The 115,343-nt window shown below is 54.9% G+C and carries 92 protein-coding genes (2 of these 92 only partly in view); 42 read left to right on the plus strand and 50 right to left on the minus strand.

Going from position 1 to position 115,343, the window contains the following annotated elements:
- The 8 genes from FHG12_RS13445 to ccoS form a co-directional block, all read right to left on the minus strand.
- Positions 1 to 538 carry the 5' portion of a sulfite exporter TauE/SafE family protein gene (locus FHG12_RS13445; protein ID WP_139516220.1) on the minus strand. The gene continues 194 nt to the left of window position 1, outside the view, so only the first 538 of its 732 coding nucleotides appear in the window; it begins with the start codon at positions 536 to 538; its stop codon lies beyond the left edge, outside the window.
- A gap of 4 nt (positions 539 to 542) precedes the next feature.
- The gene (locus FHG12_RS13450; protein ID WP_139516221.1) at positions 543 to 1,019 is read right to left on the minus strand and encodes a FixH family protein; all 477 of its coding nucleotides are present in this window, start codon (positions 1,017 to 1,019) and stop codon (positions 543 to 545) included.
- 74 nt (positions 1,020 to 1,093) lie between these two features.
- Positions 1,094 to 2,500, minus strand: coding sequence for a cytochrome c oxidase accessory protein CcoG (gene ccoG / locus FHG12_RS13455; protein ID WP_394348418.1), 1,407 nt, complete (start codon positions 2,498 to 2,500; stop codon positions 1,094 to 1,096).
- A 132-nt stretch (positions 2,501 to 2,632) separates the two neighbouring features.
- A complete protein-coding gene (locus FHG12_RS13460; protein WP_139516222.1) occupies positions 2,633 to 3,517 on the minus strand; it encodes a cbb3-type cytochrome c oxidase N-terminal domain-containing protein in 885 nt (294 codons plus the stop codon).
- A 10-nt stretch (positions 3,518 to 3,527) separates the two neighbouring features.
- A complete protein-coding gene (locus FHG12_RS13465; protein ID WP_139516223.1) occupies positions 3,528 to 3,794 on the minus strand; it encodes a hypothetical protein in 267 nt (88 codons plus the stop codon).
- Positions 3,788 to 3,988, minus strand: coding sequence for a hypothetical protein (locus tag FHG12_RS13470; protein WP_139516224.1), 201 nt, complete (start codon positions 3,986 to 3,988; stop codon positions 3,788 to 3,790). Before FHG12_RS13470 ends, FHG12_RS13465 begins: the two co-directional genes overlap by 7 nt.
- A gap of 63 nt (positions 3,989 to 4,051) precedes the next feature.
- A complete protein-coding gene (gene ccoN, locus FHG12_RS13475) occupies positions 4,052 to 6,271 on the minus strand; it encodes a cytochrome-c oxidase, cbb3-type subunit I (RefSeq protein ID WP_139516225.1) in 2,220 nt (739 codons plus the stop codon).
- 110 nt (positions 6,272 to 6,381) lie between these two features.
- The gene (gene ccoS / locus FHG12_RS13480; protein WP_139516226.1) at positions 6,382 to 6,540 is read right to left on the minus strand and encodes a cbb3-type cytochrome oxidase assembly protein CcoS; all 159 of its coding nucleotides are present in this window, start codon (positions 6,538 to 6,540) and stop codon (positions 6,382 to 6,384) included.
- Positions 6,541 to 6,658: 118 nt separating this feature from the next.
- Between ccoS and FHG12_RS13485 the strand changes: the two genes are divergently transcribed.
- Together FHG12_RS13485 and FHG12_RS13490 are read left to right on the plus strand one after the other, a co-directional pair.
- Positions 6,659 to 7,090: a MarR family winged helix-turn-helix transcriptional regulator gene (locus FHG12_RS13485; RefSeq protein ID WP_139516227.1), complete on the plus strand. Its 432-nt coding sequence runs from the start codon at positions 6,659 to 6,661 to the stop codon at positions 7,088 to 7,090.
- Between the two features lie 75 nt (positions 7,091 to 7,165).
- On the plus strand, positions 7,166 to 7,813 hold the full coding sequence (locus FHG12_RS13490; RefSeq protein ID WP_139516228.1) for an NADPH-dependent F420 reductase: 648 nt from the start codon (positions 7,166 to 7,168) through the stop codon (positions 7,811 to 7,813).
- A gap of 113 nt (positions 7,814 to 7,926) precedes the next feature.
- Here FHG12_RS13490 and FHG12_RS13495 read toward each other — a convergent pair whose 3' ends face one another.
- The 3 genes from FHG12_RS13495 to FHG12_RS13505 form a co-directional block, all read right to left on the minus strand.
- Positions 7,927 to 10,347, minus strand: coding sequence for a heavy metal translocating P-type ATPase (locus FHG12_RS13495; RefSeq protein ID WP_139516229.1), 2,421 nt, complete (start codon positions 10,345 to 10,347; stop codon positions 7,927 to 7,929).
- Positions 10,348 to 10,473: 126 nt separating this feature from the next.
- On the minus strand, positions 10,474 to 11,526 hold the full coding sequence (locus FHG12_RS13500) for a response regulator (RefSeq protein WP_139516230.1): 1,053 nt from the start codon (positions 11,524 to 11,526) through the stop codon (positions 10,474 to 10,476).
- Positions 11,504 to 13,117, minus strand: a complete 1,614-nt coding sequence (locus FHG12_RS13505; RefSeq protein ID WP_139516231.1) for a sensor histidine kinase — start codon at positions 13,115 to 13,117, stop codon at positions 11,504 to 11,506. Before FHG12_RS13505 ends, FHG12_RS13500 begins: the two co-directional genes overlap by 23 nt.
- Before the next feature lie 160 nt (positions 13,118 to 13,277).
- On the opposite strand from FHG12_RS13505, the gene FHG12_RS13510 reads away from it, so the two are divergent.
- The 3 genes from FHG12_RS13510 to FHG12_RS13520 all read left to right on the plus strand — a co-directional run bounded on the left by FHG12_RS13510 (position 13,278) and on the right by FHG12_RS13520 (position 16,635).
- Positions 13,278 to 13,595, plus strand: coding sequence for a thioredoxin domain-containing protein (locus FHG12_RS13510; protein WP_139516232.1), 318 nt, complete (start codon positions 13,278 to 13,280; stop codon positions 13,593 to 13,595).
- 162 nt (positions 13,596 to 13,757) lie between these two features.
- Positions 13,758 to 15,212: an amidohydrolase family protein gene (locus tag FHG12_RS13515; RefSeq protein WP_139516233.1), complete on the plus strand. Its 1,455-nt coding sequence runs from the start codon at positions 13,758 to 13,760 to the stop codon at positions 15,210 to 15,212.
- A gap of 670 nt (positions 15,213 to 15,882) precedes the next feature.
- Positions 15,883 to 16,635 carry an LOG family protein gene (locus FHG12_RS13520; protein WP_139516234.1) on the plus strand — a complete coding sequence of 251 codons (753 nt, stop codon included), beginning with the start codon at positions 15,883 to 15,885 and terminating at the stop codon, positions 16,633 to 16,635.
- Between the two features lie 7 nt (positions 16,636 to 16,642).
- Here the strand turns inward: FHG12_RS13520 and FHG12_RS13525 are convergent, their stop codons facing one another.
- Entirely contained in the window at positions 16,643 to 17,473 is an 831-nt protein-coding gene (locus tag FHG12_RS13525) for a DUF6544 family protein (protein WP_139516235.1), read from the minus strand.
- Positions 17,474 to 17,721: 248 nt separating this feature from the next.
- Here FHG12_RS13525 and yiaK point away from each other — a divergent pair, with 248 nt between their 5' ends.
- Complete coding sequence (gene yiaK / locus FHG12_RS13530) at positions 17,722 to 18,714, plus strand: 3-dehydro-L-gulonate 2-dehydrogenase (RefSeq protein WP_139516236.1); 993 nt, start codon at positions 17,722 to 17,724, stop codon at positions 18,712 to 18,714.
- 25 nt (positions 18,715 to 18,739) lie between these two features.
- On the opposite strand, the gene FHG12_RS13535 is transcribed toward yiaK, so the two are convergent.
- The 3 genes from FHG12_RS13535 to FHG12_RS13545 all read right to left on the minus strand — a co-directional run bounded on the left by FHG12_RS13535 (position 18,740) and on the right by FHG12_RS13545 (position 27,007).
- Positions 18,740 to 21,121, minus strand: a complete 2,382-nt coding sequence (locus tag FHG12_RS13535; RefSeq protein ID WP_230471119.1) for a TonB-dependent receptor — start codon at positions 21,119 to 21,121, stop codon at positions 18,740 to 18,742.
- Between the two features lie 266 nt (positions 21,122 to 21,387).
- Positions 21,388 to 22,593 (minus strand): efflux RND transporter periplasmic adaptor subunit, encoded by a 1,206-nt coding sequence (locus FHG12_RS13540; protein WP_139516238.1) that lies wholly within the window; start codon positions 22,591 to 22,593, stop codon positions 21,388 to 21,390.
- A gap of 28 nt (positions 22,594 to 22,621) precedes the next feature.
- Positions 22,622 to 27,007: a CusA/CzcA family heavy metal efflux RND transporter gene (locus FHG12_RS13545; protein ID WP_139516239.1), complete on the minus strand. Its 4,386-nt coding sequence runs from the start codon at positions 27,005 to 27,007 to the stop codon at positions 22,622 to 22,624.
- 282 nt (positions 27,008 to 27,289) lie between these two features.
- Between FHG12_RS13545 and FHG12_RS13550 the strand changes: the two genes are divergently transcribed.
- Positions 27,290 to 27,955: a response regulator transcription factor gene (locus FHG12_RS13550; protein WP_139516240.1), complete on the plus strand. Its 666-nt coding sequence runs from the start codon at positions 27,290 to 27,292 to the stop codon at positions 27,953 to 27,955.
- Positions 27,956 to 29,341, plus strand: a complete 1,386-nt coding sequence (locus FHG12_RS13555) for a sensor histidine kinase (protein ID WP_139516241.1) — start codon at positions 27,956 to 27,958, stop codon at positions 29,339 to 29,341.
- A gap of 97 nt (positions 29,342 to 29,438) precedes the next feature.
- Here the strand turns inward: FHG12_RS13555 and FHG12_RS13560 are convergent, their stop codons facing one another.
- Entirely contained in the window at positions 29,439 to 31,589 is a 2,151-nt protein-coding gene (locus FHG12_RS13560) for a catalase (protein ID WP_139516242.1), read from the minus strand.
- A gap of 205 nt (positions 31,590 to 31,794) precedes the next feature.
- Here FHG12_RS13560 and FHG12_RS13565 point away from each other — a divergent pair, with 205 nt between their 5' ends.
- Positions 31,795 to 32,391: a DUF4202 domain-containing protein gene (locus FHG12_RS13565; RefSeq protein WP_139516243.1), complete on the plus strand. Its 597-nt coding sequence runs from the start codon at positions 31,795 to 31,797 to the stop codon at positions 32,389 to 32,391.
- A gap of 11 nt (positions 32,392 to 32,402) precedes the next feature.
- Here the strand turns inward: FHG12_RS13565 and FHG12_RS13570 are convergent, their stop codons facing one another.
- From FHG12_RS13570 to nirB, 5 genes are all read right to left on the minus strand, one after another.
- Positions 32,403 to 33,890, minus strand: coding sequence for a rubredoxin (locus tag FHG12_RS13570; protein ID WP_230471120.1), 1,488 nt, complete (start codon positions 33,888 to 33,890; stop codon positions 32,403 to 32,405).
- A gap of 14 nt (positions 33,891 to 33,904) precedes the next feature.
- A complete protein-coding gene (locus FHG12_RS13575) occupies positions 33,905 to 37,429 on the minus strand; it encodes a nitrate reductase (protein WP_139516244.1) in 3,525 nt (1,174 codons plus the stop codon).
- Between the two features lie 95 nt (positions 37,430 to 37,524).
- A complete protein-coding gene (locus FHG12_RS13580; protein WP_139516245.1) occupies positions 37,525 to 38,832 on the minus strand; it encodes an MFS transporter in 1,308 nt (435 codons plus the stop codon).
- A 137-nt stretch (positions 38,833 to 38,969) separates the two neighbouring features.
- Positions 38,970 to 39,329: a nitrite reductase small subunit NirD gene (gene nirD, locus FHG12_RS13585; RefSeq protein WP_139516246.1), complete on the minus strand. Its 360-nt coding sequence runs from the start codon at positions 39,327 to 39,329 to the stop codon at positions 38,970 to 38,972.
- A gap of 51 nt (positions 39,330 to 39,380) precedes the next feature.
- A complete protein-coding gene (nirB, locus tag FHG12_RS13590; RefSeq protein ID WP_139516247.1) occupies positions 39,381 to 41,885 on the minus strand; it encodes a nitrite reductase large subunit NirB in 2,505 nt (834 codons plus the stop codon).
- A 532-nt stretch (positions 41,886 to 42,417) separates the two neighbouring features.
- On the opposite strand from nirB, the gene cobA reads away from it, so the two are divergent.
- Positions 42,418 to 43,176, plus strand: coding sequence for a uroporphyrinogen-III C-methyltransferase (cobA, locus tag FHG12_RS13595; protein ID WP_139516248.1), 759 nt, complete (start codon positions 42,418 to 42,420; stop codon positions 43,174 to 43,176).
- Between the two features lie 10 nt (positions 43,177 to 43,186).
- Here cobA and FHG12_RS13600 read toward each other — a convergent pair whose 3' ends face one another.
- Both FHG12_RS13600 and FHG12_RS21280 read right to left on the minus strand, forming a co-directional pair.
- Positions 43,187 to 44,779: a Na+/H+ antiporter gene (locus FHG12_RS13600; protein WP_139516249.1), complete on the minus strand. Its 1,593-nt coding sequence runs from the start codon at positions 44,777 to 44,779 to the stop codon at positions 43,187 to 43,189.
- A 201-nt stretch (positions 44,780 to 44,980) separates the two neighbouring features.
- The gene (locus FHG12_RS21280) at positions 44,981 to 45,106 is read right to left on the minus strand and encodes a hypothetical protein (protein WP_262711404.1); all 126 of its coding nucleotides are present in this window, start codon (positions 45,104 to 45,106) and stop codon (positions 44,981 to 44,983) included.
- Positions 45,107 to 46,072: 966 nt separating this feature from the next.
- On the opposite strand from FHG12_RS21280, the gene FHG12_RS13610 reads away from it, so the two are divergent.
- Entirely contained in the window at positions 46,073 to 49,363 is a 3,291-nt protein-coding gene (locus FHG12_RS13610; protein WP_139516250.1) for a SusC/RagA family TonB-linked outer membrane protein, read from the plus strand.
- Between the two features lie 135 nt (positions 49,364 to 49,498).
- The gene (locus tag FHG12_RS13615) at positions 49,499 to 51,028 is read left to right on the plus strand and encodes a SusD/RagB family nutrient-binding outer membrane lipoprotein (protein WP_165699401.1); all 1,530 of its coding nucleotides are present in this window, start codon (positions 49,499 to 49,501) and stop codon (positions 51,026 to 51,028) included.
- Positions 51,029 to 51,109: 81 nt separating this feature from the next.
- Here FHG12_RS13615 and prfB read toward each other — a convergent pair.
- From prfB to FHG12_RS13655, 8 genes are all read right to left on the minus strand, one after another.
- A protein-coding gene (gene prfB, locus FHG12_RS13620) for a peptide chain release factor 2 (protein ID WP_139516252.1) occupies positions 51,110 to 52,187 on the minus strand; the annotation gives its coding sequence in 2 pieces (ribosomal slippage) (positions 51,110 to 52,135 and positions 52,137 to 52,187; 1,077 coding nt in all).
- Positions 52,188 to 52,322: 135 nt separating this feature from the next.
- Positions 52,323 to 53,387, minus strand: a complete 1,065-nt coding sequence (locus tag FHG12_RS13625; RefSeq protein WP_139516253.1) for a branched-chain amino acid aminotransferase — start codon at positions 53,385 to 53,387, stop codon at positions 52,323 to 52,325.
- Between the two features lie 106 nt (positions 53,388 to 53,493).
- A complete protein-coding gene (locus FHG12_RS13630) occupies positions 53,494 to 54,042 on the minus strand; it encodes a cob(I)yrinic acid a,c-diamide adenosyltransferase (RefSeq protein WP_139516254.1) in 549 nt (182 codons plus the stop codon).
- A 120-nt stretch (positions 54,043 to 54,162) separates the two neighbouring features.
- On the minus strand, positions 54,163 to 54,888 hold the full coding sequence (locus tag FHG12_RS13635; RefSeq protein WP_139516255.1) for an ABC transporter ATP-binding protein: 726 nt from the start codon (positions 54,886 to 54,888) through the stop codon (positions 54,163 to 54,165).
- 15 nt (positions 54,889 to 54,903) lie between these two features.
- The gene (locus tag FHG12_RS13640; RefSeq protein WP_139516256.1) at positions 54,904 to 57,924 is read right to left on the minus strand and encodes a hypothetical protein; all 3,021 of its coding nucleotides are present in this window, start codon (positions 57,922 to 57,924) and stop codon (positions 54,904 to 54,906) included.
- A gap of 42 nt (positions 57,925 to 57,966) precedes the next feature.
- The gene (gene gatC / locus FHG12_RS13645; protein ID WP_139516257.1) at positions 57,967 to 58,254 is read right to left on the minus strand and encodes an Asp-tRNA(Asn)/Glu-tRNA(Gln) amidotransferase subunit GatC; all 288 of its coding nucleotides are present in this window, start codon (positions 58,252 to 58,254) and stop codon (positions 57,967 to 57,969) included.
- 26 nt (positions 58,255 to 58,280) lie between these two features.
- Positions 58,281 to 59,162, minus strand: a complete 882-nt coding sequence (locus tag FHG12_RS13650; RefSeq protein WP_230471121.1) for a lysophospholipid acyltransferase family protein — start codon at positions 59,160 to 59,162, stop codon at positions 58,281 to 58,283.
- A 124-nt stretch (positions 59,163 to 59,286) separates the two neighbouring features.
- Positions 59,287 to 59,874: an NUDIX domain-containing protein gene (locus FHG12_RS13655; RefSeq protein ID WP_139516258.1), complete on the minus strand. Its 588-nt coding sequence runs from the start codon at positions 59,872 to 59,874 to the stop codon at positions 59,287 to 59,289.
- Positions 59,875 to 60,313: 439 nt separating this feature from the next.
- Between FHG12_RS13655 and FHG12_RS13660 the strand changes: the two genes are divergently transcribed.
- On the plus strand, positions 60,314 to 60,568 hold the full coding sequence (locus FHG12_RS13660) for a hypothetical protein (RefSeq protein ID WP_139516259.1): 255 nt from the start codon (positions 60,314 to 60,316) through the stop codon (positions 60,566 to 60,568).
- Positions 60,569 to 60,703: 135 nt separating this feature from the next.
- Positions 60,704 to 61,279 carry a ribonuclease HII gene (locus FHG12_RS13665; RefSeq protein WP_139516260.1) on the plus strand — a complete coding sequence of 192 codons (576 nt, stop codon included), beginning with the start codon at positions 60,704 to 60,706 and terminating at the stop codon, positions 61,277 to 61,279.
- A gap of 42 nt (positions 61,280 to 61,321) precedes the next feature.
- Here the strand turns inward: FHG12_RS13665 and FHG12_RS13670 are convergent, their stop codons facing one another.
- The 3 genes from FHG12_RS13670 to FHG12_RS13680 form a co-directional block, all read right to left on the minus strand.
- Positions 61,322 to 61,765, minus strand: a complete 444-nt coding sequence (locus tag FHG12_RS13670) for a response regulator (protein ID WP_139516261.1) — start codon at positions 61,763 to 61,765, stop codon at positions 61,322 to 61,324.
- Positions 61,766 to 61,832: 67 nt separating this feature from the next.
- The gene (locus tag FHG12_RS13675) at positions 61,833 to 63,365 is read right to left on the minus strand and encodes a sensor histidine kinase (protein WP_139516262.1); all 1,533 of its coding nucleotides are present in this window, start codon (positions 63,363 to 63,365) and stop codon (positions 61,833 to 61,835) included.
- A gap of 35 nt (positions 63,366 to 63,400) precedes the next feature.
- Positions 63,401 to 63,763 carry a CZB domain-containing protein gene (locus FHG12_RS13680; RefSeq protein ID WP_139516263.1) on the minus strand — a complete coding sequence of 121 codons (363 nt, stop codon included), beginning with the start codon at positions 63,761 to 63,763 and terminating at the stop codon, positions 63,401 to 63,403.
- 225 nt (positions 63,764 to 63,988) lie between these two features.
- On the opposite strand from FHG12_RS13680, the gene gcvT reads away from it, so the two are divergent.
- Both gcvT and FHG12_RS13690 read left to right on the plus strand, forming a co-directional pair.
- Entirely contained in the window at positions 63,989 to 65,089 is a 1,101-nt protein-coding gene (gene gcvT, locus FHG12_RS13685; RefSeq protein ID WP_139516264.1) for a glycine cleavage system aminomethyltransferase GcvT, read from the plus strand.
- A gap of 153 nt (positions 65,090 to 65,242) precedes the next feature.
- A complete protein-coding gene (locus FHG12_RS13690) occupies positions 65,243 to 65,965 on the plus strand; it encodes a 2-phosphosulfolactate phosphatase (RefSeq protein WP_139516265.1) in 723 nt (240 codons plus the stop codon).
- Positions 65,966 to 65,991: 26 nt separating this feature from the next.
- Here FHG12_RS13690 and FHG12_RS13695 read toward each other — a convergent pair whose 3' ends face one another.
- Positions 65,992 to 66,330, minus strand: a complete 339-nt coding sequence (locus FHG12_RS13695) for a nucleotide pyrophosphohydrolase (protein ID WP_139516266.1) — start codon at positions 66,328 to 66,330, stop codon at positions 65,992 to 65,994.
- Positions 66,331 to 66,380: 50 nt separating this feature from the next.
- Positions 66,381 to 66,830, minus strand: coding sequence for a D-aminoacyl-tRNA deacylase (gene dtd / locus FHG12_RS13700; RefSeq protein WP_139516267.1), 450 nt, complete (start codon positions 66,828 to 66,830; stop codon positions 66,381 to 66,383).
- 140 nt (positions 66,831 to 66,970) lie between these two features.
- On the opposite strand from dtd, the gene FHG12_RS13705 reads away from it, so the two are divergent.
- Positions 66,971 to 68,428, plus strand: coding sequence for a hypothetical protein (locus FHG12_RS13705; RefSeq protein ID WP_139516268.1), 1,458 nt, complete (start codon positions 66,971 to 66,973; stop codon positions 68,426 to 68,428).
- Positions 68,429 to 68,460: 32 nt separating this feature from the next.
- Here the strand turns inward: FHG12_RS13705 and mltG are convergent, their stop codons facing one another.
- Entirely contained in the window at positions 68,461 to 69,537 is a 1,077-nt protein-coding gene (mltG, locus tag FHG12_RS13710) for an endolytic transglycosylase MltG (protein WP_139516269.1), read from the minus strand.
- Positions 69,538 to 69,576: 39 nt separating this feature from the next.
- Complete coding sequence (locus FHG12_RS13715; RefSeq protein ID WP_139516270.1) at positions 69,577 to 71,064, minus strand: helix-turn-helix domain-containing protein; 1,488 nt, start codon at positions 71,062 to 71,064, stop codon at positions 69,577 to 69,579.
- 202 nt (positions 71,065 to 71,266) lie between these two features.
- Here FHG12_RS13715 and aceB point away from each other — a divergent pair, with 202 nt between their 5' ends.
- Together aceB and aceA are read left to right on the plus strand one after the other, a co-directional pair.
- Complete coding sequence (gene aceB / locus FHG12_RS13720; protein ID WP_139516271.1) at positions 71,267 to 72,895, plus strand: malate synthase A; 1,629 nt, start codon at positions 71,267 to 71,269, stop codon at positions 72,893 to 72,895.
- A 167-nt stretch (positions 72,896 to 73,062) separates the two neighbouring features.
- Positions 73,063 to 74,346, plus strand: a complete 1,284-nt coding sequence (aceA, locus tag FHG12_RS13725) for an isocitrate lyase (RefSeq protein WP_139516272.1) — start codon at positions 73,063 to 73,065, stop codon at positions 74,344 to 74,346.
- Positions 74,347 to 74,558: 212 nt separating this feature from the next.
- On the opposite strand, the gene FHG12_RS13730 is transcribed toward aceA, so the two are convergent.
- A complete protein-coding gene (locus FHG12_RS13730; protein WP_139516273.1) occupies positions 74,559 to 75,731 on the minus strand; it encodes a ribonuclease D in 1,173 nt (390 codons plus the stop codon).
- A 638-nt stretch (positions 75,732 to 76,369) separates the two neighbouring features.
- Between FHG12_RS13730 and FHG12_RS13735 the strand changes: the two genes are divergently transcribed.
- Together FHG12_RS13735 and FHG12_RS13740 are read left to right on the plus strand one after the other, a co-directional pair.
- The gene (locus tag FHG12_RS13735) at positions 76,370 to 79,435 is read left to right on the plus strand and encodes a SusC/RagA family TonB-linked outer membrane protein (RefSeq protein ID WP_139516274.1); all 3,066 of its coding nucleotides are present in this window, start codon (positions 76,370 to 76,372) and stop codon (positions 79,433 to 79,435) included.
- A 63-nt stretch (positions 79,436 to 79,498) separates the two neighbouring features.
- A complete protein-coding gene (locus tag FHG12_RS13740) occupies positions 79,499 to 80,827 on the plus strand; it encodes a RagB/SusD family nutrient uptake outer membrane protein (protein WP_139516275.1) in 1,329 nt (442 codons plus the stop codon).
- A gap of 75 nt (positions 80,828 to 80,902) precedes the next feature.
- Here FHG12_RS13740 and FHG12_RS13745 read toward each other — a convergent pair whose 3' ends face one another.
- Positions 80,903 to 81,811, minus strand: a complete 909-nt coding sequence (locus tag FHG12_RS13745) for a prohibitin family protein (protein WP_139516276.1) — start codon at positions 81,809 to 81,811, stop codon at positions 80,903 to 80,905.
- 152 nt (positions 81,812 to 81,963) lie between these two features.
- Entirely contained in the window at positions 81,964 to 82,437 is a 474-nt protein-coding gene (locus tag FHG12_RS13750; RefSeq protein WP_139516277.1) for a hypothetical protein, read from the minus strand.
- A 208-nt stretch (positions 82,438 to 82,645) separates the two neighbouring features.
- On the opposite strand from FHG12_RS13750, the gene FHG12_RS13755 reads away from it, so the two are divergent.
- Both FHG12_RS13755 and FHG12_RS13760 read left to right on the plus strand, forming a co-directional pair.
- Complete coding sequence (locus tag FHG12_RS13755; RefSeq protein ID WP_139516278.1) at positions 82,646 to 82,897, plus strand: hypothetical protein; 252 nt, start codon at positions 82,646 to 82,648, stop codon at positions 82,895 to 82,897.
- Positions 82,898 to 83,132: 235 nt separating this feature from the next.
- Positions 83,133 to 85,739 carry a M14 family metallopeptidase gene (locus FHG12_RS13760; protein ID WP_230471122.1) on the plus strand — a complete coding sequence of 869 codons (2,607 nt, stop codon included), beginning with the start codon at positions 83,133 to 83,135 and terminating at the stop codon, positions 85,737 to 85,739.
- 79 nt (positions 85,740 to 85,818) lie between these two features.
- Here FHG12_RS13760 and FHG12_RS13765 read toward each other — a convergent pair whose 3' ends face one another.
- The 3 genes from FHG12_RS13765 to FHG12_RS13775 form a co-directional block, all read right to left on the minus strand.
- The gene (locus tag FHG12_RS13765) at positions 85,819 to 86,127 is read right to left on the minus strand and encodes a hypothetical protein (protein WP_139516279.1); all 309 of its coding nucleotides are present in this window, start codon (positions 86,125 to 86,127) and stop codon (positions 85,819 to 85,821) included.
- 113 nt (positions 86,128 to 86,240) lie between these two features.
- Positions 86,241 to 87,473 (minus strand): S-adenosylmethionine:tRNA ribosyltransferase-isomerase, encoded by a 1,233-nt coding sequence (locus FHG12_RS13770; protein WP_139516280.1) that lies wholly within the window; start codon positions 87,471 to 87,473, stop codon positions 86,241 to 86,243.
- A 141-nt stretch (positions 87,474 to 87,614) separates the two neighbouring features.
- A complete protein-coding gene (locus tag FHG12_RS13775) occupies positions 87,615 to 88,391 on the minus strand; it encodes a class I SAM-dependent methyltransferase (protein WP_139516281.1) in 777 nt (258 codons plus the stop codon).
- Positions 88,392 to 88,625: 234 nt separating this feature from the next.
- Between FHG12_RS13775 and FHG12_RS21070 the strand changes: the two genes are divergently transcribed.
- Positions 88,626 to 89,216, plus strand: a complete 591-nt coding sequence (locus FHG12_RS21070; protein WP_196240454.1) for a hypothetical protein — start codon at positions 88,626 to 88,628, stop codon at positions 89,214 to 89,216.
- Between the two features lie 91 nt (positions 89,217 to 89,307).
- Here FHG12_RS21070 and priA read toward each other — a convergent pair whose 3' ends face one another.
- The 6 genes from priA to rpsF all read right to left on the minus strand — a co-directional run bounded on the left by priA (position 89,308) and on the right by rpsF (position 97,264).
- Positions 89,308 to 91,845, minus strand: a complete 2,538-nt coding sequence (priA, locus tag FHG12_RS13785; RefSeq protein WP_139516282.1) for a replication restart helicase PriA — start codon at positions 91,843 to 91,845, stop codon at positions 89,308 to 89,310.
- 142 nt (positions 91,846 to 91,987) lie between these two features.
- Positions 91,988 to 94,039, minus strand: a complete 2,052-nt coding sequence (locus FHG12_RS13790; protein WP_139516283.1) for a thioredoxin domain-containing protein — start codon at positions 94,037 to 94,039, stop codon at positions 91,988 to 91,990.
- Between the two features lie 53 nt (positions 94,040 to 94,092).
- The gene (locus tag FHG12_RS13795) at positions 94,093 to 95,952 is read right to left on the minus strand and encodes a GSCFA domain-containing protein (RefSeq protein ID WP_139516284.1); all 1,860 of its coding nucleotides are present in this window, start codon (positions 95,950 to 95,952) and stop codon (positions 94,093 to 94,095) included.
- Positions 95,953 to 96,165: 213 nt separating this feature from the next.
- Complete coding sequence (gene rplI, locus FHG12_RS13800) at positions 96,166 to 96,609, minus strand: 50S ribosomal protein L9 (RefSeq protein WP_139516285.1); 444 nt, start codon at positions 96,607 to 96,609, stop codon at positions 96,166 to 96,168.
- A 21-nt stretch (positions 96,610 to 96,630) separates the two neighbouring features.
- Positions 96,631 to 96,882: a 30S ribosomal protein S18 gene (gene rpsR, locus FHG12_RS13805; protein WP_139516286.1), complete on the minus strand. Its 252-nt coding sequence runs from the start codon at positions 96,880 to 96,882 to the stop codon at positions 96,631 to 96,633.
- Positions 96,883 to 96,886: 4 nt separating this feature from the next.
- On the minus strand, positions 96,887 to 97,264 hold the full coding sequence (gene rpsF, locus FHG12_RS13810) for a 30S ribosomal protein S6 (protein ID WP_139516287.1): 378 nt from the start codon (positions 97,262 to 97,264) through the stop codon (positions 96,887 to 96,889).
- Positions 97,265 to 97,712: 448 nt separating this feature from the next.
- On the opposite strand from rpsF, the gene FHG12_RS13815 reads away from it, so the two are divergent.
- The 18 genes from FHG12_RS13815 to FHG12_RS13900 form a co-directional block, all read left to right on the plus strand.
- Complete coding sequence (locus FHG12_RS13815) at positions 97,713 to 99,059, plus strand: cytochrome c3 family protein (protein WP_139516288.1); 1,347 nt, start codon at positions 97,713 to 97,715, stop codon at positions 99,057 to 99,059.
- 101 nt (positions 99,060 to 99,160) lie between these two features.
- Positions 99,161 to 102,202, plus strand: a complete 3,042-nt coding sequence (locus tag FHG12_RS13820; RefSeq protein ID WP_139516289.1) for a TAT-variant-translocated molybdopterin oxidoreductase — start codon at positions 99,161 to 99,163, stop codon at positions 102,200 to 102,202.
- Positions 102,203 to 102,267: 65 nt separating this feature from the next.
- Positions 102,268 to 103,725: an NrfD/PsrC family molybdoenzyme membrane anchor subunit gene (gene nrfD / locus FHG12_RS13825; RefSeq protein WP_230471123.1), complete on the plus strand. Its 1,458-nt coding sequence runs from the start codon at positions 102,268 to 102,270 to the stop codon at positions 103,723 to 103,725.
- Positions 103,718 to 104,245, plus strand: a complete 528-nt coding sequence (locus FHG12_RS13830; RefSeq protein ID WP_139516290.1) for a DUF3341 domain-containing protein — start codon at positions 103,718 to 103,720, stop codon at positions 104,243 to 104,245. The genes nrfD and FHG12_RS13830 overlap by 8 nt, the downstream gene beginning before the upstream one ends.
- Positions 104,245 to 104,967 (plus strand): c-type cytochrome, encoded by a 723-nt coding sequence (locus FHG12_RS13835; protein ID WP_139516291.1) that lies wholly within the window; start codon positions 104,245 to 104,247, stop codon positions 104,965 to 104,967. Before FHG12_RS13830 ends, FHG12_RS13835 begins: the two co-directional genes overlap by 1 nt.
- A 6-nt stretch (positions 104,968 to 104,973) precedes the next feature.
- Entirely contained in the window at positions 104,974 to 106,284 is a 1,311-nt protein-coding gene (locus FHG12_RS13840) for a quinol:cytochrome C oxidoreductase (RefSeq protein ID WP_230471124.1), read from the plus strand.
- Positions 106,285 to 106,322: 38 nt separating this feature from the next.
- A complete protein-coding gene (locus FHG12_RS13845; RefSeq protein ID WP_139516292.1) occupies positions 106,323 to 107,399 on the plus strand; it encodes a cytochrome c oxidase subunit II in 1,077 nt (358 codons plus the stop codon).
- Positions 107,400 to 107,422: 23 nt separating this feature from the next.
- The gene (locus FHG12_RS13850; RefSeq protein ID WP_230471125.1) at positions 107,423 to 109,282 is read left to right on the plus strand and encodes a cytochrome c oxidase subunit I; all 1,860 of its coding nucleotides are present in this window, start codon (positions 107,423 to 107,425) and stop codon (positions 109,280 to 109,282) included.
- Positions 109,283 to 109,457: 175 nt separating this feature from the next.
- A complete protein-coding gene (locus tag FHG12_RS13855) occupies positions 109,458 to 110,537 on the plus strand; it encodes a COX15/CtaA family protein (protein WP_139516293.1) in 1,080 nt (359 codons plus the stop codon).
- Positions 110,538 to 110,589: 52 nt separating this feature from the next.
- Positions 110,590 to 111,441, plus strand: a complete 852-nt coding sequence (gene cyoE, locus FHG12_RS13860; RefSeq protein WP_139516294.1) for a heme o synthase — start codon at positions 110,590 to 110,592, stop codon at positions 111,439 to 111,441.
- A 9-nt stretch (positions 111,442 to 111,450) separates the two neighbouring features.
- Positions 111,451 to 112,038, plus strand: coding sequence for a cytochrome c oxidase subunit 3 (locus FHG12_RS13865; RefSeq protein ID WP_139516295.1), 588 nt, complete (start codon positions 111,451 to 111,453; stop codon positions 112,036 to 112,038).
- Positions 112,039 to 112,060: 22 nt separating this feature from the next.
- Positions 112,061 to 112,834 (plus strand): cytochrome c oxidase subunit 3, encoded by a 774-nt coding sequence (locus tag FHG12_RS13870; RefSeq protein ID WP_139516296.1) that lies wholly within the window; start codon positions 112,061 to 112,063, stop codon positions 112,832 to 112,834.
- A 90-nt stretch (positions 112,835 to 112,924) separates the two neighbouring features.
- A complete protein-coding gene (locus FHG12_RS13875; RefSeq protein ID WP_139516297.1) occupies positions 112,925 to 113,266 on the plus strand; it encodes a cytochrome C oxidase subunit IV family protein in 342 nt (113 codons plus the stop codon).
- Between the two features lie 27 nt (positions 113,267 to 113,293).
- Positions 113,294 to 113,944 carry an SCO family protein gene (locus FHG12_RS13880; RefSeq protein ID WP_165699402.1) on the plus strand — a complete coding sequence of 217 codons (651 nt, stop codon included), beginning with the start codon at positions 113,294 to 113,296 and terminating at the stop codon, positions 113,942 to 113,944.
- Positions 113,919 to 114,473: a DUF420 domain-containing protein gene (locus FHG12_RS13885; protein ID WP_139516299.1), complete on the plus strand. Its 555-nt coding sequence runs from the start codon at positions 113,919 to 113,921 to the stop codon at positions 114,471 to 114,473. Before FHG12_RS13880 ends, FHG12_RS13885 begins: the two co-directional genes overlap by 26 nt.
- Before the next feature lie 39 nt (positions 114,474 to 114,512).
- Positions 114,513 to 114,758, plus strand: a complete 246-nt coding sequence (locus tag FHG12_RS13890; protein ID WP_139516300.1) for a hypothetical protein — start codon at positions 114,513 to 114,515, stop codon at positions 114,756 to 114,758.
- A gap of 71 nt (positions 114,759 to 114,829) precedes the next feature.
- Complete coding sequence (locus FHG12_RS13895) at positions 114,830 to 115,165, plus strand: DUF983 domain-containing protein (protein WP_230471126.1); 336 nt, start codon at positions 114,830 to 114,832, stop codon at positions 115,163 to 115,165.
- Positions 115,166 to 115,269: 104 nt separating this feature from the next.
- A protein-coding gene (locus tag FHG12_RS13900; protein ID WP_139516301.1) for a sensor histidine kinase crosses the window boundary here: on the plus strand, positions 115,270 to 115,343 show its beginning. The gene runs 3,658 nt beyond the window's last position; 74 of the gene's 3,732 nt are visible here — the first part of the coding sequence; it begins with the start codon at positions 115,270 to 115,272; its stop codon lies beyond the right edge, outside the window.

Here is a 115,343-nt window from a genome sequence, read left to right on the forward strand (position 1 = left end):
GCGACAGCCCAAACATCAGCGGCAAAGTGCCCAGGCCGAAGCACGCCATGTAGGCGGCCGAGCCGCCCACGCCCGGCACGCTCAGCGAACCGGCCAGCGCGAGGTACACTAATCCGCAGGGCAATAGGCCGTTGAGAAGCCCCGTGATGTACAAAGCGCGCAAAGAAGGCTGCTGAAAAAAGTACGCCAACGCGTTCTTGATGCGGGTCAGCAGGCGGTCGAAGCCGAGTGCGGCGGCTAGGCGTCCGGTGTAGCGTTCGGGCACTACCACCAGCAGCAAAATCAGCAAGCCCGAGCCAATGGACAGGCTTTGCTGCACCCCGGCCAGGCGCAGGGTTTGGCCGACCAGTCCGGCGCCGGCGCCCAAGGCGCTGTAAGTCGTGACGCGGCCCAGGTTATAAAGTAGCCGGCCGCCCACGTAGCGCAGCCCCGGCGTGGCCGCGTCCACGCGCCCCGGGAGGGCCAGGGCAATGGCGCCGCACATGCCTACGCAGTGAAAGCTGCCCAGTACGCCAAACAGAAAGCCCGCCCAGATCATGGAACTACTTGATTACTAAAGGTTTTTCTACAAAATATGCCTGCTTGCCCGCCGTGAAATCGAGGCACACGCGCCAGTAGCCCGGCTGCATCTTGGCCGTGCTGAACTGCTGTTGCAGCTCGGCGTTGGCTTGCAACGGCAAGGTGAAGTCCAGCTTCAGATCCGAAGGGCGGAAAAAGTGTACCGTACCGGCCAAGGGCTGCCCAGCCAGCGAGGCGGGTAATTGTAGGGTGAGCTTGCGGGCAGCAGCGTCGTGGAGCACCGTTACGGGGGCGGGCAGGGCGGCCGTGCGGGCCACCGATTCCATGCGCTTTTGGTAGGCTAGCTCCTGCTGGTAATAATCGGTGCTGATGAGGTCGACGCTGGTTTTCATCGTCTGCCGCACCAGAAAGCCGATGTAGCCGCCAAACAGCACGAACACGGCAATAATGGCGTAAGGCCAGAGCGTGCGCGTAGGTTTTTGTATCGTATTGTTAGTCATGATGTTATGATTTTGCTTTCTGGCTTCTCCGCTTTGCTCGCCTTCCAGTAGTGGGGGTTCGCGGCCAAACGTGCTTAGCGAGCCGGCGCCAGAAACTTTGTTTTCTCCTCCGTAATCAACTTGCCCTGGCTGTAGACGCCGATGCGGATCTTGTTGCTGGTCAGGTGCAGCGCTTTGGCCGGCAGTTCCGCGAAAAACACGCCTTCCGTGATGCCTTGGGCCGGCAGCGTCAGCCCGTCGGTGCCCACGAGGGCGATGGTGCCTCCGGCGGGTTCGAGCAGCTTCAGGGTAATCGGGTAGGGGTGGTTGGTCTTGTTGATGACCGAGATGTTGTAGAGGTTGGTGATGGTGCCGTGATCGGTTTTCTGAAACAGCTGCCCCGGCGTGCGCAGCACCGTCGCCTCCACGTTGGAGCGCGTGGCCAGCAGCGCCACCAGAATACCCACCAACATTACCAGCACGCCCGAATACGCCTTGATGCGGCCCGTCACGCGAAACTTTGTGTTGGCCGCGATGTGGCTTTCTGAGTCGTAGCGGATCAGGCCGTGGGGCTTGTTGATCAGGTCCATGATGTTGTTGCAGGCGTCGATGCAGGCCGTGCAGTTGATGCATTCCATCTGCTGGGCGCCGTTGCGGATGTCGATGCCCGTGGGGCACACCTGCACGCATTGTTTGCAGTCGATGCAGTCGCCGGCCTTGCGCTCCTGGTTTTTGCGCAGCTTCTCGCGCGGCTCGCCGCGGTTGTAGTCGTAGGCCACCACAATGCTTTCCTTGTCGAGCATCACGCCCTGCAAGCGGCCGTAGGGGCAGGCAATGGTGCACACCTGCTCGCGGAAACGGGCAAAAACGGCGTAGAAAACTCCCGTAAACAGCACCAGGCTGGCCAGTCCGCCGAGGTGCTGATCGGGCGAATCGGTGACGAGCTTCACCAAGGCGTCGCTGCCAATGATGTAGGCCAGAAACGTATTGGCAATCAGAAACGAGATGACCAAGAACACCGTGTGCTTGCCGGTTTTGCGCCACGTTTTGTTCCAGTCCCAGTCGGCTTTGGCCAGGGCTTTTTGCTGGGCCGAATCGCCTTCAAAAAAGTACTCGATCCGGCGAAAGACCATCTCCATGAAGATGGTCTGGGGGCAAACCCAACCGCAGAAAACGCGCCCGTACACCACCGTGAACAGGATCACGAACACGATAAACGTGAGCGAAGCCAGCAGCAGAATGAAGAAATCCTGGGGCCAGAAGATCTGTCCGAAGATGATAAACTTGCGGGCCGGAATGTTGAGCATCAGCACAGGCAAGTCGTTGATGCGCAGCCACGGACCCGCAAACAGCAGCGTCAGCAGCCCGTAGCTCACCCACTTGCGGTAGTTGTACAGCGGGCCCTGGGGCTTCTTCGGAAACAACCACACGCGCTTGCCCGCCGCGTCGACGGTGGAAATGGAATCGCGGAAGGTTTCGTCGTTTTGGGTAATCATTGTCATCGCATTGGTGCTGTGCTCTCTGCCTTGCCATCGGCTGCTAGCTATCGTTTTGCTTTATTATATAAATACTTGATTATCAATAATTTATGATTAAGGCACGCCCAATCCGACGCGGGCTGCATCGGACTGGGGTTAGCGCATCGCGATTTTGGTGGCCGTTGGGTCTTTTTCGCCCTGGGGCTCTTTGGCGTTGGCCGGTTTCGAGCCTTGCAGCGTCAGGATATAGGACGAAACCTGCAAAATCTGCTTGCTGGAAAGCTTTCCTTTCCAGGCCACCATGCCTTTGCCTTGCACCCCGAATTTTACCGTCTTGTACACGTGGTTTACTTCGCCGCCGTGCAGCCAGTATTCGTCGGTGAGGTTGGGGCCAACTTTGCCTTCGGCCGCGGCTCCGTGGCAGGGCGCGCAGTTGGTGGCGAAGAGGGATTTGCCGGCGCCAATGTCGGCGGCAGCCGTCAGGGGCTGAAAATCAGTCAGTTTGTTCGGGTCGTCGGAGCCGACTGAAACGAGCAGGGCCGCTTGTTTCATCTCGGTTTCGTACTCCGCTTGGCTCAGTTGGCCGGCATCGGCTACGTGGAAGTAAAACAGATAAACCGCGGCAAACGCGATGGTGCCGTAAAAGCCCATTTTCCACCACGGCGGCAGGTCGTTGTCGAACTCGTGGATGCCGTCGTAGTCGTGCCCGCTCATGATTTCGTCGCGCACCCGGCCTTGCAGCAGCACGGGGTCGCCCACAAACAGGCCGAGAACCTTGCCGCTCCAGGAGGGACGCACGGTGGGCATTTCGTACACCTTGCGTAGCTGTGGCCGTAGCTGCACCACAATCAGGATGCCGGTGAGCACCAACGCCAGCACAAGCACTCCCAGCAGGCTTACCAAAACCCAGAACAGCATCTCCTGGCCGCTCATGCCCGCGGGTGTGGCGGCCGCTTCCGGCGCTTGCGCCTGTGCCGAAAAGCTCAGCAGCAAAGCAGCAGCGGATAGGCGCCAAGAGCGATTTTTTAATGTTGTTGCCATAAAGCTCTTCCTATTCGGCGGTGGTAGTTTGCGGATGAAGTATGGTGGGCTCCGCGTCCTGCTTAGGGTCCAGGTGGGGCCGCAGCTGCACGGTTATCATGGCACTGGCCAGTAGCACGACCAGCAGCACCAACCCCAGGATGCCGACCACAAACCAGAACAGCATGCCCTGCGTGGAGCTGGCCGCCGAAGCAGAGGCGGCGGGCGTTTGGGCCGCCGCCACGTAGCCGATCAGCAGGCCCGTGGCTGTCAGCAAAAAAGTGCGCCAGGTTAGCATAGGTTTCCTTGTTCGATGTGGGCTTCCATCTCGTCGTCGTTGAGCAGGGGTAGTTCGCTCATCGTGCTGATATGCTGACGGTTAACGACTGCCACGTAGGTAAGCAGCGCCAGGAAAAAGAGAAAGAAGATGGCCAGCGAAATCAGCGGATATATCTCGACGCCGGCGATGGATTGTAAGACGTTCTTGTCCATGATGTTGTAGCGTATTTCTTGGGAAGTGGCTCTGGTTGGCCGGCACTGCCCGCCAACCAGAGATTACTGGGCGCCGGCGGTAGCGGTCGTCGCTTGTTCGGGCTTCACCTTGATGTCGGTGCCGAGGCGCTGGAGGTAGGCAATCAGGGCCACGATTTCCTTGTCGGATTTCACCTCGATCTCTTCCTTCTTCAGCTCGTTGGCAATGCCCTCGGCTTGGCGCTGCGCATCGGCCACGGCTTGCTGATCGTAGCCCACCGGGTACGGCGTGCCCAGCTTTTGCAACACCCGGATTTTAGCGCCGGTGTTGGAGTAATCGATCTGGTTTTCAAACAGCCACGGATAAGGCGGCATGATCGAGCCGGGCGACATGCTGGTGGGGTCCATCATGTGGTTGTAGTGCCAGGAGTGCGGATACTTGCCGCCCACGCGGTGCAGATCCGGGCCGGTGCGCTTGGAGCCCCACAGGAAGGGCCGGTCGTACACAAACTCGCCGGCTTTGCTATATTCGCCGTAGCGCTCGGTTTCGGAGCGGAAGGGGCGCACCATCTGGGTGTGGCAGTTCGAGCAGCCTTCCTTGATGTAGATGTCGCGGCCTTCGAGCTCCAGCGAAGTATAAGGCTTCACCGAGGCGATGGTGGGCACGTTGGACTTCACCAGGAACGTCGGAATCATTTCGATAGCGCCGCCGATGAGGATGGCGATGGTAGCGCCGATGCTGAGCTGCACGGGGCGACGCTCAATCCAGCGGTGCCAGTGGCCGCCGGTGGCGTGCGGATCTTGGGCAACGGGCAGCAGGGCAGGGGCTTGCGCTTTTTCGTTGGCGAGCAACGAGCCGGTCTGGGCGGTTTTGATGAGGTTGAACATCATCAGGAACACGCCGCTGAGGTAGAGCACCCCGCCAATGCCGCGCAGGTAGTACATCGGCACGATTTGCAGCACGGTTTCGAGGAAGTTGGGGTACTGCAACATGCCCTCGCCGTTGAACTGCTTCCACATCAGGCCCTGCGTGAGACCGGCCCAGTACATCGGGATGGCGTAGAACAGGATGCCCAGCGTGCCCAGCCAGAAGTGCGTGTTAGCCAAGCGCTTAGAGTAAAGCTCGGTTTTGTAGAGGCGGGGCCATAGCCAGTAGAGCATGGCGAAAGTCAGGAAGCCGTTCCAGCCGAGCGCGCCGACGTGTACGTGGGCCACAATCCAGTCGGTGAAGTGAGCGATAGCGTTCACATTTTTCAGCGACAGCATCGGCCCTTCGAACGTAGCCATGCCGTAGGCCGTCACGGCCACCACCATAAACTTCAGCACGGGCTCTTCGCGCACTTTATCCCAGGCGCCGCGCAATGTGAGCAGGCCGTTGATCATGCCGCCCCAGCTAGGCGCGATCAGCATCACCGAGAACGCTACGCCTAGGCTCTGGGCCCAGTCGGGCAGGGCAGTGTAAAGTAAGTGGTGCGGCCCGGCCCAGATGTAGATAAAGATCAGCGACCAGAAGTGAATGATACTCAGGCGATAAGAGTACACGGGCCGACCAGCCGCTTTGGGCAGGAAGTAGTACATCAGGCCCAAGTAGGGCGTGGTCAGGAAGAAAGCCACCGCATTGTGGCCGTACCACCACTGCACCAGCGCGTCCTGCACGCCGGCATACAGCGAGTAGCTTTTCATGAAGCTCACCGGCACCTCCATCGAGTTGACGATGTGCAGCACGGCCACGGTCAGGAAGGTGGCGATGTAGAACCAAATGCCCACGTATAAGTGGCGCTCGCGGCGCTTGGCGATGGTGCCAAACATGTTCCAGCCAAACACCACCCAGATCAGTGTGATGGCAATGTCGATGGGCCACTCCAGCTCGGCGTATTCCTTGCTGGTAGTGAAGCCCAGCGGAAGTGTAATCACCGCTGAGACAATGATCAATTGCCAGCCCCAAAAGTGGATTTTGCTGAGCAAATCGGAGTACATCCGCGTTTTGCACAGGCGCTGTAACGAGTAGTAGACGCCCGTGAAAATGCCGTTTCCAACGAAGGCAAAAATGACGGCGTTAGTGTGCAGCGGCCGGATGCGCCCGAAGGTGGTGTAGGGCGTGCCCATGTTGACTTCGGGGCGGGCCAGCTGGAAGGCAATGATCACCCCGATTAGCATTCCGGCAATACCCCAGAATACGGTGGCGATGCCGAAGTTGCGGACGATCTTGTTATCGTAGAAAAATGTGTCGACCGCCTTCACGGCGTTCTTCAGGACCTGGGGCGGCTGAGGCGCAACTACCGGCGGTTGTGGATCGACTTGCATAGCGTGGAGAGTGTATGATTAACTTCTCCAAAGGTCTTCCGGCGGCTGCAGCTAAAAGATGACGAAAGTCAGATGGGGTGGTGATTGATGTCAGCCCACCGAGCGGAAGCTTACGGCGTCGGGTCCGTGGGCTCGTCCTCAAATAGCATCCGCACGGAGGGTGTGTAGTCGTCTTCGTACTGGCCGGTGCGTACCGCCCACAAGAAGGCTCCCAGGAATATTAAGGCGACGGAAAGACTGATGCCGATGAGCAGAAAGATGATGGTCATGGGAGTGTATTTAGGCAAGGAGTTGATGCCGGCTGAAAAAAGCGCCGGAGTAACTATTTATCAAGTTTGTATATACAAATGTTGCTGGTAGTTTTGCGGCCATACTCTTCCGCATGCCGTGGCTACTGATTCGCGCTATTGTAACTGTCTGTTTTTCTCGGCTAACGCCGTCGCTCGCTTGCTCACGAGCATGGCCGAGGAAGAATTTGCCGTTACGGGCCTCTCGCCCTCTCATGCGTTCGTGCTCATGACCGTGTGCCACAAGCCGGGGCTGCAAGCCGGGGAAATCAGCCGGGAAATGCAGCTGACGCCTTCCACCGTCACGCGGCTGGTGGAGAAACTGGAGCAGCGTAAGCTGCTGGAACGCGAGTCGGTGGGGCGGAGCACCCGCGTGACGCCCACCGCGGCGGCCACTGAGTTGCTGCCCGATGTGAAAGCCGCTTGGCGCCGCCTCTATGCCCGCTATACTACGTTGCTGGGGCCGGAAGCCGCCGCGCAATTGACCGCTGCCACGTATGAGGCCACAAAAAAACTCGAGCCGAAAGGCTAGTTTTTTTGCCTTGTAATTATTGTATGTACAAGCAAATGAGTTGATCTTCCACTCACTTTTTACCTCTCTCTTCCTATGAACATTGGAATCTTGGGCACGGGCAGCGTCGGCCAGACGCTGGGTGCCAAACTGCTGGAAATGGGCCACAGCGTATTGCTTGGGTCGCGCACAGCTGGCAACGAAAAGGCCGTAGCTTGGGTGCAGCAGCACGGCGGAGCCGCCCGCGAAGGCTCGTTTGCCGACGCCGCTCAATTCGGCGATCTCGTAATTGTGGCCACCTTGGGCACTGCTACCGTAGAGGCGGTGGAGCAGGCCGGCGCGGCCCACTTTGCCGGCAAAACGGTCATTGACCTGACTAATCCGCTGGACTTCTCCCAAGGCATGCCGCCCACGCTCTTCGTAGGGCTCACCGACTCGCTGGGCGAGCAAGTGCAGCGGGCTTTGCCGCAGGCGCATGTCGTGAAAACCCTGAACATGGTCAGCGTGCATCAGATGATAAACCCAGCCTCGACCGGCGGGGAGCCCGATATGTTTGTGTGTGGCAACGATGCCGGCGCCAAGGAGCAGACCACTCAGCTGCTGCGTGAGCTGGGGTGGCAGCGCGTCACCGACCTGGGCGGCATCGAAGAAGCCCGGGCGACCGAGCCCTTCGTGCTGCTGTGGGTGCGCTACGGCCTGAAGCACAACACCTGGGGCCACGCCATCCAGTTTGTGCACGCTTAAGCCGAAATCCCCAAATTTATTCCGCAGAACCCCACCGAAGCGTACAAAGCTTTTCGGTGGGGTTCTTTGCGTGGGGGCGGGTACCGAGCAGGAGGAAGCCATGAGCTGACTGGTTAAAACCGGCGCCGCCAGGCCGCATAGCGCACCAGCAGCGTGGCAAACAGCATCACGCTGAGCGAGCTGATGGGCATCAGAATAGCCGACACGATGGGCGTAAACCGGCCCTGCACGGCCAGTCCCAAACCGATGCCATTGTAGCAAAACGACAAAACAAAGGTGGCCAGCACAATCTGGAGGCAGTCTTGGGAAAAGCGCAGGAACGTGGCGAGTTGGCCGAAGCTGCTCGCATCCAGGATGGCGTCGCAGGCGGGCGAGAAGTTGCTGAGCGTATCGGTGAGGGCGATGCCGGCGTTGGCTTGCTGCAAGGCGCCCGCGTCGTTCAGGCCGTCGCCGACCATAATGACCGTGCGGCCCTGCCGGCGCAACTCGGCAACATATTCCAGCTTATCCAGCGGCGACTGTTGGAAGCGTAGCTCTGCTTTCGGCCCAAACAACTCGCGCAGCCGAGGGCGCTCCGAACTGTTGTCGCCGGAGAGCACGGCCAAGCGGTAGCGCTTGCCCAACTGCGTCAGGATAGGGACGAGGTTGTCGCGGTAGACATTATGAAACACGAAGCAGCCGACCGGTACACCATCTAGAGCCACGTACACCCGCGATTGCCGTTGCGCATCGGCTTCTGCAACGTCGGCTGACCGTTGGGCCCCGGTGAAGGCCGCCGAGCCTACCTGCACGCATACCCCGTTGACGACTCCACTCAGGCCTTGTCCAGGTGCTTCTTGTAACTTATTTATAGTCAAAGCATTATAAATAAGCTCTTTGGATAGCCGTTGGCTAAGCGGGTGCGTCGATTGCTGGACCAACGTAGCCACGAGCTGCTTTTCTTCAATGGTCAAAGGGCGACCCTCGTAGCTGACCTCCGAGCGATGCGTATCGGTGAGCGTGCCGGTTTTGTCGAATACAATCGTGTCGGCGCGGCCCAGCGTTTCGACCACGGCCGAGTTTTTCAGGTAAAACTTCTTCTGCCCAAACACCCGCACGGCGGCGCCCATTGCAAACGGCGTGGCCAACGACAACGCGCACGGACAGGCAATGACCAGTACCGACGTAAACGCCCGCAGGGCCATGTGCGGATCCTGCGGGTACCAATACAGAATCGCGCCCAGCGCTAGCGTGAGGGTCAGGGCCACGAAGTAGCGACCGACTTTGTTGGCGTAGGTTTCCAGCGTATGCTTGTCGCCTTTTTGGAATGCAGGATTGTTCCAAAGCTGCGTCAGATAGCCCTGCGACACCTCGCGTACTACCTCCAATTCCACGGCTTGGCCCACCTGCCGGCCGCCGGCGTACACCAGCTCGCCGGCCCCCTTGGCCACGGGCACGCTTTCGCCCGACACAAAGCTGTAATCGATCTGGCCAATGCCGCGCATGAGCATGGCGTCGGCCGGAATCACCTCTTGGTGGCGCACCAAGATGCGGTTGCCCACCCGTAACTCCTTCACCGACACTGATTTATCACCGTCTTTGGTGAGCAGCGTCACGGCCACCGGGAAGTAGGAGGTGAAGTCGCGATCGAAGCGCAGGGCGTCGTAGGTGCGTTGCTGCACCCATTTGCCGATGAGCATGAAAAACACGAGGCCCGTAAACGAGTCGAGGTAACCCGGCCCGCGGTGGGTCAAAATATCAAACAAGCTGGTCAGCATCAGGGCCGTAAGGCCAAGGCTGATCGGAAAATCGAGGTTGATGTAGCGCTGCCGCAGTCCCTGCCAGGCCGATTCGTAGAAGCTCCGCGCACTCACTAGCAACACGGGCAGCGAGAGGATAATGCTCAGATAACCAAAGAATTGGCCGAATTCAGCCTGAAGCTGTTCCGTAAAGGAAAAGTACTCCGGAAAGGCCAGCAGCATCACGTTGCCGAAGCAGAATCCCGCCAACCCCAGCTTGTAATACAGCATCCGGCTGCCGTGGTGGGGCTGGGCACCGAGTTCGGCCAGCGTAATCTGGGGCTCGTAGCCAATGGCCGCCAGCAGCGTTACGACTTCCTTAAGGTTGGTTTCGCTGGGTAAGTAGCTAATGGTTAATTCTTTACGCAAAAAATTGACCCGCGATTCCGACACGCCCGGATTAAGCTTGTACAGGTTTTCGAGCAGCCAGATGCACGAGGCGCAGTGCATCTGCGGGATGGTGAGCGTGAGTTTGGCCAGCGTGTCGCTGCGGAAAGCCAGCAGCTGCGCCTGCACCGACTCTTGGTCGAGGTAGTCGAAGCGGCCGGGCAGCTCTACGTCCTTTACTTTCTGGCCGGGGCGCTCGTCGAGGCGGTAGTAGGTGCACAGGTTACTGGCCGCCAACAGCTCGTACACGGCTTTGCAGCCTTGGCAGCAAAATGGCTGACTATCAAGGAGAATGGGCTCGTCGGGGCACGCGTCGCCGCAGTGGGTGCAGGCAACGTGGGTATGAATTTCGGCAGGGGCAGGGATCACGGCAGAGCAGATCAGAGGAAAGCCAAAGCTCCGACTTGCTGCCTGCCCAACAGATGACGAATGTCAGCCCAGGGGCTGATTCATTTCAGCCAAACGGCTCTCATACACGGCGTTTCCTCATCCCGGCTACCAGTTGGAGCGTCGCAGCTTTTCGGGCTGCAACACCCGAATGCCTTTGGTCGACATCTCGATCAGGCCGCTTTGCTTGAACTCGCTCAGGGTGCGGATCAGCGACTCGGGGGCGGTGCCTACCACGGCGGCCATGTCGTCGCGGGAAAGCTGAATCAGTGCGTCGGGCTCCGGACCGGCCTGCTCTTGCATGCGCAGCAGCGTATCGGCCACGCGCCGCCGGATGGAGTTGTAGGCCATGCCCAGCAACAGTTGTTCGCGCTCGGCCACGTGGCCGGCCAGCAGCCGGATAAAGTGCTGACTAACATCGGGGTTGCGTAGCACCAGCTGCATGAAGTCGGCCTTCGGAATATACACCAGCGCCGAATCGTCCACGGCCACGGCCGAATCGGTGTATTTCGTGTGTTCCAGCAGCGGTAGGTAGCCAAAAAACTCGCCGGCCTGGTAAATGCCCGTAATGAGCTCTTTGCCTGCCGAAGTGGTCTTGATGGTTTTGACGCGCCCCGATTTTACGAAGTACAGCCGCGTCGGCTCGTCGTCCTCGGCGTAAATTTCCTGCTTTTTGCGCACGGTTTGCACCTTGCGGTCGGCCGAAAGGCTTTCCAGGTTGCCCACGGAGCGGGCGTCGTCGAGAAACTCGTTGAGGCCTTCGCCTTGCAGATCGTAGTCGGGCTTGAGGTGCTGAAAGCGGTTGAGCCGGCCGGTAATGGCACTCAGTAGCTCAGTTTCGTCGAAGGGCTTGGTCAGGTAGTCGTCGGCGCCCAGTTCCATGCCGCGGCGCAAGTCGGTGCGCTCGGTTTTGGCCGTCAGGAAGATGAAGGGCACGCCCGCCAGCTGTGGGTTCTGGTTGAAAATGTGCAGCACCCCGTAGCCGTCGAGCACGGGCATCATGATGTCGCAGATCACCAGATCCGGTTTGGTGGCCAGGGCCTGCTCGACGCCGATCTTGCCGTTTTCGGCCGTGTGTACCGCGTAGCCCGCCAATTCCAGAATTTCGGCGGTGTTTTCACGGATGAAGTCGTTGTCCTCAATCAGCAGGATGGTTTTCATAAGGGATCGTGATGGTGACGGTGGTGCCCACGTTCAGCTCGCTGTGGAGGGCAATGTCGCCCCCCATCAGCTCAAGATATTTGGCAATAATATAAAGTCCTAAGCCCGTGCCGGGTACCGTCGTGACGTTGCGCGCCCGGAAGAAGCGCTCGAACAGGTGCTCCTGATCTTCCCGGGAAATGCCTACGCCTTGGTCCTGCACCGTCAAGGTAAATTGATTCTGCTCGCAAAGCGTACGAACAGTTACCACCGACCCGGCGCCGGAATACTTGATGGCGTTGGACAGCAGGTTGACCAGAATCTTGCGCAGCAACGACGGATCAAGCCGAACGGGACCCGAGCACGACGCCTCTTTCTCGATGCGCTGGCCGGGCTTAAACATGCCCTGCATGCTGGCCACCGTATCAGTGAGCAGGCCGGCAATGTCCAGCTCAATAGGGTGCGCTTCTATCTTGCCTTCCTCGATTTTGCCCACCGACAGAAACTCTTCTAAGATGTCGTTCAGGTTGTTGACCGACGAGCGGATGCGCTGCAAGTGCTTGAGCCGCTGGGGCTGCTGGTCGCCGCCGGCGTACTTTTCGATCAGGGCAGCCGACGTGAGCACGGTAGTTAGGGGCGTGCGAAACTCGTGCGACGCCATCGACACAAACCGCGATTTCATCTCGCCCAATTCCTGCTCGGCGGCCAGGGCTTTGGCCAGCTCCTCCTGGCGCTGCTCCAGCTGCTCGAGCGTGTGCATGAGGGCGTGGGTGCGGTCAACGACCTTTTGCTCCAGCTCGGCATTCAGCCGCTCGACGCGTTCGCGCTGCGCAATCAGTTCGCGCTCGGCGTTCTTTTTGTAGGTGATGTCGACGATGTAGGACACCACGTACAGCTGCTCGTCGAGGTGAAAATAGCTCAGGCTGACTTCCACCGGAAACACCGAGCCATCCTTGCGCCGCGCCTGCAAGTCGCCGCGGTGCGCGCCCATCGACCGCACCGCCGGCGCCTCGTTGAACGACTCCCGGAACCGTTCGTGCTGGCTGCCCACGGCGTCGGGCACCAGCACTTCAATGAGCTCACCAATTAATTTATCGTCTTGATAACCAAATAGTTGGTGGGAAGTTCGGTTAGCCGAAATGATTTGCCCCTGTCGGTCGCAGACAATGATGCCGATGGTGGCATTGGCCACGACTGCCTCGAAACGGCCCACGCTCTGGGCCAACTCGCGCCGGGCCTGCTGAAGCCGGCTTTGCTCGGTGAGGCGAACTAAGAAAAAAGGCCGATCTTCCATCTGAAAGGCCGTCAGCTCGAGGCGCGCCCAAAACGGGTCGCCGGTCTGGCGGCGTATTTCGGCTTCCAACTCCTGCCTCTTTTCGCGCATGACCTGCTCCTGCAGCGCTTGCCAGGCTTCGTCCGATAACCCCGAGGTGAGGAGCGAGCGCTTGGGGTCCTCGAAAAACGCCTGCTCCGACGGGTAGCCCAGCAGCTGAATGCCCGCCGGATTCACATGCGTAAACCAGCCCAATTTCACGTCGTAAAGGCCAACAAACTCCTTAGCCTGCGTAAAAAGAATATCGACCAGAGTCGTGATATACGGTGAAATAGGCATATGAAAACGCAAATACGGCGGCAACGAGGCCGGGATGAAGGACGCTAAAGTTGTGGATAAATTTTCTGGTGATAAAAGTCAGCTAAAACCCTGATCGTCGTCAGGGGGCAAGCTCAGCGGGGGAAGTACTTTTACGAAAGCAAAATTATTTTTCCCGGCGATGACTTCCTCTCAACCCCAACCGCAGCTTTCCGAAACCGATTCGGCGGTTTTGCTGGTCTTGCTCCCAACGGCTACCGGCAATGGCGTGCAGCAGGCCGCCACCAACGCGTCGCTGGCCACCTTGCAGGGGCGCCTCGGTGCGGCCATCCGCGTGCTCAAGGTCGACGAAGCCAGCCATCCGGCCGTGGTGCGCAGCTTCCACGCCACCGAGCTGCCGTCGTTCGTGCTGGTGCGGCAAGGTATTGAGCTTTGGCGCCAGCAGGGCCTGCCGGAAGGAGAAGTAACCGCTACTCTTCTGCTGAGTAAAGTAGATTAATAAATTATAAGCAATTGATTATGAATCATTTATAATTTGTGCTTTAGTAGTGCTTACGCCTTGCCGGGCAAGGATTTTACAGGTTACGTGCGGGATAATATTTTGTAGCTTACTGCCCCCTGGCTACCGCGGGGCTTATCTATCTGTATTATCCCGTCCCGAATGGCTTCATCTCGCACGATTTTCTTCCGCAGCGGCCTGTTGGCCAGCACCTGTTGTCTGCTGTGGGCCGGCCAGAAACCGCAGCCCGCGGCGGCTCCCTACGATCTGGTGATTTCGCACGTCAACGTGATCGACGTGGTCACGGGCCAGGTCCGGCCCGACCAAATGGTGGCCCTGCGCGGCGACGCGATTGCGGTAGTCGAAAAGGCCGGCGCAAAACCGTACGCGGCCAAGCGCACGCTCGACGGCCGGGGCAAATACCTGCTGCCAGGCCTCTGGGACATGCACGTGCATTTTCGTGGGGGCGACAGCCTGATACAGGCCAACCAAAACCTATTGCCGCTTTTCCTGGCCCACGGCATCACGACGGTGCGCGATGCGGGCGGCGACATGACGCCGGCCGTAATGAGCTGGCGGCGCCAGATTGGGGCGGGCACGTTGGCAGGGCCGCGCATCTTTACCTCCGGCCCCAAAATCGACGGGCCACACGCCTACTGGCCGGGCTCGCTGGAAGTCGAAACGACGGCCCAGATCAATAAGGCGCTGGATTCGTTGCAGAAGCTGCACGTCGATTACGTCAAGATCTACGACAGCAACATCAGCCGCGAGGCCTACCTGAACGTCATTTCCGAAGCCGAAAAGCGCGGCCTGAAAACCACGGGCCACATGCCGTATTCCGTGAAGCTGGGCGAGGCCGTCGACCGCGGGCTGGACGCCTCCGAGCATCTGTATTACGTGTTTAAAGCGTGCTCCGGCAAGGAAGACAGCCTCACGAACCTCGTGCGCCAAAGCCTGACCACTGCGCACCCCTTGGGCCTGTTTGCCATGCTGCCGGCCGTGGAAGCAACGTACTCGCCGGCTGCTGCAACGCGCATTTTTCAGCAAATGGCCGCGCATCATACGGCCGTGGTGCCCACGCTTTTCATTGGCAAAACCCTAGCCGACTTGCCCACCACCGACCACACCCGCGATACCATGCTGGCCTACATCGACCCCAAGATTCAGGCTACCTACACCCGCCGCCTGAGCAGCGCCAAGGGGCAGTCGGCGGAGGCGGCGCAGTTCCGCAAGAAGCTGGAGGTACGGTTTAGCGGCTTGGTGCCTAAGCTGCAAGCAGCCGGCGTAACCGTGCTGGCCGGCTCCGACAGCGGGGCGTTTAATTCCTTCACCTATCCGGGCGCTTCGCTGATTGGCGAGCTGGAAATGCTGGTGCAGGCCGGCCTGACGTCCGCCCAAGCGCTACGGGCCGCTACCCTCAACGGGGCGCGGTTTATGGGCGTCGAAAAAACTGCGGGTACGGTGGCAGTGGGCAAAAACGCCGATCTGCTGCTACTAGCCCAGAATCCGCTAACCAACATCCGAAACGTGCGCACTATTAACACCGTAATTGCCCGCGGCAAACCCTATTCGCGGCAGGCTTTAGGCGCAATGTTGCAAGCCGTAAAGCAGAAATAAGTTGGCGCTGGTAGCAGCTAATGCTACGTAAACTCGCGTTGGCATATGATATAAGTTATTGAATATCAGTAACTTATATCATATGCCAACGCGGCTGACTCAGCTTGCTCTTCAGCAACTATAAAGTCTCCGTTGGTCGCGCGGATGGCGCGGCAGCTTAGCACGCCCATCAAGCGCGATGGTTTCACCATAATTCCGGTGACGCGGTGGCTGTCTGTGCTGGCACTATTGCTGCTGCGCAACGTTCCGAAGCTGCTGCAATAGCGCTAGCAAAAACCTCACGATGCTCGCCACAGCACAAAGCCTTAGTGTAGGCTGGAGGTGCTGCGCAAATAGGCGCTGCCCAAAGCCAGTATTGCAAGCAACAGAAACGGGAAAAGGAGGGAAGGAATAACCATGACGCCGGTAAATTAAAGGACTTGCAAAAGCCCAAGGTGAGGTGAAATGCTTCTGCAAAAATCGGTTTTTACACCCCGTAATGCTTTGATAAACATTGGGTTGGCGTATGACTTTTGTCATGGCCGCTCTGCCTGAGGCCAGCCCTAAGAAAAGAACACCCAGCAGCGCAAAATTGCCCGTGTTTTTTGTTGCGGATAAAACAGCGTGGCAACGTCCAGCGGCTGCCTCGTTGCTTCTGTTCTGCCACCCGCTGAAATTTTCGTTGCTGGTTATGCCGACTTCCGCCCAACTTCTCGCTCCTGCCACGTCCGCTGCGCGGTCCGAACGCCGTTTTCTGTCGGGGCCGCGCAGCCGCCCCAGCGAGCTGCGGTTTCTGTGGGATGTACTGCGCGAATTTCTGCGCGGCTTTCGGGTGCTGCACTTTGTGGGGCCGTGCGTGTCGGTGTTTGGCTCGGCGCGGGTAGTCGAAGGCTCACCGTTTTACCTGTTGGCGCGGCAGTTGGGTGCCGGGCTGAGCCGGCAAGGATTCACGGTGCTCACGGGCGGCGGGCCGGGCATTATGGAAGCCGCCAACCGAGGCGCCCGCGATGCCGGCGGCCCTTCTGTGGGCTGCAACATCGAGCTGCCCCAGGAGCAAAACCCCAACCCATACCTGGATAAGTGGCTGACCTGCCGGTATTTCTTCGTGCGCAAAGTGCTGCTGGTCAAGTATTCCTATGCCTTCGTGATTATGCCCGGCGGCATCGGTACGCTGGATGAACTGTTTGAAGCCCTGACGCTGATCCAGAACAAAAAAATTCTGGACTTCCCCATCGTGGTCGTCGGGCGTGAGTACTGGCAACCGTTGCTGGCGCTGCTCGCGCACATGGAAGCCCAGGGCATGGTGGCCCCCGTCGATTTGCAGCTACTCACCTACACCGATTCGGTGGAAGAAGCCCTCGCCCACATCGAGCGCTACGCGGTGGTGAAGTTCAAGCTGCTCAGCGAGCATCGGCCGCGGCGTCGGTGGTGGTTTGGGGAATAAACGCTTGCTAAAAGGGCTGCAGGGGGCCGTAGCTCAACTCCTGCACGATGAAATGGGCATAGGGCTGGCGCTTACCATCTGCAACCCAAGCGCCTTCCAGCACGGTGGGCACGCGCACGCCTTGTATTTCACGGTATTGGGCCGAGCGCCCTATCCATGGCAGTAATTTCTGGTCGCCTTGGTAGCGCTGGGTTTCGCATTGCTCGATTTCGTTTTGCTCGTTGAAGCGCACCAGATACGCGACCGTTTGGCCTTCGTGCGTCAGCGTCAGCCGGGCCGACTGGTCATCGACGGCGGCCCAACTGACGCGCTCGCTGGGCAACAGATTGGTCGGGAGCCACGTGCTTTCGCCCAGCCAGCGCAGCAGTTCGCCCTGATCGTAGTGCGGGCCGGCGCCGCGCATGATGGGCACCGCTCCGAGCAGGCGCACCGTGAGGCTGCCACGCCCGCCTACGTATTCGTCGCGGGCGATAAATTGCCGGGTGGTGCCTTGCCAGATAAAGCCGGGCGGGTCGGCTACCAGGTATTCTTCCCCTTTGATGTCGATCCAGTCGCCTTCTAAATCCGTTTTGAACTGCCCGCCGTGGCGCAGGCGCAAGCCGCGTAAGTACGGCTGGCCATCGCGCAGCACGTGGCGGAAGTAGCGCTGCACCGGCGCGGGCAGCCCTTCGAGCTGGGATTCGTGGTAGATGCGGGTGGAAACGTCCGTCAATTGGGCAAAAAGCCGCTCCACATCCCGGCGTAGTCGCCGGGCTGCTGCCTTCCGGCCCAGCACAATACCCGCCACGGAAGTAGCCAGCGCCGCGGAAACCAGCAACCAAGTGGCTTTCTTTTTCATGATTATATAAGTGATTGGTATAGAACAAGTTATGAAAAAGTGCCGCGTAGCTTTTACAGCGAAGCACAGCGCAAAGGTGCAACAGCCCTCAAGCATCGGCCATGACGAAAGTCAGGCGGTAACCCAGTATACTTCATGGACTTACCTCGGGCGGAGTTTGCCAAACCGCTCGATAGGGGACGCTCGTCGGGGCCCGACGGGAGAAAGAAAATCCCGTACATTCAGCCACCAACCAGATGCCGTTGCTTATGAGCCTTCGCATTCCCTACATGCAACTCCAGCAGGAGCTGAAGCGCGTGTTGCTCTCACTTTCTTTTTCGGAAACCAAAGCCGAGCATTGCGCTACGGTGTTTGCGCAAAACAGCCGCGACGGCGTGTATACCCACGGGCTCAACCGCTTCCCGACGTTTGTGCACGCCATCCGAAACGGCTGGGTGCAACCCTCAGCCGACCCGACTTGCATCGAACAAAACGGCGCGCTTGAGCGCTGGGATGGCCACCTGGCGCCCGGCGTGTATAGCGCCAGCCTGTGCATGGAACGGGCCATCGCGCTGGCCCAAACCCACGGAATTGGCTGCGTAGCCCTGCGCAACACCAACCACTGGATGCGCGGCGGCACTTACGGCTGGCAGGCCGCCGACGCCGGCTGCATCGGTATTTGCTTTACCAACACCATCGCCAACGTGACGCCGTGGGGTGGTACCGGGCCGCGGCTGGGCAACAACCCGCTGGTAATTGCCGTGCCCCGCGGCTCGGAGCCGCCTGTGGTGCTGGATATGGCTCTGTCGCAGTATTCGTTTGGCAAGCTCAGCACCTACGCCAGCCGGCAGGAGCCGCTGCCCGTGCCGGGCGGCTACGACCAAGAGGGCAACTTGAGCACCGACGCGGCCGAAATTATGGCGTCGCAGCGCGGGCTGCCCATTGGCTTCTGGAAAGGCTCGGGACTGTCGCTGGTGCTGGATGTGCTGCTGACGGCCCTAAGCGGCGGACGCTCCACGGCCGCCATTACGCAGTCGGGCGCGGAGTATGGGGTGTCGCAGTGCTTCATCGCAATTCGGCAGCCCGAACTACATACCTCGCTGATTGAAGAAATTCTGCGCTACACCAAATCGGACGGCGAAGGGCAACCCAGCGGCAAAGTATTCTATCCCGGCGAGCAATCGCTGGCCACCCGCCACGACAACCTTTTACACGGCATTCCGGTGCAGGAAGATATCTGGCAGCAGGTATTGGAAATGTAGCAGTGCGCCGGGCGCTATGATATACTCAGCCAGCGCGGCGCTTTTCGTCCTCGGCGCTGCCGGTGCGTTTGCGGGCAGGCGTTACCGTATCGCTGCCGAAGCGGTAGCTAAACGAAAGCGTCGCCACCCGCGTGTCGAGCCGCTGATACAGCGATTCTACGTAGTTGTCGTAGGTGGAAGTAGCGTGCAGCGTGGCGGTATAAAACAAGTCGGTGGCGTTGAGCTTGAGTGTGCCCTTGCGGTTCCATACGGCTTTTTGCAGGCCAAGAGAAACCTGCCCATTTGGCCTAGTATCCAAGAAGCCGTACTGCTCGCGCGACTGGTAGCGGCCGTTGAGCTCGGCCGACCAGCCCTGGCCGAAGGTCAAGGTACTGGTGCTGCTCAGGTTGAAGGCCGGGCGGCCTTTGTCCAGGGCCGTGCCGGCCAGGTGGCCCACGAAGCGGCTGTAGTAGAACACGCCGTTGTTGTAGACGCTCCACCACTTGGCAAGCTCGACGGGCGCCGTCAGCGTCAGGGCGTAATAATACTGTTTGCCCAGGTTCGCGCTGGTTACCACCACCTTATTGCCTGCTTCCGGCTGCACTACCCCCACGATGGGGTTGCTGGTGATGCTGTAGCTCAGGCCGGTGCTGAATTTTTGCTTGTAAGTATGCGTCAGCTCGAAGTTGTAGCTCGTCTGCGGGCGTAGGGACGGGTTGCCGGCACCCGAAGTGGTGGGATCGCTGTAAATGCGGAAGGGGTTGAGCTGCCCATAAGAAGGCCGATCGATGCGCCGGCTCAAGGACAGCGATACTTCGTGCTTATCGTTGATCGTTTGCTTGGCGGCGGCACTCGGGAAAAGCTGGGCGTAATTGCGTCTAAAACCCACATTGCCAACTTCTTGGTTGCCAATGGCTTTCGTTTGTTCGGCGCGCAGCCCGGCTTGCAACGTCAGGCGGGCGTAGGTACGCGTCAGGTCGAGGTAACCTGCGTAAATGTTTTCGGTGTAACGGAAATGGTTGGTTTGCCCCGCGTCCACCGAGTCGCGGCCGTCGCGGGTTATCAAAAAGACCACGTCGTTGTCCGATGATACCCTGCTGGCCTTGCCGCCCGCTTCCAGCACAAAGTCTTTCGAAACCGGATGCGTGTAATCCACCTTTACCGACTGGATGGTGAGCGCACCGGCCTGCTTCACGCGCAGCAACGAAGGCGAAGCGATTGGCACTTCATAAAAGGTGTTCAGGTGCTGCTGCCGATCGGTGGTGTAGCGCGCGTAATCGACGTCGGCACTCAGCTCGCGCTTGCCACTTGCGGCCGCAAACGTGTGGCGAAAATTGAGGTTGGCCGCGCCGTTGGGCGAGTGAAAGTCGCGCGTTTTGTCGGTGCGGTTTTGGGCCAGCAACGACTGGTCGGCCCGAAAGAGTTGGGTAGTATTGTAGCCTGCCTGCTCCAAATGACTCCTCAATCCGCTCACCACGGCCCCAATCACTGTGCGCTCGGAGAGGGTATAATCGAGGCCCACTTTCCAAGTGTGCGTGTGGGTGTGATTGACGATTTTATTGAACAGATCGCTGCGGCTGGTCACCACTTCGGCCACCGAAAAATCGCGGTGGTTGGTGATTTTCACGAAATCCTGCCGGTTGGCGTAGTTGTAGGAGCCAAAGAGGTTGACTTTTTGGTGGCGGTGGTTGAGCGCGAGGCCGCTGGTGAACTTGCCGTACTGGCCGCGGCCGTAGGCGGCGTTGGCGCTGCCGTTGGTGCCCTGGCGCTGGTCTTTCTTCAGGTTGATGGCAATGATGCCGGCCCCGCCCTGCGCGTCGTACTTGGCCGGCGGGTTGGTGATCAGCTCGATGCTTTGCAGCTGCTCGGCCGGCAGGGCCCGCAGGTACTCGGCCAGCTCGCTGCCGCTCATCGGCTGGCGCTTGCCGTCGATGAGCACCAACAGGCCTTGTTTGCCGCGCAGGGCCAGGTTGTCGTTGCCGTCCACGGTCACGCCCGGGGCCCGGGCCAGCACGTCGAGCGTGGTGTTGCCGGCGGCCAGCGCCGAGCCGGCCACGTTGACGACGGTGCGGTCGGCCTGGTGCTCGAACAGGGGCTTTTGGCCCACCACCGTCACTTCCTTCAGCTGCGTAGCCCCGCTGGCCGATAGTACCAATGCAGGTATATCTACTTCATGGCCAGTTACTTCTGTTGGTGCGCTCCAACGGCGCACAAAACCCACTTGCGAAGCCGAGACCAAGTAGCGTCCCGGCCGCACCTGCTCGAAGCGAAACCGGCCTTGAGCATCGCTAAACTCGTTTTTGACCACCGCCGAATCGGTAGTGCGGTGTAGCGTAATCGTGGCTAGTTCGAGGCCCGCGGCGGTAGGGGTTTGCACCAGGCCGGTGATCGCGCCGAGGCCCTGTGCCCGGCTGGTGGGAGCAGTCAAAGCCAACAAAACCGTGACTCCTAGCGGTAAACCAAGCCGCTTGAAGAGGGGAGAGGAGAAAAGAAGCATAGGCCAGCGCGTGAAGGGTTTGGAGAAGGGACAACCCTTTCTCGCGCAGGCTGCAACACCCGGGCAAAAGTTAGCCGCGATCTTACTCTATTTCACGAGCTTACGGAAATTCTATTACTTTCAGTAGTTTGAGTATCAAAATGTATCTGTTTGATAATCAAACAGATACATTTTGATACTGATTTCGCCATTAGTACCTATTCCTCCGTGCTTTGGCCTTTACTACGTTCGGCGTCGAGGAAATATGCCCCCTGGCGGACTAAGTGCGTGGTATCGGGCAGGGATTCGAGCGGCACTACGGCCACGTCGCCGTGGGCGGTGGCGCCGGGGCGCACCTTCACGCGCCGGAAGGTGGCGGTGCTGTCGGTGGCCGCCGTCCGGACGTAGACGTAGCTCAACTCACCAGCCTGAATTACAGCCTCTTCGGGCAGAGTGCGGGCTTGGGCGCCAGCCGTCTGGAGGCGGGCCGCTACATACTGACCGGGGAGCAGATTGGCAGCGTCCGTGCCTTCGAGGTGGGCGTGCACGGCGATGGTGCGAGCGTCGTTGTCGAACGCTTTGCCTACCAGAAACACGCGGGCGTGCAGCACCTCGCCCGGCGTTCGGCGGCTGGGCACCGTGAACAGAATGGGCTGGCCTACCCGCACTCGGGCAATGTCTTTCTCAAACACCTTGAGTTGCAGGTGCAAATCGGAGCGATCGACCACTTCCAATAGCACGTCTTGGGGGTTTACAAACTGGCCGGGATTGATGTTGATGGTCGTGACGTAGCCTCCCAGCGGCGTTATGAGGTTCACCGTGGGCTGGATGTGGCCGGTAGCTGCGAGGCGGGTTGGTGAAATATTAAGTTGGGCCAGTTGGGCCGCGAGGCTGCGCACGGCGGCCTGCTCGGTGGCGTAGTCGGCTTGGGCTTGCTGAAGCTTGCGTTTGGCTCCCACATCTTCTACGTCCAGAATGCGTTGGCGCTCAAGTTCTTGGGTAAGAAACCGCACATGGGCGCGGCTTTGCAGATAGTCCTGTTGCAGCTTGAGGTAATCGGGGTGGCGCAACACGGCTACCACGGCACCTTTGGCCACATGCTGACCGGGCAGCACCTTCACCTGCTGCACGTAGCCGCCCAACACGGCCGAAATAGACACGATGTTTTGGGGCGGCACATCGATAACGCCGTTGGCCAGCACTTCGGAAGCCATGCTCTGGCGCGTAAAGCCGCCCAGGCCGATGCCCGCCGCCTGCATTTGCGCCGCCGAAATCGTCACCTGATCGGGGTTGGCCGGGGCAGCGGGCGGGGCGGGCGGCGTCGCGCCCTCGGCTTCCGAAGAAGCGCCCCCGTGGCAGGACGCCAGCATCCCAACCAGCAAGGGCAACGGCAGCAGACGAAGCGCAGAAAGCAAATAGTTCATGGCAAGTAGGTCAACGGCAAGTACTGGCTTAGTCGGTGCCGGCCAGGGCTTGTAGGCTGAGAATGAAATCGTTGTATTGGCGCACCTGATCGAGGTAGGCCTGCTGAATCTGCCAGGCGGGCTCGGTGTTCACCACGTACGTCACGTAGTCGATATCGCCGGCCCGGAAGCTTTTTTCGGCCGTAGTCAGAATAAGCTGCGCCTGCGGCAAGCCATACTTTTCGTAATAATCGAGCGAAGTTCGTGCCCGGCGCAGGTGCTGACGGAGCGCACCCAGTTGGCCCGTAAGCTGAGTGGTCGCGTATGCTAATTCATTGTCGGCCAGCTGCTCACCTAAGCGGGCGGCAGCCACGCGGGCGCGTTGCGCCCCACCCAGCAACGGCACCGACAGGCCCGCTTGCGCCACCTGGTAGCCGTTGGTTTTGTTGATGCTCTGGTTGAAATAGCCCAGCCGCACATCGGGCAGGCGCCGCAGCTGCTCCACGCGGGTTTGCTGCCTGCTGACGGTAGCCTGCTGGCGGAGCAGCCCCAACGTAGGGTTGGTTTCGGGTGAAAGAGCCGCCGTATCCGCGGCGGCTAGCGGGGCCACGAAGCTTTCCGTCGTGTCGATGCGCGCGTTGGGGCCTACACCGAGCAGAACGCCTAGTTGCTGGCGCTGCACGAGCAGGTCGGTGGTCGTGGTGGCTAGGCGGTTTTGCAGCTCCCGCGCGCGGGCTTCGGCCGACACCTGTTCCAGTCGGTTGGTTTCGCCCACTTGGTACCGGATGCGGGCCGCGCGGGCCGCCCGCCGATACAGGCTATCCTGACGGCGGAGCAGGGCCGCCCGGCGGTGGGTAAGTAGCAACTGGTAGTAGCTGCTGCGGATGGAAAGGGCCAATTCGCGGCGCTGCACGCGGGCGCGCTGCTCGGCCGTGAGCGTTTGGCTTTCCAGCAAGCGGCGCTGCGCTGCGTACACGCCCGGCAGCGACGCCTGCTGAATCACGTTGAAGCTTTGGTCGACGATTGGCCCCGAAATCTGGCCGCGCTGGTAGTCCAGCACCGTGCGCGGCAGGTCGTAGCCGGTGCGGGTAAGCGCGCGCTGTTGCTCCACTTGCAACGCAGCCGATTGCAACGAGAGGTTTTGCTTCAAACCCGTCTGCAATGCTTGTTGTAGTGTAAGTATTTGATTGTCAAGTATTTGTTTTTGAGAATTCTGCGCTTGCCCCGAAAGCGGCAAAACCAATAGCGCCACGATAATGGCAACCGAAACCGGACCCGCCGGGCCGGAAGGCGTGGGCGTGGAAGCTGGCTCGCTTTCGGGGGTGCCGGGCGTGGGGTCGTCTTTGGTGAAGAGCGTGTAGAGCACTGGCAGCACCAGCAGCGTAAGCAAAGTAGCCGTAATTAATCCGCCGATCACCACCGTGGCCAGTGGCTTTTGCACCTCAGCCCCGGCAGAAGTCGAGAGGGCCATCGGCAGAAAGCCCAGGGAAGCCACCGAAGCCGTCAGGAGCACCGGTCGGAACCGTTCGGCCGTGGCCCGCAGCACCCGTTCCTGCACGTGATGCACTCCGGCTTCTGCTAGTTCGTTGAGGCTGGCTACCAGCACGATGCCGTTCAGCACGGCCACCCCAAACAAGGCAATAAAGCCCACGCCCGCCGAAATGCTAAACGGCATACCGCGCAGCCACAAAGCCAGCACGCCACCGATGGTCGCCAGCGGAATGCCGGTAAAAATGAGCAGGGCCTGCTTTACCGAATTGAACGATAAGTAGAGCAGTAAGAAGATGAGCAGCAATGAGATAGGCACCACAATGCTCAGGCGGGCTTTGGCGCGTTGCAGGTTTTCGAAAGCGCCGCCGTACTGAATGGTGTAGCCCGACGGCAGCTTCAGGCTTGCGTTGAGCTTCTGCTGAATGTCCTGAACCAGACTCTGCACGTCGCGGCCGCGCACGTTTACGCCAATGTTGATGCGGCGGCGGGCGTCGTCGCGCGAAATCTGGGCGGGCGCGTTGCGGAAGCGCACTTGCGCCACTTCGTCGAGGGGCACTTTCTGGCCGCCGGGCACATCCACGTACAGGCTGCGGATGTCGTCGAGGCTACGGCGCTGGGTCGAGTCGAGGCGCAGCACGAGGTCGTAGCGGCGTTCGCCTTCATAGACTTGGCCCGCCACTTCACCTGCAAATGAGGCCCGCAGCAGCGTATTCAGCTCCGATACGCGCAAGCCGTATTGAGCCAGCTTCTGGCGGTCGTAGGCCACGCGCAGCTGGGGCAGGGCCGCAATTTGCTCCACTTTCAGGTCGCCCACCCCGGCCAGCGGCCGAATTAGGGCAGCCGCCTGATTGGCCTTCTCGAAAAGGATGCCCAAGTCGTCGCCATAAATCTTGATGCTGATGTCGGATTTGGCACCCGAAATCAGCTCGTTGAAGCGCATTTGAATGGGCTGCTGAAACTCCAGATTGATGCCCGGCACGTCGGCCAGCGCGTGCTGCATCCGGCCGGCCAGCTCCTCGCGTGAGTGCGCCGAAGTCCAGTCTTGTTGGTCTTTCAGAATCACCATCTGGTCAGAATCTTCCAACGACATGGGGTCGGTGGGAATTTCGGAAGTGCCGATTTTGCCCACAATTTGTTCGATTTCCGGAAAGTTCTTGAGCAAGATCTGCTGAATGCGGGTGGTGGTAGCAATGCTCTGGGCCAACGACGAACCCGGTGCGAGCGTCACGTTCACGGCAAAATCGCCCTCGTCGAGCTGCGGAATAAACTCGCCGCCCATGCGCGTAAACAGCCAGCCTGCTACCGCCAGCAAGCCCACGGCGAGGGCAACGACCACCGCCCGCCAGCGCAGCGCGCCTTTGATAAGAGGCGAGTAGCCGCGGTGCAATGCCTTCATGATGCGGTCGGCGAGGGTGCCTTCCTCCTTGATGTCCTTGCGCAGCGCCCACGCCGATACGGCCGGTACGTAGGTCAGGCACAGCAACATAGCGCCCACAATGGCAAAGCTCACGGTCAGGGCCATCGGCCGGAACATCTTGCCCTCGATGCCGGTCAGGGCCAGGATGGGAAAGTACACAATCAGGATAATGAGCTGCCCAAACAGCGCCGAGCGCATCATGCGCGTGGCGGCGGCTTCGGCCACCTGGTCCATGGTTTCGCCCTCGGCCCGCTCGCGAAAATGCACGAGGTGAAATATCATGGCCTCAACGATGATCACGGCCCCATCCACAATCAGCCCGAAATCCAGGGCGCCCAAGCTCATCAGGTTGGCCGACACGCCGAACAGGCGCATCATGCCCAGCGCAAAGAGCATGCACAGCGGAATCATGCTGGCCACCACCAAGCCCGCCCGGAAATTGCCCAGCAGCACCAGCAGCACAATAATGACGATGACGCCGCCTTCCAGTAAGTTTTTGGTAACCGTATGTATGGCCTTGTCAATGAGCTTGGTACGATCCAGAAAAGGCAGGATTTCCAGGCCGGGTGGCAGCGTTTTCTGGATTTCGGCTACCCGTTCTTTCACGCCCTTGATGGTTTGCTCGGAGCTGGCGCCTTTGAGCATGAGCACGATGCCGCCCACCGTTTCGCCGCGGCCGTTGCGCGTCATGGCGCCGTAGCGCACCGAGTGGCCAAAGCGCACGTCGGCCACGTCGCGCACCAGCAAAGGAGCGTTTTGAGAGGCTTGTTTAACTACCAGTGAACCAATGTCTTGCAAAGACGTCACGCGGCCTTCGCCCCGGATGAAATAGGCATTGGGCCCGCGTTCCAAATAAGAGCCGCCCGTGTTGGCGTTGTTGTCCTGCAAGGCCGCCAGCAGCTCGGGCATGGTCACGTTGGCTGCATTGAGGCGGTCGGGGCTTACGCTCACTTCGTATTGGCGCACGTAGCCGCCAAAGCTGCTCACGTCAACTACGCCGGGCACGCCGGCCAGTTGGCGCTTCACCAGCCAGTCCTGCACGTCGCGCAGCTTAGCCAGCGAATATTGCTTCTCAAAGCCGGGCTTCACACGCAGCGAATACTGAAAAATCTCGCCCAGTCCGGTCGTGATTGGGGCCATCACGGGCGTGCCGGCCCCGCTTCCCAAATCGGCCTGAGCACTGGTGAGCTTCTCGGCTACCAGTTGGCGGGTGCGGTAAGTATCGATGTTGTCTTCGAAAACCACTGTAATCACCGACAGCCCAAAGCGGGAAATCGAGCGAATTTCGGTGACGCCCGGCACCGTGCGCAGCTGCAATTCCAGCGGCACGGTCAGCAGTTGCTCGACCTCCTGCGCGGCCAGCGCCGGCGACTGCGTAATTACTTGCACTTGGTTGTTGGTAACATCCGGAATGGCATCCAGGGGCAGGTGCAGCGCCGAGTAGCCGCCCCAGGCCACGAGCCCCACCACCAGCAACAGAATCATGAGCTTGTTGCGAATGCTGGCGGCTATGATTTTAGAAAGCATTGAATAGCAGATAGTTCGATTCGGGGTCGCGAGGCAGCCGGAGGCGCAATATGCATCGCGGAAAGGGAAGCACTCGCCAAAAAACGGATGGGTGCCTTATAAACTCCTTAAAGCCGCCTTAAGATTTTCTTAAAATGCACCCCGGTGCTGGCCGGGCAGCATCTTCGTCCGATTATTGTCGTTAGGGCCGCAAGGCCACGGCGGGTAATCGGCAAGTGGGGCAGCCCCGGCTCCCTGTCCGCTTGCTGGCTGCCCCAACTTTTCACGCTACGAGCCTCCGTTATGCGCATTCTGGTAATCGAAGACGAGCCCGGCATTGCCCGCTTTCTGAAGCAAGGCCTGGAGGAAGAAGGCTACACCATCGACGTGGCAGACACCGGCGATACCGGCTTGGCCCAAGCCGTGGCCCAGCCCTACGACCTACTGCTGGTCGACTGGATGCTGCCTGGTCTGACGGGTTTGCAGGTGTGCCGGCAGCTACGGGCCCAGCACATTGCCACGCCCCTGATTTTTCTGACGGCCAAAGACACGGTGCAAGACACGATTGCCGGCTTGCAAGCCGGTGCCAACGACTACATCAAAAAGCCTTTCCATTTCGAAGAATTGCTGGAACGCATTCGGGTGCAGCTACGCCCCGCAGCAGGGTTGGCCGAGCGGTTTTTCGTCGGCCCGATTGTGCTGGACGTGGCAACGCATCAGGTGTACAAGAACGAAGAAGAAATTGCGCTGACACAGAAGGAATTTGCGCTGCTCGAATACCTACTGCGCCACAAAGGCAAGGTATGCCGGCGCCAGAAAATCATTGAAAACGTGTGGGATATCCACTTCGAGTACAACACCGGCGTGATTGACGTGTACATGAACGCGTTGCGCAAAAAGCTGCGCCTGAGCAAAGACGAAGACTACCTGCAAACCATCCGCGGCATTGGCTATGTCGCCCGCGACTAAATGAATCTGGCTTTCAAGGATCGTATTGCGTGGCACTACATGCTGGCCACCGCCGCCCTGATTGCGGTGGCGTACGCGGTGGTGTTCCTGGTGGTGCAGCAGCAGGTATATGCCGACCTCGACCGCAGCCTGCGCTACGAAGCCGCCAAGCACCAGCAGGAGCTGACGATTGTAGGCGGAAAAATTCTCTTTTCGCACAAAGGCGAGTGGCAGGAACGCGAGCACCGCGAAGTCCAGGTCGATCCGGTATTTATTCAGATCAACGATTTGCAGGGCCGGCTCATGGACCGCTCGCCCAACCTCAAAGCCGACCAGCTGCTGTTCGCGGTCCGCACCGATGGAATGTCCCTGCTCAACTCGGAGCTGCGCGGCAAGGCAATTCGGCAGGTGCAAGAGCCAATTGTGCGAGAAGGGCGCCCAGTTGGCTACCTCGTGGCGGCCATCTCATCCGAAGCCGCCCAGCATGTGCTCGACAGCCTGGGCATGGTGCTGCTGCTCTCATTTCCGGTGGTGCTGGTGGTGCTTTTTGGCATGGCTCGCCGCTTGGCCGGGCGCAGCATTGCGCCCATCACTGAGATCACAGCCACTACTAATCGCATTACTCAGAGTAACTTAGCCGAGCGCATCGCCCTGCCGCCGCGGCCCGACGAACTGCACACGCTGGCCAGCGCCATCAACGGATTGCTGCACCGCGTAGAGCGGGCCGTGGAGCGCGAAAAGCAGTTCACCGCCGATGCCTCGCACGAGCTGCGTACGCCGCTGGCCGTGCTGAAAGGCACGCTGGAAGTCCTGATTCGTAAGCCGCGCACGAGCGCCGAGTACGTGGAAAATATCGCCTTGGGCATCGGCGAAATCGATCGCCTGACGCACTTAGTGGATCAGTTGCTCTTGCTAGCTCGTTTTGAAAACCACGCCAAAAGCCTGAATCGGCAGGAGCTAACCGTAGTTTCCTGCGTACACGATGTGTTGTATCGACTGCGTAACACCCTCAACACCAAGCATATACGAGTAGATGTGCAAGATGGTGATACCGAGCCCATTGTCTCCGATCCGTTTCTGGTCGATTTGATTCTGGAGAACCTGCTCACCAACGCCGTCAAGTATTCGCCGGCCGGCTCTACCATTACCGTCGTGCTGAGTTCCGGCGCCGACCGCCTCACCTGCACGATCATCGACCAAGGCATCGGCATCCGGCCCGATGAGCTAGGCCGCATTTTCGACCCCCTGTATCGCTCCGACGCGCTGGCACACAAAGAGATAGGCGGCACCGGACTCGGGCTATCCATCGTGGCCAAAGCCTGCGCCTTGCTGCACATTAAGCTGGATGTGCAAAGCGAGTTGGGCCAAGGTACTACGTTTACGCTTGAGTTTCCACGCGGCGCTTAGGTTGTAAGTGGTTTATAATCAACGAATTGATTATAAATAACAAAGCCCCCGTACCGTATTCATTGGCGCGGGGGCTTTGTTGCTTAGTCGATCAGCCTTACACTTTCGGCTCCGACATCATCTCACGGCTCCAAAAGCGACCGATGGCTAGGTTAGCCACAAACGCGTCGGGGCCGTCGTCGATGCTCACGCCATCGCCCTGCAAGATGTCGTCGGCCCCGCCGTAGGCGGCGGCTTTCAGCAACGCCTTGCCAGCGCTAGCCGCGCCAACGGGTTTGCAATGCCGGTACGCTTCGTTTATAAAATTCACAGCATCAGGCTGTTGGGTTAGTGCCTGGACGCTTTTGTCGCCGCCAGCTACGTACACTCCGTCAAACATCACGGAGGCAGTAGTTTGCAGGCTGAAGTCAATTTTGATGGTTTCGCCGGCGCCGGTGCGCAGCTTGCCCAGGTGCGGTGCCACCAGCTTAGCCTGCGCGCCGCCGGCTTCCAGAGCTTTTTTCAGAGCGGTGATGGAATCTCCATCGGCCCCGTCGGCGGCCAGAATGGCTACCTGCTTGGTTTTGATGTTCTTATCGGCGTTCAGCGGGGTATTTTCGATGCTCAGGGCATCCGACTTTCCTTCTTTTCCCGTGAGCGGACGCGACTGATACTCAGCCGGATCAGCATCGGCGGGGACGCCTAAATTGAGCTGCACGCCTTCCGCCGAGGGGATTTCCAGACCCAAGCCCTTTGCAACGCGGGTAGCTAGCTCGTCGGCAACTTGGGCAAGCTGAATTAGCATGCGCTCGCGCACCGATTCTTCCTCTACTTTACCCAGTTCAAACTGCAACGCCTTCACAATGTGCACCTTCTCCCAGTCGGCCTGGCTGTTCCAGAACAGGCGGGCCTGGCTGTAGTGGTCGCGGAAGCTCTTGCTGCGGGCCCGCACTTTGTTGCCGTCCACGCGCTCTTGGTAGCTGGCAAAGCCACCTTCCGATTGCTTGGCCTGCTTGGGCGTGTTTTCGTTGAGCAGGTTGGGGCTGTAGCTGGTTTTGCCCACGTTGATTTGCTGGCGCATATGGCCGTCGCGCTGGCCGTTGTGCACGGTCACCACCGGGCGATTGATCGGAATTTCGTGGAAATTCGGGCCGCCCAGGCGCTTAAGCTGGGTATCGGTATACGAAAACAAGCGGCCTTGCAGCAGGGGGTCATTGCTGAAGTCGATGCCGGGCACCACGTGGCCCAAATGAAAGGCAACTTGCTCAGTTTCAGCAAAATAATTGTCGGGGTTGCGGTTGAGCACCATCTTGCCGAGCTTCGTTACCGGCACCAGCTCTTCGGGAATAATCTTGGTCGGGTCGAGCAGATCGAAATCGAATTTCGTTTCGTCCGCCTCCTCCACAATCTGCACGCCCAGCTCCCACTCGGGGTAGTTGCCATCTTCGATGGCCTGCCATAGGTCGCGGCGGTGGAAGTCGGGGTCTTTGCCCGAAATCTGTAGGGCTTCATCCCATACTACCGAGTGCACGCCCAGCTTCGGCTTCCAATGAAACTTCACAAAGCGGGCTGTGCCTTGCGCGTCGATCAGCCGGAAGGTATGTACGCCAAAGCCCTCCATCATGCGCAGGTTGCGCGGGATGGCACGATCCGACATCACCCACATAATCATGTGCATCGATTCGGGCGTGATGGAAATAAAGTCCCAGAACGTGTTGTGTGCCGATGCCGCCTGCGGAATCTCGTTGTGCGGCTCGGGCTTTACCGCGTGCACAAAATCCGGAAACTTGATGGCGTCCTGGATGAAAAACACCGGCATGTTGTTGCCTACTAGGTCAAAATTGCCTTCCTCCGTATAGAATTTTACGGCAAAGCCGCGCACGTCGCGGGCTAAGTCCGAGGAGCCGCGCGAACCGGCCACCGTGGAAAAACGCGTAAACACCGGCGTTTTGGTGCCGGCCTTCAGAAAGTCGGCCTTGGAATACTGCGCACCCGTGTCGTAGGCCTCGAAGTAGCCGTGCGCCGCCACGCCGCGGGCATGCACCACGCGCTCCGGAATGCGCTCGTGGTCAAAATGGGTGATTTTTTCGCGCAGAATAAAGTCTTCCAGCAACGTCGGGCCGCGGTCGCCGGCCTTCAACGAGTTCTGGTCGTCGTTGACGCGCAAGCCTTGGTTGGTCGTCAGAAACTTACCCGTGCTGTCTTCCCGATTCTGCTCCAGCTCACTTAGCTTGGCGTTGTGGTTCTTTTCTGATTTTTGCTTGCTCATAGAAATTGAAAGAAGGTATAAGGTAGAAGAAGTGGGTCCGGTAGCAAAAGCAAAGCCGCAGCCCGCTTTCTGTTACGGAAGTCGGCTTACTTCTATCTTATATTCAACTTAAAATTGCCTTAAAATCGGTGGGCGGCTGCCTGCAACGAGGTGCCCGCCAACGGGTTATCTTTGCCAAAACGGTTGTTTAACAGGCCCCAATGCCATGAGCACAATCCACGACGAGCGGTTTGCAGCGGCAATCCGGAAGTTTGACGAAGCCAACAGCGCCGACCCGCACTTGGAGGATGCCGAGGGACGCAGCTACCCCAAAGAGTTGCTCTACGCGCAGCGCATGAGCGATTGTCTGGATCGGGTGGCGCCACAGGCCAGCGAAGCCCTGCGCTTGGCGGTGCGGTGTCAGCACATCCGGCGGTGGCAGATTCCACGCCACGACTTCCCCATGGACCGGCCGGGGTACCACCAGTGGCGCAACCGCCTGAAAAAATTCCACGCCGAGCTTGCAGGATGTATTTTGCAAGATGTTGGTTACGAGGAAGATATAATCGGACGTGTGCAGGCCTTGGTACAGAAACAGCAACTACAGCTCGACCCCGAAGTGCAGTTGCTGGAAGACGTTATCTGCCTCGTGTTTCTGGAATACTACCTGCCCGATTTTGCGGCCCAGCACCCCGAGGAAAAGGTGATCGACATCGTGCAGAAAACGTGGCGCAAAATGACGCCGCAGGGCCACGAATGGGCGTTGGCGCTGCAATTGCCGCCGGCCGCGCAGGACATAGTAGCCAAAGCGCTGGCCAGCTAAATGGCGTCGCTTTACAAAGCTGGCGTCAGCACCGATGGCACGGCCACAAACTCATTCTGCGGCGCCTCGCAAGTGGGGCAACGGTACCCGACAAGCGCCGCGAACGGCGTGCCCGGCGCGACTTGGCTGGCTTCGTCGCCGTAGGTTTCGTCGTACACAGTCAGGCAGTTTTGGCACTGATAAACGGCGGGCAGCGATGCTAGAGGTGGCTCTGCTACGGGCGGTTCTTCCACATACAATGAGCTGAGCACCTGCGCCGTTTCGCTCTGTAACTCATAGAATTGGTTGCAAAGCTGGATCAAATACCAACTCAGGCTTTCCCGATTTACCTTCTTCCGGAAGCTGACAAAATCCTTCGAATTTGGGTTGAAATCGCGGGTGTGTAGAATTTCAAATTGCTCCTCGCGCAGGCCCAGGGCCTCAGGTTGTTGGGCGCGGATGACGATGGAGCCAAACACCCCGGTTTTGGGCTTGGTTTTGATCGCAAAGCAGAGATGGTATGTCCGAACGTCCTCCTCGTTGAACTGGCGAACCAAGTCGTTTTTCAGCGTCAGGCCGTAATCGCAGAGGTCTTCTACTTGCCAGTTTAGCTCGTTGGCGGCGTGGCGCACGTTGAGGCGATGCTTGCACAGCACGGTATCCCATAGGTTGCGGTCGGCCATTTCTATGCCCTTCACAATCAGTGATTTCCAGGGCGTAGAATACAGCTCGCCGATGCGCGTTTTGAGGCAAACCTGGCACACATCCTTCAGGAAAGCGACCGAAAACCGCTCGTCGCGACGGTAAATACCCAGCCACAGCTTCGTGCCATAGCGGTTGAAGCCTTCGTAGTAGGGGAGGGTGAAAGCCGGCAACTGCAAGTCGGGGGCCGGCGGGGGCAGTGCGGCCGTTGGGCGGGTCGTGATCAGGCTCAGCAGCCGCGTGCCGTCAAGGACAGGCTGGTCGTAGAAAATCTCTTTGTGGGCAAAAATGACTTGCTCCAACGTTTGGCACAGCTCCGGAATGTCCTCAGAATAAACCAGATACGGCCAATGATACAGGCTGTTGGTTTTCGGAAACCGGATGTAGAGGTGCCAGTAGTTGCTGGTGTCGGAGGCAATGAAGTTGAGGTTGCCGGTAAAGAACGGAATGAACGTTTGGGCCTGATCGACGAGGTTGATTTTGAGCTGCGGCCGGTAATCAAACAAGTCCAGAATGTCCTTGTACACGCCTTCGCGCAGCCACGAAGCCTGGTTGAAAACCTCCTCCGTGACGTAGGAGCTAATGATATTCGGGTGCACATCGGCGTTCAGCTCCCATAAAATGTTGGCTGCGCTCAGCGCCTGACCCAACAGCCGCCGCTGGTTTTCGGCTACCGTAAACAACACCTCCTGCCGGTTGCCAAACTGAATGGCTTCCACTTCCGCGTTTTCGGCCGCTTCCAGAATCGTCAGCAGATCGCCGGCCGAAACCAAGCCTCCGGGAAGATTGACCTTAATGATGTTGTTTTTGTAATACATTGACAGTAAAGATGTTATGAGGCGGGTTCAAGCGCCACTTCTTTCAGGCTTTCTTCCAGAATCTGCTTGACTTCGGGGCGACACGAGCCGCAGCCGGTGCCGGCACCCGTGGCTGCGCACAGCTCGCGCAAGTCGGTGCAGCCGGCGGCTACTTGCTGGCGCAGGTTGTCGCGGCCCACGTTGTTGCAGCTGCACACCAGCTTGCCGAGCACCGGCGTCGCGGGGCGGCCACTGCGCAGCAATTGCAGGCGCTTTTCGCTCAGCTCAACTCTGTCGGCAATCAGCTCCCGAAACTCCTGAAACTCGCTTTTATCGCCAATCAGAATGGCGCCCACCAGCCGATCTTGGTGAATGATGCACTTCTTGTAGTAGCGCTTGGCTTTGTCGATGAACACGATCTCTTCGTAATTCTCTTCATCGGGGCACTCGGGTAGGCCGATGCTGCACAAATCGAATCCATGAATTTTGATGATGTTCATGAACGTGCTGCCCACATAGTGGCTGGCCACGTCGCCGCTCAGCGAACGTGCCACTACCGCCGCCTGCTGTTCGGCCGCCGCCGTGATGCCGTAGAGCACACCGCCGAACTCGGCAATTTCGCCGATGGCGTACACGCTGGGATCGCTGGTTTGCAGGCGCTCATTTACCACCACACCGCGTTTGCAGTCGAGGCCACAGGTGCGGGCCAGCTCCACGTTGGGCACCGTCCCGATGGCCATAATCAGGGCGTCGCAGTCGATGCGGCGGCCGCTTTTTAGCCCTACACCCGTTAGCCGCGAGCGGCCATAGTAGAGTTGCACTTCCTCGTTGAAATACACCTCGCAGCCCTGCTCCACGATTTCTTCCTGCAACAGCTGGCTGCCCAGCGGGTCGAGCTGGCGGTCGAGAAAGCGGGAAATGCGCTGTATGATGGTCACTCGCGTACCAACTTCCCGCAGCGATGCCGCCATTTCCAGGCCTAGCAAACCGCCGCCCACAATCACGACGTGGGCATTGACGGGCAAATGCGTCTTGAACGCATCGGCGTCGGTGCGGCTGCGCATGGTGAAAATACCGGGCAGCGACGGCACATGCTTGGGCACTGCGGCGCGGCTTCCAGTAGCCAGAATCAATACATCGTAGTCGGTGCGATTGCCTTGTGCATCAACGACATACTTGTGTTCGCGGTCAATGTGTTCCACGCTCACACCCCGCCGCAAATCGATGCGGTAGGCGGGCTCTTCCGCGTCCTGCATCTTCACGAGCTGCGCCCATTGCTGGTGCCCGCTGATGTAGTCGGGCAGCATCACGCGGTTGTAAAACGGAAAATCTTCCTTGCTGAAAATCGTGATTTCGTCTTCCTGATTCAGCTCGCGGTAGGCCTTTACGAAGCCATACGCACCCGCCCCGGCGCCCACCACTACAATGCGCTGAAAAGGCTTTCGGTATTTCTCAACTTGTACCGTAGCATACTTAAAATCAGGCTCTTTCGAGACAGGGTCCACAAGGCCCGAAGTCACGTTGTTGGCTCGATTCAGATCGCTGCCGAGCTGCTTGCCCCAGTGCATCGGCAGGAAAACCACGCCCGGCCGGATGCCTGAGGACAGCTTAGCCTTGACGCGTACTTCGCCGTTGCACGAGCGCACCACCACCAGGTCGTCATCGGTAAGCTCCAAGCGCGCTGCATCCTCCGGATGCACTTCTAGAAAGGCCTGCGAAATGTGCTTGCGCAGCTTGTTCACCTTGCCCGTTTTGCTCATCGTGTGCCACTGATCGCGGATGCGGCCGGTAGTCAGGATGAACGGGAACTCGTCGTTGGGGGCCGCGCTGCGGGTTTCTACCGAAACCGGATGAATGCGCGCTCTGCCCGATGGCGTTGAGAATACTTTATCGGTAAATAACCGTGGCGGCCCTTGTTGCTTAAGGTTTTGATTATAAGGCCATTGTATAGATCGTTGTTCTTTCAGAATCGCGTAGGTCAGGCCCGAAATATCGAGGTTGGTGCCCGTCGTAAGCCGCACATGCTCTAAGTAAATGGCCTCTGCCGATGCATAATCGAAGCCGCGATACCCCATGGTTTGGGCGAAGCGGCAGATGATTTCGGCATCGGGCAGTGCTTCGCCGGGCGCGTCCACGACCTTCGACAGGTAGCTGATGCGCCGCTCCGAGTTGGTCATGGTGCCTTCCTTTTCTGCCCAGGCGGCAGCCGGCAGAATCACATCGGCGAAGGCCAGCGTTTGGGGCGTATTGCTGATGTCCTGCACCACCACAAACTTGGCTTTCTGCAACGCTTCTTCGGCCCGGCGCACGTCGGGCAGGCTGGTCAGCGGGTTGGTGCAAATAATCCAGATGGCTTTCAGGCGCCCGTCGTGCAGGGCGTCGAACATTTCGGTGGCCGTCAGGCCGGGCTTGTCGGAAATAGTAGTGCCGCCCCAAAACTGCTCGACTTCGCGGCGATGGGCCGCGTTGTCGAGGCTGCGGTGGGCCGGCAGCAGATTGGAAAGGCCGCCCACTTCGCGGCCACCCATGGCGTTGGGCTGGCCGGTAAGCGAAAAGGGCCCCGCGCCCGGCTTGCCAATCTGACCCGTAATGAGGTTGAGGTTAATCAGGCTCAGGTTCTTATTGACGCCGATTGAGCTTTGGTTGAGCCCCATCGTCCACAGCGACAGAAAGCCTTTGGCGTTGCCGATGTACTGCGCCGCCAGCCGAATATCCGCTTCGGGCACGCCGCATATCGCCGCCGATTCGGCCGTAGTGCGCTCAAAAACCACTTGCCGATACTGCTCAAAACCTTCGGCGTGGTGCTGGATGAAGTCGAGGTCGATGTCGCCGTTTTCAATCAATACCCGGCCGATGGCATGGTTGAGAAACACGTCGGTACCGGGCAGCAATTGCAGATGCAGATCGGCAAGGGCGCACGAGTCAGTCCGGCGCGGATCGGCCACGATGATTTTCACCTCCGGGTTCGCGGCTTTGTGCGCTTCAATGCGCCGCCACAGAATAGGGTGGCACCAGGCTGGGTTGGCTCCGGTGACGAAAAAGCAATCGGCCAGCTCAATGTCGTCGTAGCAAATCGGCACGCTGTCTTCGCCCAGCGACATTTTGTAGCCTACCACGGCGCTGCTCATGCACAGCCGCGAATTGGTGTCGATGTTGTTGCTGCCGATAAAGCCCTTGATCAGCTTGTTGATCACGTAATACTCCTCGGTCAGGCACTGGCCGGAAGCATAAAAGGCCACTGAGTCGGGGCCGTATTTCTCAATGAACGTCTTGAACACGGCGGCAGTCCGCTGCAAGGCTTGCTCCCAGCTCACGCGCTGCCGGGGCATGCTTTTATTATAGCGCATCTGCGGATACAGCAGGCGGTCGTGCCGGTCGTTGACGGTGTATTGCAGGTTGATGCCCTTGCTGCACAGCTGGCCTTTGTTGACCGGATATTCCGCATCGCCGGCCACCGAAACCGATCCGTTCTTTTCCTTCTTCACCACCACGCCGCACCCGACGCCACAGTAGCAACAGGTGCTGGCAAAAGTGTTGTCAGGCGTGTTGGGTACGGGCATGTTGCTTGGCTTATGAGTATCTATAAGTATTTATAAATCAAATACTTATTGGTAATACTTTCTTTGGTATTATCGGCTGGAATCCTGAGCCTCGCTCAAGCGGGCTGTAGCTCCATGCTCGTTTCGGTGGCTTCCGAGGTGTGCAGCCGCGAGAGGAACACGATTAGGCCAATGGTGGCTACCCCGAATCCGATGTAGAGAAAGGCGCTGGCGTACGAAAGCGTCGCCGATTTAAACAGAAAGCCTACCAGCATTGCGCCCAGATTGCCGCCGGCGCCCACCACGCCGCTTACGCTGCCAATGGCCTTTTTATTGACGAACGGCACGATGGAATACGTGCAGCCATTGGCCATTTTGAGAAATAAGGCAAACAACAGCATTGCGGCAATTGCCATGGCCAAGCTGCCGGCTTGGGCAAATAGCGCAATACCCAAACCTTCCAGCACCAATAACGCGCTGAGCAGGTGCCACTTGCCTTTCATGCCGAACACCCGGCCCACTTTATCGCTGACGACGCCGCCGAGGCCGCGGGCAAAAATGTTCATGAAGCCAAACACGCCCGCCAGCGCTCCGGCCATCACGAGCGTCGTTTTGTAATGATCGACAAAGAAGAGGGCCGCCACATTGTCAATCGTGATTTCGATGCCGAAACAGGCGCCGTAGGCCAGCGCGAGCACCCACGTGCGGTAGTCTTTGAGCGCCAGCAGAAAAGTGCCTTTCGGCTTGTCTTTGACCTGCCGCTGCATGTCGCGAAAGTTGCCTTTGGGTGTGTCCTGCGTGTAGAAGTAATACACCACAGCCATGATCAGCAGGATAACTCCCGGCACCACCATCGCCAGCCGCCACGAATTGGACTTGTCCACGAAACCCAGCCCGACAAACGCCGCCGCAACGAGCGGCATTACTAGGTTGGTAACGCCCCCGCCTAAGTTGCCCCAGCCGCCCGCCACGGCATTGGCCGTCCCGACGACATTGGGGGCAAACATCATGGACGTGTGAAACTGCGTGATCACAAACGACGCGCCCACGATGCCAATCACAAACCGAAACAGCAGAAAGCTTTCGTAGCTGTTGCTCAGGCCAATACTCATTACCGGCAGCGCGCCCAACACCAGCAAAATCGTGTAAGTAAGCCGTGGCCCCAGCGAATCGCACAGCCGTCCGACCACCAGCCGCGCCAGAATCGTGGCCGAAACCGATGCGATCATGATGTTGCCGACCTGCGCTTTGTCGAGGCCGAGCTGCTCGCGCACCAACGGCATCAGCGGCGCGATGCCGAACCACCCGAAAAAGCAGAAAAAGAACGTGATCCAGGTGATGTGAAAGGTGCGCATCTGCACGCCTTTCCCCGAAAAAATCCGGAGCTTATCCAGCGGTTGCGGTTGAGTTGCGGCTACGGCCATCAGCTTTGGCTTTACGTGAATGTTTTATAAGCATCTGATTATCAAATACTTATGTTTTTGCATAGACAAGCCAATTCTGGCAGCTGAAGCAGCCGCTTGCGGGTTGGCTTTCGTTATTGGGTGGGGCAGTCTGGAACTTACAGGCCGATGTACACTCTGTCGCCTACCACTTTGATGGGGTAGGTTTTGAGCTGGTAGTCGTCGCCGGAAAGGCACTCGCCGGAGAGCAGCGAAAACGTCTTTTTATGAAAGGGGCAAGCCACTTTGGGCTCGCAGCTGTCGCCGGTGCTGCCAATCATGCCGCGCGAGAGCACCATCTGCTGCTTGTGCGGACACAGGTTTTGGGTGGCGTACCACTCGTTGCGGCGCGCAAAGTTGAAAATGGCAATCTGCTCGTCTTCGACCTTCACGCAGGCGCCGCCGTTGTGCGGCACATCGTGGGTTTTGCACACGTACACCCACTCTACGGCTTCCAGTACTTCTACTTCCTGTTGCATACTATGCAGGATTATTTTGTTAACTAATTGTCAATGAGTTCGTTGGTGATTCTACCACTCTTTGGCTTTTACCTGCTCGCGCATTCCTTCGAATTGCAGGCTGGGATCTTTTTCTTTCGGCGCGTTCACGAAGTGCGCAAACTGGCGGCGCAGCTCGGGGTTCTCCACCACCTCTTTCCACTCGCAGTGGTAGCTGTTGATCAGCAGCTGCATTTCGGCCTCCAACTGGTCATTAATACCCAAACTGTCGTTGACGACCACATTTTTGAGGTAGGCCATGCCGCCTTCCATCTTGTTGAGCCAAGTGGCGGTGCGGGTCAGGGCGTCGGCCGTTTTGATGTAGAACATCAGGAAGCGGTCGAGGTACTTGATGCACGTTTCCTTGTCGATGTCGGTGGCCAGTAGCTGCGCGTGCTGGGGCTTGGAGCCGCCGTTGCCGCACACAAACAGGTTCCAGCCTTTTTCCGTGGCAATGATGCCGAAGTCTTTGGCCTGAGCCTCAGCGCATTCGCGGATGCAGCCGCTCACGCCGCCCTTGAACTTGTGCGGTGCCCGGATGCCCCGGTAGCGCTCCTCGACCTCGATGGCAAACGACACGCTATCGTGCAGCCCAAACCGGCACCACGTGCTGCCCACGCAGCTTTTGACCGTGCGCAACGACTTGCCGTAGGCGTGGCCGCTTTCAAACCCGGCGTTGATCAGCTCCTCCCAGATGTCGGGCAGATCACTGACGTGGGCACCGAACATATCAATGCGCTGGCCGCCCGTGATTTTGGTGTACAAACCATACTTCTTGGCAATCTGGCCAATGACGATGAGCTTGTCGGGTGTAATTTCGCCGCCCGGAATGCGCGGCACCACCGAGTAAGAGCCGCCTTTCTGGATGTTGGCGAGGTAGCGGTCGTTGCTGTCCTGAATGGTGTGCTGCTTGACAATGACGTCGTTCCACAAGCTGGCTAAGATGCTGGCAATGGCGGGCTTACACAGCTCGCACCCATCGCCTTTGCCAAACGTGTCGAGTGCTTCGTCGTAGGTTTTGATGCTGTTTAGCTTGAGCAAATCGAAAAGCTCCTGCCGCGAGAAATTGAAGTGCTCGCAGACCGTGTTCTTGACGTACTGGCCGTTGGCCTTCATCGTGCCCGTAATCAGGTCTTTGACCAGCGGCACGCAGCCCCCGCAGCCGGTTCCGGCTTTGTTGCACTTCTTCATGCCATCCACGGTGGTCACGTGCTGCTCGGTTACGGCTGCGCAAATGGCGCCTTTCGTGACCGCCTCGCACGAACAGATCAGGGCCTCCTCCGGCAAATTCAGGACGCCGGCGCCGGCCGTTGCTTCACCGCCCCGAGCGCCTAGCAGCAGATCCTCAGGGTTGGGCGGCAGAATGATCTTGTTGGTAACCGTTTGTAAGAGAAGATTATAAGCATCGGCATCGCCGATCAGCACGCCGCCCAACAGGTATTTGCCGTCGGTGCTGATGTTGATGCGCTTGTACACGCCCTTGTGCGAATCTTCAAACACAATGGAGCGGCTGGTAGGCTCGGTTACGAAGGGGTCGCCAAAGCTGGCTACATCCACCCCAATCAGCTTGAGCTTGGTGCTCATGTCGTAACCGGTGAAGGTGCGTTCGCCTTCGCAAATGGCCGTGGCAGCTACTTCCGCCATTTCGTAGCCCGGCGCTACCAAGCCGTAAATCATGCCGCCGTGGAGCGCGCACTCGCCGATGGCGAAAATGCTGGCATCGGTGGTGCGCATTGTGTCGTTCACCACGATGCCGCCGCGGGTTCCTACCTCGAGGCCCGCCAGCTTAGCCAGTTCGTCGCGCGGCCGAATGCCGGCCGAAATCACGAGCATATCAACTTCCAGCTGGGTTTCGTCGCCAAAGGCCAGCGCCTCAATGCGCCCGTTGCCTACAATACTGGTAGTGCTCTTCTGCAAATGCAATTGCAAACCTAGCGATAATAGCTTGGTTTGCAACATGTTACTGCCAGCCGAATCAATCTGCCGGGGCATGAGCCGTGGGGCGAACTCCACGACGTGAGTTTCTGCAACTCCCAGATCCATAAGGGCTTTGGCGGCCTCCAAGCCCAGCAGGCCACCGCCCAACACAGCGCCTACGCGGGCGGCGGGAGCGTAGGCTTTGATCAGCTCCAGGTCTTCGATGGTGCGGTAGACGAATACGCCGTCCTTTTCAACGCCCGGAATATCGGGTACGAACGCGCCGGAGCCAGTAGCCAGCACCAGGTAATCATAAGGTTGCACGAGGCCAGCCCGCGAGCGGACGACCTTTTCGAGGCGGTCGATTTCCTGCACAGGGTCGCCCAAATGCAGCGCAATGCCCTGCTCTTGGTACCAATCGGTGCTGGCTAAGGTTAGGTCCTCGGCTGTTTTGCCGTTGAAGTAAGCGCTCAGATGCACACGGTCGTACGCGGCACGCGGCTCTTCGCCAAAAACGATAAGGTTGAAGGAAGTGGATTTGGCCGTAAGCTTCTCGCAAAACTTATACCCGACCATCCCATTCCCAATCACAACTACTGTGGGGCGACCTGGCTGTGGCATACCGAAACTTTTAGGGGTTGAGCAGATCTAACCCGGAGTATCCTTCGCTCCATCTGCTGCTGAAACCTGAGAATGTCTCTATCGCGATAGATTTCGGTGGCTGGCTCTCTCACAAGGTGGCTAGCTCCAAAAGAATCTATCAATTTGAAAATATGCCCTTTAATTAGAGGGTATGATCTTCTATTATAACGCTAGTATAAGCATGCATACCCTAAAAACAATAGGGTGTTTTGTAAAAAAGTATATAAATTTCAGAAATACCCCCTTAGATTTGAAGGGGTACTCTTAAGCATTTAATCCATTTTGCGCCATTACGGGTGCTAGCAAAGGGGTCAGGGAAAGCTGAAACGTAGTTTTCGCGGCCGGCATACCCTAAAAATCGAGTTGCAGGTGTGAGAGGCGGTAGCAGCGCCCACCTACGTTCCCTAGCCCACGCCGTTTGGGCAGGCATTAGCTGAAGACAAGACGCCGAAGGGCATGGGTCTGGCATAAGTCAGCTGCCTAGCCAACGTTTCACCGCATACACAGGCCAATGGTAATCCCTGAGTTGTATATCGTAGGTGCCGGTCCTGGCGATCCGGACTTACTTACCGTCAAGGCCTATAAGGTTTTACAGACGGCCGACGTGATTCTGTATGACAACCTAGCTAATAAGGAGTTGCTGGACATTGCGCCCGCTGCCTGTGAAACCATTTATGTTGGCAAGCAGCCCTACAGCCACTGCACGCCGCAGGAAGTCATTCACGAGCTTATCCAGGAGAAAGCATTCGCCCGCGGGCGGGTAATTCGCCTGAAAGGCGGCGACCCTTTCATCTTTGGGCGCGGCTTTGAGGAACTGTTGTACGCCCGCGAACACGGCATTCCGGGGTATTACATCCCTGGCATTTCCAGTATGCAAGCCATTGGCTTCGAAGACGTTCCGCTGACGCACCGCGGCGTTAGCGAAGGCATTTGGGTTCTGACTGGCACTAAGAAAGACGGCACCCTTTCGGAAGACCTGCGCTTGGCCATGCGCAGCAATGCCACCGTGGTTATCTATATGGGTATCAAGAAGGTATGTGAAATTGCGGCTACCTATGTGCAGGAAGGCCACGGAGAAATGCCAGTGGCCGTTATCCAGCAGGCTTCGCTTCCGCATCGCAAGTTGGTAGTGGGCCGGGCCAAAGATTTGCCAGACCTCGTGCGCGACAACCACATCACCCACCCGGCCCTGATTGTGGTAGGAGAGGTAGTGGCCCTGGGGCATTCTATCCCGTCGTTCGATGGTTCTCAAGCCGCGAGCTGGAGGTAAGGAAAAGGCTTCACGCTTTGTCGAGAGCGAGACGTGATTCTTCGAGATCCAGCTCGTTCTCGATCTTGCGCAGCATTTCTTCGCTGGTTTGCTCTTCTTTGCGCAGCTGTTCCAGCACGCCCCGCTCAAACCGGATGATGGCTTCCTGTAATTGCTGAAACTGCGTGATGGGTTTCTCATCGAGGCGGCTGGCCCGCACGCCGGCCAGTCGGTTATGGAGCCGCTCCATCCGGATTTCGTATCGGCTTTGCATGCGGGCCAGCACGTCGGGGGGCGCGTGGTCGGCGCCGGCGGGGCTGTTGAGGTAGGCCACCGTTTGGTTGGCCAAGTGCAGCCGCAGGTTAATTTCCTCGCGCTCGACGCTTCCGTCGGGCCGAATGCCGAGCCAGCGAATCAGCGGCACCAAGCTCAGGCCTTGCCCCACGAGCGTGCAGAAAATCACGACGAAGGTGATGAATAAGATCAGATTGCGGTGTGGAAAGGGTGTGCCGGGGCTCAACGTCATAGGCAACGCCAGCGCCGCCGCCAGCGACACGACGCCGCGCATGCCAGTCCAGGCCACAACCGTAACCAACGGCAGCGATGGCCGCGGCTCGCGCTCACGAATGGAGCGGCTCAGCCAGCGCGGCAAATACGTGCCCGGATACACCCAGAGCAGCCGACCTATAATAACGATCAGGCTAATGAGCAGGCCATAGCCCAATGCCCGCCAAGCCGATACTTCCTGCATGTCATCCAGAATGGTTGGCAAGGCCAATCCGATAAGGATGAATACCAAGCCATTGAGCAGCAACACAACGGTATTCCAGACGGCGTAGGTCTGCAGGCGGGCTTGGTGGGCAAATAGCTGGGCAGCCCGTCGGGTCAGAAATAAGCCCGCTGCCACCACCGCCAACACCCCCGACACATGCACGGCTTCGGCCGCCAGGTAGGCAAGGTAAGGCGTCAGAAAAGTGAGGCTCGTGGCTACTACCGCGTTGCGGGAAAAGCGATGCAGCCAAAACGCGGCCCACCCAATTGCCAATCCAATGCCGGTGCCGGCCACCGCTACCCACACCAATTGCAAGCTCGCTTGCCAGAATACAAACTGTCCTGTTAGTACCGCTGCCAGGGCATACCGATAGGCAATTAGTCCGGTTGCGTCGTTTACCAAGCTCTCGCCTTCCAAGATCGTCACCACTTGGCGGGGCAGCTCCAGCCCTTTGGTGGCACTGGCCGCTGCCACGGCGTCGGGAGGGGAAAGGATGGCGCCCAAGACGAACGCCACCGGCCAACTAAACCCCGGCAGTAGCCAATGCGCCGCCACGGCTACCAGACACGTAGTAAACAGCACGCAGCCCAACGCAAGCAACCCAATGGGTCGGCGCGCCGCTTTGAAGTCGGGCCACGAGGTACTCCAGGCGGCCGCATACAGCAACGGCGGCAGAAAAAGCAGAAACACCAAGTCGGGAGCGAGGGCCACTCGCGGCAAACCCGGCACCATGCCCAATCCCATGCCGGCCAGCACGAGCAAGATCGGATAAGGAAGCTTGAGGCGATCGGCTACTTCGGCCAGCACGGTAACCGCCGCCAGCAACGCAAGAATCAGTTCGAGGTGAGGCATAGAAGACAGAAGCAGCAGCTAGTCAGGCGCAACCGCCCGGAAGGCAGTGTCTAGCCACGCCTCCAGGCGATAGTAAGAAACTATTTTTTAACGACTTATTAAGCGCATCCGCCCCGGCCCTCCGTCGTAAGTGTCGGGCAGAAACTATGATAAGGTTGTTTTATCATAAGTAGTTGACAGTAAATGAATTATGAATAAGCATCAAATTTGTCCCCAGCCCTTGACAGTGGCAAAGCTTTCTTTCTCGTCGGCCTCGCCGTACACGCTCATGCCGTTGATGCCGCCCGTCATGCCCATGCCGCCCAACCCTTCGACGGGTACTTCCAACCCTTGGCTGCCTATCGCTACTTTTTAAGAATATTCATACGGAATGGATAAGGGTAAACGCGAAGTGAATGTTTTTACCCTGCAAACATCCAGGCGTGGGCCACAGCCGGAACTACACAAAATTCAGTTTCTACGACACAAAACGGCGCTAGTACGGGCAAGGAAGTGCGTACCAGACGGCCTTTTATGTCACAGAAACCTAGTAGGAAAGAAAGTAGACTCAGGTTGTATATAACTGATAATGAATTGGTTATATGTGCTTTGATAAGCCCTTGTCCGGTTTCAGCAAGAGCGAACCTGCTGATAGCAGAATTTCAACTTGCCGTGAGCGCGGAGCGGAGTAAGAGTATAAGGATGTATATGTATAAAAGAAGAAAGGAGGATAAAATGACCGTTAGCGGGTCGGATCTGTCCTGCCTTTAAGGGAAACGGCAAGATCTCAGTGCATTTATAGTATTATATGTATATGCTACAGGCGAATTCTGTAAAAGAGAATATAGCTCATTATTTAAATGGTATTGATTTTATATAATTATTTCTTCTGTAAAATATGGTTTTTCAATGGCTTCGACTATTGGCTGTTAGGCAAAAGGGGACTTTGATGCTCGCCTTATCTATAAGTTAATGCTTAGTCTTTTTGGAAGTTATGGCTAGGCAAAATGTTTTTTAATTTAGTTTAGATGACTTTAGCAACATGCGTTTGTACATGTATGACTTATCATAGTTTGGAAAACGGTTTTATCACAAATTTCTTGACATCCATTTACTCAGTAAACCCTGCTATCTTTACAATAGGATCTAGCATACTCATCTTGCAAGGACACACACAGGATGTGACAAACCAGCCCGGTTGGTTGTGAAAAAATCACCCCTAAAATCCAATGTCAAGGCTGGAATTTTGTTAGGTTTGGAAAATCATAAACCCTTTTCACTCACTTAAAAGCCACAAAACAACACTTCACTCACATGAAAAAACTGTTTCTATTGTTCAACCTTTTGCTCTTTACAGCCCTGTTGCAGCAGGTTGTGGCGCAAAATCGCTCCATTTCTGGGCGAGTAACTGACCGGGCTTCCGGCCAGGGACTGCCAGGAGTAACCGTTGTTGTGAAAGGCACAACGGTAGGAGCTTCTACCAATTCGGATGGAACGTATGCGTTGAGCGTGCCTGCTTCGGCCACCGCTCTTACCTTCAGCTCCATTGGTTACATCGCAGTAGAAAAGACTCTTGGTGATGCTTCTACTTATGATGTAGCCCTGGCTACCGATTCCAAGCAGTTGGGCGAAGTAGTCGTAACGGGTGCACTGGGTATCCAGCGTCAGCAACAGCAAGTAGGTTATGCTACGGCTTCGCTGGATAGCAAAGAGTTGACCCAAGCCCGCGTTACTAACGTTGCCAACGGCCTCGCTGGTAAAGTGTCGGGTCTGCAGATTCAGACTCTGAACAACGGTGTTAACCCAAGCCCACGCGTAACGCTGCGCGGTAGCCGCTCCTTGACCGGTAACAACGAAGCCCTTATCGTACTTGACGGTGTTATCACCACGAACGATGTGTTGGGAGCTCTTAACCCCGACGATATCGCTTCTATCGACGTACTGAAAGGTGCTAACGCAGCAGCTTTGTACGGTTCGCAAGCTTCTAACGGTGCCTTAATCATCACCACCAAAAAAGGCAAAGCCGGTACTTCGCAGGTTACTTTCTCGCACACTTCGCAGTTCGAGTCGATCTCGTTCCTGCCTAAGTTCCAGAAAGAATTTGGTCCTGGCTCACCTGACTGGTACAACAACTCAGACAACGCCAAAGCTGGCGTGTTCTTCAAACCCGACAATACCCCTGATACAGGCTACGGCTACCAGTACCAAGGCTTCGAAAACCAGCAGTACGGTCCTCGTTTCGACGGTTCGGTTCGTCCTTTCGGTCAGGCTTTGGCTAACGGAGACGTACAGCAACTCACGTATGAGGCCCGCCCAGATGAGAAGCGTAAGTTTTTCAACACTGGCTATCAGATGCAGAACGGCGTAACGTTCTCGGGTGGAAATGACAAAACGAAGTTCTTCGCTTCTTACCAGAACCTGCGCAACAATGGCATCGTGCCGAAAGACGTATTTGACCGGAACGCCTTCCGCTTCAATGCTTCGCACGAAATTGGTCGTTTGACAGCTGGTTTCAACATTTCGTACACGCAGCAAAAGGCTAATGTTACCTCGAACCTGGACCGTAACACCTCTGTGTACTGGAACGTGTTCAATACGTCGGTAATGGCTCCGCTCACGTCGTATAAAGACTACCAAAACGACAAATACTCCGATCCAAGCTTCGGCTATTACAACGCCTACTACTTCAACCCGTACTTCATCATCGATGCTAACCGCACGACTGATCGTCGGAATACAGTACAGGGTAACATTGACTTGTCTTACAAGCTAACTGATTGGTTGCGTGTGCAATACCGTTTAGGCACCACCACTACTGCCCAATCGAACGAGAACACGCAAAACAAGTTCACGCTCGCACCAGGTTCTCCTAAGCAAATCGCCAGCTACACTGGTTTTGTACAAGACCTGAGCAGCAGCTTGACGCGCATCAACTCGGATTTGTTCGCCAGCATGGACAAAACCTTTGGCGATTTCAGCGTGCAGGCCATCCTGGGTAACAACGTTCAGCAGCTGGACAGCCGTTATGACTATGTAGCTTCAACTGCTTTGGCTGTGCCAGTTACGGATGCAGCAGGTGTATTCAACCTGCAAAACCGCATCGGTAACTTAGATGGCCGTGCAGCTCGCGCTCAAACTCGCTTATACGCCTTCTACGGAGATCTGACCCTCGGTTACAAAGACTTCTTCTACCTGCACGGTTCAGGTCGTAACGACAACATTTCTATCCTGGATGCTGGCAACCGCAGCTTCTTCTACCCTGCGGTGGATGCATCTTTCGTTGTTACCAACGCTGTTCAGTCTTTGAAAGACCTTTCTTTCTTGGATTATGCTAAGATCCGTGGCGGTATCTCTAAGGTGAGCCAAGTAAACTTGTCAGGTGCAACCGTCAACGGTGTGTACAACACGGGTGGTGCTTACCAGACTGCTGCTACCTATCCCTTAGCACTAGGCTTCCCCTTCCCTTCGCGGGCATCCTTCACCGCAGCTGGCCAACTGGTTCAGCCCGGTCTCAAGCCTGAAGATACCCGCTCGATCGAAACAGGTATCGAACTCAGCTTCTTGCAGCGTCGGATCGCGGCCGCTGCTACTTACTACGCTCAGCGCAGCACCAACCAAACGGTTAACACAACTATCTCTGGTGCATCGGGTTACCAAACTCTTCTGCTGAACGCAGGTGAAGTGCAAAACCAAGGTGTTGAACTTGACCTGAATCTGACTCCTATTCGCTTAGAGAATGGCTTGAGCGTGACGGTTGGTGGTAACTTCAACTACAACAACAACAAGGTAATTTCGCTTCCCGGCGATTTGCCACAGCTCGTGCTTGCTGGTAGCGGTGCCGCTGGCCAAACTACCAACGCAGACTTGTATGCTATCAAAGGCAAGCCTTTCCCTTCTTTGGTGGGTACCTATTATCAGCGCACCGACGATGGCCGGGTGAAAATGGCAAAAGTGAGTGATCCGAATGATCCGACCCTGCAGCGCTACGTTCCGCTGATTGCTACGGACACCAAGAATTTCGGCAACACTCAGCCGAAGTACAAGTATGGCTTCAATGCCAACATCACTTACAAAGGGTTGACGCTGTCTGGCCAAGGTGAACTCCGCACGGGCTATGTTGTGTACAACACCATTGGCGAAAACCTCGACTTCACGGGTGGTGGCCAGCGCAGTGTACAGTTCGGTCGTCAGGATTTCGTATATCCTAACTCGGCTATTCCTCAGACGGATGCCGCTGGCAATGTCACCTATGTGCCTAACACAACGGCACTGACGCCAGGTGGTTCGGAGTTCTGGGCTAACACGCCAACTTGGAACACGGGTGTAGCTGAAAACTACGTTACCTCAGGTAAATTCTTCAAGATCCGGGAAGTATCGCTGAGCTATGCGTTGCCGACTGCTATGGTATCAAAAATTGACTTGGTGAAGGGTGCTTCGGTGAATATTTTTGGCCGGAATATCTTTACGTGGGTACCGAAATCAAACATCTATACGGACCCCGAATTCAGTAACACCGCTATCGGCAGTAATGCCATTGGTATCAACACTGTTTTGCAAACGCCTCCTACCAAATTCTACGGGGCAACGCTTAACGTAACCTTCTAATCTGATTTATTCATGAAAGCACTTTTTAGAGTCCTGCTCGCTGCAGCGCTTACCTCTACAGCGACAGGTTGCGAGAATTTTCTCGATATAAACAAGAACCCTAATACCGCGACCTCAGTAACTCCCGACGCACTTTTGGCTAACGCTCTTGTTACCACTGCTGCTATTTACACGGGCGGTATATCTGCGGGTAGTAACTATAACACCTATGCCAGCTTTGCTGCTGGTTATTGGGGTAAGTCGGGTACGGTAAGTGGCTTTTCACAAGAGCGTACTTACACGTATTCTACTACTTATTACCAAGCGCTTTGGAATAACACCTATGACAACCTGAATGACTATAACCTCATTCAGCAGCAAGGTGCGACTACTTACCCCAACCATGCGGCTATTGCCCGCATTATGAAGGTGTATGATTTCCTGTTGCTGGTAGATGAGTACGGTGATATTCCTTACACCAGCGCATTGAAGGGCCTTGGAAACACAACTCCTACCTATGATAAGGCAGCTGACATCTACAAGGATTTGGTAGTGCAGCTAAAAGGAGCAGTAGCTGATATCAATGCAGCACCTGCTTCGGCTCCGGTTGTAGGCAACGAAGACGTTGTGTTTGGTGGCGGTGCCACTGGCATGCTTCGTTGGAAGAGGTTTGCCAACAGCCTGCGCCTGCGTATTCTGTTGCGTGAGTCGTCGACCAACGACGCCGCACTGAATTCTTATGTAGCCACAGAAATGGCTGCTTTGCAGACGGCTGCCGACGGCTTCATTGACCGCGACGTAGCAGTACAGCCAACCTACACGGCTAATACCAACCAGCAAAATCCGTTCTATGACCGTTACGGATTTGCTGCAGGTGCTACCCGTGCACAATCTGAGTACAGCTATATCCTGCCTACGAACTACATCATCCGGCAGTATGAGAGCAACAGCGATAACCGTATCACTCAGCTCTACCGTGTTGGCCAGATTAATATCCCAGGCACAACAACTGCCAAAGCTGGTTATGCCGGAACTGACTTAGGTGAAGCAGTGCCTCCGCAGTTTGACCCTACGGACGGTGCTACCGTTGGCTCGCGTTTCCTGCAAGGCGGAACTTTCTTGCGCAGCGCTACTGCTCCAACCATACTGATGCTCCTGTCTGAGCACCTCTTCTCGAAGTCTGAAGCCGAAGCGCGTAATTTGATTACCAACGGTGATGCCAAGCAGGATTACCTGGACGGCATCAAAGCTTCGTTCGTGACCACTTACCGTGACGGTAACACTGTACCTACTACGTTGGCTGCCTCCGCTTCTGCTCCAGGCACCACGCAGTATGCAGCCTACCTGACTGCTAATGCTGCCAATGGTTTGGTAGATTGGGACGCCGCTACTACAACTGTGCCTGAAGGAACAGCTGCTTCTACTGCTCCGCTCACTACTCCGCGTGCCGTAAGCAAGACTGATAAAATCCTCTATCAGAAGTACTTAGCTGAAAACACGATTGCTAGCGTTGAAGCATGGGATGACTTCCGTCGTACTGGCCAGCCTAAATTCAAGCCGGCTCTGACTGCAAATCCGATTCCGAAGCGTTTGTTTTACCCACAAACGGAGGTTAGCACCAACCAGGCTAACATCCCAGCTGGCGTAAATCAAAACACGCGAATCTTCTGGGACGTGGTAGACTAACCGAGTCCACTTCCAGAATACAAAAAAGGGCTGCCCAATTGGGCAGCCCTTTTTATTTAACTCGTTGGCAAACGCGAACAGTTAGTTCTGCATCAAAAAACCTTTGATGTATTCATCTAGGTCACCATCCAGCACATTCTGCACGTCAGTGCGCTCGATGCCGGTACGCAGGTCCTTAATGAGCTTGTAAGGATGCAGCACGTAGTTGCGAATCTGCGAGCCAAAATCGATGCGTTTTTTAGTGGCTTCCACCTTATCACGTTCGGCGTGGCGTTTGTCCATCTCGATCTGATAAAGGCGCGATTTGAGCATGCGCAGCGCGTGTTCCTTATTCATGAGTTGGCTACGCTCAATCTGGACGGCGATGATGATGCCCGAAGGGGCGTGGGTAAGCCGCACGGCAGTTTCCACCTTGTTCACGTTCTGACCACCCGCGCCGCCCGCCCGAAACGTATCCCAGGTGATGTCGGCAGGGTTGATCTCGATGTTGATGGTATCGTCGATAACCGGGTAGGCAAATACCGAAGCAAACGATGTGTGGCGCCGCCCGCTGCTATCGAAGGGTGAGATGCGGACCAGCCGATGCACCCCGATTTCGCTTTTGAGGTATCCGTAGGCGAAGTCTCCGTCGATCTCAAGGGAGGCCGACTTAATGCCTGCACCCTCGCCGGGCTGGTAGCTGATTTGCCGGACGCCAAACCCGTGGCTTTCTGCCCACATAATGTACATGCGCATGAGCATTTCGGCCCAGTCCTGGCTTTCGGTGCCGCCGGCGCCGGGGTTGATGTCGATGATGGCCGAGAGCTGATCTTCCTCATCAGAAAGCATGCGCTTGAATTCCAGCGCTTCGACGGCTTTTAGGGCCTTATCGAATTCCTGCTGCATTTCCTGCTCGGTTGCTTCGCCTTCTTTGTAAAAATCAAAGAGTACCTCCACGTCGCCCACGGTTTGCTCTACTGCTTCGTAATCGGTGGTCCATACCTTTTGGCCCTTGATTTCTTTCAGTATGGCCTCAGCCTTTTTGGAGTCGTCCCAAAAGTCGGGGGCAGTAGTCTGCTTCTCGATTTCGTCTACTTGGGCCTTGCGCGTATCGTAGTCAAAGGTACCTCCTCAGGGCCTCAGCGCGGCCCTTCAGTTCCTTAACCTGGTCTTGGGTCATGGGAATCTTAAAAGTGAAATGTTAGGACTGGAATGCACTAAAGGTCTCAAAAAATAAAGCGGCTAGCTCTAAAAAGAGCCAACCGCTTTATAAAATATTGATTATCAGATGTTTATGCAGAAAGGTAGTTTGGCCTTAAACCTGTACCATCCAGCCGTGGGTATCAGGAGCAGCGCCCGTGCGGATGGCCGTCAATGCGTCGGATACACGCCGGGAAAAGGCCTGTGGACCGGTCGTGGGCAGCGTATGGTCTTGGCCTTGGTACCCGATTACGGCAATGGGCGCAATGGTGGCCGCAGTGCCAACGCCGAATGCCTCCTCTAGCGTACCCGCCGCCAAAGCATCCAGAACCTCAACGGCCGAGACTTTGCGTTCTTCGACGGTCATGCCCCAATCGCGGGCTAGTTGAAGCACGCTGCGGCGCGTAATACCATCCAGAATGGAAGTGCTCAGCGCCGGGGTAATGAGTTTGCCTCCAATGACAAATGCTACGTTCATCGTGCCCGATTCCTCGATGTAGCGGTGTTCCGAAGCGTCGGTCCAGAGCAGCTGGTTGTAGCCTTCCTGCTGGGCCAGCTTGGTTGGGTACATCGACGCGCCGTAGTTGCCGGCATTTTTAGCGTAGCCTGCGCCGCCTTCAGCCGAGCGCACGTACTTTTCTTCGAAACGTACCCGCAATGCTTTGTTATAAAACGCGCCTACGGGGCAGGTAATGATCATGAAGCGATACGTATCCGAAGGACGTACGCCCAGCATGCCATCGGTGGCAAACATGAACGGCCGGATGTACAGCGAAGTCCCTTGGGTGTTCGGCACCCATTCGGCGTCCAGCTTGATGAGTTGCAGCAGGCCTTGCATAAACAGCTCTTCGGGTACGGCAGGCATGCACATGCGCTCGGCCGAGGCATTGAGGCGCCGCAGGTTATCCTCCGGACGGAAAACAGCAATATCGCCTTGCTCGTTTTTGTAGGCTTTCATGCCCTCAAAAATGGCCTGACCATAATGCAAAGCCGAGTTAGCAGGACTTACTGTGATGTCGCCGTAGGGCACAATCTGAGGCTCTTGCCATTCGCCATCGCAGTAGTCCACCACAAACATGTGGTCGGTGAAGGTTTTCCCGAACTCGAGGTTTTCGGGGTCCAAGAGCGCCAGGCGCGAAGCCGTGGTGCGTTGGGTCCGGATGGTTAGGGTTTCGAGCATAAAAGTGGGGGTGGGTGGAAATGTGTGTTGAAGGAAGGGTGGGTGGTATTCTTAAAACGGGATTCCGGAGTAGCAGTTGCCGGGTGGGGGCTCGGCAACGGGTACGTTACAGGCGCGGTTTCCAGGTAACCTCTTCCGCGCCCAAATCGTGCGCCATCTGGCGACTAAGCACGAACAGATAATCAGATAAACGGTTTAGATATACAATCACCAAATCGGCCACGAACGCATCTTCGTGGAGCGCAATTGCCAGGCGCTCGGCGCGGCGGCATACGCAGCGCGCCACATGCGCATACGACACCGAGGCGTGTCCGCCGGGCAGGATAAATTCCCGCAATTCTGGCAGGTGTTCGTTCATCTGATCTATTTCGCGCTCCAGCAGTAAAACGTCGCCGTCGTGCAGATCCGGAATTTTCATCTTCGACTTTTCAGGGTCCGATGCCAGGGAAGCACCAATGGTGAAAAGCCGGTCCTGAATTTCTTTGAGCATCTCACGGCGTGGGCCGTTCACGTCTTGGTCGCGCACCAAGCCGATGTAAGAATTCAGCTCATCGACGGTTCCGTAGCAATCAATTCGCAGGCTCGATTTCGGGACGCGCGTGCCGCCAATTAAGGAAGTGAGGCCTGTGTCGCCCGTCTTGGTGTAAATTTTCATTCAGCAATTGTCATTTGCCAAGCAACAGTCGGCCAGCCAGTATAGATAAGTATATTTTATAAGTAATTGATAGTCAAATATTTATAATTTAGGTAGTTATAATGGTAGCGATGAGCTTGTCTAACCCGGCACCGTTAGATGGTCGTGCCGGGCGACATCCGTGTTTACGGCATCCGACTCGACCAAGCCATCGCGCAGGCGCACAATGCGGTGGGCATACCGCGCAATATCCTCTTCGTGCGTTACCATAATAATGGTATTGCCTTTGGCATACAGAGCCTCAAACAGGTCCATGATCTCGTAACTCGTCTTACTGTCGAGGTTACCCGTCGGTTCGTCTGCCAGGATGATGCTGGGGTCGTTGACTAGTGCGCGGGCAATGGCCACGCGTTGGCGCTGACCACCCGACAGCTCGTTGGGGCGGTGCTTGGCCCGGGTTTCCAGGCCTACGCTTTTGAGGGCTTGCATGGCCTTTTCTTCGCGGTCGCTTTTGCTAAAACCTGCATAAATGAGCGGCAGCGCAACGTTATCGAGTGAAGTAGCGCGCGGCAGCAGGTTGAAGGTTTGGAAAACGAATCCGATTTCCTTGTTCCGAACTTCGGCCAGCTGGTTATCGGTCATGCGGCTAACGTCTTGACCATTAAGTACATACCGGCCGCTGGTTGGGGTATCTAGACAGCCCACAATGTTCATAAGGGTAGACTTGCCCGATCCCGAAGGCCCCATGAAAGCGACGTATTCGCCCCGTTGGATGGTGATGGTGACGGACCGCAACGCGTGGATGCGTTCGGTACCCATCTGGTACATTTTGGAAATATCGGTTGTTTCGATAACAGGGTGCAGCATAACCAAGCCAAGAGGTTAGTTCCAGGGGGCAGTAGCCGCAGCCTGCGCGGCGCGGCGCGCGTCGTACTGAGAACGAAAGGTAGCGTATTCCGGGGGGGAAAGCAACGAGCGCAATTTCTCCAAAGAGGCCTCCGCATATTCCGTCAAACCAGCCGGAATAGCTGCCAAAGCGTATCCTTTCAACAGCTGCGGCGAATCTGCATTGTATTCCAAGCTGCGCAGCAGCACGTCGTAAGCAGCGGCGTAGTCGCGTCGTTGCGCATAAAAGTTAGCGGCGGCCAGCACTCCTTCTTCCACGTAAGGGGCCTGATTGGCAAGCTGTTGGTAAAGCTGGGCCGCCTGTGTGGGGTTGTTGCTTAGCTCGGCCGCTACTGCGCGGTAATAGAGGCGGTAAGGCTGGTGCAAAGGCTCGAAATACGCGGTACGAGCAATTTGCTGCAATGCTGCCAGCTGTTTGCCGCGTACTAACAGATTACCTCTCAAGATATTCCACTCAGAAGTTTGCGGCGACTTGGTGGTAGCCTGCGGGGCGAACTCCTCGATGACTGCCTGCACATCTGCTAGCTGGTTGCTGACCAACGCGCGCCGCGCTTGCGCCAGCATCGCGACTTGCAGGGCCGGCGCAGCACGAATAGCTTTCGGAGCAGACAATTGCTCTGATGGGGGCAACTCAGCACCGCGCAAAACGAAGTATTGCGCCCGCACCGAATCGGTGGCCTGCCCGAAGTCGGTGGGGTAGCGGAGTTGCAATGCTTGCACCAATTGCCGGGCAGCCTGAGCCTGACTGGCATCTGGAATGCGCGTTGCCCGCACGGCGGCGACGCGTGCCGAATCAGGTTGGTTGCTCAGTGCCAAAGCGTATGCTCGTGGCAAGTGCGCATCGGCATAGCCATTGGTAGCAGCTTCCGTGAAACGCGCTGCTGCTGAAGCGTTTGCGCCTTCCTCCAAAAGCCACAGACCTTGCAGATGTTGGTAATACGCCACACCGGGCGAATTGCCAGTGGTCAAAGGAAGCAGGGCGGCCTGGGCCGTCACGGGCCGGTCGCCGTACTGCTGCGTAAGCGCCACCAAAAACGTCAGTTGATCGAAATATGCGCTGTTGCCCTGCCGTTTTACCAACTTGGTCAGCGCGGGCAGCAACGTAGTGTCATGGGCAACGGCGCGACGCAAGGCATCGTGATACAGGCGCGAAAACTCTGGCAAGGTCAGGTCCTGATCAGAAGCCAAAACTTTCACCTTCGGCGCCGGCTTGCCCGTGAGTTGGGCCAAAAGCAATGCGTTGCTCTGAATAACGGGTTGACTATCAGGTGATTTTGTTTCTTCGGTTAGCTTCTGGGCTTCAGCCAATTGCTGTTGCTGCACCAGAAATGCAATGCGATTGGCTCGAATTACCGGATTTTCAGGCGCCAGCGCCTCGGCCCGGTGCAAGTAAAACTCAACCGAATCGGTAATGGTCGAACGGGTGTAAAGCTGTGCCATGTCGTTGGCGAGCGCTGCACTCTTCGGCGCGCTTTTGAGGCCTTGACGCAACACCTGCAAGCGATCGAAGAAGTCGTTGGGCTCATTGTAGAGCGAGGCCAGCCGCAGCGAAATCTTCTCTGAAGGCCGCCGACTCAAGGCCCTGCGCAGCGCATTGATCTCGTTTTGGCGTTGGGCGCGAAAGTGATACAGCGCCGCCCGCCCAAGGCTGGCCTTGTGGTTGAAGCGATCGAGGACGTCGCTCTCGGCGTAGTAGCGCTCGGCCAGCAGCGCCAGCGCATCAACTGTTGGCTGTTGTTCGCTCTGGAGGCGGGTCAGGTCACCTAGGTTATTGAAGTAACCGGCCTGCACCTGGTCGCGCAGAAAAAAGTTGTTTCGTGCCTGCACCGCGATAATGCTCGCAATGCCCAGCAAATACACCACGTACAGCGGAAAGCGGCGCGGGTTATACACCACGCGATACACGCGCAGGCGCTGCCGAATAAGCTGCGCGAAGTTGATGAGGATATACAGCAGAAATGCTCCCCCGCAGGTAAGAAAGGCCAGCGCCACGAAATCACGACCCGCCGTCAGCAACGGGTCGTTGGCTGTAGCAAACGCGTATCCCAAAAAGCCTAGCGCTAACACGCAGAATGTCAAATAGATATACCTGGCGCCGGGCGCATACGGCAGCCATTCGCCATAAGAGGTAGCGCGGCGTTGCAACCCAAACCAGCCGATAACCATGGCCGGCAGCAGCAATATGTACGGATCGAGGTGAACGCCCGGCAGAATCAGAAGTTCGCCATCGTTGAGGTAGTACATGAGCAAAATGCCCAAATACAGGCCGCTGGCCAATAAGAAAGGCAGCAGCCCAAAACGGCTGGACGCATTTTCGGCCTGCGTATTAAACCACAGCAAGCCGTGAATATTCTCGAAGGCCACCCACAGAATGAGCAAGCCTACCGCTATTGCACCGGAGGTGGTAGCGTAACTGGCTAAGTGTAAAGCAGTTGTGTTAGCGGGGTAATCGCTGCGCAGAAAGAGCAGCGCCGACAATCCGGCAAGTAAACCCGCAAACAACAGGATGCGCTGCCACAACGGTACATCCGTCCAGAAGGCATGAAAAGTATAGGCCGGCACGCCCAACGCCAGCAGCGCCAGCATCAGAAAGTACTGCTTCTGCGCGTCGAAAATGCCTAACAAGTCGGCATTGAACGACATGAGCAGGAAAATCACGAAGGCCATGCCTGCTACAAAAGCCGGGCGGGCGAGCGTACTAATCGCCGCCAGCGCATAAGCCAAGGCAATCGCTACGAGCACCAACAGTGCAGCGGCCGCTTCCGGGCGGACGTAAGGGCCCGCCATGTCGTAGGTTTGGGTAATCAGGTAACCATTGACGCGCATTGGCAGCGCCGCCAAGCCCACCTGTACCTGGTGTAGTACCAGCGGTACGGGCTTAAGCTGCGGTACGGGCAGCAGCGGAAACGTCTGGTCGTTGCCGGTGGCATAGTGGTAGCAGGCTAGGCCAAAGGCCAGCAACACCAAAAGGCCCAGCCCCAGAAGCGGGCTGCGCAAGAGCGACCGGGATTGCGGAACTGAAGAAATCGGCACCCGAAGTTAGTCCAGCACTTTCGGTACGCGGAAATAATCCGAGTCTTTGCGCGGCGCGTTGCGCAGCCCGTCTTGGTGACTGACAGTGTTGCGCGGCTCATCGGGACGGAGCACATTGATCTCCTGCGACAAGTGCACCAGCGGCTCGATGTTGCTGGTGTCGAGCTGGCGCAGTTGGTCTACCCAGTCCAGAATCTTGTTCAGGTCGCCGAGCATTTCCTGCTCTTTGGTAGCATCAAATTCCAGACGGGCCAGATGTGCCAGATTGCGGAGCGTGTTTAGATCGGTACTCAAGGGATATGGAAATAAGAAGGTCAGAATTAAGAATTAGGCAGGCTTAGCTCGGCTTTGCTGTCAGTAGCAACCGCATCTTGCACAGGATCAGTGGCTTGTACTCTAGGCACTGCCTGATCTGCTGCGTCAGTCTGCCGCCACGAGGAGGCCTCCGGGATGCCCGCCGCTTCAGGCCGAAATTCGCTGGCAATGATGGCGTACGCTTGGTCTTTCAGAGCGGTAACGTCGGCTAAGGTCAGGGTTTTTGTCGGAATGGGCTCGTGAATCACCACGCGTAACGGCGAATAGCGCACCCGCAGCGTGCCGCTCACGTCGGGCATGAAGCGATGATTCAGGGGCATCGTGATGGGCACTATCGGTACACCGGCTGCAATGGCGAGCTGAAAAGCTCCTTCCTTGAACGGCACCATCTCTTCGCCGGGCTTGGGCGAAATCGTGCCTTCCGGAAAAATAACCACCGATCGGCCCGCTTCTAGGCTTTTGCGCGCCTGCACAATGGAGCGGCCCCGGCTTACGGCACTGTCGCGGTTCACAGTGATATAGGCTCGGCCAAACAGCGGTCCCCAAAGTGGAACTTTGGCCAAACCGCTCTTGCCCACGATATTGAGAAACCCCGGAATGGCCTTGAACAGCAGCGGAATGTCGATGTAGGAGCTGTGGTTGGCCACATACACGCACGGCTGACCGGCGGGCAAGGGTTTCTTACGAATTACCTCCACCGGCATTCCCCACATCCGGATGGCGAAAATGGACCAGCCGCGGTTGATGGTGTGCAAGTGGCGGTACCACGCGGGTCGCTGCGCCAAAAGCCACTGCGCAGGATACGTCACCACGAAGGGCAGCACAAACCAAAAGGTGCTCCAAGTAGTGTAAAGTCGGTGGCCGAGGAATTGCAACAAACGACGCATACCGCAAATTTAAGGGTTTGAAAGTTTAGGCGTTTTCTAAACCAGTAGTTTAACCTTCCAAACGTGAAGGCGGTATGAATCGGAGTATTTAAACTAAGTTTATAACATATTAATTATCAATGTATTATATATTTTGCTTTCGGGCCTGTAATGTTCTTTCTGCTTTCAGCAACCCGATTACGCTGATGGCGTCGGTGATGCGGTTGTCCATGGCCATTTGCACGGCTTCGGCCAGCGGAAGTTTCCACAGGCGGAGCTCTTCGGTTTCCTCCGGCTCTACATCGCCGTGCTCCAGTTCTTCAGCTAGAAACACGAAGCCTTCTTCGTCAGTGACGGAATTGGAGGTGTGCAAGCGGGCAATGTTGGTCCAGCGGCGGGCCGTCATGCCGGTTTCTTCCCGCAACTCGCGCTGCGCCGATTCCAGAATATCGAGCTCGACCAAGCCGCCGCCCATCGGAATCTCCCAACTGTATTCATTCAAGGGGTAGCGGTATTGGCCCACCAGCCACGTATTGCCGTCAGCATCGACGGGCACAATGCCAAGGGCTTTGTTTTTCATCGACACCACGCCGTAGATGCCCGGACCGCCAGCGGGGTTGATAACTTGGTCCTCACGAACGCTAATCCAGGGATTATTATATTTTATCTCGGTTCTGACTACTTGCCACGGATTGCGAGTTTCGTCAAATGCGGGGTCTGGAACGTGATGCATAGCTTGGGGTAAGCAAAATGGAATAAGGCAAAGGTACAATCTGCGGAGAAAGTAAGCTCAACCGTACAAACGTCTACCGAGCGGGAAGGCGGCTTTACCGCGTGGAGGGGGACTTTGGTCAAAAAGATTCGTCGCAAAGGGCTGACGCATAATAGCTTTGTGTAACAAAAGTACCAGCGCTGGTAGGGAATATGGAAAGGAAGGACCTTCCAGCGTGGCGTCGGGTGGAAGTTAGGAGTAGGGTGGATGAATAATCAACCCCGACGCACAGAAAAAGGCCGTTGTGTAAAACAACGGCTTTTTTGTTTGTATGCACCAACGCACTGACGGCCAACAGGTGAGCAAGTAAAGGCCAAGGTTTTGTTCCAACCCCAATCTTATCGCTGCCGTAACATTCTCTTAACCGGCTGCTCACTTCCCGGCCGGTTCGGAATATTCTATGGCAAACCAACCAAAAAAACAGTCCGCTCCACAGCAACCCGGCGATCCGCTTTTCAACCTCAAGCACGCGCAGGCCGAAGCCGAGCTGCAAGCCAAAACCGGTGGCCTCGGCCCGATCACCAATGTGTACACTACGTCTGATGAGGAAGACGAAATAGACCGCGGACAAGGCCCCCTTGACAAGCAAGGCCAGCGTCGCGGCGCCAATGACCCAACCGACCTGAGTGGCAGCACTGCAGGAAGCCACAAATAGAAACTGCGTTCCAAATCGGAATATCTTTTAAATCAATACGATAACGGCCGTCCCGGTAGCCTGCCTTGCTACCGGGACGGCCGTTCCGCGTTTCGGCTTACTACATAGTCGGGCGCGAGCGGTATTTTTAGGGCCATGCTACTTTCTTCTTACACCGGCCAAGCGCTGGAGGCTGGCATTGACGAGGCGGGGCGCGGCTGCCTAGCCGGACCCGTATTTGCGGCAGCTGTCATTTTGCCCCCCGATTTTGCGCCCGCCTACCTCAACGATTCCAAACAGATGACGGCCAAGCGACGCGAACATATGCGCGGCGAAATCTGCCGGGAGGCCATTGCTTGGGCCGTTGCCGAAGCCTCGCCCGATGAAATTGCCAGCATCAACATTGCGCAGGCCAGCTACTTAGCAATGCACCGCGCCGTGTCAGCTTTGCCGGTCGTGCCCACTCATTTGCTGGTCGATGGCAACCGGTTTAAGCCGTACGCGGGCATCGAGCATACGTGCATGATTGGCGGCGATGGCCGTTTCCGCCACATTGCTGCGGCCTCCGTGTTGGCCAAAACCTTCCGCGACGAACGCATGCGGGAGCTAGCCGCCGAGTATCCGCAGTACCATTGGGAGCAGAACGCCGGCTACCCGACGGTGCAGCACCGCGACGCTATCCGTAAGCACGGCCCCACAGAACATCACCGGATGGGTTTTCGGCTGCTGTAGATTAACTATTTGATTATGAAATAGTTGCATTCAAGATGGCAGCTAATTCTTCAGTTGCAGCAAGTCCAGGAAAAGGCTAAACCCATCGACTGTAGTAGCGCCTTCGCCAAACTTGTCGAAGCTAAGCGGCTTGATGATGTAGCCGCTCACAGCCAATTCCTGCGCTTTCATGCGCTCGGTTTCGAGGTCGGAGGTGGTCATGATAAATACATTCAGGCCCACAAACTCGGGGTCGGAGCGCAGGGTTTCGAGCAGCTCAAGCCCGTTCATGCGGGGCATGTTGATGTCCAGCATGACCACGCTGGGCTTGGTGATTTTGTCCTGGCCCGCTTCGCCACGCAGCAAATTGAGGGCGTCGCGGCCGTTGCGGGCGATGTGCAGCGGTACGGCGATGTCATGCTTGCGCAACTCACGCTGCACGTTCATAATGTCCATTTGGTCGTCTTCGACGAGCAAAATGCTGGGTTGAGAAACGTCGGTTGCCATGAGTGAAAGGAAAAACGAAGGCGGCCGGAATAGGATACGCTTTTGGCCTATACGGCTTTTGGCCGGGTTAGGCTGCGGACAACGGCTGTTGGGGCCGCAGATCTAGGGCGCCGCCGTGTTCTTTAGCCCAAGTAAAGGTGAAGGTGGCGCCCTGGCCTTCCGCCGATTCAACCCGAATGGTGCCCCCGTGCTGCTCCACAATCTTCTTGACGATGGTCAGTCCGATGCCCGTGCTTTCGAATGTATCGCGCTCCGTCAGGGTCTGAAAAATGACAAAAATGCGGTCGTGGTACTCAGGCGCAATGCCAGGGCCGTTATCCGAAACCGAGAAAACATACTGCTGCCGATCCTCCCGGCATTTGATGCGCACCACGCCGGTTTCGGGGCGCTCGTGGTACTTGATGGCGTTGCTGATAAGGTTGGTGAACACCTGCTGAAGCTGCACGCGCGTGGTCGAAAGCGTGGGCAGGTAGGAGGGAAGCATTATTTGAAAGCCCTCGGGCGGCGCCAGCGAATCGATGATTTCGTGCAGCAATTCCCGCACATTTACCCGCTCCGCAACCTGCGTAACGCGCCCCACGCGAGCCAGCTCCAGAATTCCGCTGATCAGGTGCTCCATCCGCTGCACGCGCACGCGCATCAGCTTCAAAAACTCCTGAATCGCTTCCGGCACGTCGCTGCCCATGTCTTCTTCAATCCAGCGCGAAGCACTCTCAATGCCGCGCAGCGGTGCTTTTAAGTCGTGCGATACGACGTAGGCAAACTGGTCCAGTTCCTTATTGCGCTGCTCCAATTGGTTGATGGTGCGTCCGATGGTGCGCGACATCGTGTTCAGCGACAGCGTTAGGGCACTGAGCTCGTCTTCTTCCGAATCGTGCATGCGGGTAGTGTACTCGCCATCGGCAATGCGCGTGGCCAGTGCCACCATGGTGTCGATGCGCCGGGAAATAAGCCGGACAATATAGATAGCCCACGTTAATCCTAATACTGTGGTAATCAAGGTTATAACAATTGAGATATAACGAGTTTGCTGAATGCTGGACGCCAGCTTTGCGCGCTGTTTGTCGCGTGAGGTCAGCTCTTCGCGGTCGAAAGCATTAAAAAGCACCCGAATCTGATCGATAAGGCGTTTGCCGGTCAGGTCTTCTGCTAGGTTGCGGTGCTCCAGGCCGTCCATGGCGATCTGGTTTTTGTCGCGAAACCGCGCCTCCCGTTTTTCGCTGATGAGCAGGTGAGAGTACGCCGTCCATTGCTGGTACAGGTGCTGCGCCCGCATGATGCGCGCGTACTGCGGATCTTCTTTGTCGAGCAGGCTGCGCAGGTGGTTGAAGCTGGTCAGCAGGGTGCGTTCGCCCTCGTAATAAGGCACCAGCACCGCTTCGTTGCCGATCAGCAGATAGCCCCGAAAGCCCGATTCCATATCGACGATGCTGCGTAGGAGCGTAGTGGCTTCCGCCGTCACGTTCTGCGACTGCGCCACCCGCTGCGAGTTGCGCAGCACCTGCCGCGAAAGCTGGTAGTTGATGGCCACAACAGCCGTAAACAGCACCGAAATGGCCAAAAAGCCAGCAAAAAGTTTGGTAGAAAGCTTGAGCTTCATGCAGCAACTACAACGGCGCGGCGCAACAAGGGTTACTACGCCTGCGCGAGTTTTTGCTGCATCAGGCGCAACAAATCCGTCAGTTGGTCAGCCAGTGCATCTACTTCCAGCAAGCCATCAATGGCCTGCTCGGTTTGGCCTTGTAAGCGCAGATCCATGAGGCGGTTGGCCACGCGATGAATTTCACGGTGCACCCGATCGAGCTGGCGGCTTTCCGGCAAATGACCGTATTTTATAAGTGCCTCATTATGAATCCATTGTCCGAAAGCGCAAATCTCCGGGTTGCGGATGGGCTCCTCGTCAATGTCAGTGCCGTAGAGGAAGGAGCGCAGCTTCGATTTGAACAGCAGATGCTTTACCGATACTGTGCGAAATTCTTGTTGTAACTCTTCGTTCATAGTAGCTACGAAGCTATACGGAGCAACCGGCGAAACGATCCGGCAAAAGATCTAGTCCACGGGAAGCAATGCTTATTCGTAAAAAGGGTGGCGTCGCACACCCGGTTTTATTGGCTAATTTCGCCCTTCTTGAATGGCCAGTCACAAACCGACACCTAGGCGCAAAGGTAGAGATCTACTGCCCGGCGGCCGGCCATAATTTCTCACCAACCCTTAGTCCCACCCATGGCCGAAGAACTCAAAACTGTTACCCTCAACGATTTGCACCAGCAATTGGGCGCCAAAATGGTGCCGTTTGCGGGGTATAACATGCCCGTGCGGTATTCCTCCGACCTCGACGAGCACCACACGGTGCGCCGGGCGGTAGGCATTTTTGACGTGTCGCACATGGGCGAGTTTCGGGTGCGCGGCCCGCAGGCGCTGGACCTGATTCAGCGCGTGACCAGCAACGACGCCAGCAAGCTCACCGACGGCAAGGCCCAGTATTCGTGTCTGCCCAACAACGATGGCGGCATCGTTGACGACTTGTTGGTGTACCGACTGGCCGAAAACGATTACCTGCTGGTCGTCAACGCCTCGAACATTGAAAAGGACTGGAACTGGATCAGCCAGCACAACACGCAAAGTGCCGAAATGGAAAACATTTCAGACCAGATCAGCCTGTTTGCGGTGCAAGGCCCGAAAGCAATTGACGCCCTTCAAAGCCTCACCGACGTTGACCTGAAGAGCATTCCGTATTACTCCTTCGTGCAAGGCACTTTTGCCGGCGCCGAAGACGTAATCATTTCAGCTACAGGCTATACTGGTGCCGGTGGCTTTGAGCTGTACGTGCCCAACAAATCGGCGCGCGAGGTGTGGGATAAAGTAATGCTGGCTGGTAAAGAGTTCGGTATCAAGCCGATAGGCTTGGGAGCCCGCGACACCTTGCGTCTGGAAATGGGGTATTGCCTCTACGGCAACGACATCGACGATAGTACGTCGCCGCTGGAAGGCGGCTTGGGCTGGATCACGAAGTTTACCAAAGAATTTACCAATTCGGCCGCCATCAAGCAGCAGAAGGAGCAAGGTGTCAGCCGCAAACTCGTTGGTTTTCTGATGGACTCCGGCGGCATTCCACGCAGCCATTATCCGTTGGTCAACGAGGCCGGCGAGCCGATTGGCGAGGTAACTTCCGGCACCCAATCGCCTTCCCTGAGCAAAGGCGTAGGCTTGGGCTATGTAAAAACCGAGTACAGCCAACCCGGTAGCCAGATTTTTGTGCAGGTACGCGGCAAAAACCTGCCTGCCACTGTCACCAAGCTGCCTTTTGTAAAAGGCACGGAATAACCAAAATCATAAGGGTGCAGCTGTTGCACCAAGTCCGTCATCCGGAGCGTGAGCGAAGGACTTCTATACACGTAGTATTCACTGCAATAGAGGTCTTTGGCTCACGCTCCGGATGACGGACATTTTTATAGACTCATCTACTTGATACCCCAGATGCCTTCTCTTGATATTTGCTTCACGCCGGAGCTATTGCCGCTCTATGACTTGCGCGGTCGCGTAGCGGTAGTCGTTGATATTCTGCGCGCTACCTCTTCTATGGTTACGGCGTTTGCGGCGGGCGTGACGCACATTGTGCCGGTCAGTGAGCTGGACGATTGCCGGCGCCTCGGCTTGGAGCAAGGCCACCTCACCGCTGCGGAGCGTGACGGCCGGCAGGCAGAAGGCTTTGATTTGGGCAACTCGCCCTTTGGCTATCTAGACGGCGTGGTGGCAGTACGAGGGCGCGCCGTGGCCATTACCACCACCAACGGCACCACGGCCATTCACCGCTCACTCAGTGCTGATGCAGTCATTCTGGGCGCTTTTCTGAATCTGGAAGCCGTTGCGGCGTTTTTGCGGCGCACCGGAAAAGATGCTGTGGTCGTGTGCGCGGGCTGGAAGGGGAAATTTAACCTGGAGGATACCGTTTTTGGCGGTGCCCTGGCCGAATTGCTGCAAGCCGACTTCGACGTGACAAGCAGCGACGCGACGCTGGCGGCGCACCACCTCTGGCAACAAGCAAAGCCCGATCTAGCGGGGTATCTACTCCAGTCGTCCCACGTCCGCCGCCTCAACAGTCTGGAAGCCAATCAGGACATGGAATTTTGCGTCCAGCTGAACGAATACAACCTTGTCCCGATCTGGCATGATGGGCGCTTGGTGGTGGCCGAAAAATAAGTGCTTCGGCTCAACAAGAGGCTATTTTAGCCTTCCGAGCTTTTGAGCTTGTCGTTGTTGCGGTGGCGGTCGGCGTCGCGGATGGTTTTCTTGGCCAGATTGCGTTCGAGCGCCTCCGTCAGATCCACTCCGGTTTGGTTGGCCAGGCAAATCACCACGAACAGCACGTCGGCCAACTCATCACCTAGAACCCGATCGCGGTCAGAGGCCTTAAACGACTGCTCGCCGTACTGCCGGGAAATGATGCGCGCCACTTCGCCCACTTCTTCCGTGAGAATAGCCATGTTGGTAAGCTCGTTGAAATAACGAACTCCGGTGGTCGTAATCCACTGATCGACAGTCTGTTGAGCTTCTTGGATGGTCATAAAACCTGTATTGCTAAATACTTGATTATCAATATGTTGTATGCTAAATCTCAAGCTGATGGCGAGTCCAGTACAATGGTCACGGGCCCGTCGTTGAGCAAGCTCACCTTCATGTCGGCACCAAACTCGCCGGTCGGTACTGGCTGACCCAGCAAGGTTTCCAGCATCTGCACAAACTGCTGATAGAGCGGAATGGCCACCGGCGGCGGCGCAGCCCCGATGTAGCTGGGGCGGTTGCCCTTGCGGGCGTCGGCCAGCAGCGTGAACTGGCTGACTACCAGCACCTGGCCGCCCACATCCTGCACGCTGCAGTTCATTTTGCCTTCCGCATCCCCGAAGATGCGGAGCTGCACCAGCTTGCGGGCAATCCAGTCGAGGGAGCGGGTGTCGTCGTCGGGAGAAAAGCCGGCCAGAACTAGCAGCCCCGGCCCAATATGGCCCGTGATGCGGCCTTCAACGGTGACACTTGCTTCGCTGACGCGTTGAATAACGACTCGCATACAGGATATTTGGAGGGAAGAAGCACACGTCGGCTCTGCAACGCGTGAGTGAGACAGCTCTTTTTATACTTCGCAACGCCTTACAAGCGGGCAAAATAGCAATGCAGGCCACGGGAAACGACAAACTAACAACAAACTCCTTGTTCTGGCTCTGGACGGCGCTGCTCCTGGTCATGGTCGTGCGCCTGTACAAGTTGCCGCAGGCATCGTTGCCCGACTACGATTCGGTGCGTAACTGGCAGATTGTCCATGAGATAGCGCAAGGCCGGCTCCAGAACTTGTTTCACCACGCCAGCCCCGGATTTTTCATCGTGTTTGCGCCGGTGGCGGCTCTGCACCCCGATTTTCATTGGTTCCAGTACCTCAACGTGATGATTTCGGTGCTGGCAGTTGGCTGGCTGGTAGCATTTATCGGGCGCGAACTGGACTTGCAAGGACCCGATTTGGCCCTGATGGCGCTGCTTGTGGGCACGGCGGTATTCCCCACTTTTTCATCCCGCGACTTTACAATGGGCTCCCTGAGTCTATTGGTATTTGTAGGCTTGCTGCGTACTTACTATCAACGAGTTACAGAGCCTTCGCAAAGTGCGTTGCTCAAAGCCGTCGTCTGGCTGGCACTCGGGTTGTGCGTGAACTATAAATTCCTGCTGACGCTGCCGATTTTGGCGGTTTTGGAGCTGCTGTGCAACGATAAGCTGCTGTTTCGGCAGAAAAACCTGTGGCGGCTGTTGTTGATCCTGGCCTCGCCTTACCTGGTGCTGGGTTTGCTGGGCTGGGCCGTTGGGCTACCCATATACCGTTGGCCAGCAACGTATTATGCTGTTCTGTTCCCGTCGGCCATCAACGCAGCGGGGCGTACAGGCAATGTGCGGCTGGACCTGCTCTACTACTTCTGGTTCCTAATCGACTTTGAGCTGCCGTTGCTGCTCGGGATTGTGTTTTTCCCGTTGGTGTTCGGGCGCGAGATCTGGACGGGCCTGCGCCGCCCCAATCTGTTAGTTTACCTGGCCGTGTGGGCGTATTGCCTGTTGGGCGGGATGTCGTTGCTGTTGAAGGCACCGCGGGGGCTGCTGTTTGCGTACGGCCTCTTTGCCGTGTTGGCGTATCTGTGTTTGCTGCGTCTTACTCGCACGCGGGTGGTGATCAAACTGGTGGCTGTCCTGCTAGCTGTGGCGCTTAACCTTTTTCGTATTCAGCGCGAAGTATATGCCTATACACCAAGCAATTACCCAAAAGCGGCGGCTTGGCTGAAGGCACATAAAGCCGAAGCACTTGTCAGCACGGTTGGCCAACAGATTGTCCCGTACGTAGCGCCCGACTCTGTAATCGTCATTACGGATGAGCGGCAAGTGGCGCCCCTGTACAAGCGCGGCTACCGCTACGTGCTGCTCGACGCGTATTGGCGCGTCGCTGGTATCCGGCACTTCCAAGGCCTTCGCAAGCAAAAGCCGGTCGCCGCTTGGTCGGAGCCCATCTTAACCTCGCCCTTGCTTTTTTTGGAGCACTCCGAGTTCACGGGTTTAGGCTATGAAGAAACCCTCGCCATCCAGCGAGCCGCCAAGCAGGATTCGCTACAACTGCGGTTGTTACAGTTATAGATTTATAATATATTGATAATCAGTGTTTTATATTATCGTTTGATCTTCAAACTGTCCAGCATGTGTTGATATTTCCGCGCATTCTGCTTGTGAATGGCGAAAGTTTCGGCGAAGTCTGAAAAGCCGCTATGGTCGGGGCGGGCGCAGAAGAAAAAGTATTTGTGCGCCGTTGGCTTAAGCACCGCGTCGAGGCTCTGGCGGTTGGCCGACGTGATGGGCCCCGGCGGTAATCCCTTGTTTTTGTAGGTGTTATAGGGCGAATCGACCAGCTTGTCCTTGTTCAGCACACGTTTCACGCCGAAGTTGCCGATGGCCCAAAGCAACGTTGGGTCGGCTTGCAAACGCATGCCCGTGCGCAGCCGATTGAGGTACACACCCGCGATTAGCGGTTTGTCTTCGGGCTTGGCGGTTTCGCGCTGCACGATGCTGGCCAATACATGCACTTGCGTAGGCGAAAGCCCCAGCGAGTCGGCGCGTTGGCGCCGTAAAGGCGTCCAAAAGCGCCGGTGCATGGCCGCCGCCGAATCGAGAAACTGCCGCGCCGACGTATTCCAGACTAGTTTGTAAGCGCCTGGTAGAAAGAGCGTTAATATAGTCGTAGTGTCCAGATGATACCGTTGCTGTAGAAAGGTGTTGTCTTGCAGAAGCTGGCGTAAGCTCCCCGAATCGGCTTCGAGCTGGCGTGCGATCTGACGAGCCAGTTGGGGCTTGTATTTGAACGCATCCAGCGTAAAATCAACGGTATCCTGCTGACCAGCCAGAAGTTTACTGACTAAGTCAGAATTGCTCTCTTCGAAGTTCAGCAAATAACGGCCCGGCCGAACGTGCTGCGGGTAATCGCGTTGTTGCGCCAGCCAGAAAAATGTTTCGGGTTCAAGCAATAAGTCTTGGCGCTCAATGGATTGCATGACGTCATCAAACGAAGCGCCGGTGCGGATGTACAGGTACGCCGGCCCGAACGGAGAAGGCGTTACATTGGGTTTCCACAGCACGCGCCACGCCCCATACAGCGCAATCGCGCCCACGAGCAGCACAACCAGCAACAGCGCTTTGATAACACGGCGACGCAGGCGAGCAGAAGACGATTTGGGGCGCAAAACTTGAGGCATTCCCTGAAATTTGAGTCGGCAAAAAAGCGGTTGGCGGCGTCAATCGCCGTTTACCAAAGCCGCGACAGCTTCTTCCAGTTCCAACTGGCGCTCTTGGCGCTCTATTTCAACAGGCGGCGCCGAGCGCACTTCGCAGTCGGGAATGGGGCAGCGCTCGCAGGTTTCGTTCACTACTTTCAGCGGAATGGCCGGATCACTGATGAACTTAACCTTCTGACGCAGAGCGTCATCGCACAGCAAGCCAACAGTCACGCTTACGGCTGGTTCGGTGGCGGTGCGAGCGCGGGCCAGAGTAAGGCAGAGGTATTCGTTATTAGTGCCGTAATAGCGCGAATGTTGGGCGCCCAGCGCAATGTTGGGGCCGGTAGTAGCCGGCTGTTGGCGGAGCTCCTGAATCAGGCGCAGCGAAATCCAGCGGCGGCAATAATGCTCGTGGAGTTCGTTGCCGTGCGGATTGTGCAAGCGCGAAATGTGCAGCTCCTTGGTCAGCACGAAATCGTTGGCGGCCGTTGCTTGGTCGAAACGCAGAAAAAACATGCTTTGCAACCCAAAATGCCGCGGCAGCAGGTTGGTAACACGCTGCATAAACATCTCCGGCGACACGTCATACTTGGTAATCAAATCCAGCAGCTGCGTGGGCGCCCATTTTTTGTTGGCGAAAAACTTCTGCAAGTCCCGCACCAGCGTTTCTTCCTCCATCAGCAACGCGCCGGCGAAATAGGAAGCCTTGAAGTTATTGAGCACTTCGTCGAAGGAGCGAATGGGAAAGTTGGCGTTTACATAAGGCCGCTCCTTGAGGTTTAGGTAGTTAAACGCCACCTCGCGGCCCAACACAAACGCTTGCTGCGTGCCCGAAAGGCCCGGCCTGAGCAATAGGCATTTGGTTTTGGGCTGGTATACCGAGCGCAAACGCCCCAGATTGGTGTATTGCCCTAGTGTTTCGCGGTCTAGCTTGTAGCCGTATTTTTCTACCAGCACCCGTTCCAGCTGTGTGGTGTCGAAAGGGGCAGTGGTCGTGATATTTTGCTCGACGGTGAAGGTGCGCACGTCCTGCTCCAACTCCTCAAAATAGTTGTCGCACATCTCCTGATACGAGCGCAGCGCTGCCAGAAAGAAGTTTTCCTGCCGCATTTCGTAGTTGCGGGCGATCTCAAAAAGGGTGCTGATGAAGGCATTCATCTTGGCCGGCGCGTCGGCAATCAGCTCCACGATGCGTGTGGGGTCGAGCCCAAACATCTCCAGCGGAAACTCCTTCAGCAAATCCGACTGGAGCAATTCAGAGATAGGCGCTAGGCGGCGGCTTAAGGTCAGCGAGGTAAGCTGATCATACGTCACACCTAGTACCTTGCTTAGGCTCAGGATCTTATCGGCTTTAGGGTATTTTTTCCCTTTCTCAATCTCGTTGAGATACGAAACCGAAACATCGCAGGCGCGTGCCAGCTCGGCCGGCGTAAAACCACGTTCCTGGCGCAGTTCGCGCAGTTTTAGTCCAAATATTAACCGGACAACCTGACCGTGACTTAGCATATGCAGCAATAGGAAGGGCGAAGCATGAGGAAGTCCACAAAGAACTAGGATTTCGTCAAGTCAACACGAAAGACGGATAAAAAATCCTGCAAATCTACGTTGAAACAGCGATTAATAATTATTAGCGAAAATTCGCTTGTTAATAAATATTCGCTGTTATATATTTGGTTATACAGCTTCTATCACCCTAACCCTCAGCGCTATGAAGTTTGCCGAACCCCACACGCTAGTTCCCAAGCCCAAATACCTTACGCCTGATCGGGTGAAAGTGCTGGGTGAGTTCACTTCCGAGTTTGCGGAGATTCTGACGCCCTCGGCGCTCGCTTTTATTGCCGAACTGCACCGACGTTTTGATGGTACGCGCAAGCAGCTGTTGGCACGGCGTACGTTGCGGCAGCAGCAATTTGAAGCCGGCGTGCTGCCTGATTTCCTGCCTGAAACTCAGCTAATTCGGGATAAGGAATGGACTGTATCGCCCGTGCCGAAAGACTTGCTGGACCGGCGGGTAGAAATTACGGGCCCTACGGACCGCAAGATGATCATCAACGCGATGAACTCGGGCGCGAAGGTATTCATGGCCGATCTGGAGGATTCTAACTGCCCCACGTGGAGCAATGTGATCGAAGGGCAGCGCAACCTGCGCGATGCTGTCCGGCGCACGATCTCGCTCAGCACGCCCACCAAAGAATATAAGCTCAACGACGAAACCGCCGTACTGATGGTGCGGCCGCGTGGCTGGCATCTGCTTGAGCGTCATGTGCTTGTGGATGGCGAGCCCATTAGCGCTTCGCTGTTTGATTTTGGCCTTTACTTTTTCCATAACGCCCACGAGTTGTGCGCTCGCGGTAGCGGACCTTACTATTACCTGCCCAAAATTGAGAGCCACCTCGAAGCGCGGCTCTGGAACGACGTGTTTGGCTTCGCGCAGTGGTCGCTGAAAATGCCGAAATGCGTAATCAAAGCCACGGTGCTAATCGAGACGTTGCCGGCGGCGTTTGAACTCAACGAGATCCTATATGAGCTGCGCGAACATTCCGCGGGCCTGAACTGCGGCCGTTGGGATTATATTTTCTCCTACATCAAGCGGCTTGGTGCGAAGCCAGAGTTTCGCTTGCCCAACCGCGCCGACGTCACCATGACGGTGCCCTTTATGGCGGCTTACTCACAGCTCGTCATCCAGACTTGCCACCGCCGCGGCGTGCACGCCATCGGGGGCATGGCCGCTCAAATTCCCATCAAAGATAACCCTGAAGCCAACGAAGCCGCGCTGGGAAAAGTCCGGCAGGACAAGGTGCGCGAGGCCCAAAACGGCCACGACGGCACCTGGGTCGCACATCCGGGGTTGGTGCCGGTGGCGCTGGGCGTGTTTAATGAGCTGATGCCCAGCGCCAACCAAATTGATCGCAAGCGCGAAGACGTACACGTAACCGCTGCCGATCTGGTGCGGGCGCCCGAAGGCCGCATCACCGAAGAAGGCCTGAAGCTCAACATTGATGTGGCCATCCAGTACCTCGAAGCGTGGTTGGGCGGCAACGGCTGCGTACCCATCTACAACCTGATGGAAGACGCCGCAACGGCCGAAATCTCGCGGGCGCAGGTGTGGCAATGGATTCATACGCCTAATACGAGGCTCGCCGACGGCCGCCCCGTAACGGTGGAGCTGTACCGTTCGCTTGTGCCCGGTCAGCTGCACAAAATCCGCGATCTGGTAGGGGAGGCCCGCTACGATATGGGCCATTACGAGCAAGCCGCCCGGCTGTTCGACCAGTTGGTGGTCAATCCGCAGTTCACGGAATTCCTGACGCTGCCGGCCTACGAGCAACTAGGGTAAGCCGCATTCGGAGGCATCTTCCGGTCATGTTTTTCTGGCTTTTTGCTGACAGGCGTTATGTCTGGCGGTCGACTATTGTCTTTGGTGTAGATATGCTATTTAATATAAATAATTGGCTGTGAGGTATTTATGATTTACAGCTAAACCAACCTTAACTTCTTTTCCTCATGAACAAGCACGAACGAATCGCTGCTATTGCGCACGACTGGTCCCATAATCCACGCTGGTCTGGAATTGAGCGGCCATACGCTCCCGAAGACGTAGTGAAGCTGCAAGGCTCCGTCAAGATTGAGTATTCGCTGGCCCGCCAAGGAGCCGAGCGGCTGTGGCGATTACTGCATTCGGAGCCGTATGTGGCTGGGTTAGGGGCCCTGACCGGCAATCAGGCGGTGCAGGAAGTGCAGGCCGGCCTCAACGCCATCTACCTCAGTGGCTGGCAGGTAGCGGCCGACGCCAATCTTGCCGGCCAGATGTACCCCGATCAAAGCCTGTATCCTTCGGACAGCGTACCCAACGTGGTGCTGCGCATCAACAACGCCCTGCTCCGCGCCGATCAGATCCAGACCCTGACCGGGGACGGCAATGTGCACTGGCTGGTGCCTATCGTGGCCGATGCGGAAGCGGGCTTTGGAGGCAATCTCAACGCGTTTGAGTTGATGAAAATGATGATCGAAGCCGGGGCCGCGGGCGTGCATTTTGAAGATCAGCTTTCGTCGGCCAAAAAATGCGGCCACCTCGGCGGCAAAGTGCTAGTGCCTACGCAAGAGGCTGTAAATAAATTGGTTGCGGCCCGCTTGGCTGCCGATGTACTGGACGTCCCCACACTCATCGTAGCCCGCACCGATGCCGACGCCGCCGACCTCCTGACTTCGGACATCGACGAGCGCGATCTGCCTTTTGTCATCGACGCTACCCGCACCAGCGAAGGTTTCTACCGCGTTCGGCCGTGCGTCGAAGCCTGCATTGCGCGGGGGCTGGCTTACGCACCCTACGCCGACCTGATCTGGATGGAAACGTCACACCCCGATTTGCAGCAGGCCCGCGACTTTGCCGAAGGCATTCACGCCAAATATCCCGGTAAGTTGCTGGCTTACAATTGCTCACCGTCTTTCAATTGGGCCTCCAAGCTGAGCAAAGAGCAAATGGAAACCTTCCGGGAAGAGCTAGCCGCAATGGGCTACAAATTTCAGTTTATCACGTTGGCAGGCTTTCATGCGCTCAATACCAGCATGTTCGAGTTGGCGCAGGCCTACCGCGAACGCGGCATGGCGGGCTATTCCGAGCTTCAGGAACGGGAGTTTGCTCTGCAAAAGCACGGTTTCAAAGCCATAAAGCACCAGGCATTTGTCGGTACGGGCTATTTCGATGCTGTCCAGCACATAGTTTCAGCCGGCAAAGCCAGCACTGCCGCGTTGGTTGGCTCTACGGAAGAAGCACAATTTTCTACCTGAACCACGGCTTGGGGCGGAGGAGTTGGATTTTACGGATTTTGTGGACGTTTTGGGTTCTTCGCTCATGCCCTTTGATAAGACTTGAACAGCAAAAAAGCCCGCTGCATATACAGTGGGATTTTTTGTAAATATCTGGTTATCAAGCGCTTATAGGATGAGCCAACTCTTCTACAAGATCCGTGAAATCCGGCTCCTCCGCTCCAAGCCGTGGTTCAAACAAACGGATCTGCCAACGAACCATAATCTAGGTTGTGACGCTCGGCGGTTTCGCGCAGAATGGTTTTCTGCCACGGGCGCAGCACTTGCTCGGCGCCCAACTCGATGATATCGGCCACCAAGCGGTTGGAAAGCACCAAGTTGGCCACGTAGCCGTTTATGTCGTTGGTAATGTGCGTCTTCAGCGTAAGCAGAAGTTGCTCGCGGGCATCGGCCCGAGCCGCTTTGTCGCCGTTGAGGCGTCGTCGGAACGGAAAACGGCGCTGCTCGGCAGGCGGGGTAGGCTCGGGAACCGCAACGAAATTGTCGGGCGAAAGCGCCGCCAGTTGGTCGAGGTAGGGCATGCGCTTCAGCTCTGGGTGCAAGCCGCGGGCGGCCTTCCAATCGTTGGCGCTGCGGGGCGTATCGCGCACCAGCTCCGACAAGCGATCGTTGGCAAAAACCATATAGGGCGGCCGGTCCAGCTCCTTAGCCAACTGATCGCGAAGCAGATACAAATCGCGGAACAGCGGCAGCTCGTTGGGCTGAATGCGGTATTTGCCCGCAATTCGCAGGTACGGCCGTTCGTCGCGGGTATAACGAACGTCTTCGAGCGCTGCATTTTCTTCGTTGGCCCACTGCGTGCGGCCCAGGGCCGCTAGCTTTTCGCTGAGGCGATCGGCTAGCTCAAACAAATACAGCACGTCGTTGGCTGCGTACAGCTTCTGCGCTTCGGTAAGCGGGCGCTTCAGCCAGTTGGATTTCTGTTCGCCCTTATCTACTTCAATCCCTAACTCGCTCTGTATCAGGCGGCCCAAGGAAATGTTGTTGTCCGATTCACCCAGTAAGGTATACTGCACGCTGGTATCGGTGATGGTGCGCACATGCACGCCGAATAGCTCATCGAGCAGCAGAATGTCGGATTTGCAGCTGTGAAATACCTTCTCGATAGCTGGGTTGCGCAACAAAGCCCAAATTGGCTCCAGCTCGTGGGCCGGGTTGGTAAGCGGAATAGGATCGAGAAGGTAAACTTCAGTGCCGTCGAAAATCTGAATTAAAGCCAAGTTGCGCCCGTAGCGGTGGCGCATGTCGTCGAACTCTAAATCAACTCCTAAACGCGGTTTAGAGCCTAAAATTCCGGCAACGTGCTCAATGGCAGCGGGCGTCGTTAGGTATTGAATATTAGCCATTAAATAAGAGGAACTGCAGAAAAAAGGCTGTTGAAAGCGGCTGGACGCAGAAGGTTCTGTGAGGGTAAAGGTATGCAGTTACGGCGGGAGAATGCAATCGGGTTCGTGTTGCATCCCATTAAGCCATGGGCTGAGTACAAATGGAGCCCGCGCAGTCACTTATTTAAGTAGCTCAACCCTCTGCAAACCGCTCCTTGAATTTACAGCTACCTGGTTGCTGACCGTGCCGGATTTACTTGGATGCAAGCTAATTCAGCATCAGCGCATAGCTATAAGTGATTATTCAAGAAACGTTTGCACTGGATTTTACGGCCAGATGAGCATTCGATTTGAAATAAATTATTTCCCTGTTTTGTCTAAAGCATTGTTGTTGAAAAAGTGCCTTTCTGTTGCATAAGGCTGCTTTTTGACTATTTGTAACTAGCGAAACCTCCTATTTAACCTTAGTTATATCTCATTTTATTTAGCTAGGTTAAACCATCAAACCTGCTTTTAATTTAATTTGTAGTCGGCCAGTTGCAGCTTTAGGCCGACACTCCCTTGTTTTACCGGTCAGGATGCAAAACCTTCATTCTGTTTTGCATCAAAATCTCAGTCCGGCATTTTTCACTCTAACCGGCCCAGTGGGTCAACCTCTAATGAAACAAAAATTTCTACTCACCCTTGTGTGGTTCCTGTTGCTGGCGACAGCGGCGTGGGCCCAGACCAGGACAGTAAGTGGTCACGTAACCGGAGCCGATGGTTCTGGACTGCCTGGGGTAACAGTGCTGGAGAAAGGCACTACCAACGGCGCCAGCACCAACGCTAGCGGCGAGTTTTCGCTCACTGTTCAGCCTAATGCAACCTTAGTAGTAAGCTCAATTGGGTACACCACCCAAAACGTTGTGGTCGGCAATCGTTCGACCGTCGACATTACTTTAAAGACCAACGACGTACTGCTCAGTGAGGCAGTAGTGGTAGGTTATGGTACCCAATCGAAAGCTGACTTGACGGGTGCTATCACGCAAGTATCGGGACGTGAGGTGCAGAATGCACCCGTACCGAGCTTCGAACAAGCTATTCAGGGCAAAGCGGCCGGCGTTTTCATCGAAAACAGCAGCGGCAAGCTGGGCCAGGGCATCAAAGTGCGGGTGCGCGGAACAAGCTCCGTGAGCGGTGGCACGCAGCCGCTGTACGTTGTAGACGGCATTCCGATCATTTCGGAAAACCAATCGGGTACTTCTGCTGCAACCAACCCGATTGCCGACCTGAACCCAAACGATATTGAGAGCATCAGCATTCTGAAAGATGCCTCAGCATCAGCTATTTACGGTTCGCGGGCATCTAACGGTGTTGTGCTGATTACCACCAAGCGTGGTAAGGCCGGTGGAACAAACTTCACTTTAGGCTACCAAACAGGCCTAAGTGAGCCTACCCACCTCAAGGATTTCTTGAATGCCCAAGAATACGTAGAGCTCATCCGTGAGGCCGGTGCAAACCGCAGCGCTTCGTACCTAGCTAACACCGTTGAGGCTCGCCTACGCCGCTATTCGGCTGGCAACGACGACTACAAAACCGGTGCTGTCAACGTTGATTGGCAGAAAGAAGCTTTCCAGCGTGCTCCCTTCAGCCAGTATGACCTGAGCACGAGCGGTGGCAATGATAAGACTCGCTACTTCGTGTCGGGCCTTTATAGCGACCAGAAAGGCATTATTATCGGCAACAAGTTTGAGAAGATCAGTGCTCGGGTAAACCTCGACCATAAGGCAACTGAACGCCTGACCATGGGCCTGAACTTTGGCTTGAGTCGTACGCGCAACAACCGTATTTCGAACGACAACGCTTTCAGCACACCTATTCAGATAGTGGCGCTGTCGCCCATCACGCCGCTGATCGACCCACGTACTGGCCTAGCCAGCGGCGCTCTCGATCTGGCTACCGGCTTGCCCAACATCAACTATCCGGTTTACTACAACCCGATCCTGAGCTACATCGGCCAGAGCTACGTAGCTACTACGTACCGCAGCCTCGGTAACGCATTTGCCCAATACGAATTTGTACCTGGCTTGACATTCCGCAGCGAACTTGGAATCGACCTGTTGAACCAGGATGAGGATGCCTATTATGGCCGGATCACGTACCGCAACAGCGGCCCCAACAACGGCGATGCTTTCAACCGTCGAGTAATCAACGGCCGCTATACGACCAACAACTACCTCACTTACCGCAAGACTTTCGCTGAGAATCACTCACTCGAAGTCGTTGGTGGTATGGCTTACGAAGAGCGTAAGCTTAAGACAAGCAGCGTATCGGGTCAGCAGTTTCCCAGCGATGCCTACACCAAGATCTCAGGTGCGGCCATTATTAATGCCGGCTCTACGAACGAAACAAGCAGCGCTTTGCTGTCTTACTTCGGCCGCGTAAACTATGCTTTTGCCAACAAGTACTTGGTTAGCGCAAGCTTCCGCGCCGATGGTTCGTCGCGTTTTGGAGTGAACAAGCGCTATGGCTATTTCCCAGCTGCTTCAGTAGGCTGGGTGATCACGGAGGAAGACTTTATGAAAGACCAAACTATCCTGTCTTTCCTGAAGCCTCGCGTCAGCTACGGCATCACGGGTAACCAAGACTTCGGTGACTTTGTGTCGCGCAACCTGTATGGCCCAGCTGCCTACGCCGGCGTACCCGGTCAGGCTCCTACGCAGATCGGTAACCCTGATCTGAAATGGGAAACCACTGCTCAGGCCGATGCCGGTCTGGAATTTGGCTTCTTGGGCGGTCGCATCAGCGGTGAGGTAGATATCTACCAGAAGAAAACGAAGGATTTGGCCCTGTTCGTAAACGTGCCCGCTACCAGCGGTTTCACGCGGCAGTTCCGCAACGTTGGTAACCTGAATAACAAAGGCGCCGAATTCGTGGTGAACACGCGCAACCTAGAAGGTGCATTCACTTGGAATACCAGCATCAACGCTTCTACTAACCGCAACAAAATCACCAACTTACAAGGGCAGGTGATTGAAGGTGGCTTCCTGAACCGCGCTGTTGAAGGCCAGCCTATCGGCGTGTTCTTCGGTAAGGAGTATGCCGGCGTAGATCCTGCTAACGGTGACGCCCTGTTTTACCTGAACACCCCGAATGCCGATGGCAGCCTTGATCGCACCAAGACCAACGATTACGACGCTGCTCAGCGCGTAATCATCGGTAACCCTAACCCCAAGTGGACGGGTGGTGTAACCAACACCTTCGGTTTTAAGGGCATCGACTTCAGCTTTACCTTCCAAGGTGTATTCGGCAACGACATCTACGATGGCGGTGGCAAATTCCAGTCGGCTAACGCCAGCAACGGCTACGACAACCAGACCAAGGATCAGTTGAAGCGTTGGCGGAAGCCTGGTGATATCACCAACGTGCCCAAGCCCGTATTCTTTGACCCCAACGGTACGGCGGGGGTAGGCGAATCGTCGCGTTACATCTCTGACGGCTCCTACGTTCGCCTCAAGACCGTGACGCTGGGCTACAATCTGCCTTCTTCGCTTGTTAAGGCCGCCCACCTGCAGTCTACTCGCATTTACGTGAGCGGTGTGAACCTGCTGACGTTTACGGATTACAAAGGCTGGGACCCCGAAGTGAACGCCGACTACTTGGCTGGCAACATTTCGCAAGGAAACGATTTCTACTCGGCTCCGCAGGCCAAAACTTACACGATTGGCGTCAACATTGGTTTCTAAAAGTCCGTCGGACTTTTGCCAGAAATCAATGTGTTCTGACACTTTCTACTTCGAATCGATAACATGAAGAAGATATTTCATTCTCTAGCGGTAGCCTCGCTGCTGCTAACGGTACCGCTGGCCAGCTGCGACAAAAAGCTGGACATCAACCCCAAGGACTCCATAGACGCTGCCAATGCCCTCAACACATCCGCCGATGTGGAAGCCGCTTTGGTAGGCGCTTACGACGGCCTCAGCGACAATGATTTGTACGTGGGCAACATCCCCTTCATTTCGGAATTGCTGGCCGATAACGGCGAAATTGACTTTGTGGGCACGTACGTGCAGCCGCGTCAGTTCTTCCAGAAATCGGTATTGGTCAACAATTCGTTTGTGGCCGGCGTTTGGAACAATGCTTACAACACCATCAACATTGCCAACAACGTGTTGGCTAATCTTGACAAGGTTACTGCTTCACGTAAAGACCGCGTAGAAGGCGAAGCCAAGTTCCTGCGCGCAGCCATGCACTTTGAGCTGGTTCGTTTGTTTGGCAAAGACTGGAACGATGGTAGTCCACAGTCTAACCTAGGTGTGCCGTTGGTGCTGACTCCAACCAAGCAGCTTGACGCTTCTGTGCAGGTACCACGCAATACGGTGGCCGAAGTCTATGCTCAGGTAATAAAGGACTTTCAGGATGCCGAAGCTAAAATTCCGGCTTCCAACGGCTTCTTTGCTACCAAAGCTTCCGCCGCTGGTATGCTGGCTCGCGTGTATTTGCAGCAAAGCCGCTTCGCCGATGCTGCCGCTGCTGCTAACCGCGTCATTGCTTCGGGACGTTACTCGCTGGTAAGCTCCTATGCCGATGAGTTTACCACGACGACCAACACCTCGGAAGACGTTTTCGCAATGCAGGTAACCTCGCAGGACAACACCACCGACAACCTGAACTCGTACTTCTCGGGCTCGCAGCGCGGTGATATTGAGGTGCTACAGCCGCACCTCGACCTGTACGGACCAACGGACGAGCGCGGCGAGTTTTTCGACGCGCCTTACTCCCTGAAATTCGATCAGCAATACGGCAACGTTAAAGTGATGCGTTTGGCAGAAATGTACCTCGTGCGCGCCGAAGGCAACTTCCGCGCGGGTGGTACGCCCGTAGGTGCTACGCCGCTGGCCGACGTAAATACGGTTCGCGCCCGCGCCGGCGCTACCCTGCTGACTGCGGTAACGCTCCCGCAAATCCTGCTGGAGCGCCGCAGAGAGCTGGCCTTCGAGGGCTTCCGCCTCCACGACGTAAAGCGCAACAAGGAAAACGTTGGCACGCTTCCCTATAACTCGCCACAATTGGTGCTGCCGATTCCGCAGCGCGAATTGGACGTAAACCCCAATCTGAAGCAAAACCCAGGCTACTAAGCCCAGCCATTTTACCAACAAAAAGGGCCACCGCGATGCTCGCGGTGGCCCTTTTTATATATGGTTGATAGTCAATTATTTATCCGAGAGCAGCACTTGCGGAGTGGAACGTCCGCCTCCCATGATGATGACTTTGCTGTTGGGGGAGGTGGCGATTTCTTTGTTGGCTTTGATCATTTCGTATTGCAGCAGTTTGTCGCTGAGTTCCGCATTGAGGATCTTCTGGTAATCGGCGATGCCTTGGGCCTCGATGCGCTTGCGGTCGGCTTCCTGACGCTCTTTCTGCAACACAAACTGCATTTTCTGCGCGTCCTGTTCGGCGGAGATCTTGCTTTCGATGCTGCGCTTCACCGATGCCGGCAGCTGAATGTTACGAATAAGCAACTGGTTGAGCTGTAGCCCGTTCTTGCGAAAATCCTTCTCGATGGTATTGTAAATGCGCGTCTGAAATTCATCGCGGCGGGTCGAGTACAGGGCTACTGCATCGTAGTATACTGCGTTGTCGCGGATGCGGGTGCGCGTGATCGGCCGCACGATTTTATCCTGATAATCTTCGCCGATGGTAGCCAGAATCTGCGGCGTCCGGTCGGGCACAGCGTGGTAGAGCACCGTGAGGTCGATGACCACCTCCAGTCCATCGGCCGAGAGCACCCGAATGGCATCGTCGCCGGACTGCTGGCCCTCGCCGTGTTGCGCCGACATGGTGTAGTTCTGGGTGCGGGTGTCGAAACGCGTGACTTCCGTCAGCGGGTTGATCAGGTTAAGGCCGCTGGGCAACACCTGCGGCTGTACTTTTCCAAAGAGCGTCTGGACGCCCACTTGGCCCGCATCTATCTGTACGACAGTGCTCAAGGCCAGTCCTAATACAATTAAGGTAAGCCCGGCAAACAGAAGCGTACCCCGAAACCGATCGAAGTTGTAAGAGATTTTGCCGGCGTTGAAGCCCAGAATGAGCAACACAAAGCCAAAAAACAAGAGGGTCATATCCCTGAATAAAAGGTAAACCAATACGGTCGGCGGTCGGGCTAACCGGGCGTCAGGCTTGCGTGAACAAGGGCTGAAAACGCCGAAAAGGTAGTGGTTTAGCTTTCATTCTGAAGCGCCGCGCCGCAACTTGGCGTTGCGGCCGGGCTAGCCTAGTCCTCGTCTTCTTCCTCGCGCGTAAAATCTAGCTCTTGGGCAACGGCTAGCGCATCCTCAATTACTTCATCCATAGCGGGTTGCGTGTCGGCATCAAGGGTGCGCTCGAAAAGGTGGAGCACTTGCTCGCCGTCTTCGTTCACGTAAAGATTTGTGAACAGGCGCTCGAAGAGCTTGGCATCGCGCGTGATAATTTTGTCGATCTCGGCGGCCGAACGGGCGCCCAGTGCACGGTGCAGCAAATCGAGCACGTGGCGGCTTTCTTCGTGGTCGCCGAGGTCGGCCAACATCTTCATAAGTGCCATCGCGACACCCAGACGCACCCGCTCAAAACGGAAGGGCCGCTCCGCGCCGCTTGCTTTGATAAAAGTAGTGTAGGCTGCTTTTTCGGCGTCGGTGAGGTAGTACGCCGCTTCAGCCTCCGTTGAGAAAGCAATCTGCAACAACTCCTTATAATGTAAATCGCTCATAATTAATATGTTATGATTGTTGCGCAAGTTGCTTTGTTTCAGCGAGGCTCAGCAAAAAAGTCGAATGGGCGGGCAAAAACGTAACCCCAAGTGGCAAAGGTACGATTGGAAAGGATGAGGAAGCGTGCGCATTTGCGAAAGCCTAAGGCTTCGGCGGCCTTCTCTGTTGCTGCGTACCACACATTGTTGAGCTTAAAACCACATTTCTATGACACACAAAACCAAATGGTTAGCTTTTGCCCCCGGCGGCTTGGTAGTGATTGGCTTCGGTGCCTGCCTGATTCAGTGGGCCGCTAGCTTGAAAGAGAAGGGCGCGCCCACGGGCGAATGGGTCGCTGCCGGCACGCTGGCCTTAGGCGTCTTCAATTCGGGTATTTCGTTGTTTGGCCGCGGCGTGGCGGAAAGCGTACTCTACCAGATCCGTGAAAAAGACAAAGGAATAACGGAGTCGGATAAGTAATTGATTATTAATGATTTATAAAAAGCCCATCGGTATTCCTGATGGGCTTTTTTATGGGGCAGATCTCGGGGTGCTTTCGGGAGCTTATAGGAGCAAAAGCAGTTTGATTTGGAAAATAGAATGCTGTGCCGCAACAGGTATTTGTGAGAATTAATGTGGTGTGGTGCGGGTATTGCGGCGAGCGTTGCGTTATTTCAGCTTTTACAACGTCCTATTTACCCTTTACTTTCTTCTGATGACGAAACCATTTCCTTTCTGGCAGGCTTCTCGTCGCGTTCTGACATCCGGTGGCTTTTGGCTCGCCGGGTTGCTGATGCTGTGTTGGGCCTCCACTTCTTACGGTCAGAATACGGCGGCCAGCGACGCGGGAGCGCTGCAAACGCCCGATCAGTTTTTGGGCTATAAACTAGGTAGCCGCTTCACCACGCATGCCGATTTGCTGCGCTACGTAGACCACGTAGTCCAGCATTCGCCCGGCCGCATGAAATTGCAGCGTTACGGACAGACCTACGAAAACCGTCCGTTGGAGATTGTGCAGGTTGCCACTCCCGACAACATGACGCACCTGGAGGACATTCGGCGCAACAACCTGCGCCTAGCCGGCCTGGAAGGTGGCTCGCCGCTGCGCCAACAGCCGCCGGTGGTATGGCTGAGCTACAATGTGCACGGCAACGAGTCGGTTTCATCCGAGGCCGTGATGCAGGTGCTCTACGACCTGGCCAACCCGCAAGACCAGCAGATGCAGCAGTGGCTGCAAAATGCCATCGTTATTATCGATCCGTGCGTCAATCCCGACGGCCGCGATCGGTATGCGATGTGGTACAACCGGGTACACAACCAGATGCCGAATGCCTCGCCGTATTCTTGGGAGCACCACGAGCCGTGGCCCGGCGGGCGCTACAACCACTACTACTTCGACCTAAACCGTGATTGGGCCTGGCAAACGCAGCAAGAAACCCAACAGCGCATTGTGCTCTACAACCAGTGGCTGCCGCAGGTGCACGCGGATTTTCACGAGATGGGACCCAACAACTCCTACTACTTTTCACCCGCGGCCAAACCGTTTCACGCCGACCTGACGGCTTTTCAGCGCAAGTTTCAGAACGTAATCGGCGACTACAACCGCCAGGCTTTCGATAAGAACAACTGGCTCTATTTCACGCGCGAAACCTACGATTTGTTTGCTCCGACTTACGGCGACACTTGGCCTTCGTTCAACGGAGCCATCGGTATGACCTATGAGCAGGGTGGCGGCGGCCCGGCCGGCATCGCGTACGCCCGCAACGACGGCGATACGCTCACGCTCGCCCAGCGCATTGCGCACCACCACGCTGCCAGCCGCGCCACCATTCAGGCTACGGTCGAGCACCGCGACGAGATTATCCGGGAGTTCCAGAAGTACTACGAGCAGGCGCGCACCAAGCCCCAGGGCGAATACAAATCATTTGTGCTGTCGGGCGCCAGCGATCCAGGGCAAGTTAAGGCCTTGACGCAATACCTTGACAGACAGCAAATTAAATATGGGTATGCGCCAAAACGCGTGAAAACGCGTGGTTTCAACTACACATCGGGCAAAACCGAAAGCGTGCAGATCGAGCCGCGCGACGTGGTAGTGAGCATGTACCAACCCAAATCGACGCTGGTGAAGGTGCTGTTTGAGCCTCGGGCGGCCCTTGAAGACTCGCTTACTTACGACATCACGGCGTGGTCGCTGCCCTATGCCTTTGGCCTGAAGGCCTATGCGTTACGCGATAAGCTGGACGCTTCGGGCAAAGCGCCTTCCGCTGCTACGGTGAAAGGCAGTGGCGCTAGCAGCGACAAGCCGTATGCTTACCTGGCCCGCTGGAATGGCTTGCAGGACGTGCGCTTCCTGGGGCATCTGCTGTCGCAGAAGGTAAAAGTCCGGGTGGCGGAAGAAGCATTTGAGTCGGAAGGGCAAAAGTATATGCCTGGTACCCTGATTATTACGCGTACCGGCAACGAAAGCCTGGGCGCTCGTTTCGATCAGTTGGTTCGTGCCCAGGCTGATTCGGCGGGCGTGGTGGTACAGGCCATAAAATCGGGCTTTTCTACCACGGGCGGCGATTTGGGCTCGGGCTCGGTACACTTTGTCAAGCAGCCCAACGTAGCCGTGGTGAGCGGGCAAGGCGTCGATCCGACGGCATTTGGCGAAGTATGGCACTTTTTCGAGCAGCAGATTGGCTACCCGATCACGGTGCTGGGCTCCGATTATCTGAGCACGGTGCCGCTGCAAAAATTCGACGTGCTGATTCTGCCCGATGGCGACTACTCCGACATTTATCCCGAACGCAATCTTGAAACCCTGAAGGCGTGGGTGCGCGGCGGCGGCAAGCTAATCGCACTGGAAGGCGCTTCACGCTTTCTGGCCAACAAAAAGGACTTCCTACTCAAAACAAAGCCCGCGGACTCGGCCGCAACCAAAAAAGCCGATCCGTATAAGCTGCTCCGTCGCTACGGCGACGCCGACCGCAGCCGGGCCGAGGATCGGGTACAGGGCAGCGTATACCGCTTACAGCTCGACAATACGCATCCGTTGGCCTTTGGCTACGGCGATACGTATTTTGCGCTGCTGCGCGAGCCGCTCAACTATCGCTTTTTGGGCGAAGGCGGCTGGAACGTAGGCGTTCTGAAAAAGAACAGCTACGCAGCTGGTTTTACGGGCGTGCTAGCCCGCAAGCAACTCACCGACACCTTTGTGCTGGGCTCGCAAAGCCTTGGGCGTGGGCAAGTTGTGTACATGGGCGACAACCCCCTGTTCCGGGCTTTCTGGCAGGGCGGCAAGCTGCTGTTTGGCAACGCCGTGTTCTTGGTTGGCCAGTAAAAGCTGTAGACGTTAGGATATAAAAAAGCCCCGTCAGAATCCTGACGGGGCTTTTTTTGCAGCCGAAAGCGGTAAGATACTACAGCTTCTTTGCTTCTTTTTTTACGGCGTTAGCGCCTTTCTTTACGGCGTGGCCTGTCTTTTGGGCCCCTTTCTTCACGACGTGGCCCGTTTTGGTGGCTGCTTCTTCGGTTCCTACTTTGGTGTCGTGCACTACTTCGCCGGCTTTGGTGCGGCCCGTGCGGGATTCCGTTTTCACCGTGCCGTTATCGCGGACGGTGGTAGTAGTTTTGGCACCAGTCGCCGAGTTGGTCTGAGTAGTAGTAGTCTGGGCAAAAGCAGCACTTGAGAAAGCTACTGCAGCGAGGAGCATGATTATTTTTTTCATGATTTCTGATTAATTAGTTGAGTTGTTCTGCAACAACACACCCTTATACGCTACGGAAGAAATAAGTTGTATTGCGAAGCTCAACAGTCGGCTAAAGCGCCGAATACCAAAGCTTAAGGCAACAGCAAAGAACTGTCTCCGTAGCTCAGAAAACGATAATCGTGGGCCAGTGCGTGGTCGTAGAGCTGGCGCCAGTTGGGGCCCACCAAGGCCGCTACCAACAGCAGCAGCGTGCTTTCAGGCTGGTGAAAGTTCGTAATCAGGCCCTGCACTACCCGAAAGCGGTATCCCGGCGCAATCAGCAGCTGGGTAGAGGCCTGCAACACATCAGTGCCCACCCGGTCGAGGTACGCCAAAAGGGCTTGGAGCGCTTCTTGGACGGAGGGCTGCGGGCCGCTTTCGTAAGGCTGCCATTGGTGTACTTGTAGCGCTTTATTTGTAATGACTTGATTATAAAATAGTTGTGATCCAAGCCAATATAAGCTTTCCAGCGAACGCAAGCTGGTAGTGCCTACCGCAATAATTGGCTTGGGTGCGTGTGCCAGCAAATGCAGCAACACTTGCCGTTCGACCGTAATGGGCTCGGCGTGCATGGGGTGCTCGGCCATCCGATCCGCTTTCACAGGTTGAAACGTGCCGGCTCCGACGTGCAGTGTCAGGCGGGCCGTGTCGATGCCACGTTGCGCCAGATCGGCAAATACCTTGTCGGAAAAGTGCAGGCCGGCCGTGGGGGCAGCTACGGCGCCTTCGTGGGCTGCATACACGGTCTGGTAGCGTATCGCATCGGCGTCCGTATCGGTGCGGTTGAGGTAGGGCGGCAACGGCAAATGACCGGCTTGGCGCAACACTTCGGCAAACGGAAGTTCGGCGGGCGTCCAGCTAAAGCGAATGAGGGAGTAGCCTTCTACTGCCGCTTGGCGCTCGGCAGTAAGCGTGGCGGGCTGACCATTGGCTTCAAACTCCAGCAAGACCGGCCCGGTTTTCCAGCGTTTGCCGTTGCCCACGAAGCACTTCCAGACGCAGCTACCCGTCTGTTGCATGGCTGGCTCAATGGCCCGGTGCGGCGCAACGGGCTCTAAGCAAAACAGCTCCACCACGCCGCCAGTAGGCTTATGCGCAAAAAGCCGCGCCCGAACGACTTTGGTATCGTTGAACACAAGCAGCGCATCGGGAGGTAGTTCGCTGGGCAAGTTTTGGAAAATACGATCGGTAATTTGGCCTGTGCGGTACACCAACAACTTCGATTGGTCGCGGTCGGGGAGGGGCTCTGGAGCGATGCGCTCAGCGGGGAGCTGATACGTGTAATCGTGGATGGAAAGCTGACGCGGATCGGGGAAAACAGACATAGCTGCAAAGGTACGGCGAGCCGCGCGCTTGGCCTCATGGCCTGCTGCGGAGGGCATCTGAAATGCAAAAAGCTCCTCTTTCAGCCGAAAGAAGAGCTTCGAAAAAAAGAGGAGCTTCGAAAACTGGTGGCTGCTATAGGTTTAGCGGCCTTTGCCAAAAAACATCAGGTGTTGCTGGGGCAGCGTTTCCACGCTCTGTTCGAACTTTAACCCAACAGCTTCCAACTCTTTCCGTGCCTGGGCCACGCTCATTTTGTGTACGCGCTTGATGGGCACTTCCGAGTCCTCAGCACGGTACTCCACCAACGCTACGCGCCCCGTTGGGGTGAGCGATTTGCGAATGGCCTGCATCATCTCCCGCGGGTGATCAAACTCGTGGTAAGCATCCACGATGAGCACCAGATCGACGCCGTTATCGGGCAAATTGGGGTTTTGCACGGTGCTCAGTACCGGCTGCACGTTGCTGACTTTGGTACGAGCGGCAGTCTGTTGCAGGGCCGTGATCATCTCGGGCTGAATGTCCACGGCTAGCACTTTGCCTTGGGGTACTAACTGGCTGATTCTGAAAGAGAAGTAGCCCGTGCCCGCCCCGATGTCAGCGACTACGTCGGTGGGTTTTAGGTGCAGTTCGTGCAACAAAAGGTCAGTGCCTTCTTCCTGCTGGCGGTCGGCCCGCTCCAGCCAATCGGCACCTTCGTGGCCCATGACGTGCGCAATCTGGCGGCCGTAATAATACTTGCCGATGCCGTTGGGGTCGGTAGCTGTGTGGTATGAGTAACCCACAGAATCGGCGGCCACACGCACCCGCTGGTCGGCAAAAGATACTGAGGAACTCTCGGAGGGCGGCTGGGTGCAAGCCGAAAACAACAGCACGCCGGGCAGAAAGGCGCGTAGCAAAAACACTGGTAAAAAAGCCATTAGCAACGAGCAGGATGATCTTATTCGATCTAACATTCGTGGTAAGTGATGCGTTCGGTTTGGGTGCGGAGAACGCTTTCTGGTTGATATTAGGAATAGGAAAAACTGTATACAAAGGCAATTATTGCTTATAATTCGGTCCGAAAGCCTCTTTTTTCAATTTTCTTCGACTTTTGCCGCTGTCGTTCGTACAGAAATTCGTTCCCAATTCTTTCACCTAACCCTTCCTTTTCCATGAAACACTTGTCCGGACTCCTCAACAAGCTTACTGCTGTAGCTGCCTGCGCCATTGCGCTCAGCAGCTGTAATCGCGCCGAGTATGCCATGCTGCCCAAGACCTCGTCGTACCACGGTACCACGACCGCGCGCGCAGTAGCTGCTACGCCCGCCAATCAGCCTGAGACCCCAGTGGCCGCCGAAGAAGCAGCCGTGGCGACGCCCGTAGCGGCACCTGAGCCAGCGCCCGCAGTAGCTGCCGCTCCTGCCCCGGCCAAGATGGCTCCGGTAGCCAAAGCAGCTGCCCCGGCTAAGTCGCAGACTGCTGCTCCCAAGCTGAACCTGGTGCAAAAGGCGCTCGTGCAGAAAGCTGTGAAGAAAGCGGACAAAATGATGAGCAAGATGCAGTTGAAGAAGCACTCCGAAGTAGCTTCGGCGGATGATGCTAACGCACTGAACCACAACATCCGGACGGGTATCATCCTGTTGCTGATTGGCTTGCTGTTGTCGCTCTTTACCGGCATCAGTGGCATCTTCGGCGTACTGGGTGGCATCATCGCCATCATCGGTATCGTGCTGATCATCCTGGGCTTGCTCGACGAAGTATAAGTCAGCTTTACCCTAACAAAAGGGCCCGTCTGATAAATCAGGCGGGCCCTTTTGTTAGGGTATTTGGTGTAAATGTTTGATTGTAAGATACTTACATAGGGTCAACGTCGGCTACGATACGGGCTTGCTTAAAGTCTTTCTGGTCTTTCACCACATTGATAGCTTCCTGAATCTGGCTTTTGGCGTGCTTCAGCACCGTGTGCTCCCGATCGAGCTTAACGGTGATTTCCTGCAAATAGAAATTCCGGATTCGGAAGATGTAAGGCGCCTCCGGGCCCAGCACGGCCTCGCGACGTAGTCGAGCCACTAGCTCCTGGGTAAGCAAAATCGCGGCTTGTTCGGCCACCGGCTGATCTACGTGCTTCACCGTGAGACGAATCACGCGCATAAACGGCGGAAAGCCGTATTCGCGGCGCTGCGTGATTTCGTACTCGTAGAATTCGAGGTAGTCGTTGCGGATCACCTTATCGAAAATTACCTGCTGCGGATCGGCCGTCTGGATGATCACTTTGCCCTTTTTGCCCTTACGGCCCGCCCGCCCGCTCACCTGCACAAACATCTGGAACGCCCGCTCGTGCGCCCGGAAATCGGGGTAATGAATGATGCTATCGGCGTTGATGATGCCCACCAAACTCACGTTGGCAAAGTCGAGGCCTTTGGTCACCATCTGCGTTCCGACCAACACATTTGTCGCTTGATTCTCAAAGTCCGCAATAATCTGCTGATAGGAGTTTTTAGCGCGCGTCGTGTCTAGGTCCATGCGCTGCACGTTGGCTGCGGGCAGCATTACTTTCAGGTCATCTTCAATCTTTTCCGTGCCGAAGCCCACTGTTTTCAGGTTGCGCGAGCCACAAGCCGGGCACTCGACGGGCATGCGGTCGTGGTAGCCACAGTAGTGGCACCGCAGCTCGTGGGCGTGCTTGTGGTAGCTTAGCGAAACAGCGCAGTTCTTACACTTCGGAATCCAGCCGCAATCGAGGCACGAAATAAAAGGCGAGTAACCCCTACGGTTCTGAAACAGAATAACTTGCTCCTTTAAAGCCAGCTTCCGCTCAATCTCGCTCAGCAACTCCGGCGTGAAGTGATTGTGCATCTTCTTGGCTTCGCGCTGCTTGCGCGTATCCACCAACTCAATCTCGGGCAAGCCGGCTTCGCCAAAGCGCTTGGTGAGCGTTACCAACCCCCACCGGCCCGCGCGCGTCTGGTAGTAGGTTTCAACCGAAGGCGTAGCAGAGCCCAGTAACGTTTTGGCACCTTGAAAGTTAGCCATCATGAGGGCTACTTCGCGAGCGTTGTAGCGTGGGGCCGGCTCGTATTGCTTGTAGCTGCTCTCGTGCTCCTCATCCACAATGATGAGCGACAGGTTATCGAAAGGCAAAAATACCGCTGAACGCACGCCCACTACTACCTGAAAGCGCCCGGAAAGCACGCCGTTCCAGACCTCAACCCGCTCGTTGTCCGAGAATTTGGAGTGATACACACCTAAGCGCGTCCCGAATACGCGCATCAAACGCGTTACGATCTGGGCCGTCAGTGCAATTTCGGGCAGAAGATACAGTACTTGTCCGCCGCCATCTAAAGCCTTGCGAATCAGGTCGATATAGATTTCGGTTTTGCCCGCGCCTGTAACGCCGTGCAGCAGCACAATATCCTTTTCCCCAAACAGGTTTAACACAGAGTCGCGAGCCGCAGTTTGGGCTTCGCTCAGCGTGAAATTAATCTTCGCTTCGGGCTCATCGTCGAGCGGGAAGCGGGATACAATCACATCAAACTGCTCCAAAACGCCGTTTTTGATCAGCGTATTAACCGCAGAAGGAGAGAGGTGCGGGCTGCTGGTAAGCGAGGCTTTTTCCAGACCACGGTGGTTGGCATGCACATCCTGGTACACTGGCACGCGCTGCAAGTAGCGCATCAGCACGTCGAGTTGCTTGGGTTTGGTGGCCAGCCTAGCGAAAAGCTCCTCCAAGGCGGCTTCTTCCACAAAATGATGTGCCAGCCGGACCTTCTTCACCACTTTTGGCGAATACTTGTCGGATAAGTGCTCAAACAGAAAGATCACATCTTTCTGCATCAGCGACTTAATGACCTTGTGAAAGCTGTTGATCGCCAGTATTTCACCTACATCGGTGAAAGTCAGGGATTTGCCTTCTTCCAAACTCAGCACTTCTACCAACTTCTGCTCCTGCTCGGAAAGCGGATAAGGATTTTCTTCCGCTGAAAATGCAGGGTGCAGCTGAATGCGAGACTCCGAGCTAAGCTTCAAAGCCGCTGGCAGCGCCGCGTTGATCACCTCGCCCAGCGTGCACATATAATAGTCTGCCATCCAGCGAAATAGCTTCAGCTGAGGCTGCGTCACGACGGGGGCGTCGTCAATGAACTCCAGAATGTATTTGGCTTGATAGAGCTTGGGCGGCGTTTCGTGCACGGCCGCCACGATGCAGCTAAGCGTCTTCTTGGCCCCGAACTGCACAATAACCCGCCCACCAATGACGACCTGATCGTTCAGCTCAAAAGGCACGCGGTAGGTGTAAAGCTTGGGCAGCGGCAAAGGCAGAATCACGTCCGCAAACAGCGTAACGCGATCGGCCGCAGTCGGCTCCGGCAAAGCAAAATCGAAGGTGAGGCTCAACGGTCAGGGCAAGGCTAAAGGGACGGCAAAGGTACGCCGAATTTGTAGCGCAGAAATCTATATAGCGCCAATACGCTATCGACTTTCGCTTGCTTCAACAAGTGTTGAAACAACCGCTTGAACCCCTTTTCAAGCAATATGCTTAAAGCTTTCGAATGCTAGTTAGTTGATTTAAAGCCTCTTCTGTGGTGTGCACAGGCTGTTGGCAAGCGCGGTTGAAACAGACATAAATCGTAGTCTGATTGCCTTGAGCCGTTCGGTGCTGAAGTAAGGGCAACTCACTAGTTGTAGCGGTTCCGGCTAGTACCGTATTGGGCAGAAAATGCCGGCTCAACTCGCGGCGTTTCGTTTCCGCTTCCGGCCCTACAATAGCGATTTCGGCTGTGGGTTGGAGCAACATAGTGGCCAGACTAGCCCAGTTGGTAAGATGCTGAGGCTCTTTCACTACCAAGTCCTGCACGCGCGCAAGCATAGTTGCGGCCAACTCGGTATAGGTAGACTTGTCCATATGTAACCCGAGACGATGCAAGTTGTTGGCCATCAAGGAGTTGGACCCAGGAATTACATTGTCAAATAGCTCCTTTTTACGGGCAATAAGTTTCTCGCCCGAATCATCGGTGTAGAAGAACTGAGCTTCCACAGGATCGAAAAAGTGATCGAGCACATACTGCATTAGGATGTCAGCTTCTTGTAGCCATTGCGCATCAAAAGTGACCTCATACAAGCCGATATATGCCTGAATGACCAGTGAATAATCTTCCAAAAAGCCCGAAATCGTGGCGCGGCCGTTCTTGTAGTTGCGGAACAAACGCGGTCCTTCGCGAAGATTGCGCTGGAGAAACGCGGCGTTTTGCAGAGCCAATTGTAGAAATTCGGGCTCGCCGAATGCGCGGTAAGCATCGACCAAACTACTCAACATCAAGGCATTCCAACCGGTCAGAATTTTGTCGTCCAAGCCCGGCCGAATGCGTTGGTCGCGGGCGCGCATAATCTTCTGTTTCCAGCCCTGCACCAACTCTGCTACTACGCCGGGCGTAAGCTCATGCTCCTTAGCAAATGCCGTGTCGGAAGCTCGGCGATGCAGGATATTGCGCCCATGCTCCCAATTGCCGACGGCTGTGCAGTTGTAGTAATCTGAAAATAGAGGTTCTTCGTCGCCCAGAATTTCGCGCAGCTCGTCTTTCGTGAACACATAAAACTTGCCCTCTTCGCCTTCGCTATCCGCATCCAACGACGAATAAAAGCCGCCTTCCGAATTTAAAAGCTCGCGCTTTACAAATTGGATAGAATCATATACTACTGTTTTAAATTCCTCATTACCAGATACTTGGTAAGCCTCTGAGTACAAGCTGATAAGCTGACCGTTGTCATAAAGCATTTTCTCGAAATGCGGCGCCAGCCATTCGGCGTCAACAGAATAGCGGGCAAATCCGCCGCCAACTTGGTCATAAATCCCGCCCCAAGCCATTTCTCGTAGCGTTAGCAGCGTCTGATCAAGGATATCCTGATTGTTGGTGAGGGTGTAGGCTCGGAGCAAAAAGCGCCAGATGCTGGGCATTGGAAACTTAGGCGCCCGGTTCATGCCACCAAGTTCGCGGTCGAAGCGGACCGCTAGATTATGGAGGAGTTGATCAAATTGCTCACTAGTAAGCTTCACTCCAGCCGCTTCAAGGCTATATTTTTCGAGCTTACTGGTACGCAGCACCTTTGCGAATTGCTCTGCCGATTGCTCCAGTTCGGTACGGTGTTCTCCCTGATAGGCTTGGGCGATGCTTTGCAGAAGCTGCACCCAATTGCGGGGTGGAAAGTACGTGCCCCCGTAAAAAGGCTTGGCTTCAGGGGTCAAAAACACATTCAGCGGCCACCCACCTTGTACTCCCATCGCCTGTAGCGCATCCATATACACCTGATCGACATCGGGTCTCTCTTCCCGATCGACTTTAATGCAGATGTAATGCTGGTTCATGACTTCCGCAATCCGCTCGTTCTCAAACGATTCGCGCTCCATGACATGGCACCAATGGCAGGCGGCATAGCCAATGCTTACCAGAATCGGTTTTTGTTCGTTCTGGGCTCTTTGCAGCGCCTCGGTGCCCCACGGATACCAATCAACTGGGTTGTGGGCATGTTGCAACAAGTAAGGGCTGCTTTCGTGGGCCAACCGATTGGCGTGAGCAGATGCTAGGCTTGACATAGGAACGGGCAGGTATTGAAAACAAAACCCGGCGTTACCGGCCGGGTTTTGTTTTACGATTTCTCAGGATTTTCGTCTGCTGCAGGTTTCTTGCGTGGCGGCCGGCTTCGGCGTTTCGGCGCCGGTTTTGGAGATGCAGCTTTTGGCAATGCTTCTTCGGGCACAGGCGGAGTACTAGCAGGAAGTTCCGGTGGAGCTACTAGTAGGGGAGAAGGCGCGACGGGTGCAGGAGCTTCGGGAGCCAAACCTGCCAAAAGTGCGCTCAAAGCTGCTTCGGCAGCCCCCGTCTTACTTCTTCCCGTGCGAGCAGGCTTTTTGGCTGCGGCCGGTTTGGGAGCTTTGGTAGCTGATTTGCGCACTGCAGATCGGCCGGTAGTAGCCGTGCGTCCGCCTCTGCTGCGCGTTGGTCGCGCAGGTACCGGCACGGAAGTGATCAACTCATCATCCGACGCCTCAACTGGCGATGTTATCTCGAGTGTTAACGCTGGAGCATCAGCATCAGAAACAGCCGCCGGTAACTGGTCGTGTTCTAACTCAATATGAGGAAGCTGGTTTGTATCCGTTTGTATATCAAGGGTTTCTGGTTCTTCATTCTGTGTAATTACCCCCGAAGATGAATCGACACTTTGTTCGAGCAGAAGGGCAGCTTCTTGTGCTGCGCGTTTACGTGCAGTGCGTTTGGCTCCCCCACGCGACCGTCGCTTTTTCTTTGCAAACGGAGCAGGCAGGGGTTCAGGAGTAGAAATAAACGAGTGTGGTTCATGTACTTCGTATTCCTCCTCTTCCTCCTCGGGCTCGACTTCTGAAAGTGTCGCTACAGGAGTTGCTTCTGATACAGCAGGCAAGACATTTGACGTGTCGTCAACCTGGCCCACGTCAATGCGTTCCTCGTCATCAAATTCCGGCTCCGGTTCCGGCAACGGCTTAGCAGGCAGCGGAAGGGCCGCTATTTGCTTCTGTACTTCCCGGATCTCAGCCCGTAGATCGACTTGTGCAGCAAGCTTTTGAAGGCGGGCGAGCGTACTTTCCAAGAATTGGCGGTGTTCGGGTGCGGCCGGATACAGTGGCCGATGTGCCAAGGCTTGTTGAATACTTTCCCACTCTTTTTTGAAGCGGCCAAATGCACCGTCGAAGTAAGTGCGCGTGAACCGTTCCCAGATATAATCCTCCGCCACCGACGATGGATGAAGCATGTCATCCGCGTAGAAGCGATAATCCCGCAAATCATCCAAAAGCAGCTCATAAGCCGGGAAATACGACACGTCGGGCAGCAGCTCGCTGAGGTAATGGCAAGCAACGCGCAGCACTGATTTGCTTACGGCATTCAGGGGCAAGGTGTCTTTCAGGTGCCGTACGGGGCTCACGGTCAGTAGGATGCGGAGCTTCGGATTGCGAAGCCGCAGGTAAGCGTGCGTCTCGGCAACCGCTGCTACAATCTCATCAGCCGTCAGTAATTCCTTATCAAATCGGTCGGCAGGTACCTTATGGCAATTGCTTACGATCTCTTGTGTTTCACGCAAGCGGTAAGCGTACGCAGTTCCTAGTGTAAGTATCAGTAAATCAGATGATTGTATGAAATCACCAGCTTGCTGCACTACTTGCTGTATGTGCTGAAGAAGCGCGACTGGCGAATCTGCACCGACGGTTGCGTGCAAATCATAGCTTTGCCAGCGTCCACGTGCTTCTACAAGGTGTTGCTGCCAGTCCATTTCTTCCCCTGCGGCCGCCCGAATCAGCTTGCAAGCGGATAGCGGATTGAAAACCGTTCCAAACGGATTGACCAGGGTATGGACTTTCGCGGCCGCTAGACGATTGCCAATGACATCTGAAAAACAAGAGCCCACGGTGATCACCCGCGCACTTAAAGGCAGTTGATTGGGATGAGGCGTAAGAGACAGTTCGGTACGAAACATTAGAAACAGATACGGTCAAAAAACCGGCTAAGGAACAAGCAACCTACTCAACTCCGGCCGTTCGGCCAAAAATCAGCGGTAGTAAGGCCATAAGGCTGCTACGAGCAGAGAAGTCTTGCTGCCTTTTACAAGTGCCAATACATCAGCTTGTTACAAGCTAACAAAAAAGCCTGACCACTGTTGTGATCAGGCTTTTCTTACTCGGTGAACAGCTTACTCAGCTACTACGTTGAAGCGAATCTGGTGCTTCACTTCTTTGTGCAGGTTGATGGTAGCGGTGTACTCACCAGCTGCCGTTGGGTCCTGATCAAAAGAAATGCGCTTGCGATCCACATCAATGCCTTTGGCCTTCAGAGCCTCGGCGAGTTGCAGCGTAGTTACACGGCCGAAAATCTTGCCGCTTTCACCCACTTTAGCGCGGATGTCGAGGGCCACATCACCAATCTGGTTGGCGACTGCCTGAGCGTCGGTTTTGATTTTTTCAGCTTTGTGCGCCGCTTGGCGTACGTTTTCAGCTACAATCTTTTTGTTCGACTTGTCGGCCAGAATAGCCAGACCCTGCGGGAGCAGGTAGTTGCGACCGTAGCCAGGCTTTACAGTTACGATATCGTTCTTGTAGCCCAGGTTCTTTACGTCGTCTTTCAGAATTACTTCCATCTCAGTACTACGGTTGACGGGTTACTTCAGCGAATCGGTTACGTAGGGCATCAGTGCCAAGTGACGGGCTTTGGCCACGGCTTGAGCTACTTTGCGCTGGAATTTCAGGCTTGTGCCGGTAATACGACGGGGCAGAATGCGGCCCTGCTCGTTTACAAATTTCAGCAGGAAGTTCGGATCTTTGTAATCCACGTACTTAATGCCAGCCTTTTTGAAGCGGCAGTATTTGGTACGGGTATCCTGCTTGTGGATTTTCTCGTTGGCTAGGCTCATGGTCTTATTGGGCTACGGCTTCCGATTCTTTTTTGGTTTTCTGCTGGTTCATTTCACCGTTGCGACGACGCTGGTTGTATGATACAGCGTGCTTGTCCAGTACAGTGGTCAAGAACCGAATTACACGCTCGTCGCGGCGGAAGGCCAGCTCAAGCGTATCTACAATGTTACCGGCACCCGTGAACTCCACGAGGAAGTAGTAACCAGTAGATTTTTTCTGAATCGGGTAAGCCAATTTCTTTAGGCCCCAAGCTTCAGTGTTGATGATGTCGGCGCTATTTTCCTTAAGCACCTGCGAGAACTTCTCGACCGTCTCTTGCACTTGGCTCTCGTTCAGAACGGGAGTCAAAATGAAGACCGTCTCGTAATTTCTTACTTCCATTACGACGGGGTTGAAATAAATGGTTGAAATAAAATGAGCCCGCAAAGGTAGCTAAACCACAGAGAATCTGCACTGATTCTCGTTAAATAATTTGCTTTTGTAAGCGGTCTGCCCAAGCTTTGAAGTATACGTTCAGGGCTTTGTAAGCTCAAATGAGTCAGTACGACATTTACCAGTTAAAAAGCAAAACCTTTGGAGCTTAGAAGCAGTTGGAACCTTGAAGACCAAGAACATTGCTTGACAGGTTTTGAAATGGAGTTTGGACTTTTACAAGTTCCACTCCACTGTCTATATATAATAAGGCACAGATGGAGTGGGTTTTTGAAGGCTTTAATCAAGTTGAGCTTTGGCAAAAATTAGAAAAGCCGCTTTTGTTTCCTGCGATTCCCGACCTACATTTGTGGCCTTGAAGCACCCCTGCGTTTCTTTTTCCCAGTCACTTTGTGCTATGAATAGCATCCGACTTCGTCCTCTATCTCACCTCTTTTTTGCTCTCTTTCTGACTTTTGCCGCCGTTGGTAATACATCAGCGCAACAAGTAGGCGCGGCTCCTGCCGTAAGCAAAGAAGGTGTTACCCCAGGCGCTACTGCTGCCGCCGCTCCGGCTGCCGCTGCTGGTGCTACCACTGGCGATGCCGCTGCAATCTCAGCTGGCGATGCCTTATTTAAAGGCAACTGTGCTCAATGCCACGCCGTGAACGAGGTGGTAGTAGGCCCTGCCTTAGGTGGTATCACGAAACGCCGCCCAATGTCATGGATTCTGCCTTGGGTAAAGAACTCCAGCAAAGTAGTAGCCAGCGGCGATGAATATGCGGTAAAGCTGTTCAATCAGTACCAGAAGCAGCAAATGCCGAGCTTCCAGCTTTCTGATGCCGAGATCACTTCAATCGTTTCTTACATCACTTCAGAAGAAGGTAAGGGAAGTGCTCAAACTGCGGGAGGAGTTACAACTGATAACCAATCCAAAGTTGATGGTAAAACCGACGGTGGCGGTGCTGGTGCAACTGCAGGAGCTGGCCAATACGTTGATATTCTGCTGATTGTATTAGTGGTAGTTCTGATTGTGCTGGTGGTAACGCTGGTTATCATCGCCAACATCATGAAGGACGTATTGCGCGGCCGCAAAGATTTGGACGGTCGCGATGTAGAAGTTCTGGAGCAACGCTTCGATTTTTCTAAACTCTACAAAGCTCCAGCCGTGCGCTGGATTGCCGGAGTTGTTTTCGTACTGGTTGTACTTTATGAATCTGTACAAGGAGTAATGGCCATCGGCTTATCACAAGGTTACCAGCCGACCCAGCCGATCGCTTTTTCGCATAAGCTCCACGCCGGTGAAAACCAGATTAACTGTTCTTACTGCCATACCAGCGTATACAAGAGCAAGAGCGCTAACATTCCTTCGGCCAACATCTGCATGAACTGCCATTCGCAGATCAAGACAGAGTCGCCGGAAATCAAAAAGATCTACCGGGCAATCGAGCGTAAGCAGCCTATTCAATGGGTGCGTATTCACAACTTGCCTGACTTGGCCTATTTCAACCACTCTCAGCACACTCAAGTGGGTGGCATTGAGTGCCAGACCTGCCACGGCCCGATTCAGAACATGGAAGTTGTATACCAATATTCGGCCCTTACTATGGGCTGGTGCATCAACTGCCACCGTGAAACGCCTCTCAACACGAAGGGCAATGGCTATTACGACAACCTCGTAAAGCTACATGACGCATCAAACAATGGCGTTCCATTCACAGTGTCGTCGAATGGCGGTACTGAGTGCTCGAAGTGCCACTACTAAGAAAGGTTTTGGGGATGGGGTTTTAGGCTGAAGTCTAAAACCCTTTCTGTGCCCCATATCTCATAAAAACCCCAATACCGAATACCACAATACCCCACACGATGCAAGAGTCGCCTAAGTACTGGAAGGGAATTGAGGAACTGGAGAACTCACCAGAGTTTGTAAAGACCGCGCTTACGGAGTTTGCGGACTTTCTGCCGGTGAAAGAAGCTCATGGCTCTTCCGACGCCACGGTAGCCCCTCGCCGCGACTTCCTTAAGCTAATGGGCTTTGGCCTTGCAGCTGCAACCCTAGCCAGCTGCGAAACGCCCGTAAGAAAAGCTATTCCATACCTAAATAAGCCGGAAGAAGTTGATCCAGGCATCGCAAACTGGTATGCTTCTACTTATTTCAACGGTGCGGATTATAACAGCGTTTTAGTAAAGACTCGCGAGGGCCGTCCTATTAAGTTAGAGGGTAACCCCGAATCTCCTATTACACGGGGTGGCCTCTCAGCACGGGCCCAAGCTTCGGTGCTAGATCTTTATGATAGTGGCCGTCTACAGCATTTTGCTATCAAAGGTCAAAAAACTGAAACAGACCGCGTCGACCAAGAGATACGCACGAAGCTAGCGGCCGTAACCGGCCGCATCGCTATTGTTTCTCCGACCATAATTAGCCCTTCTACTAAGAAGGTCATTGCGGAGTTTGCATCACGTTATCCAAACACGGAACACGTGATGTATGATGCCAACTCGAGTTCTGCTTTGCTGCAAGCTAATGGTGGTGTATTACCTGCCTATGATTTCAGCAAAGCTGATGTCATTGTTAGCTTGGGTGCCGACTTCCTCGGAACTTGGCTTTCACCAATCGAATTTGCCCCTCAGTACATCACTAACCGCAAGGTATCAAGCGAGAAGCGCAGCATGTCGCGCCACTTTCAGTTTGAGCCTTATTTCTCGCTAACGGGCGCCAACGCTGACGTACGCGTTCCAGTTAAGCCTTCTGAGATGGGTGCTGTTGCACTCGCGCTTTATAATGAAGTTGTTGGAGGTGGAGCTACCTCTTCCTTCAACAGCCCTCAGCTGAAGAAGGCAGCCGCGGAGTTAAAAGCCGCGCGTGGCAAAAGCCTAGTGGTCTCAGGTTCCAATGACTTGGCAGTTCAGACGCTTGTAGCAGCTATTAACCAAGCTCTTGGAAACGTAGGAACTAGCATCGATTTGACGAAGCCGTCTTTGGTTCGTCAGGGAGATGACGCCAAGATGCTACGTCTCATTAACGATATGAACGCTGGAACTGTGGGGGCTGTGATCTTCTATCATGCCAACCCAGTTTACAACCACCCGCTCGCAGATAAAGTCAAAACGGGTATTGCAAAGGTTCCTATTAGCATTTCGTTCAATGACCGCCTAGATGAAACAGGCTCATTGTGCTACTATGCTTGTCCTGACCACAATTACCTCGAGTCTTGGAATGACTATGAGCCTAAGCGAGGCTATTTAAGCTTAGCTCAACCAGTTATCTCACCTCTTTTCGCCACTCGCCAAGCTCAAGATAGCTTATTGACTTGGGCAGGTAACCCCCAAAGCTACTATAACTATCTGCGTGCTAATTGGCGTGGTGTGTTGAGTGGAGATTTCCAGAAGGCTTGGGACACAGCTGTTCATGATGGAGTTGCATTAGGTTCGATGTTGCCAGCTGCCGCTGCTCCAATAGCCAATCCTTACAGCATTGATCAGGCAATCTCAGCGATTACTTCAGCGCCAAAAGGATCTGGTGTAGAACTGGCTCTGTATGAGAAAGTTAGCGTGGGTACTGGTAGCCGCGCTGATGCCAACAATCCTTGGCTGCAGGAGTTACCTGATCCTATTTCCAAAGCAACGTGGGGTAATTACGTAGCTGTTCCACGAGATATGGCTATTGCCAACAAGTGGGAGCAAGGTGATGTGCTAAAGGTTACTGCTAATGGCAAGTCGATAGAATTGCCGGTGCTTGTTCAACCAGGACAGCCCAAAGGGTCTGTAAGCATTGCTATTGGCTATGGCCGCGAAAAAGCTGGTCGGGTAGGAGATGGAGTAGGCGCTAACACTTATCCGTTAGCAGTAATTCGCAACAATGCGATAGGGTATTTCACCAACGTTACTTTAGAGAAAACCGACGCACGTTCGCCTATTGCTCAAACGCAAACGCACCACACGATCATGGATCGTAAGCCTGTGGTGCAGGAGTCTACGCTGGCCCAATACATCAGGAATCCTAAAGAAGTAACTGAATACGATAAAGTTGCCACTCCAGATGGTTTGGAGAAACCTAATAAGGTTTCTTTGTGGCAAGACTACGAGTATAAGAACCATCATTGGGGAATGGTTATTGACCTCAACTCTTGCATAGGCTGTGGAGCTTGTGTATTGGGATGCCAGGTTGAAAACAACGTAGCCGTAGTAGGTAAGCAGGAGGTTATTAATCGTCGTGAGATGCACTGGCTGCGTATCGACCGTTACTATAGCTCCGACCACCACAAAGATGAGTTTGAGACCAAAGGTAAGCTAGCAACGTACCGTGCTATGGAAGATCCGTCGGAAAACCCTTCGGTCATCTACCAACCGATGCTATGCCAGCATTGCAACCATGCTCCTTGCGAAACGGTATGTCCTGTACTAGCAACTACTCATAGTTCGGAAGGTCTAAACCAAATGACCTATAACCGTTGTGTGGGTACGCGCTACTGTGCCAACAACTGCCCTTACAAGGTTCGCCGCTTTAATTGGTTCTCTTACTACTCTAATGAGAAGTTCGAGAATGTAAACGGCCACATGTTTACAGACTTGGGACGAATGGTGCTGAATCCAGATGTCACTGTCCGGGCACGAGGTGTAATGGAGAAATGCAGCTTCTGCGTACAGCGTATTCAACTTGGTAAGCTGGAAGCTAAAAAGCAAAAGCGCCGTCCTAAAGATGGTGAGGTTGTAACAGCATGTGCCCAATCCTGTCCAACTCAAGCAATTGTGTTTGGTGATTTGCGTGACCCCAACTCGCGGGTATCGCAGATTACTCGTCGTGAAGATGGTGAGCGTGGTTTCCATGTATTGGATGCAATAAATGTGCAGCCAAACATCACTTATCTCACCAAAATTCGTAACGTCGAAGAGGTTCGTAACGCTTAGAATCTGAGAATTAGGCGAGGCCGAAATACATTCGGCCTTTCCACCACTCCTTTAAGTTAAAGATTATGCAGCACGTATCACCTGTACGGGAGCCGCTCGTTACCGGGGGGAAAACGTACCACGACATCACGCAAGATGTGTGCCGCCAGGTAGAAGCGAAGCCGAATATTCGGTGGATGGCAGCCTTAAGCGTGGCGCTCTTCTTCCTCGGTATATTCTTGTATTCTGTTTACCGGACCTTGTGGTTCGGCATCGGAGAATGGGGCTTGAATAAAACAGTAGGATGGGCTTGGGACATCACCAACTTTGTATGGTGGGTGGGTATTGGTCACGCTGGTACGCTGATCTCCGCTGTATTGCTGTTGTTTCGTCAAAAATGGCGGAGTTCAATCAACCGAGCTGCAGAAGCAATGACCATTTTTGCGGTAATATGTGCTGCAATGTTCCCTGTTTTGCACATGGGCCGTCCATGGCTAGCCTATTGGGTTTTTCCATTACAGAACACATTCGGCTCACTGTGGGTGAATTTTAATTCACCTCTGCTATGGGACGTATTTGCTATCTCGACCTATTTCTCTGTATCGCTAGTCTTCTGGTACATAGGTCTGATTCCTGACTTTGCTACCATTCGCGACCGTGCAAAAGGTCCAATTGCCAAAGTTGCATATGCAATGCTGAGCATGAACTGGCGCGGTTCCGCCAAGGCTTGGTCGCGCTATGAAACAGTTTCGCTGATTCTGGCGGGTGTTTCAACTCCTCTGGTACTTTCGGTGCACACCATTGTATCTATGGACTTTGCTACCTCAGTTGTACCGGGTTGGCATACTACCATCTTCCCGCCATACTTTGTAGCAGGTGCTATTTTCTCAGGTTTTGCAATGGTGCTTACCCTGATGCTTATTACACGTGTCGTGTTTAAGCTGGAGGACTACATCACATTGGAGCACATTGCTTTGATGAACAAAATCATGATGATCACGGGCTCAATTGTTGGTGTAGCATACATTACAGAGTTTTTCATCGCATGGTATTCGCAGGTTGAATTCGAGCAATATGCTTTCATCAACCGCGCAACAGGCCCTTATTGGTGGGCTTATTGGTCGATGATGACTTGCAACGTTATCACTCCACAGTTGGTATGGATTCGGCGTGTACGGTATAGCATCCCACTGACATTCGTATTGTCGATCATTGTAAACATTGGAATGTGGTTCGAGCGCTTCGTGATCATTGTTACCTCTCTTCACCGTGATTATCTGCCGTCCTCATGGGCGATGTTCTCGCCTTCTATCATTGACATTGGTATCTATGTAGGGACGCTAGGCTTATTCTTTACTCTGTTTTTGCTGTTCGCTAAATTCTTCCCGGTTATTAACATGGCAGAAGTCAAAACGATCCGCAAATATACTGTTGATAACGGACCTACATATACTGGTCATCACGAGCATCATACCTCGACTCATCAACCTGCCACCATCGGAGTTCCTGCTTCCGCTCCTGTAAATTACAATAAGCATGACTAAGCGCTTCGCCCTCGGCATCTTCGATGACGAAGATGTGCTGTTGCACGCAATTGAAAATATCCGCGCGGCGGGTGTGAAAATTCATGACGTTTTTTCACCCTTCCCTGTCCACGGAATTGATGATGCACTAGGCATTGATAGGTCTCGTTTGCCCATTGCTGCTTTCTTCTATGGTCTTTGCGGTTTGTCCTTTGCATTGTGGCTTCAGATTTATATGCTAGGCTTCGATTGGCCTATGATTATCGGTGGTAAGCCACACATTGCTTTGCCTGCTTTTATTCCGGTTTCCTTCGAGCTAACTGTTCTGTTCACTTGTCATGGTATGGCCATTACATTCTTCATCATTACGAAGATGTATCCTAAACCCAAAGTGAACGTGATGGATGTGCGCTCTACAGACGATAAGTTTGTAGTAGCCATTGAGTTACAAGATGGCAAAACGGATTTTGGTCAATTGACCCAACTGTTGCGTAGTAATGGCGCATCAGAGGTGAATGAAAAAGAAATGACCCAGAAATAATGACGCATTCGCTGAAATTAGGTCTGCAAGCGTCGGTTATCCTGTTTGCCTCAGTGCTGACTACAGCTTGTAACCATGCTGATGACACCGGCTTGGAATATGCTCCACAGATGTACGAATCAATCCCGTACGAGCCGTTGAGGCAGGTAAATACAAACACTATTAATCCAATGGGTATAAATGAGCGTGTACCTGTAGTGGGTACCATAGCTCGTGGTAAACTCAATTACTATTCTCACGTTCCCAAAGACAGTGTAGTTATTGCGGAGCGTACTCTAAAGAATCCTTACGCTTATACAAAGGAAAATCTAGAGGAAGGGAAAGTACTTTACACCAGAATCTGTTCTCATTGTCATGGAGAACAAGGTGATGGTCAAGGGCCTGTTGGAATTAAGTTTAAGGGTGTACCGAACTATTCTACGGGGAATTATAAAACCATGAATGACGCGCACATTTATCATGTCATTCAATGGGGACGCAACAGAATGATGCCACATGGCTCGATTGTCAATCCCCAAGAGCGTTGGAAGATTGCCATGTATGTGCGGGTGCTTCAGCGTGGAGAGGGGCCAGATGGTCTATCCAAGCTTGTACAAACGAAACAGGATTCGACGCAGCTCACGGATCGGGCAACACAAAAACCTGTACTAAATGCACAGGCTGATAAAGGCTCGGAAACTCCGGGTCAAGGTGACAAAGCAAGAAACGGAACGGCGGAATAATTCCCTATGGCAACTCTGACGCATCACGAAAGCGCCACGGCTGAATATCTTGAGGATTCGCCGAACGCCCGCAAAAAGTTCATATACATCATCGTAGCAGGAGCGATACTGCTTGTATTAGGCCTGGTCATGGCCGCGATGGGAATCGGTGCAGAACATCATGCAGCCGGTCACGAAGCCGCAGGTCATGCTGGTGCAGAACATCATGGTAGTCCTATCTGGCTTAAGCGTTTCATAGTGAGCCTATGGCACAACAATGTGTTTTTTACCGGTGTATCGGTGGTTGGCACAGTGTTCATGGCAATTCAATATGTAGCCTACGCTGGTTGGTCTGTCTTAATCAAACGGGTTAATGAAGCACTAAGCGCTTGGGTAATACCAGGAGGCATTCTTATGGTGATAATTTTCTTCATAGGAAATATCAACCATGACCTCTTTCACTGGACAATGCCAGGTATAATGGACCCCAAGTCTGCCAACTATGATGAAATCATTGCCGGTAAGTCAGGTTTTTTGAATATGCCTTTCTATTTGATTCGGATGGTGATATATATTGCTATCTGGGCATATTTTACCAAACGATTGCGCGACTTATCTCTGGCAGAAGATTTGAATGGTGGAACGGAATACTTCCATAAGAGCATCAATGTAGCTGCTCTATTCTTGGTTCTATTCGCAGTTTCATCGTCAATGTCTGCTTGGGACTGGGTAATGTCTGTTGACGTGCACTGGTTTTCAACGATGTTCGGTTGGTATGTATTCGCTAGCTGGTGGGTTTCTGGTATTGCAGCTACCACTTTGATAGTGATATACTTAAAGCAAGCTGGTTATCTGCGGTTTATAAATGCAAGCCATTTACACGACTTGGGTAAGTTCATGTTTGGTTTCAGCATCTTCTGGACCTACGTTTGGTTTTCTCAGTTCATGCTGATTTGGTACGCCAACTTGCCTGAAGAGTCAGTTTATTACAACCAACGCTTGGGGGGCTTTAACGGACAGTATACTTGGATCTTCTTTTTTAACCTGATTATCAACTTTGCTTTCCCATTCCTAGTGTTGATGACTCGGGATGCAAAAAGGCAAATGATCATGTTGAAGATCGTTAGCATTGCCATTCTAATTGGGCATTGGTCAGACTTTTATTTAATGCTGATGCCTGCAACTATGCAGGAGAACAACGGGTTTATCATTGAGATAGGAACAGCGATGGTTTTCCTAGGAAGCTTTCTGTTGCTTCTTACGAAGCGTTTGTCTCAAGCTTCCTTGGTTCCTGTTCATCATCCTTTCTTGGACGAGAGCGTACATCACACGACATAGTATCACCGTTGTTCGGACTGACTTTCTAACGTTTTCCCATGATTGCACTTGGTATTCTTCTGGTATTGGTGTTGCTACTGGTCGTTTTTGGCCTGTTGTTTCGCCTCCAGATTCTAACGTCCATATTTTCAGGCAGCTTTACACGTGATATTGGCGTAAGCAACCGTGTAAACGCCATTCTAATGGTTGTCTTTTTGCTAGTAGGGGGCGCTGCTTTTGCTTGGTCTTTTGCTGACAACTTTGGCAAAATGAACCCCCCCATTGCTTCAGTGCATGGACATGAGATGGAGCGATTGTTCTGGACAACAATGATTGTTATTGGCATTGTGTTCGTCCTAACGCAAGCGTTACTGTTCTTGTATTCTTACAAATACCAGCACAAAGACGGACGTCGCGCTTTCTTCTTTCCCCACAACAATAAAATTGAGATCATCTGGACGGTAATCCCAGCTATCGTTATGGCTGGTTTGATCTTCGCCGGATGGAAAGAATGGACCAAGATCACAGGGCCTGCACCTAAAGATTCTGTTGTGGTAGAAATTATGGGCAAACAGTTCAATTGGCTGTTACGCTATCCCGGTCGCGACATGAAACTAGGTGTGGTAAACTATCGCTTGATTGATGCAACCAATGAATTTGGTCTTGACTTGAATGATAAAAGCTCACTTGACGACTACGTATTCACATCAGGAGAAATCCACGTCCCGAAAGGGCATCCAGTTTTGCTAAAAATTCGCTCACGCGATGTATTACATGCTGTATACATGCCTCATTTTCGAGTGCAGATGTATGCAGTTCCAGGGATGCCAACGAAGTTTTGGTTTACTCCAACTAAAACTACGGACGAGATGCGTTCTGAACTCGGCAATCCGAAGTTCAATTACGAATTAGCCTGTAACCAAATCTGCGGACGCGGTCACTTTGCAATGAAAATGAATATTGTAGTTGACGAGCCAGAAGATTATGTGGCTTGGTACGCTCAGCAAAAATCGTTTTCAGAGCAAAATCCTGATGTGCTTGCTAGCTTTAAACAGAAGGCAAACAAACCTGTTGATCAAGAAGCTACTCCAGCCGCAGCTGCTGTAGTCCCCGTTGCTGCTAAGGCTTCGTTGTAATCATATTTTAACGCACGCTCCTTATGGCTGCTAATATTCCAACTAATTCTCAAGTGCAAGGTGGCATCGGGGCAACTGAGCCACATACCGAGCATGATGAGCACCTTCATCACGACGAGCATCACGAGCAAAGTTTCCTGACTAAATACGTCTTCAGTCAGGATCATAAAGTGATCGCTAAGCAATTTCTGATTACTGGTATCTTCTGGGCAATTATTGGCGGTACTCTCTCGAGCTTGTTCCGTGTTCAATTAGGTTGGCCTGAAGCTACAATGGAGTGGTTGACTCCTGTGTTGGGCAAATGGGTAGAAGCAGGGAAACTTAATCCTGAGTTTTACCTAGCTCTTGTAACCATGCACGGCACTATTATGGTGTTTTTCGTGCTAACGGCAGGTTTATCCGGTACTTTCTCCAACTTCCTGATTCCATTGCAGGTAGGCGCAAGGGATATGGCATCGGGTTTTATGAACATGCTTTCATACTGGTTTTTCTTCATATCCAGCATGATCATGTTTTTATCTCTGTTTCTAGAGACTGGACCAGCTTCAGCCGGCTGGACAATTTATCCTCCGCTAAGCGCTTTGCCTCAGGCTATACCAGGCTCAGGAGCCGGTATGACTATGTGGCTGGTGAGCATGGCGTTGTTTATTGTTTCTCAGTTGTTGGGTGGTGTTAATTACATTACTACGGTTATTAACCTGCGCACCCGTGGCATGTCTATGTCAAAGTTGCCTTTGACTATCTGGGCATTCTTCCTGACAGCTGTGCTTGGATTGCTTGCTTTCCCTGTATTGTTTTCAGCTGCACTACTCCTGATTTTTGACCGCAGCTTCGGGACAAGTTTCTTCTTGTCGGACATATATATTGCTGGCCAAGCTCTGAATCATACTGGCGGTAGCCCAATCCTGTTCCAGCACTTGTTCTGGTTCTTGGGTCACCCTGAGGTTTATATTGTGATCATGCCGGCAATGGGTATGGTATCCGAGATATTAGCCACTAATGCTCGCAAACCAATCTTTGGCTATCGTGCTATGATTGGCTCTTTGATTGGCATCTCTTTGTTGTCTTTCGTGGTATGGGCTCACCATATGTTTGTGACGGGCATGAATCCTTTCTTAGGATCGGTATTTATGTTCTTAACGCTCATCATTGCTGTCCCTTCCGCAGTTAAGACTTTCAACTGGATTGCAACGTTGTGGAGAGGCAATATTCGCTTTACCACAGCCATGATGTTCTCAATTGGCTTTGTATCTCTATTTATATCTGGTGGCTTGACCGGTATTATTCTCGGTAATGCAGCATTGGATATCCAGATGCACAATACATACTTTGTGGTAGCTCACTTCCACTTAGTGATGGGCAGCTCCGCATTCTTCGGCCTTTTCGCTGGTGTTTACCACTGGTTTCCGAAGATGTTTGGTCGCATGATGGATGAGAAGCTAGGTTATGTACATTTCTGGCTTACTTTCTTAGGGGTTTATCTGGTGTTCTTGCCAATGCACTACGTTGGTATTGCTGGATTCCCACGACGCTACTACGCTTGGACAAACTTTGATGCCTTCAGCCAGTTCGCTGATCTGAACAAGTTTATTTCAATCTCTGCGATTCTAGCATTCTTTGGTCAGTTCGTATTCATCTTCAACTTCTTCTATAGCATCTTCCGCGGTCGTCGTGCTACCCAAAACCCATGGCGTTCCTCGACTTTGGAATGGACTACTCCCGTTGTACCTGGGCACGGTAACTGGCCTGGTGCTATTCCTTCAGTATACCGCTGGCCTTACGATTACAGTAAGCCTGGTGCCGCAGAAGATTTTATTCCGCAAAACGTACCATACTCGCAAACGCAGTCATCGAATTTGCCTTACGAGCGTGATATGGAATAGACCGTAATCTGCGGTTTGTTAGCAACAAGAGGCCGCTATGTACATAGCGGCCTCTCAGCTTTTTAAGAGACTAAAAGGAAATCTTCTGCTGGCGGCGCCAGACAGGATTTCCTTTTTTTTTGAGCAAATGACTGCTGAAGCTTGTTGTTATACAAGCATGAAGTAACGAACGATAATGGAAAAACCTTCATTCGTAAAACGCTTTCGTTTTATTGCAATTGCCACAGTAATAGCAGTTTATGTATTAATACTTGTTGGTGGTGTAGTAAGAAGTACTGGTTCAGGAATGGGATGTCCCGACTGGCCAAAGTGCTTCGGGGCGTGGGTGCCGCCTACTCAAATCAGCCAGTTGCCGGCTAATTACAAAGAAGTATATACTGCTAAGCGGGTAGAGAAGAACAAAAAGCTTGCTGCTACCTTGGAGAGGTTAGGCTTCAGGCAGGTAGCAGGTGATATCTTTTCTCACCCCAACCAATACATCGAAACCGATTTCAACCCAATTAAAACCTGGATCGAATATGTTAATCGGCTAGTAGGAGCGCTAATTGGTGTACTAGTGTTTCTAACTGTCCTTTTTGCATTGCCGTATTGGCGAATCGACAGAAAAGTATTCTGGCTTTCATTTTGGTCCTTCCTATTAACTGGTGTCCAAGGCTGGTTGGGTTCATTAGTGGTTTCGACCAATTTGCTGCCTATAATGGTCACCATACATATGGGTTTGGCATTGCTTATTGTTGCTATGCTAATTTATGCTGTCAGCAGGTCGCAGCGAGAATATGTGCAGGACAGCCCTGGTGCAGTAACTGCTGGTCTGATGCCTTGGCTATGGCTAGTTACACTGCTAACCTTTATTCAAATTGTACTCGGAACTCAGGTGCGGGAACAAGTTGATATAGTGTCATTTACGAACAACTATGTCAACCGCGAGCACTGGATTGAGGAGTTAGGCAGTATTTTTCGATTCCACCGTACTTTATCTGCTTTACTGTTGTTTGTCAATGTATATGTTGCTTACAGGCTCTACTTACAGCCTTCAAAAAAGCTGCATCAATACGCAACCACAGGATTAGCTCTGCTTGGATTAGAGCTCGTTGCAGGTGTGACGCTGGCCGCCTTTTCGTTGCCGCCCTTAGTGCAACCTGTTCATCTCACCGTCGCGACGTTGATATTCGGCATCCAGTTTTTAACGATCATCACTTATCGCCAGCAGGTGAAATCGGATGCAAAGAAGACTTATCCGACCGTTGTTGCGTAACTTTGCGGCCCCGTTTGGACCCGATCCTTCGGGAGTTTTGTTTTTCGTATTGATGACTAAAGCGAAGGCTTATTTTCAGTTGCTGAAATTCCGGTTGTCCCTGACTGTCTCTTTTTCGAGTGCAATCGGGTACTTACTAGGAGCACACGAGTTGAATTGGGGCCGGGCCTTATTGGTGTTGTTGGGTGGCCTCGCCGTTACCGGCTCTGCCAACACTATCAACCAGATTCATGAGATCGATCTCGACAAGCTCATGAAGCGCACGGCCAAACGTCCGTTGCCGATGGGAGTTCTTAGTACAACCGAGGCTTGGGTGTATGCCGTTTTGTTGGGCGCGTTTGGTTTACTGCTGCTAGGGTACTTTTTTAACCCTCTGACGGCTGCTTTATCGCTGTTATCGTTAATTCTTTACGGGTTCATTTACACCCCCTTAAAGACCATTTCTCCTATCTGCGTTGCAGTAGGAGCCATCCCAGGCGGGATGCCTCCCTTGATTGGATGGGTGGCCGCAACAGGAGTGCTGGGAGTAGAGGCCTGGATTCTTTTCGGGATTCAGTTTATGTGGCAATTCCCGCACTTTTGGGCTATCGCGTGGGTTTTAGATGAGGATTATAAGAAGGCTGGCTTCAAAATGCTGCCTACACCTGGCGGGCGCGATTTGCGTACTGCATTCCAGATCATGACGTACACATTGCTGCTAATCCCGCTGAGTTTGTTGCCTTTGCAGTTTGGGATGACTGGCAAAACTTCGGCATTGATTGCGGTGGTCTGTGGCGTGTTGTTTTTGATGCAGACTTTCTATTTGATGCGTACCTGCACTAAAAAAGCTGCCATGCGCATCATGTTTGGCTCATTCCTGTACCTGCCGATCGTTCAGATCGCGCTGGTGTTTGATAAACTGTAACTGTTCAGTATGAATACCCCTGACATTTTGAAAGATAAAGAACCAGCCATTGCCACGCATCCCGCGCGGCTGCTGCTGTTCTTGCTGATGATCAGCATCTTCATGATTTTTGCTGCCTACACCAGCGCCTATATTGTGCGACGGGAAGAAGGAAACTGGCTAGAGTTTGCTCTGCCCAATACCCTGCTACTCAATACTGTCGTAATTATCCTGAGTTCTGTTGCGATGCAATGGGGCTACTTGGCCGCACGTCGTGATAACATCAAGCAAGTTCAGCTAGGAGTAGGGCTGGCCTTGCTACTGGGTATTGTGTTCCTATACGGGCAGTGGCACGTGTGGGGGCAATTGGTAGAAAACAAGATTTTTTTTGGTGGTGTCGATGCTAATCCTTCGGGCTCCTTCGTATACGTGCTGACGGGCGTACACGCCTTTCACCTTATTACCGGCCTGATTTTCTTGTGGATTGTGTTGCGGAAGAGCTTGCGCTTTGAAGTGCATTCCCGGCAAATGCTTTCCATTGGCAACGCTACCATTTACTGGCACTACCTCAGCGCGCTTTGGTTGTACCTGTATTTGTTCCTACTTTTGAACAACTAGATTTCGTTTTTACCTGCACGCTATGTCCACCACTTCCACGACACAGACTGTCCACTCGACCGCTACGCTTGAAAAGCCGCGCACCGGCACATGGGACGGGGGAAACGAACCGTTCAAAGCAAGCTACGGCAAGCTCATGATGTGGTTCTTTCTGCTGTCGGATGCTTTCACGTTCGCAGCATTCCTAACCACTTATGGCCTTATCCGTCACCGCCACATGGCGTTTACAGGTGAGGAAGAAGCATTCAAGTTTTCCAGCGCTTACTGGCCCATTCCGGATAAGGTATTTAATGCTTTTCCTGGGTTCCACGGTGTAAACCTGCCGCTAGCCTTCGTGGCCTTGATGACGATGATCCTCATCTTCAGCTCCGTAACCATGGTACTAGCCGTGGAAGCAGGACACCGCATGGACAAGCGCGATGTGCAGAAATGGTTACTGTGGACCATTCTTTTTGGTGCCACTTTCTTGAGCTCGCAAGCATGGGAGTGGTCGCACTTTATCGGCGGGACAGAAGAAGGTACTCGCATGGCTGATGGTACTGTCTTCCATGGCGCTAACCTGGCCATGAACCAATACGGCCCCGTACTCTTTGCCGACCTTTTCTTCTTTATTACAGGTTTCCATGGTACCCACGTTTTCAGCGGGGTGTGCTTGTTGGTTTGGGCTTTCATCGCCACCACCAATGGTACCTTCGAAAAACGTGGCCACTACGAAATGATAGAGAAGATCGGCCTTTACTGGCACTTTGTAGATCTGGTTTGGGTATTCGTGTTCACTTTCTTTTACCTCGTTTAATTGTCAAACTAATTATCAGATGACGACCTTTTATTGGGTAATTATCTGATAATCAACGAGTTGGCTTTAAATATTTTAACCATTCACTAAATGGCTCAGCACGCATCTAATCAGCCCACGCAGGTAGGGGAAATTCCAAAACCAGTAACAGCTTGGATCTGGAAAACCTTCTTCGTATTGGTCGGTATCACTGCATTGGAGTTCGTTTTCGTGTTCACGATGCACGCAAGCACCCTCCGCAATAGCATTTTCATCATCCTTACAATTTTTAAAGCCTTCTTCATCGTTGGAGAATTCATGCACTTAAAGCATGAAACCAAAGGGCTTATCTGGACGATTTTGATTCCGATGGCCCTGTTGATCTGGCTACTTGTTGCCCTGATTACGGAAGGCTCTTACCTCGGTGAGGTAATTCATAACGCATTTCAATAATCGATGAGGCCCAAACAAACTTTGGTTTTGGGCCTCATCCTTTTGGTGCCAGTCTTAGCCTTTCTGTTTCTGAAGAGCTTTGGTTCCAACAGTTTCGCGCTTCGCACTTACCTGCCCGATCGTGTTGATTCAACGCAGATAGGGGAGAAGTGGAAGCGCGATACTGTTTTTCATCAGGTAGCTGACTTTATCCTGCAATCGCAATCGGGCCGCACGACTACGCAGAAAGACTTGAACGGCAGCCTGTACGTCGCAAGCTTTTTCTACACAACCTGCGCAGGCGCCTGCCCCCAGATGAACAACCAGTTGGCTCGGGTTCAGGAAAAGTTTCGGCACGAACCACGTGTAAAGTTGGTTTCGTACACCGTTGATCCGGTACATGATTCTGCTGCTGTGCTGGAGCGCTATTCAGAGCAGTACGGCGCTATTGCCGGTAAGTGGTATTTTCTTACTGGCAACAAATCAGCGATCTACCAGTTAGCTACGCGAGAGTTTCGCTTGCCGCCTCCCACGGGAGAAGCGCCTGGGCTGGTGCACAGTCAGCAATTATTCCTCGTAGACCGCGACAAACATGTCCGAGGAATCTATGATGGTACTGACACACGGGAGATCGAGCGGCTCATCACCGAAATCAGCATCCTGCTTTATACCTATGACCACAACAAATCCGGTACTTGATCCGGGCAAGCAGACGAAGTACAAAGTCATCATGGGGGCGCTGGCGGCCGTAATACCGCTTGCAGTAGCTGTCTTGTATTTTTGGCCAGGATCATTTCGAATTCCGGGCGCTGAAGTTAAAATGCTGCCGGCTGTCAATGCCGTCTTAAATTCGCTGACTGCAGTTTTCCTCCTGTTAGGATATTATTTCATCCGCCGCAAAGAGGTCGCTAAGCACCGTGCGATGATGGGGGTTGCCTTCATCTTGGGATCAATTTTTCTGGTTTCCTATGTGGCGTACCACTCCCAAGGCATTGTCACCAAATTCGGTGGGGAAGGCTTCATCAGAACAGTTTATTACTTCATCCTGATTACGCACATTTTGCTTGCTGCTGTCACGGTTGGCTTAGTGTTGTTTACTTTGTATTTTGCTCTAACACAGCAGTTTGCAAAGCACCGCAGGATTGCCCGCTGGACTTTCCCCGTGTGGCTGTATGTATCGGTGACGGGCGTGGTAGTTTACCTGATGATTGCGCCTTACTACGTGTAAGCCCAGGAAACTTTGTTGAATTCAGGCTGTTAGATAAATATGAAAAAGGTTTTTGCATCCGGGTTCTTGCTGCTGTTATTGAGCGTGTTGCTTAGCATAGCTCCAATAGCTGCCCAAGCGCAATGCACCATGTGCAAGACGCAGGTAGAATCGGCGCGGACCGAAAAGGATGCCGCCGACTACACGGGGTTGAACAAGGGCATCGTTTATCTGATGACCATCCCTTATCTGCTAATGGGTGCAGTAGGTTTCTTCTGGTATCGGCACAGCCACCAGAAGAAATAGTGGGCTCAAGCCCTCGCTCGGCCCTCTTAGCCCTCGTGGCGCTGCGGTGTCCAAGATGCCGGCGTGGCCCGTTGTTTCGGTACTCGGTCTGGAACCTTGCCAAGTTCGACGACATGTACGAGACGTGCAGCGTATGCGGCCAGCACTACGAGCCGGAAGTAGGCTTCTATTGGGGCGCGATGTACGTGAGCTATGGCTTCTCAGTAGGCATCGTTGTATTAACGGGCATCGGACTCTATTTCCTGGCAGGCGATCCCCCGGTTTGGGTGTACGTGACCACGGTAGCGGCAGTCGTACTGTTGCTGACCCCAATGATGTTTCGCTATGCCCGCGCAGTGATGCTTTACTTGTTTGGAGGCATCGATTATGATCTATCCCTAGCCAGAGAGCCTTCCTTGGAAGCGTAACGCTTTGGTCGTGAATAGGAAATGCCGCCGAATGGCGGCATTTTTGTTAGAAGCCTATATCTCGGTCCGCTGCGGCGGTGTTGTTTAGCCTAGCTATTCTCCTATTGAAATCGTATCGCTTTTCCCCACTGCTGTTATTGCTGGCTTCTTTGCTTTGCTTGGTGGGGGCTTACGTGAG

This window comes from Hymenobacter jejuensis (assembly GCF_006337165.1).
Taxonomy (GTDB): Bacteria; Bacteroidota; Bacteroidia; order Cytophagales; family Hymenobacteraceae; genus Hymenobacter; species Hymenobacter jejuensis.

Coding starts and splice junctions, on each gene's coding strand:
- FHG12_RS13865 (WP_139516295.1), top strand. CDS start 111,451: ATGAATACCCCTGACATTTTGAAAGATAAAGAACCAGCCATTGCCACG.
- FHG12_RS13850 (WP_230471125.1), top strand. CDS start 107,423: ATGGCTGCTAATATTCCAACTAATTCTCAAGTGCAAGGTGGCATCGGG.
- FHG12_RS13625 (WP_139516253.1), bottom strand. CDS start 53,387: ATGCTCGAAACCCTAACCATCCGGACCCAACGCACCACGGCTTCGCGC.
- FHG12_RS13835 (WP_139516291.1), top strand. CDS start 104,245: ATGACGCATTCGCTGAAATTAGGTCTGCAAGCGTCGGTTATCCTGTTT.
- FHG12_RS13845 (WP_139516292.1), top strand. CDS start 106,323: ATGATTGCACTTGGTATTCTTCTGGTATTGGTGTTGCTACTGGTCGTT.
- FHG12_RS13875 (WP_139516297.1), top strand. CDS start 112,925: ATGGCTCAGCACGCATCTAATCAGCCCACGCAGGTAGGGGAAATTCCA.
- FHG12_RS13520 (WP_139516234.1), top strand. CDS start 15,883: ATGCCGACTTCCGCCCAACTTCTCGCTCCTGCCACGTCCGCTGCGCGG.
- aceB (WP_139516271.1), top strand. CDS start 71,267: ATGAAGTTTGCCGAACCCCACACGCTAGTTCCCAAGCCCAAATACCTT.
- FHG12_RS13655 (WP_139516258.1), bottom strand. CDS start 59,874: ATGCATCACGTTCCAGACCCCGCATTTGACGAAACTCGCAATCCGTGG.
- rpsR (WP_139516286.1), bottom strand. CDS start 96,882: ATGAGCCTAGCCAACGAGAAAATCCACAAGCAGGATACCCGTACCAAA.
- FHG12_RS13500 (WP_139516230.1), bottom strand. CDS start 11,526: ATGAAAACCATCCTGCTGATTGAGGACAACGACTTCATCCGTGAAAAC.
- FHG12_RS13465 (WP_139516223.1), bottom strand. CDS start 3,794: ATGCTAACCTGGCGCACTTTTTTGCTGACAGCCACGGGCCTGCTGATC.
- FHG12_RS13460 (WP_139516222.1), bottom strand. CDS start 3,517: ATGGCAACAACATTAAAAAATCGCTCTTGGCGCCTATCCGCTGCTGCT.
- FHG12_RS13560 (WP_139516242.1), bottom strand. CDS start 31,589: ATGAGCAAGCAAAAATCAGAAAAGAACCACAACGCCAAGCTAAGTGAG.
- FHG12_RS13630 (WP_139516254.1), bottom strand. CDS start 54,042: ATGAAAATTTACACCAAGACGGGCGACACAGGCCTCACTTCCTTAATT.
- FHG12_RS13470 (WP_139516224.1), bottom strand. CDS start 3,988: ATGGACAAGAACGTCTTACAATCCATCGCCGGCGTCGAGATATATCCG.
- FHG12_RS13540 (WP_139516238.1), bottom strand. CDS start 22,593: ATGAACTATTTGCTTTCTGCGCTTCGTCTGCTGCCGTTGCCCTTGCTG.
- FHG12_RS13635 (WP_139516255.1), bottom strand. CDS start 54,888: ATGCTGCACCCTGTTATCGAAACAACCGATATTTCCAAAATGTACCAG.
- FHG12_RS13515 (WP_139516233.1), top strand. CDS start 13,758: ATGGCTTCATCTCGCACGATTTTCTTCCGCAGCGGCCTGTTGGCCAGC.
- FHG12_RS13510 (WP_139516232.1), top strand. CDS start 13,278: ATGACTTCCTCTCAACCCCAACCGCAGCTTTCCGAAACCGATTCGGCG.
- FHG12_RS13545 (WP_139516239.1), bottom strand. CDS start 27,007: ATGCTTTCTAAAATCATAGCCGCCAGCATTCGCAACAAGCTCATGATT.
- FHG12_RS13665 (WP_139516260.1), top strand. CDS start 60,704: ATGCTACTTTCTTCTTACACCGGCCAAGCGCTGGAGGCTGGCATTGAC.
- FHG12_RS13790 (WP_139516283.1), bottom strand. CDS start 94,039: ATGTCAAGCCTAGCATCTGCTCACGCCAATCGGTTGGCCCACGAAAGC.
- FHG12_RS13570 (WP_230471120.1), bottom strand. CDS start 33,890: ATGTATTACAAAAACAACATCATTAAGGTCAATCTTCCCGGAGGCTTG.
- FHG12_RS13610 (WP_139516250.1), top strand. CDS start 46,073: ATGAAAAAACTGTTTCTATTGTTCAACCTTTTGCTCTTTACAGCCCTG.
- FHG12_RS13840 (WP_230471124.1), top strand. CDS start 104,974: ATGGCAACTCTGACGCATCACGAAAGCGCCACGGCTGAATATCTTGAG.
- FHG12_RS13675 (WP_139516262.1), bottom strand. CDS start 63,365: ATGAAGCTCAAGCTTTCTACCAAACTTTTTGCTGGCTTTTTGGCCATT.
- nrfD (WP_230471123.1), top strand. CDS start 102,268: ATGCAGCACGTATCACCTGTACGGGAGCCGCTCGTTACCGGGGGGAAA.
- FHG12_RS13680 (WP_139516263.1), bottom strand. CDS start 63,763: ATGAACGAAGAGTTACAACAAGAATTTCGCACAGTATCGGTAAAGCAT.
- rpsF (WP_139516287.1), bottom strand. CDS start 97,264: ATGGAAGTAAGAAATTACGAGACGGTCTTCATTTTGACTCCCGTTCTG.
- FHG12_RS13730 (WP_139516273.1), bottom strand. CDS start 75,731: ATGGCTAATATTCAATACCTAACGACGCCCGCTGCCATTGAGCACGTT.
- FHG12_RS13745 (WP_139516276.1), bottom strand. CDS start 81,811: ATGACCCTCTTGTTTTTTGGCTTTGTGTTGCTCATTCTGGGCTTCAAC.
- FHG12_RS13550 (WP_139516240.1), top strand. CDS start 27,290: ATGCGCATTCTGGTAATCGAAGACGAGCCCGGCATTGCCCGCTTTCTG.
- FHG12_RS13555 (WP_139516241.1), top strand. CDS start 27,956: ATGAATCTGGCTTTCAAGGATCGTATTGCGTGGCACTACATGCTGGCC.
- ccoG (WP_394348418.1), bottom strand. CDS start 2,500: ATGACAATGATTACCCAAAACGACGAAACCTTCCGCGATTCCATTTCC.
- gcvT (WP_139516264.1), top strand. CDS start 63,989: ATGGCCGAAGAACTCAAAACTGTTACCCTCAACGATTTGCACCAGCAA.
- FHG12_RS13820 (WP_139516289.1), top strand. CDS start 99,161: ATGCAAGAGTCGCCTAAGTACTGGAAGGGAATTGAGGAACTGGAGAAC.
- FHG12_RS13505 (WP_139516231.1), bottom strand. CDS start 13,117: ATGCCTATTTCACCGTATATCACGACTCTGGTCGATATTCTTTTTACG.
- FHG12_RS13670 (WP_139516261.1), bottom strand. CDS start 61,765: ATGGCAACCGACGTTTCTCAACCCAGCATTTTGCTCGTCGAAGACGAC.
- FHG12_RS13770 (WP_139516280.1), bottom strand. CDS start 87,473: ATGTCTGTTTTCCCCGATCCGCGTCAGCTTTCCATCCACGATTACACG.
- rplI (WP_139516285.1), bottom strand. CDS start 96,609: ATGGAAGTAATTCTGAAAGACGACGTAAAGAACCTGGGCTACAAGAAC.
- cobA (WP_139516248.1), top strand. CDS start 42,418: ATGGTAATCCCTGAGTTGTATATCGTAGGTGCCGGTCCTGGCGATCCG.
- FHG12_RS13890 (WP_139516300.1), top strand. CDS start 114,513: ATGAAAAAGGTTTTTGCATCCGGGTTCTTGCTGCTGTTATTGAGCGTG.
- FHG12_RS21070 (WP_196240454.1), top strand. CDS start 88,626: ATGAAACACTTGTCCGGACTCCTCAACAAGCTTACTGCTGTAGCTGCC.
- dtd (WP_139516267.1), bottom strand. CDS start 66,830: ATGCGAGTCGTTATTCAACGCGTCAGCGAAGCAAGTGTCACCGTTGAA.
- ccoS (WP_139516226.1), bottom strand. CDS start 6,540: ATGACCATCATCTTTCTGCTCATCGGCATCAGTCTTTCCGTCGCCTTA.
- FHG12_RS13795 (WP_139516284.1), bottom strand. CDS start 95,952: ATGTTTCGTACCGAACTGTCTCTTACGCCTCATCCCAATCAACTGCCT.
- nirB (WP_139516247.1), bottom strand. CDS start 41,885: ATGCCACAGCCAGGTCGCCCCACAGTAGTTGTGATTGGGAATGGGATG.
- FHG12_RS13660 (WP_139516259.1), top strand. CDS start 60,314: ATGGCAAACCAACCAAAAAAACAGTCCGCTCCACAGCAACCCGGCGAT.
- FHG12_RS13575 (WP_139516244.1), bottom strand. CDS start 37,429: ATGCCCGTACCCAACACGCCTGACAACACTTTTGCCAGCACCTGTTGC.
- cyoE (WP_139516294.1), top strand. CDS start 110,590: ATGACTAAAGCGAAGGCTTATTTTCAGTTGCTGAAATTCCGGTTGTCC.
- FHG12_RS13690 (WP_139516265.1), top strand. CDS start 65,243: ATGCCTTCTCTTGATATTTGCTTCACGCCGGAGCTATTGCCGCTCTAT.
- FHG12_RS13855 (WP_139516293.1), top strand. CDS start 109,458: ATGGAAAAACCTTCATTCGTAAAACGCTTTCGTTTTATTGCAATTGCC.
- FHG12_RS13755 (WP_139516278.1), top strand. CDS start 82,646: ATGACACACAAAACCAAATGGTTAGCTTTTGCCCCCGGCGGCTTGGTA.
- mltG (WP_139516269.1), bottom strand. CDS start 69,537: ATGCCTCAAGTTTTGCGCCCCAAATCGTCTTCTGCTCGCCTGCGTCGC.
- FHG12_RS13650 (WP_230471121.1), bottom strand. CDS start 59,162: ATGCGTCGTTTGTTGCAATTCCTCGGCCACCGACTTTACACTACTTGG.
- FHG12_RS13525 (WP_139516235.1), bottom strand. CDS start 17,473: ATGAAAAAGAAAGCCACTTGGTTGCTGGTTTCCGCGGCGCTGGCTACT.
- FHG12_RS13750 (WP_139516277.1), bottom strand. CDS start 82,437: ATGAGCGATTTACATTATAAGGAGTTGTTGCAGATTGCTTTCTCAACG.
- yiaK (WP_139516236.1), top strand. CDS start 17,722: ATGAGCCTTCGCATTCCCTACATGCAACTCCAGCAGGAGCTGAAGCGC.
- FHG12_RS13695 (WP_139516266.1), bottom strand. CDS start 66,330: ATGACCATCCAAGAAGCTCAACAGACTGTCGATCAGTGGATTACGACC.
- ccoN (WP_139516225.1), bottom strand. CDS start 6,271: ATGCAAGTCGATCCACAACCGCCGGTAGTTGCGCCTCAGCCGCCCCAG.
- FHG12_RS13565 (WP_139516243.1), top strand. CDS start 31,795: ATGAGCACAATCCACGACGAGCGGTTTGCAGCGGCAATCCGGAAGTTT.
- nirD (WP_139516246.1), bottom strand. CDS start 39,329: ATGCAACAGGAAGTAGAAGTACTGGAAGCCGTAGAGTGGGTGTACGTG.
- FHG12_RS13450 (WP_139516221.1), bottom strand. CDS start 1,019: ATGACTAACAATACGATACAAAAACCTACGCGCACGCTCTGGCCTTAC.
- FHG12_RS13870 (WP_139516296.1), top strand. CDS start 112,061: ATGTCCACCACTTCCACGACACAGACTGTCCACTCGACCGCTACGCTT.
- FHG12_RS13815 (WP_139516288.1), top strand. CDS start 97,713: ATGAATAGCATCCGACTTCGTCCTCTATCTCACCTCTTTTTTGCTCTC.
- FHG12_RS13715 (WP_139516270.1), bottom strand. CDS start 71,064: ATGCTAAGTCACGGTCAGGTTGTCCGGTTAATATTTGGACTAAAACTG.
- FHG12_RS13830 (WP_139516290.1), top strand. CDS start 103,718: ATGACTAAGCGCTTCGCCCTCGGCATCTTCGATGACGAAGATGTGCTG.
- FHG12_RS13765 (WP_139516279.1), bottom strand. CDS start 86,127: ATGAAAAAAATAATCATGCTCCTCGCTGCAGTAGCTTTCTCAAGTGCT.
- FHG12_RS13775 (WP_139516281.1), bottom strand. CDS start 88,391: ATGGCTTTTTTACCAGTGTTTTTGCTACGCGCCTTTCTGCCCGGCGTG.
- FHG12_RS13490 (WP_139516228.1), top strand. CDS start 7,166: ATGAACATTGGAATCTTGGGCACGGGCAGCGTCGGCCAGACGCTGGGT.
- FHG12_RS13735 (WP_139516274.1), top strand. CDS start 76,370: ATGAAACAAAAATTTCTACTCACCCTTGTGTGGTTCCTGTTGCTGGCG.
- FHG12_RS13885 (WP_139516299.1), top strand. CDS start 113,919: ATGACCACAACAAATCCGGTACTTGATCCGGGCAAGCAGACGAAGTAC.
- FHG12_RS13580 (WP_139516245.1), bottom strand. CDS start 38,832: ATGGCCGTAGCCGCAACTCAACCGCAACCGCTGGATAAGCTCCGGATT.
- aceA (WP_139516272.1), top strand. CDS start 73,063: ATGAACAAGCACGAACGAATCGCTGCTATTGCGCACGACTGGTCCCAT.
- FHG12_RS13760 (WP_230471122.1), top strand. CDS start 83,133: ATGACGAAACCATTTCCTTTCTGGCAGGCTTCTCGTCGCGTTCTGACA.
- FHG12_RS13740 (WP_139516275.1), top strand. CDS start 79,499: ATGAAGAAGATATTTCATTCTCTAGCGGTAGCCTCGCTGCTGCTAACG.
- FHG12_RS13600 (WP_139516249.1), bottom strand. CDS start 44,779: ATGCCTCACCTCGAACTGATTCTTGCGTTGCTGGCGGCGGTTACCGTG.